This is a genomic window from Aestuariivirga litoralis, assembly GCF_015714715.1.
In the GTDB taxonomy this organism is placed as follows: domain Bacteria; phylum Pseudomonadota; class Alphaproteobacteria; order Rhizobiales; family Aestuariivirgaceae; genus Aestuariivirga; species Aestuariivirga litoralis_A.
In genome coordinates this window covers 2160909-2275200 of the sequence record NZ_WAHS01000001.1, presented here as the reverse complement: position 1 = coordinate 2275200, position 114292 = coordinate 2160909, and the positions used below count along the sequence as shown (strand labels likewise).

105 protein-coding genes and 3 tRNA genes (1 of these 108 running past the window's edge) are annotated in these 114292 nt (G+C 58.7%); 56 read left to right on the top strand and 52 right to left on the bottom strand.

Features of this window, described 5'->3' with window-relative positions; translation table 11 throughout:
- From rpoN to F8B91_RS11470, 9 genes are all read right to left on the bottom strand, one after another.
- Window positions 1-234: the start of an RNA polymerase factor sigma-54 gene (gene rpoN, locus F8B91_RS11510; protein ID WP_196503832.1), read on the bottom strand. Its footprint begins 1245 nt before the window's first position; the window shows 234 of its 1479 coding nt (coding positions 1-234); the start codon lies at window positions 232-234; its stop codon lies off the left edge, out of view.
- Window positions 235-424: 190 nt separating this feature from the next.
- The gene (lptB, locus tag F8B91_RS11505; RefSeq protein WP_432432037.1) at window positions 425-1237 is read right to left on the bottom strand and encodes an LPS export ABC transporter ATP-binding protein; all 813 of its coding nucleotides are present in this window, start codon (window positions 1235-1237) and stop codon (window positions 425-427) included.
- A 64-nt stretch (window positions 1238-1301) separates the two neighbouring features.
- On the bottom strand, window positions 1302-1781 hold the full coding sequence (locus F8B91_RS11500; protein ID WP_196503831.1) for an LptA/OstA family protein: 480 nt from the start codon (window positions 1779-1781) through the stop codon (window positions 1302-1304).
- 12 nt (window positions 1782-1793) lie between these two features.
- Window positions 1794-2429: an LPS export ABC transporter periplasmic protein LptC gene (gene lptC / locus F8B91_RS11495; RefSeq protein ID WP_196503830.1), complete on the bottom strand. Its 636-nt coding sequence runs from the start codon at window positions 2427-2429 to the stop codon at window positions 1794-1796.
- Entirely contained in the window at window positions 2410-3024 is a 615-nt protein-coding gene (locus F8B91_RS11490; protein ID WP_196503829.1) for a ribonuclease D, read from the bottom strand. The genes lptC and F8B91_RS11490 overlap by 20 nt, the downstream gene beginning before the upstream one ends.
- A 100-nt stretch (window positions 3025-3124) precedes the next feature.
- Complete coding sequence (locus tag F8B91_RS17070; protein WP_196503828.1) at window positions 3125-3817, bottom strand: methyltransferase domain-containing protein; 693 nt, start codon at window positions 3815-3817, stop codon at window positions 3125-3127.
- A 17-nt stretch (window positions 3818-3834) separates the two neighbouring features.
- The gene (locus F8B91_RS11480) at window positions 3835-5049 is read right to left on the bottom strand and encodes a glycosyltransferase family 2 protein (protein ID WP_246715034.1); all 1215 of its coding nucleotides are present in this window, start codon (window positions 5047-5049) and stop codon (window positions 3835-3837) included.
- A gap of 190 nt (window positions 5050-5239) precedes the next feature.
- A tRNA-Leu gene (locus F8B91_RS11475) sits at window positions 5240-5324 on the bottom strand.
- A gap of 134 nt (window positions 5325-5458) precedes the next feature.
- A complete protein-coding gene (locus F8B91_RS11470) occupies window positions 5459-5926 on the bottom strand; it encodes a hypothetical protein (RefSeq protein ID WP_196503827.1) in 468 nt (155 codons plus the stop codon).
- Between the two features lie 192 nt (window positions 5927-6118).
- Between F8B91_RS11470 and F8B91_RS11465 the strand changes: the two genes are divergently transcribed.
- Window positions 6119-7120: a complex I NDUFA9 subunit family protein gene (locus tag F8B91_RS11465; RefSeq protein WP_196503826.1), complete on the top strand. Its 1002-nt coding sequence runs from the start codon at window positions 6119-6121 to the stop codon at window positions 7118-7120.
- Here the strand turns inward: F8B91_RS11465 and F8B91_RS11460 are convergent, their stop codons facing one another.
- Window positions 7121-7945, bottom strand: coding sequence for an undecaprenyl-diphosphate phosphatase (locus F8B91_RS11460; RefSeq protein ID WP_196503825.1), 825 nt, complete (start codon window positions 7943-7945; stop codon window positions 7121-7123).
- 123 nt (window positions 7946-8068) lie between these two features.
- Here F8B91_RS11460 and F8B91_RS11455 point away from each other — a divergent pair, with 123 nt between their 5' ends.
- From F8B91_RS11455 to F8B91_RS11445, 3 genes are read left to right on the top strand one after another with little or no spacing between them, the layout of a single operon-like run.
- Window positions 8069-8740: a glutathione S-transferase family protein gene (locus tag F8B91_RS11455; RefSeq protein WP_196503824.1), complete on the top strand. Its 672-nt coding sequence runs from the start codon at window positions 8069-8071 to the stop codon at window positions 8738-8740.
- On the top strand, window positions 8721-9764 hold the full coding sequence (gene queG / locus F8B91_RS11450; RefSeq protein WP_196503823.1) for a tRNA epoxyqueuosine(34) reductase QueG: 1044 nt from the start codon (window positions 8721-8723) through the stop codon (window positions 9762-9764). Before F8B91_RS11455 ends, queG begins: the two co-directional genes overlap by 20 nt.
- Window positions 9761-10549 (top strand): SDR family oxidoreductase, encoded by a 789-nt coding sequence (locus F8B91_RS11445; RefSeq protein ID WP_196503822.1) that lies wholly within the window; start codon window positions 9761-9763, stop codon window positions 10547-10549. The genes queG and F8B91_RS11445 overlap by 4 nt, the downstream gene beginning before the upstream one ends.
- Here F8B91_RS11445 and F8B91_RS11440 read toward each other — a convergent pair.
- On the bottom strand, window positions 10543-11340 hold the full coding sequence (locus tag F8B91_RS11440) for an alpha/beta hydrolase (RefSeq protein ID WP_196503821.1): 798 nt from the start codon (window positions 11338-11340) through the stop codon (window positions 10543-10545). The genes F8B91_RS11445 and F8B91_RS11440 overlap by 7 nt on opposite strands.
- 252 nt (window positions 11341-11592) lie before the next feature.
- On the opposite strand from F8B91_RS11440, the gene infC reads away from it, so the two are divergent.
- The 3 genes from infC (at window position 11593) to F8B91_RS11425 (ending at window position 14760) form a co-directional block, all read left to right on the top strand.
- Window positions 11593-12123 carry a translation initiation factor IF-3 gene (gene infC, locus F8B91_RS11435; RefSeq protein WP_196503977.1) on the top strand — a complete coding sequence of 177 codons (531 nt, stop codon included), beginning with the start codon at window positions 11593-11595 and terminating at the stop codon, window positions 12121-12123.
- 144 nt (window positions 12124-12267) lie between these two features.
- Window positions 12268-14259, top strand: coding sequence for an SGNH/GDSL hydrolase family protein (locus F8B91_RS11430; RefSeq protein ID WP_196503820.1), 1992 nt, complete (start codon window positions 12268-12270; stop codon window positions 14257-14259).
- 126 nt (window positions 14260-14385) lie between these two features.
- A complete protein-coding gene (locus F8B91_RS11425) occupies window positions 14386-14760 on the top strand; it encodes a GIY-YIG nuclease family protein (protein WP_196503819.1) in 375 nt (124 codons plus the stop codon).
- Window positions 14761-14772: 12 nt separating this feature from the next.
- Here the strand turns inward: F8B91_RS11425 and F8B91_RS11420 are convergent, their stop codons facing one another.
- The gene (locus tag F8B91_RS11420; protein WP_196503818.1) at window positions 14773-16164 is read right to left on the bottom strand and encodes a PLP-dependent aminotransferase family protein; all 1392 of its coding nucleotides are present in this window, start codon (window positions 16162-16164) and stop codon (window positions 14773-14775) included.
- 131 nt (window positions 16165-16295) lie between these two features.
- On the opposite strand from F8B91_RS11420, the gene F8B91_RS11415 reads away from it, so the two are divergent.
- From F8B91_RS11415 to mbfA, 9 genes are all read left to right on the top strand, one after another.
- Window positions 16296-16613, top strand: coding sequence for a DUF1127 domain-containing protein (locus tag F8B91_RS11415; protein ID WP_196503817.1), 318 nt, complete (start codon window positions 16296-16298; stop codon window positions 16611-16613).
- A gap of 449 nt (window positions 16614-17062) precedes the next feature.
- Complete coding sequence (gene rpmI / locus F8B91_RS11410; RefSeq protein ID WP_196503816.1) at window positions 17063-17266, top strand: 50S ribosomal protein L35; 204 nt, start codon at window positions 17063-17065, stop codon at window positions 17264-17266.
- Window positions 17267-17279: 13 nt separating this feature from the next.
- Window positions 17280-17636, top strand: coding sequence for a 50S ribosomal protein L20 (gene rplT / locus F8B91_RS11405; RefSeq protein WP_196503815.1), 357 nt, complete (start codon window positions 17280-17282; stop codon window positions 17634-17636).
- A gap of 100 nt (window positions 17637-17736) precedes the next feature.
- Window positions 17737-18810 (top strand): phenylalanine--tRNA ligase subunit alpha, encoded by a 1074-nt coding sequence (gene pheS / locus F8B91_RS11400; protein ID WP_196503814.1) that lies wholly within the window; start codon window positions 17737-17739, stop codon window positions 18808-18810.
- Window positions 18807-21185, top strand: a complete 2379-nt coding sequence (gene pheT / locus F8B91_RS11395; RefSeq protein ID WP_196503813.1) for a phenylalanine--tRNA ligase subunit beta — start codon at window positions 18807-18809, stop codon at window positions 21183-21185. The genes pheS and pheT overlap by 4 nt, the downstream gene beginning before the upstream one ends.
- A 3-nt stretch (window positions 21186-21188) precedes the next feature.
- Window positions 21189-22793 carry a glucose-6-phosphate isomerase gene (pgi, locus tag F8B91_RS11390; protein WP_196503812.1) on the top strand — a complete coding sequence of 535 codons (1605 nt, stop codon included), beginning with the start codon at window positions 21189-21191 and terminating at the stop codon, window positions 22791-22793.
- A 3-nt stretch (window positions 22794-22796) separates the two neighbouring features.
- On the top strand, window positions 22797-23381 hold the full coding sequence (locus F8B91_RS11385; RefSeq protein WP_196503811.1) for a histidine phosphatase family protein: 585 nt from the start codon (window positions 22797-22799) through the stop codon (window positions 23379-23381).
- 47 nt (window positions 23382-23428) lie between these two features.
- Window positions 23429-25231, top strand: coding sequence for a translation elongation factor 4 (gene lepA, locus F8B91_RS11380; RefSeq protein WP_196503810.1), 1803 nt, complete (start codon window positions 23429-23431; stop codon window positions 25229-25231).
- Between the two features lie 187 nt (window positions 25232-25418).
- A complete protein-coding gene (mbfA, locus tag F8B91_RS11375) occupies window positions 25419-26375 on the top strand; it encodes an iron exporter MbfA (protein WP_196503809.1) in 957 nt (318 codons plus the stop codon).
- Here the strand turns inward: mbfA and F8B91_RS11370 are convergent.
- Both F8B91_RS11370 and F8B91_RS11365 read right to left on the bottom strand, forming a co-directional pair.
- The gene (locus F8B91_RS11370) at window positions 26372-29341 is read right to left on the bottom strand and encodes an NAD(P)-dependent oxidoreductase (RefSeq protein ID WP_196503808.1); all 2970 of its coding nucleotides are present in this window, start codon (window positions 29339-29341) and stop codon (window positions 26372-26374) included. The genes mbfA and F8B91_RS11370 overlap by 4 nt on opposite strands.
- 123 nt (window positions 29342-29464) lie before the next feature.
- Window positions 29465-30349 (bottom strand): DMT family transporter, encoded by an 885-nt coding sequence (locus tag F8B91_RS11365; RefSeq protein ID WP_196503807.1) that lies wholly within the window; start codon window positions 30347-30349, stop codon window positions 29465-29467.
- 94 nt (window positions 30350-30443) lie between these two features.
- On the opposite strand from F8B91_RS11365, the gene F8B91_RS11360 reads away from it, so the two are divergent.
- Window positions 30444-30515, top strand: a tRNA-Cys gene (locus tag F8B91_RS11360).
- Window positions 30516-30520: 5 nt separating this feature from the next.
- Here F8B91_RS11360 and F8B91_RS11355 read toward each other — a convergent pair.
- The gene (locus F8B91_RS11355; protein WP_196503806.1) at window positions 30521-30724 is read right to left on the bottom strand and encodes a hypothetical protein; all 204 of its coding nucleotides are present in this window, start codon (window positions 30722-30724) and stop codon (window positions 30521-30523) included.
- 109 nt (window positions 30725-30833) lie between these two features.
- Between F8B91_RS11355 and F8B91_RS11350 the strand changes: the two genes are divergently transcribed.
- The 8 genes from F8B91_RS11350 to ureG are packed head-to-tail and all read left to right on the top strand — an operon-like array spanning window position 30834 to window position 36419.
- Window positions 30834-31562 (top strand): Crp/Fnr family transcriptional regulator, encoded by a 729-nt coding sequence (locus F8B91_RS11350; protein WP_196503805.1) that lies wholly within the window; start codon window positions 30834-30836, stop codon window positions 31560-31562.
- 36 nt (window positions 31563-31598) lie between these two features.
- On the top strand, window positions 31599-32396 hold the full coding sequence (locus tag F8B91_RS11345) for an urease accessory protein UreD (RefSeq protein WP_196503804.1): 798 nt from the start codon (window positions 31599-31601) through the stop codon (window positions 32394-32396).
- 9 nt (window positions 32397-32405) lie between these two features.
- Entirely contained in the window at window positions 32406-32708 is a 303-nt protein-coding gene (locus tag F8B91_RS11340) for an urease subunit gamma (protein WP_196503803.1), read from the top strand.
- 7 nt (window positions 32709-32715) lie between these two features.
- Window positions 32716-33021, top strand: a complete 306-nt coding sequence (locus F8B91_RS11335; protein ID WP_196503802.1) for an urease subunit beta — start codon at window positions 32716-32718, stop codon at window positions 33019-33021.
- Window positions 33022-34725 (top strand): urease subunit alpha, encoded by a 1704-nt coding sequence (gene ureC, locus F8B91_RS11330; protein WP_196503801.1) that lies wholly within the window; start codon window positions 33022-33024, stop codon window positions 34723-34725.
- On the top strand, window positions 34725-35168 hold the full coding sequence (locus F8B91_RS11325; RefSeq protein ID WP_196503800.1) for an urease accessory protein UreE: 444 nt from the start codon (window positions 34725-34727) through the stop codon (window positions 35166-35168). Before ureC ends, F8B91_RS11325 begins: the two co-directional genes overlap by 1 nt.
- The gene (locus F8B91_RS11320; RefSeq protein WP_196503799.1) at window positions 35158-35802 is read left to right on the top strand and encodes an urease accessory protein UreF; all 645 of its coding nucleotides are present in this window, start codon (window positions 35158-35160) and stop codon (window positions 35800-35802) included. The genes F8B91_RS11325 and F8B91_RS11320 overlap by 11 nt, the downstream gene beginning before the upstream one ends.
- Window positions 35799-36419 carry an urease accessory protein UreG gene (ureG, locus tag F8B91_RS11315; RefSeq protein ID WP_196503798.1) on the top strand — a complete coding sequence of 207 codons (621 nt, stop codon included), beginning with the start codon at window positions 35799-35801 and terminating at the stop codon, window positions 36417-36419. The genes F8B91_RS11320 and ureG overlap by 4 nt, the downstream gene beginning before the upstream one ends.
- On the opposite strand, the gene F8B91_RS11310 is transcribed toward ureG, so the two are convergent.
- From F8B91_RS11310 to F8B91_RS11295, 4 genes are read right to left on the bottom strand one after another with little or no spacing between them, the layout of a single operon-like run.
- Window positions 36416-36733, bottom strand: a complete 318-nt coding sequence (locus F8B91_RS11310) for a MocE family 2Fe-2S type ferredoxin (protein WP_196503797.1) — start codon at window positions 36731-36733, stop codon at window positions 36416-36418. The two genes, ureG and F8B91_RS11310, sit on opposite strands and share 4 nt — an antisense overlap.
- Window positions 36730-37470, bottom strand: coding sequence for a creatininase family protein (locus tag F8B91_RS11305; protein ID WP_196503796.1), 741 nt, complete (start codon window positions 37468-37470; stop codon window positions 36730-36732). The genes F8B91_RS11310 and F8B91_RS11305 overlap by 4 nt, the downstream gene beginning before the upstream one ends.
- The gene (locus F8B91_RS11300) at window positions 37467-38441 is read right to left on the bottom strand and encodes an aldo/keto reductase (protein ID WP_196503795.1); all 975 of its coding nucleotides are present in this window, start codon (window positions 38439-38441) and stop codon (window positions 37467-37469) included. The genes F8B91_RS11305 and F8B91_RS11300 overlap by 4 nt, the downstream gene beginning before the upstream one ends.
- Window positions 38438-39463 carry a sterol desaturase family protein gene (locus tag F8B91_RS11295; protein WP_196503794.1) on the bottom strand — a complete coding sequence of 342 codons (1026 nt, stop codon included), beginning with the start codon at window positions 39461-39463 and terminating at the stop codon, window positions 38438-38440. The genes F8B91_RS11300 and F8B91_RS11295 overlap by 4 nt, the downstream gene beginning before the upstream one ends.
- A gap of 241 nt (window positions 39464-39704) precedes the next feature.
- On the opposite strand from F8B91_RS11295, the gene F8B91_RS11290 reads away from it, so the two are divergent.
- From F8B91_RS11290 to F8B91_RS11270, 5 genes are all read left to right on the top strand, one after another.
- On the top strand, window positions 39705-40517 hold the full coding sequence (locus F8B91_RS11290; RefSeq protein ID WP_196503793.1) for a DeoR/GlpR family DNA-binding transcription regulator: 813 nt from the start codon (window positions 39705-39707) through the stop codon (window positions 40515-40517).
- 41 nt (window positions 40518-40558) lie between these two features.
- Window positions 40559-41605 (top strand): rhamnose ABC transporter substrate-binding protein, encoded by a 1047-nt coding sequence (locus F8B91_RS11285; protein WP_196503792.1) that lies wholly within the window; start codon window positions 40559-40561, stop codon window positions 41603-41605.
- 82 nt (window positions 41606-41687) lie between these two features.
- Window positions 41688-43199, top strand: coding sequence for a sugar ABC transporter ATP-binding protein (locus F8B91_RS11280; protein ID WP_196503791.1), 1512 nt, complete (start codon window positions 41688-41690; stop codon window positions 43197-43199).
- Window positions 43196-44200 carry an ABC transporter permease gene (locus F8B91_RS11275; RefSeq protein ID WP_196503790.1) on the top strand — a complete coding sequence of 335 codons (1005 nt, stop codon included), beginning with the start codon at window positions 43196-43198 and terminating at the stop codon, window positions 44198-44200. The genes F8B91_RS11280 and F8B91_RS11275 overlap by 4 nt, the downstream gene beginning before the upstream one ends.
- A 1-nt stretch (window position 44201) precedes the next feature.
- A complete protein-coding gene (locus F8B91_RS11270) occupies window positions 44202-45209 on the top strand; it encodes an ABC transporter permease (protein ID WP_196503789.1) in 1008 nt (335 codons plus the stop codon).
- 43 nt (window positions 45210-45252) lie between these two features.
- On the opposite strand, the gene F8B91_RS11265 is transcribed toward F8B91_RS11270, so the two are convergent.
- Window positions 45253-45330 (bottom strand) — tRNA-Arg (locus tag F8B91_RS11265).
- An 82-nt stretch (window positions 45331-45412) separates the two neighbouring features.
- Here F8B91_RS11265 and polA point away from each other — a divergent pair.
- Window positions 45413-48361 carry a DNA polymerase I gene (polA, locus tag F8B91_RS11260; protein WP_246715028.1) on the top strand — a complete coding sequence of 983 codons (2949 nt, stop codon included), beginning with the start codon at window positions 45413-45415 and terminating at the stop codon, window positions 48359-48361.
- A 3-nt stretch (window positions 48362-48364) separates the two neighbouring features.
- Here polA and F8B91_RS11255 read toward each other — a convergent pair whose 3' ends face one another.
- Window positions 48365-49222 (bottom strand): EamA family transporter, encoded by an 858-nt coding sequence (locus tag F8B91_RS11255; protein WP_196503788.1) that lies wholly within the window; start codon window positions 49220-49222, stop codon window positions 48365-48367.
- A gap of 102 nt (window positions 49223-49324) precedes the next feature.
- Between F8B91_RS11255 and F8B91_RS11250 the strand changes: the two genes are divergently transcribed.
- The gene (locus F8B91_RS11250) at window positions 49325-50692 is read left to right on the top strand and encodes an L-serine ammonia-lyase (RefSeq protein WP_196503787.1); all 1368 of its coding nucleotides are present in this window, start codon (window positions 49325-49327) and stop codon (window positions 50690-50692) included.
- A 263-nt stretch (window positions 50693-50955) separates the two neighbouring features.
- On the top strand, window positions 50956-51204 hold the full coding sequence (locus tag F8B91_RS11245; protein WP_196503786.1) for a hypothetical protein: 249 nt from the start codon (window positions 50956-50958) through the stop codon (window positions 51202-51204).
- A gap of 39 nt (window positions 51205-51243) precedes the next feature.
- Here the strand turns inward: F8B91_RS11245 and hrpB are convergent, their stop codons facing one another.
- Window positions 51244-53685, bottom strand: a complete 2442-nt coding sequence (gene hrpB / locus F8B91_RS11240; RefSeq protein ID WP_196503785.1) for an ATP-dependent helicase HrpB — start codon at window positions 53683-53685, stop codon at window positions 51244-51246.
- A complete protein-coding gene (locus F8B91_RS11235; RefSeq protein ID WP_196503784.1) occupies window positions 53682-54605 on the bottom strand; it encodes a carbohydrate kinase family protein in 924 nt (307 codons plus the stop codon). The genes hrpB and F8B91_RS11235 overlap by 4 nt, the downstream gene beginning before the upstream one ends.
- A gap of 159 nt (window positions 54606-54764) precedes the next feature.
- On the opposite strand from F8B91_RS11235, the gene zwf reads away from it, so the two are divergent.
- The 4 genes from zwf to eda are packed head-to-tail and all read left to right on the top strand — an operon-like array spanning window position 54765 to window position 59409.
- On the top strand, window positions 54765-56246 hold the full coding sequence (zwf, locus tag F8B91_RS11230) for a glucose-6-phosphate dehydrogenase (RefSeq protein ID WP_196503783.1): 1482 nt from the start codon (window positions 54765-54767) through the stop codon (window positions 56244-56246).
- Entirely contained in the window at window positions 56243-56899 is a 657-nt protein-coding gene (locus tag F8B91_RS11225) for a 6-phosphogluconolactonase (protein ID WP_196503782.1), read from the top strand. The genes zwf and F8B91_RS11225 overlap by 4 nt, the downstream gene beginning before the upstream one ends.
- 37 nt (window positions 56900-56936) lie before the next feature.
- Window positions 56937-58760 carry a phosphogluconate dehydratase gene (gene edd, locus F8B91_RS11220; RefSeq protein ID WP_196503781.1) on the top strand — a complete coding sequence of 608 codons (1824 nt, stop codon included), beginning with the start codon at window positions 56937-56939 and terminating at the stop codon, window positions 58758-58760.
- A 1-nt stretch (window position 58761) separates the two neighbouring features.
- The gene (gene eda, locus F8B91_RS11215; RefSeq protein ID WP_196503780.1) at window positions 58762-59409 is read left to right on the top strand and encodes a bifunctional 4-hydroxy-2-oxoglutarate aldolase/2-dehydro-3-deoxy-phosphogluconate aldolase; all 648 of its coding nucleotides are present in this window, start codon (window positions 58762-58764) and stop codon (window positions 59407-59409) included.
- 8 nt (window positions 59410-59417) lie between these two features.
- Here the strand turns inward: eda and F8B91_RS11210 are convergent, their stop codons facing one another.
- Both F8B91_RS11210 and F8B91_RS11205 read right to left on the bottom strand, forming a co-directional pair.
- Window positions 59418-60149, bottom strand: a complete 732-nt coding sequence (locus tag F8B91_RS11210; RefSeq protein ID WP_196503779.1) for a DUF599 domain-containing protein — start codon at window positions 60147-60149, stop codon at window positions 59418-59420.
- Window positions 60146-61717, bottom strand: coding sequence for a peptide chain release factor 3 (locus F8B91_RS11205; protein ID WP_196503778.1), 1572 nt, complete (start codon window positions 61715-61717; stop codon window positions 60146-60148). The genes F8B91_RS11210 and F8B91_RS11205 overlap by 4 nt, the downstream gene beginning before the upstream one ends.
- A gap of 78 nt (window positions 61718-61795) precedes the next feature.
- Here F8B91_RS11205 and F8B91_RS11200 point away from each other — a divergent pair, with 78 nt between their 5' ends.
- Genes F8B91_RS11200 through F8B91_RS11190 form a run of 3 tightly spaced genes read left to right on the top strand, consistent with a single transcriptional unit; the run spans window position 61796 to window position 64223 of the window.
- Entirely contained in the window at window positions 61796-62740 is a 945-nt protein-coding gene (locus tag F8B91_RS11200) for a glucokinase (protein ID WP_196503777.1), read from the top strand.
- Entirely contained in the window at window positions 62737-63336 is a 600-nt protein-coding gene (gene pncA / locus F8B91_RS11195; protein WP_196503776.1) for a bifunctional nicotinamidase/pyrazinamidase, read from the top strand. Before F8B91_RS11200 ends, pncA begins: the two co-directional genes overlap by 4 nt.
- Window positions 63333-64223, top strand: coding sequence for an EamA family transporter (locus F8B91_RS11190; protein ID WP_196503775.1), 891 nt, complete (start codon window positions 63333-63335; stop codon window positions 64221-64223). Before pncA ends, F8B91_RS11190 begins: the two co-directional genes overlap by 4 nt.
- Here F8B91_RS11190 and F8B91_RS11185 read toward each other — a convergent pair.
- The 7 genes from F8B91_RS11185 to rpsT form a co-directional block, all read right to left on the bottom strand.
- Window positions 64220-65659, bottom strand: a complete 1440-nt coding sequence (locus tag F8B91_RS11185; protein ID WP_196503774.1) for an aldehyde dehydrogenase family protein — start codon at window positions 65657-65659, stop codon at window positions 64220-64222. The two genes, F8B91_RS11190 and F8B91_RS11185, sit on opposite strands and share 4 nt — an antisense overlap.
- A 41-nt stretch (window positions 65660-65700) precedes the next feature.
- Window positions 65701-66537 carry an EamA family transporter gene (locus tag F8B91_RS11180; RefSeq protein ID WP_196503773.1) on the bottom strand — a complete coding sequence of 279 codons (837 nt, stop codon included), beginning with the start codon at window positions 66535-66537 and terminating at the stop codon, window positions 65701-65703.
- 52 nt (window positions 66538-66589) lie between these two features.
- Window positions 66590-69025, bottom strand: a complete 2436-nt coding sequence (gyrB, locus tag F8B91_RS11175) for a DNA topoisomerase (ATP-hydrolyzing) subunit B (RefSeq protein WP_196503772.1) — start codon at window positions 69023-69025, stop codon at window positions 66590-66592.
- Window positions 69025-70161: a DNA replication/repair protein RecF gene (gene recF / locus F8B91_RS11170; protein WP_196503771.1), complete on the bottom strand. Its 1137-nt coding sequence runs from the start codon at window positions 70159-70161 to the stop codon at window positions 69025-69027. Before recF ends, gyrB begins: the two co-directional genes overlap by 1 nt.
- Complete coding sequence (gene dnaN, locus F8B91_RS11165; RefSeq protein ID WP_196503770.1) at window positions 70158-71270, bottom strand: DNA polymerase III subunit beta; 1113 nt, start codon at window positions 71268-71270, stop codon at window positions 70158-70160. Before dnaN ends, recF begins: the two co-directional genes overlap by 4 nt.
- A 56-nt stretch (window positions 71271-71326) precedes the next feature.
- On the bottom strand, window positions 71327-72781 hold the full coding sequence (gene dnaA / locus F8B91_RS11160; RefSeq protein ID WP_196503769.1) for a chromosomal replication initiator protein DnaA: 1455 nt from the start codon (window positions 72779-72781) through the stop codon (window positions 71327-71329).
- Between the two features lie 609 nt (window positions 72782-73390).
- Entirely contained in the window at window positions 73391-73657 is a 267-nt protein-coding gene (gene rpsT / locus F8B91_RS11155) for a 30S ribosomal protein S20 (RefSeq protein ID WP_196503768.1), read from the bottom strand.
- 167 nt (window positions 73658-73824) lie between these two features.
- On the opposite strand from rpsT, the gene F8B91_RS11150 reads away from it, so the two are divergent.
- The gene (locus tag F8B91_RS11150) at window positions 73825-74172 is read left to right on the top strand and encodes a phosphomannose isomerase type II C-terminal cupin domain (protein WP_196503767.1); all 348 of its coding nucleotides are present in this window, start codon (window positions 73825-73827) and stop codon (window positions 74170-74172) included.
- Window positions 74159-75055 (top strand): ROK family protein, encoded by an 897-nt coding sequence (locus tag F8B91_RS11145; RefSeq protein WP_196503766.1) that lies wholly within the window; start codon window positions 74159-74161, stop codon window positions 75053-75055. The genes F8B91_RS11150 and F8B91_RS11145 overlap by 14 nt, the downstream gene beginning before the upstream one ends.
- Window positions 75056-75072: 17 nt before the next feature.
- On the opposite strand, the gene F8B91_RS11140 is transcribed toward F8B91_RS11145, so the two are convergent.
- Together F8B91_RS11140 and F8B91_RS11135 are read right to left on the bottom strand one after the other, a co-directional pair.
- Window positions 75073-75579, bottom strand: coding sequence for a hypothetical protein (locus F8B91_RS11140; protein ID WP_196503765.1), 507 nt, complete (start codon window positions 75577-75579; stop codon window positions 75073-75075).
- Window positions 75580-75650: 71 nt separating this feature from the next.
- On the bottom strand, window positions 75651-76640 hold the full coding sequence (locus F8B91_RS11135; protein WP_196503764.1) for a Gfo/Idh/MocA family protein: 990 nt from the start codon (window positions 76638-76640) through the stop codon (window positions 75651-75653).
- A 162-nt stretch (window positions 76641-76802) separates the two neighbouring features.
- Here F8B91_RS11135 and choX point away from each other — a divergent pair, with 162 nt between their 5' ends.
- From choX to choV, 3 genes are all read left to right on the top strand, one after another.
- Window positions 76803-77750: a choline ABC transporter substrate-binding protein gene (choX, locus tag F8B91_RS11130; protein WP_196503763.1), complete on the top strand. Its 948-nt coding sequence runs from the start codon at window positions 76803-76805 to the stop codon at window positions 77748-77750.
- A gap of 90 nt (window positions 77751-77840) precedes the next feature.
- Window positions 77841-78698: a choline ABC transporter permease subunit gene (gene choW / locus F8B91_RS11125; protein WP_196503762.1), complete on the top strand. Its 858-nt coding sequence runs from the start codon at window positions 77841-77843 to the stop codon at window positions 78696-78698.
- On the top strand, window positions 78695-79885 hold the full coding sequence (choV, locus tag F8B91_RS11120) for a choline ABC transporter ATP-binding protein (RefSeq protein ID WP_196503761.1): 1191 nt from the start codon (window positions 78695-78697) through the stop codon (window positions 79883-79885). The genes choW and choV overlap by 4 nt, the downstream gene beginning before the upstream one ends.
- Window positions 79886-79926: 41 nt before the next feature.
- Here the strand turns inward: choV and F8B91_RS11115 are convergent, their stop codons facing one another.
- The 10 genes from F8B91_RS11115 to F8B91_RS11070 all read right to left on the bottom strand — a co-directional run bounded on the left by F8B91_RS11115 (window position 79927) and on the right by F8B91_RS11070 (window position 89190).
- On the bottom strand, window positions 79927-80301 hold the full coding sequence (locus tag F8B91_RS11115; RefSeq protein WP_432432036.1) for a hypothetical protein: 375 nt from the start codon (window positions 80299-80301) through the stop codon (window positions 79927-79929).
- Window positions 80302-80389: 88 nt separating this feature from the next.
- Entirely contained in the window at window positions 80390-80761 is a 372-nt protein-coding gene (locus tag F8B91_RS11110) for a hypothetical protein (protein ID WP_196503760.1), read from the bottom strand.
- Between the two features lie 70 nt (window positions 80762-80831).
- Window positions 80832-82001, bottom strand: a complete 1170-nt coding sequence (locus F8B91_RS11105) for a phosphopentomutase (protein WP_196503759.1) — start codon at window positions 81999-82001, stop codon at window positions 80832-80834.
- Complete coding sequence (deoA, locus tag F8B91_RS11100) at window positions 81998-83305, bottom strand: thymidine phosphorylase (RefSeq protein WP_196503758.1); 1308 nt, start codon at window positions 83303-83305, stop codon at window positions 81998-82000. The genes F8B91_RS11105 and deoA overlap by 4 nt, the downstream gene beginning before the upstream one ends.
- A complete protein-coding gene (locus F8B91_RS11095; protein ID WP_196503757.1) occupies window positions 83305-84090 on the bottom strand; it encodes a purine-nucleoside phosphorylase in 786 nt (261 codons plus the stop codon). The genes deoA and F8B91_RS11095 overlap by 1 nt, the downstream gene beginning before the upstream one ends.
- Window positions 84087-84482 carry a cytidine deaminase gene (gene cdd / locus F8B91_RS11090; RefSeq protein ID WP_196503756.1) on the bottom strand — a complete coding sequence of 132 codons (396 nt, stop codon included), beginning with the start codon at window positions 84480-84482 and terminating at the stop codon, window positions 84087-84089. Before cdd ends, F8B91_RS11095 begins: the two co-directional genes overlap by 4 nt.
- On the bottom strand, window positions 84479-85441 hold the full coding sequence (locus F8B91_RS11085) for an ABC transporter permease (RefSeq protein WP_196503755.1): 963 nt from the start codon (window positions 85439-85441) through the stop codon (window positions 84479-84481). The genes cdd and F8B91_RS11085 overlap by 4 nt, the downstream gene beginning before the upstream one ends.
- Complete coding sequence (locus F8B91_RS11080; RefSeq protein ID WP_196503754.1) at window positions 85442-86560, bottom strand: ABC transporter permease; 1119 nt, start codon at window positions 86558-86560, stop codon at window positions 85442-85444.
- Window positions 86557-88095 carry an ABC transporter ATP-binding protein gene (locus tag F8B91_RS11075; protein WP_196503753.1) on the bottom strand — a complete coding sequence of 513 codons (1539 nt, stop codon included), beginning with the start codon at window positions 88093-88095 and terminating at the stop codon, window positions 86557-86559. Before F8B91_RS11075 ends, F8B91_RS11080 begins: the two co-directional genes overlap by 4 nt.
- A gap of 99 nt (window positions 88096-88194) precedes the next feature.
- Complete coding sequence (locus tag F8B91_RS11070) at window positions 88195-89190, bottom strand: BMP family lipoprotein (RefSeq protein ID WP_196503752.1); 996 nt, start codon at window positions 89188-89190, stop codon at window positions 88195-88197.
- A gap of 144 nt (window positions 89191-89334) precedes the next feature.
- Here F8B91_RS11070 and F8B91_RS11065 point away from each other — a divergent pair, with 144 nt between their 5' ends.
- Complete coding sequence (locus F8B91_RS11065) at window positions 89335-89589, top strand: DUF1150 family protein (RefSeq protein WP_196503751.1); 255 nt, start codon at window positions 89335-89337, stop codon at window positions 89587-89589.
- Window positions 89590-89595: 6 nt separating this feature from the next.
- Here F8B91_RS11065 and F8B91_RS11060 read toward each other — a convergent pair whose 3' ends face one another.
- On the bottom strand, window positions 89596-90516 hold the full coding sequence (locus tag F8B91_RS11060) for a LysR family transcriptional regulator (RefSeq protein ID WP_196503750.1): 921 nt from the start codon (window positions 90514-90516) through the stop codon (window positions 89596-89598).
- A gap of 73 nt (window positions 90517-90589) precedes the next feature.
- Between F8B91_RS11060 and F8B91_RS11055 the strand changes: the two genes are divergently transcribed.
- Window positions 90590-91522 (top strand): NAD-dependent epimerase/dehydratase family protein, encoded by a 933-nt coding sequence (locus tag F8B91_RS11055; protein ID WP_196503749.1) that lies wholly within the window; start codon window positions 90590-90592, stop codon window positions 91520-91522.
- A 157-nt stretch (window positions 91523-91679) separates the two neighbouring features.
- Here the strand turns inward: F8B91_RS11055 and F8B91_RS11050 are convergent, their stop codons facing one another.
- Both F8B91_RS11050 and F8B91_RS11045 read right to left on the bottom strand, forming a co-directional pair.
- Window positions 91680-93302, bottom strand: coding sequence for a lysine--tRNA ligase (locus tag F8B91_RS11050; protein ID WP_196503748.1), 1623 nt, complete (start codon window positions 93300-93302; stop codon window positions 91680-91682).
- Between the two features lie 98 nt (window positions 93303-93400).
- Complete coding sequence (locus F8B91_RS11045) at window positions 93401-94249, bottom strand: dienelactone hydrolase family protein (protein ID WP_196503747.1); 849 nt, start codon at window positions 94247-94249, stop codon at window positions 93401-93403.
- Window positions 94250-94363: 114 nt separating this feature from the next.
- On the opposite strand from F8B91_RS11045, the gene F8B91_RS11040 reads away from it, so the two are divergent.
- Both F8B91_RS11040 and F8B91_RS11035 read left to right on the top strand, forming a co-directional pair.
- Window positions 94364-97180 (top strand): helicase C-terminal domain-containing protein, encoded by a 2817-nt coding sequence (locus tag F8B91_RS11040; RefSeq protein ID WP_196503746.1) that lies wholly within the window; start codon window positions 94364-94366, stop codon window positions 97178-97180.
- Between the two features lie 11 nt (window positions 97181-97191).
- Window positions 97192-97707, top strand: a complete 516-nt coding sequence (locus F8B91_RS11035; RefSeq protein WP_196503745.1) for an NADPH-dependent FMN reductase — start codon at window positions 97192-97194, stop codon at window positions 97705-97707.
- On the opposite strand, the gene F8B91_RS11030 is transcribed toward F8B91_RS11035, so the two are convergent.
- Window positions 97676-99046, bottom strand: coding sequence for an MATE family efflux transporter (locus F8B91_RS11030; protein ID WP_210324355.1), 1371 nt, complete (start codon window positions 99044-99046; stop codon window positions 97676-97678). The genes F8B91_RS11035 and F8B91_RS11030 overlap by 32 nt on opposite strands.
- Window positions 99047-99058: 12 nt before the next feature.
- On the opposite strand from F8B91_RS11030, the gene F8B91_RS11025 reads away from it, so the two are divergent.
- Together F8B91_RS11025 and pdeM are read left to right on the top strand one after the other, a co-directional pair.
- On the top strand, window positions 99059-101530 hold the full coding sequence (locus tag F8B91_RS11025; RefSeq protein WP_196503743.1) for a ligase-associated DNA damage response DEXH box helicase: 2472 nt from the start codon (window positions 99059-99061) through the stop codon (window positions 101528-101530).
- Window positions 101523-102206, top strand: coding sequence for a ligase-associated DNA damage response endonuclease PdeM (pdeM, locus tag F8B91_RS11020; RefSeq protein WP_196503742.1), 684 nt, complete (start codon window positions 101523-101525; stop codon window positions 102204-102206). The genes F8B91_RS11025 and pdeM overlap by 8 nt, the downstream gene beginning before the upstream one ends.
- 59 nt (window positions 102207-102265) lie before the next feature.
- Here pdeM and F8B91_RS11015 read toward each other — a convergent pair whose 3' ends face one another.
- Complete coding sequence (locus F8B91_RS11015; RefSeq protein WP_196503741.1) at window positions 102266-105484, bottom strand: peptidoglycan-binding protein; 3219 nt, start codon at window positions 105482-105484, stop codon at window positions 102266-102268.
- A 208-nt stretch (window positions 105485-105692) separates the two neighbouring features.
- Here F8B91_RS11015 and nudC point away from each other — a divergent pair, with 208 nt between their 5' ends.
- The 5 genes from nudC (at window position 105693) to F8B91_RS10990 (ending at window position 110915) form a co-directional block, all read left to right on the top strand.
- Window positions 105693-106475 carry an NAD(+) diphosphatase gene (gene nudC, locus F8B91_RS11010; RefSeq protein ID WP_196503740.1) on the top strand — a complete coding sequence of 261 codons (783 nt, stop codon included), beginning with the start codon at window positions 105693-105695 and terminating at the stop codon, window positions 106473-106475.
- A 92-nt stretch (window positions 106476-106567) separates the two neighbouring features.
- Entirely contained in the window at window positions 106568-108022 is a 1455-nt protein-coding gene (xylB, locus tag F8B91_RS11005) for a xylulokinase (protein ID WP_196503739.1), read from the top strand.
- Entirely contained in the window at window positions 108019-109326 is a 1308-nt protein-coding gene (xylA, locus tag F8B91_RS11000; RefSeq protein WP_196503738.1) for a xylose isomerase, read from the top strand. The genes xylB and xylA overlap by 4 nt, the downstream gene beginning before the upstream one ends.
- Window positions 109327-109356: 30 nt before the next feature.
- Window positions 109357-110418: a sugar phosphate isomerase/epimerase family protein gene (locus tag F8B91_RS10995; protein ID WP_196503737.1), complete on the top strand. Its 1062-nt coding sequence runs from the start codon at window positions 109357-109359 to the stop codon at window positions 110416-110418.
- 59 nt (window positions 110419-110477) lie between these two features.
- Window positions 110478-110915 (top strand): YccF domain-containing protein, encoded by a 438-nt coding sequence (locus tag F8B91_RS10990; protein WP_196503736.1) that lies wholly within the window; start codon window positions 110478-110480, stop codon window positions 110913-110915.
- A gap of 46 nt (window positions 110916-110961) precedes the next feature.
- Here the strand turns inward: F8B91_RS10990 and F8B91_RS10985 are convergent, their stop codons facing one another.
- From F8B91_RS10985 to F8B91_RS10975, 3 genes are all read right to left on the bottom strand, one after another.
- Window positions 110962-111897, bottom strand: coding sequence for an Hsp33 family molecular chaperone (locus F8B91_RS10985; RefSeq protein ID WP_348641779.1), 936 nt, complete (start codon window positions 111895-111897; stop codon window positions 110962-110964).
- 98 nt (window positions 111898-111995) lie between these two features.
- Window positions 111996-112922 (bottom strand): ornithine carbamoyltransferase, encoded by a 927-nt coding sequence (argF, locus tag F8B91_RS10980; protein ID WP_196503735.1) that lies wholly within the window; start codon window positions 112920-112922, stop codon window positions 111996-111998.
- Window positions 112923-112925: 3 nt separating this feature from the next.
- A complete protein-coding gene (locus tag F8B91_RS10975) occupies window positions 112926-114101 on the bottom strand; it encodes an aspartate aminotransferase family protein (protein ID WP_196503734.1) in 1176 nt (391 codons plus the stop codon).
- Window positions 114102-114292: the final 191 nt, after the last annotated feature.

Below are 114292 nucleotides of genomic sequence, written 5' to 3'. Positions count from 1 at the left end.
TGCATCTCCGGCGGAGAAGGGGGCATCCGGCACATCATCAGAAGCTTCGGGCTTGGCTGCAGTTTCTTGTGGCGCGTCAGGGCGCTCGAGAAGCGGGTTGCGCTCCAGCTCCTGGTCCACAAAGGCCTGGATTTCGACATTGCTCATCTGCAACAGCTTGATCGCCTGCTGCAGTTGCGGCGTCATCACCAGCGATTGCCCCTGTTTCAGGGCAAGTTTTTGCATTAAAGCCATGATGCAAGTTCTAGCCCAAAAGGACTGATGGGCGCATTAACACAGCGCCGCACCTGCAACCTTAGTGAAATAATGGTTTCATAGCGCATCGGGCGAGCAAGTTGCAGACTTGCGAGCGCAAAGATGCGTCTTCTTCAAATATGCATCGGGCGAGCAAGTTGCAGACTCGCGAGCGCAAAGATGCGCCTTCTTAAATGTGGAAATTTTCACCGAGGTAATAGCGCCGGACATCGGCATTGTTCACGATGTCCTGCGGCGTGCCCTCAGTTAGGATGTTGCCCTCATGGACGATGAGGCCACGATCGATAATTTCGAGGGTTTCACGGACGTTGTGATCCGTAATAAGCACCCCGAGTCCCCGAGCGGTAAGCTGTCGCACCAGCTTGCGAATATCACCGATCGCAATGGGATCAATCCCGGCGAAAGGTTCGTCGAGGAGGATGAACTCGGGATCTGCGGCAAGGGCTCTGGCGATTTCCACCCGCCGACGCTCTCCGCCAGAGAGCGCCACAGACGGCGAATGCCTGATATGGGCAATTGAGAACTCATCATACAACTCACGCAACTTACTGTCGCGCTTGGCTCTGTCGGGCTCATGGAGCTCTAGAACCGCACGCAAATTCTGTTCAACTGTCAGCCCGCGGAAAACACTGCTTTCCTGGGGCAGATAACCTATTCCCAGCCTGGCCCGCTGATACATGGGCAGATTGGTAATATCAGCACCATCCAGTGAAACCGTACCCGTGTCGGCGGCAATCAGCCCTGTGATCATATAGAACAGGGTGGTCTTGCCGGCACCGTTGGGTCCAAGCAGACCCACAGCCTCACCGCGCTGAACCGAGAGGGAAACCCCTCTCACAACGGGCCGCTGCTTATAGCTCTTTGCGAGCGACATGGCGGCCAGCCCGGTGGTCACCGGTTTTTGCACTGTCCTTCCGCCGGCACGCCCGCGGGGTGCCATGGGAGCTGGACGCAAAACCCGATCCTCCTTCAGCATGCCCATTAACGCCTCTTTTGATTAAAATTGCTTAAACCAGGACAAAGATTGAGAGCCAGATGGGTGCCGATCAGGGCAGGAAGCTGCCGCTCACCCGGCCGCCACTCATCTGCAGGCGGTTGGTCTTTGTATTAACCTGCAAACGCTGGCCCAGCACCGTCGAAGTGCCCTGAACCAGCTTCACATTGCCACCCACCACCATGGAATCATTCTGCACGTCGAACTTGGCCCATTCGCCGGTGATGACGGCGTTCTTGGTAACAACCGTCACATCACCTTTGGCATCGACGAAATCCGTCTGGTTTTTCATTGTGCCATCGGCCTGTTTCTGGTCGCTGGACGTCACCACCATCGAACTGGCTTTGATCGTATCGCTCGGGCGCTTGGCCACCACATTGCCGGTGAAGATCGTCTTGTGCTCGGCATCGATGATTTCCATCTGATCAGCCTCGACATCCACGCTGCTGGCCGCATGGGCGGGCAGCTTCATGCCTGCAAAGGATACAAATCCAGCAGCCACACCAATCAGGATCAACTTTCTCAATGCCATCACATCTTCTCCCTATTCTTCACTCGGTCCGGCATCAGCGAAATGCGCCTTCACATTTCCGGTAAGTTTGACCACCTGGCCGTCTTCCGAAGTTTCCATGCTATCGGCAAAAATCGTAGCACCGGCTGTCTGCACTTGCACGGGTTCTTTGGTGACGATGCGCTGCTTCTCAAGGTTGACTGCGGCAGATTTGAGATAGGCGACATAGCGCCCCGGTTCCTCAAAGCGCACGTCGCCCGCAACATGCAGATCCTTGGTTTTCAGTTCATAATCAGCTGTGTTGGAGGTCACTTGGACCTCCCCTCCCTCATGGCGCAGGAAGCTCCCCGTAACCGTTTTGAGATGCATCAGCGAATCCGATTTGGCGTCCTGAATGCCCTCCTGCGCCTTCACCGAGAAGGGCTTGGAATGCTGGTCGATGCCAGTGAAGGTGGAAAAACCACCCGAAATCACTGGCGCCTTCTCCACTTCCTGCACCGGGGCAGGCGGTGGGGTGGGGGCACGCATGAAAATGGCTTGGCCCACAAAGGCGCCAACCACCAAAACGCCCACCACGATTGAACCGCGCAACACCAGGCGAGAACGCGCAGCGCGGGCCCGTGCCTGTTCGGCCTTGGAGTGAAATGTGTCAGGCGTGGGCGAAGACATCTTCTTCCGCCCAGCCGGAGAGATCCAGCGCCGCCCGCGTGGGCAAGAATTCAAAACAGGATTTGGCGAGAGCGCTGCGCCCTTCGCGTTCCAGCATCTGGTCCAGCCGCGATTTCAGCTCATGCAGATAAATCACGTCCGTCGCCGCATACTTTTTCTGTTGCTCGGATAGCATATGCGCACCCCAGTCCGAAGACTGTTGCTGCTTGTCGAGCTCAATGCCCAGAAGCTCCTTTACCAGATCCTTCAGCCCATGCCGGTCAGTATAGGTACGCACCAGGCGCGAGGCGATCTTGGTGCAATAGATACTGCCGACATCAACGCCCAGATATTGCTTGAGCACCGCCACGTCGAAACGCGCATAATGAAAAATCTTGGTGACGCCAGGATCCACCAGCACTGCCTTCAGGCGCGGCGCGTCATAGGTGGTGCGGTCAACCTGCACCAGATGCGCACTGCCGTCGCCCACCGAAATCTGAACCAGGCAAAGCTTATCACGCGCCGGCTTCAGTCCGAGTGTTTCAGTATCAATGGCGATGGAGCTGCCGGGCGTGAAATCCGCAGGCAAATCTCCGCGGTGGAGTTTGATAAGCATGAGTTGAACGACCTCTTGCGCAAGCCATACTAAAGCAGCCCCAGATCAGCAAGGGCCGTGATCACAACCGCGCTAACAGCCCAGAATGACCAAACTGTGGCTAGCGGACCTTGCCTGCCAGCAAAAGATTGCTGGGCCAGCCCAAAAGTGAAACGCTGGAAAGCGTCACATTCAGCTGGCCTTCTATGCCGGCCAAAGTGGCGGCACGCCGCAGCTCTGCACCACCCATCAGATTCAGGTTTGATTCTTCAGCAAAAAATCCGCGCCCGGTTTTGCGCATGAGGTTTCGGAAGGCAGGTTTGGGCAACCAGTGGACAAAGGGAAGCACGGTATGGAATTCCACCGGAAACCATCGGTTGGGTGTGGTGATGAAGAATCCCCGTCGGCAGACTCGCGCACATTCCGCCATCATCCGCACCTGGTTTTCAAACGAGCCCACATGCTCCAGCACGGCGGAGGAATGAACCACGTCAAAACTCTGATCGGCAAAGGGCAGCCTGGTGGCATCCGCATGCTTGAACGTCATGCCGGGATAGAGCACGGTGAGAAAGCCCGCGTCATCCACGCCGCAAGCCGTGATGCGGTGCTTGTGCGGATACCATGCTTCCACATAATTGGAGGTGGCGTAGCTGCGATCGCTGGTAGCACCTACATCCAGCAGTGTCGCACTTTCATCAGGAAGGCCCATATCTGCCAAGAAGACGTCATACATGCGCCGCCGCTGATAGCTGGCCAGGCGCACTGGCAGGCTGCCTGCCTTGGCCACATTATACTGCGAGTTAACCTCAATCACTCTCGATCACTAGGTTCTTAGTCGGTGTCATCATGGGGAACCGCCGTCGCAGCTTGCTGGTGTGGCACTTGCAATATCCCGCTCAGGAAAGCGAGCGAAAACAGCTGTAGCCCGATCACGACCAGCGTGAGCCCCGCCATGACTGAACGCGGCGCAAAGGGATTGGTGAGTGCGCTGAAATCAACCCGGGCCCACAGCCACATGGCATAGGAGAAAACCCCAAGCCCGCAGAGAATGACCACCAGCGAAATCAGCGACAGCCGTTCGGTGGTCAAGATACGGTTCAGCCGGATCAGGTTACCGGTCACCGGCAGATAGCCTGCCTGCGTTGCAAATTGCCGCGCCACGGCTCCGGTCGCCAGGAATTGCACCCCAACCACGCAGAGAAAGCAGGCCACCATGAAACTGTTCAAATCCAGTGCAATCGAACCGATACGGACCTGCATGCCAAATAGCAATGCGGCGATCACAAAGCCCAGGCTCAACAGAGCAATTCCCGGAATCACATAGAGCCAGCGCGGGCTGTACATCAGCAGGAATTTCAAATGCCGCCAGCCGTCGCGCCAGGTGCGCAAATGTGGCGGGCGCGAGCGGCCATCTGGTGCTAGTGTGGTCGGCACTTCGGCAATGGTAAGACCGGCAAGTGCTACGCGCACCACCATTTCGCTGGCAAATTCCATGCCGGTGGATTGCAGCTTCAGTTCCAGCATCCGCGCCCGGTTCACCCCACGCAATCCACAATGAAAATCGCCGGCCTTGATGGAAAAGAAAAGCCGGCCGATGAAGCTCAACACCGGATTGCCGAGATAGCGGTGCAGGAAGGGCATCGCACCTGGCTTGATGCCGCCCTTGAAACGGTTGCCCAACACCAGGTCTGCCCCGGCGCGCAGGCTTTCAACGAAAGGTTCAAGCGCGCCGAAATCGTAGCTGTCGTCACTGTCGCCCATGATCACCCATCGGCCACGGGCTGCAGCAATGCCCTGACCCAGCGCAGCGCCGTAACCCTTGAGGGGCACATGCACCACACGTGCACCTAAGCGCAGAGCAATTTCGATTGAACCATCTGTGCTGCCATTATCAGCAATCACCACTTCACCGGACCATTTATTCTTGGCGAGTGAGGCCATCGCTTTTTCGATGCATATGCCAATAGTTTCGGCCTCGTTGAGGCAGGGCATCAGGATGGTGAGATCAAGCGGCTGAGAAGATGGTTTTGATGACGTAACGCTCAACTTCCAGGCTCCCCAACCGCAATGGCACCACCCTAAAGACAGGATTTCCTGGTGTCGAGTGTGATTGTCGCATCATCAGAAAGGCTTAGCTGAAGTGAGCAGCAGAATCCCCGGCACGGCCATTTCTGGTGAATGCGCTCTGACTGTCAAATCTGGAAAGAGGCAGAGACTTAAATCTCATGCGGCTGGATGGTGCCCTGAAGAGGACTCGAACCTCCACGATGTTACTCGCTAGTACCTGAAACTAGTGCGTCTACCAATTCCGCCATCAGGGCATCTCAGGATGGGGCGCTTTAAGCGGGCGTTGGGCTTGTTGTCAACCTCAGCGTTGCGAACGTGTGGCGCAGTTGCAAAAGGTGGAGGGCATGTCGCCCTCCACCCCGTATCGCCCTTGTCCCGGAACGTTTATTTAAGCTTTGCAGGCGGTGAGCTTGGACATCGCATCGCTTGCATGGCCTTGCGTGTCATACATCTTGGTTCCGACATCCATCATCATCTTGCCATCGGGCTTCTCGTTCGACACGGCGCATTTATGTGTCTTGGCATCCTGGCCAACATAAAAACCGGTAGCGGCAGCAGCAGTCGTGGTCGCAGCTGGCTTGGCAGGAACAGCTGCAGGCGCCTTGGCAGGTGCGGCCATGGCCGAGGCAGCGCAAACCTTGAGATTGGTCAAAGCCTGCTGAGCATTGGCTTGCGATGCATAGGTCTTGGTGCCAGCATCCATCATCATCTTGCCATCGGGCTTCTTGTCGGTGACGGAACAGGCATGCGTCTTGGCATCCTGCGCGACATAGAATGTGGCAGCCGTTGTGGCGGCAAAGGTTGGTGCAGCAAGCGCGCCGAGCACAATACCGGAAGCGATAAATGTTTTCATCATGATGTGTTCTCCTGTTGTAGCGATGGACCCTCCCATCCCTGAAGCAGGTGTTAATTGGAAACTGTGGCGCAGAGTGGGACTACAGAATTAAATTACGCTAATATTACCAAGTGTTTAGGAGGGTCGCGGCGAATGCGCCCGGGGCCGAGCTAGCAATTGCATTTTGGCCGCATCGCACTAAAATCACGTGACTTGTTTCATTTTGAGGGCCAGGCTTTGAACGCGCAGAATTCTGAAAAACTTGTCACCGTGATTGGCGGCTCTGGTTTCATCGGCCGCCATGTGGTGCGTGCTCTGGCGAAGAAGGGCTACCGCGTGCGGGTTGCCGTACGTCGGCCTGATCTGGCCTTTCATGTCGTGCCTTTCGGGGTGCCAGGGCAGGTGGTGCCAGTGCAGGTCAATGTGCGTTATCCCGCGTCCTTGGCTGCCGTTTGCGATGGCGCCCATGCGGTGATCAATCTGACTGGCATCCTGTCAAGCTCCGGTGCGCAGAGCTTTGAGGCCGTGCATGTCTTTGGCGCTGATGCGGTGGCCAAGGCCGCCCGCAATGCCAAGGCACCCATCATGATCCATTTGTCAGCGATTGGTGCTGATCTGGAAAGCAAGAGCGACTATGCCCGCTCCAAGGCTGAAGGCGAAGCCCGGGTGAAGGCAGCCTTCCCCAATGCATCGATAGTCCGGCCTTCTATCGTGTTCGGCCCGGAAGACCAGTTCTTCAACCGGTTTGCATTGATGGCGCGCTTTTCGCCAGCTCTGCCGATGATCGGCGGCGACACCAAATTCCAACCGGTCTTTGTAGGCGATGTGGCCGCAGCCGTGGCGGCTCTGGTTGATCACCCGAAATTCGAAGGCAAGATCTATGAGCTGGGCGGGCCGGAAGTGAAAAGCTTCAAGGCGCTGCTGAACTATGTGCTCAATGTGACGATGCGCAAGCGCCTGCTGCTGCCCATTCCGTTCCCGGTGGCCAGCCTGCTCGCCATTGTGACCGGGCTTTTGCCGAAATCCCCGCTGACCAGCGATCAGGTCGAACTGCTGAAACATGACAATGTGGTTTCTGCTGTAGCTGAGCAGGAAGGCCGCACCTTGAAGGCGCTGGGCGTTCAGGCCCGCAGCCTTGAATCGCTGGTGCCGTCCTATCTGTACCGCTTCCGCAAGGCGGGTCAGTTCACCGCGCCAAACGTTCAGCCGGAATAATCACTTCACGACGCCAAGCGGCATGCCTGAATAGATCAGGCCCAAAATCGCGCTGCCGAGGATCACCCGGTAGATCACGAAGGGCAGCAGGCTGCGGTTGCGGATATAATTCATCAGGAAGTGGATCGTGCCCAGACCGATGAAGAAGGTCAGCACGCCGCAGATGATTTGATCGAAACTGATGCTCTCACCCGCCTGCACCGCATCGCCCAGCACCTTGGCAGAAGCAGCCAGATTGGCCGGAATGGAAATCAGGAAGGAAAAACGCGCTGCATCCGAACGCATGAAACCGAGGAAGCGACCGCCCGTCATTGTGATGCCCGAGCGGCTGGTGCCGGGGTTCAGCGCCAGGCACTGGAACAGCCCGATGATCAGCGAATTCTTCCAGTTCAGATCGCGAATGGTGTTGCGCTGCTTGCCGTAGGAATCGGCCACATAGAGCAGCAGGCCGAACACAATCGAATTGATCGCCACAATCAGCGGGCTGCGCAGATGATCGACCAGCCCCAGCTTCTTGATCACCAGACCGAAAATGATGATCGGAATGGTGGCCACGATCACATTGGTGACCAGCCGCGCCGAATGGCTGCTGCGCCGTTTCACAATGTCTACGAGGCCCTGCAGCATCGAAACCACATCGCGCCAGAAATAGACGATGGTGGCCGTCACCGTGCCCAGATTGGTCACCATGTCAGTCACGAAGCCCTGGTCGGGCCAGCCGGTGAAGGCGGGCACCAGGATCAAATGTCCGGTGGAGGAAATGGGCAGATATTCTGTGATGCCTTGGATCAGTGCCAGAACGACAATTTGCAACAACGACATCATGGTGGGGCCTCAATTGGGGGGCAGGGCAAATCGCTTGCCGCGCCAGCCATGGGGCTTTATATCCGGCCCGATTTCGAAGCAATGGCGGCACATTGTTAAAATTATGGAAGATCAGTCTCGCCAATGTCCAAGCTCTATCAATTTACTCTTGATCCCTATTGCCGGCGCGTGCGCTTGGCGCTGGCTGAAAAAGGCCTGACGCCGCAGCTTGCCGATGAGCGCCCCTGGGCGCCAAGCCAGCAGCTGCTCGATCTCAATCCTTCAGGCCTGCTGCCGGTCTGGGCTGATGAAACCGGCCAGGCCATTTGTGGTATCGAAGCGGTTGGCGAATTCCTTGAAGAGCGCCATCCGGAAAAAAGCCTGTTGCCCGGCAATGCCTGGGCGCGTGCTGAAGCACGCCGCATCGTGGCCTGGTTCGACGTAAAGTTTTATACCGAAGTGACCGAGCCGCTGCTCACCGAAAAAGTGGTGAAGCGTTTCATGCCGGGCTCTGCTGCTCCAGACATGGCGCGCGTGCGCCTCGCGCTGCAGAATTTGAAACCGCATCTCGATTATCTTGCCTTGCTGGCGGAAGAACGGTCTTGGCTGGCGGGCGATGAGCTGTCGCTGGCCGATCTCGCCGCGGCCGCGCATCTTTCGGCCATTGATTATCTCGGTGACATCAACTGGCGCGAGAACCAGGTGGCGCGCAGCTGGTATGAGCGCATCAAATCCCGGCCCGCTTTCCGCGTGCTGCTTTCCGACACAGTCGCGGCCATGCCGCCGGCACCGCATTATGCCGAGCTTGATTTCTGATCTCGCCACCACACTGAGAGACAAAGCCAAAGCCGAAGGCTTTGACGGCATCGGCATCACATCTGCCAACCTTCCAGCCATCACCGGCGCCAATCTTCAGGCCTTTGTCAGCGAGGGCCGTCACGGCAGCATGGAATGGCTGGCCGAAACCGCACCGCGCCGCGCCTCACCCGATGCATTGTGGCCCGGCGCACGCAGCGCCATCGTGCTGGCGATGAATTACGGGCAGGGGCTTGATGCCTTCGCAAGGCTGGAGAAAAAATCCGAAGGTGTCATCTCCACCTATGCCCTGAACCGTGACTATCACGATGTGATCAAGGGCAAGCTCAAGCGCCTCGCCTCGTGGTTCGCGCTGGAGAGCAGGACTGATGTGAAAGTCTTCGTGGACACGGCGGCGCTGATGGAAAAGCCACTGGCGCAACTGTCCGGATTGGGCTGGCAGGGCAAACACACCAATCTGGTCTCGAAGGAACTGGGCTCATGGTTTTTCCTCGGCGTCATTCTCACTGAGGCGGAGCTGCCGCATGACTCATCTGAGCAGGACCACTGTGGGTCCTGCCGCGCCTGCCTCGATGTGTGTCCCACCCAAGCCTTCACCGCCACACGCCAGATCGATGCGCGCCGCTGCATTTCCTATCTCACCATCGAGCACAAGGGCGCCATCCCGGCGGAGTTCCGCAAGGCCATGGGCAACCGCATATATGGCTGCGATGATTGCCTGGCCATCTGCCCCTGGAACAAATTTGCGAAAGACGCACAGGAAATGAAATTCGCCGCGCGTGAAGACTTGATTGCCCCGCCGCTGGCAGATTTCCTGCTGCTCGATGACGGCGCATTCCGCAGAAAATTCTCCGGCTCTCCCGTCAAGCGCATTGGCCGCAACCGCTTCATCCGCAATTGCGTGATCGCAGCGGGCAACAGCGGCGATCAGAATCTGTTGCCGCAGATCACCCGCCTGAAAGAAGACGCAGATGAAGTGGTGCGCGAAGCCGCGAGCTGGGCGCTGCAGGAACTCAGTGCATGAAGCATCTTTTCTGTTTCGGCTATGGCTACACCGCGCAGGCTTTGACTGCGCGGCTTGATCGCAGCGAATGGAAAGTCAGCGGCACCAACCGCGCCAGTTTCGAAACGCTGCAACACCTGCCTGCCGATGTGACTCACGTTCTTTCTTCCGTGCCGCCCGGCCCGGATGGCGATCCCGTGGTCAACAAATTCGCCACTGACTTGGCGCGCGGTTTCACCTGGGTCGGCTATCTCTCCACCACTGGCGTCTATGGCGATCATGCCGGCGCTGAAGTTGATGAGAACACGCCCCTGCAGCCGGTATCAGATCGCGGCGCGCGCCGTGTGGCTGCGGAAAAGCAATGGGCGCATTTCAATACGCATATTTTCCGCCTGCCCGGCATCTATGGCCCCGGCCGCAGCCAGCTGGACGCTTTGCGCGAAGGCACCGCCAAACGCATCATCAAGCCCGGCCAATTGTTCAGCCGCATCCATGTCGATGACATTGCCGGCGTGCTGCACGCTTCGCTGAACACCCCAAACCCCAGCCGTGCCTATAATGTGGCCGATGACGAGCCCTGCCCGCCGCAAGACGTGGTCACCTATGCCGCCAAACTGCTGGGTGTTGCGCCGCCGCCGGAAATCGATTTCGAGCACGCCAACCTCTCACCGATGGCCCGCAGCTTCTACGGCGAGTCGAAACGCGTCTCGAATGCGCGGATGAAACAGGAGCTGGGTTACAAGCTAAAATATCCCAACTACCGCGACGGCCTGGAAGCGATCCTGAAATCGGAACGCGCTCAGTAATTCACCCCATCCGCTCGCTCGGCAAGACTCAGCGCGGCATCGCAGATCAGCTTGATCTGGTTCGGGCTCGACAATCGGTGATCCCCATTCTTCACCAGCGTGAGCGAAATATCCGGCCCCGTCAGCGCCTCAAAGGTCTTCACCGCATGATCCACCGGCACTTCCTCATCGCGCGTCCCTTGGATGATACGCACCGGAAAGGGCAGCTCCATCCCATCTTTCAGGATCAGGTGTCCCAGCCCATCGGTCAAAAGCCGGGCGGTGATCTCATAGGGTTCACCATAAGCAGAAGGCTCGAAATAGACCCCATTCTCGCGGATCTCGGCCCGCGCCGCTTCACTATACTTGTTCCACATCAGCTCCTGCGTCATGTCGGCGGCCGGTGCCAGCAGCACCAGCCCGGCGATGCGGCGGAAGGCTGTCTTGTCTTCCTGCGCCAGCCGGCGCGCCAGCAGCAGCGCCAGCCAGCCACCCATCGAGGAGCCCACCACCACCACTTTCGAGCGGGAATGGCTGATCATCATGTGGACCGACTGTTCCAGCCAGTCGCTGATTGTCTGTTCGCCGAAAATCCCGCCGGATTGGCCATGGCCAGAATAATCAAAGCGCAGGGTGCGCCGTCTTGTGGCCCGGGCCAGTTCAGCCAGCGCCTCGGCCTTCCTGCCCGTCATGTCGGATTTGAAGCCGCCCAGGAAAAAGAACCCGCAGCGCCCCACTTCGTCGGCCCCGCCATCTATCTGATAGGCCAGTTCGGCGCCACCCAACCGGCCGTCCATCTTCGCCTGTGCCATCAAGTCCCCTAACCCCATAATTCACGCGCGAATGCTTGACGAACAGGCCAATTTCGCGGTCTAACCCCACTCGTTCACTAAACATATCCGGCCCAAGTTGAAAGACGAAGGTGAAAGGTTTATGTGCGGGGAGCAACAGGGCCGCCGGTTTCGCATGTGAAGCCGAGCCCCATATCAGGAGAATGGACCTACTTGAGCTTACCGCCCAGACCAATGCCGCCAAAGCGGCCCGCACCCGTACGCCGCAACCCGATGGAAGCGCCGTCGAAAGAAGAAGCCCACAAGATCAATAATCGCATCGAATCGCGTGAAGTGCGCCTCATCGATGCTGAAGGCACCAATGTCGGCGTGGTTCAGACCAGGGCCGCCCTCATCATGGCCGAAGAAGCGGGTCTCGATCTGGTTGAAATTTCGCCCGACGCCAAGCCGCCGGTCGCCAAGATTCTCGATTACGGCAAGTTCAAGTTCCAGGAACAGAAACGCCTGGCCGAAGCGCGCAAGAAGCAGCGCGTCGTTGAAATCAAGGAAATCAAGCTCCGCCCCATGATCGACGATCATGATTATGAGGTGAAGATGAAGGCGGCCAAGCGCTTCTTCGAAGAGGGCGACAAGGTCAAGGTGACCCTGCGTTTCCGTGGCCGCGAAATGGACCACCAGGAACTGGGCCACCAGCTGCTCGCCAAGGTGAAGACCGATATGGTCGATATTGCCAAGGTGGAACTGGATGCGCGCTTCGAAGGCCGCCAGATCATCATGATCTTGGCCCCCAAGGCGACGAAGTAAAAACCTGCAATGCAGGAACAAATGAAGGGGCGGAACACCGCCCCTTTTTCTTTTTCACGTTCGCCACAGCGACGGGAATTTGGTTTTTAGTTTTCGTCAAACTGCCTTATTCACACCACGTCCCCATGCGAGGAGGCGCTGATCATGATCCCACGGCTTTTTCTCAGTTTTTTCCTGATCTTGTGCTGCATGCCGCAAGGCATCGCTGCCGAAGTGCTGGGCGCTGGCACAGTGCAGATCGTGTGGAAGGTTTCGAACCGCTTCCGCTTCTTCAAGGATGAAGCCGATTTCAAGAAGCAGGAACAGGCCTGGAGTGAATATGGTATGCATGTCGCCGCCAAGGATGGCTCGGTCGAAGATAATGACATGTTCTATTACAACAGCTCGGTCCTGGGCATTGAACACATGCTCAATGACCGGCGCATTCCCTTCACCAAGATCCTGCGCACCAAGTTTGACTGGCGCGGCTGGGCAGCCAAGACGGTGGATGACACGTGCTATGATCCGAAGTCACGCACCCATGCGGCCTGCGGCGGTGTCGATGCCTATATCAACCCAACGGGTCACGATATTGAGATTTCGCTGAAGTCGCTGACCAGTGGTCCAGCCCTGTTCAAGCAGTATACCTGCCATTGGCAGATCGGCGATGCGCCGGTGCAGGACGCCAATTGCGATGAAACCATTCGCACCTCCATTCCCTATCCCGACGGCGCCACAATCTCGGTCAATGTCGACAATGAGCGCCCGATCAGCATCGACGTGAAGGTGAAGGACCTCCTCGTAGTGGGCCTGGGCGACAGCTTTGCTTCCGGTGAAGGCAATCCCGATGTGCCGGTGCAGATGGATGAAACCCACCGCGTGCAGAACATGTATCCAGCAGTCGCCTCGCGCGACGTGACGGGCTCGGCGCGCTGGCTGGACCAGGCCTGCCATCGCTCACTCTATTCATACCAGCTGCGCGCTGCCTTGCAGATGGCACTGGAGAACCCGCATGGAGCTGTCACCTATCTGGGCTATGCCTGTTCAGGTGCCGCCATCGACAAGGGCATCATCGGGCCGCAGACTTATGTGGAATATCAAAGCGACGATTACCAGTCGCAAAGCCCGCAGGTGATGGCTCTGGCTGGCGGCAGGGGCGACACCCAGATGAACTGGTTCCTGCGCGAAGATTGCCGCGAGAAGCCGGTGCAGGAACAAGGCCTGTGGAAATGCCCCGGCGACAAGTTCAAGCGCAACGTCGATTTCGCCTTCGTATCAGTGGGCGGCAATGACATTGGCTTTGCCTCGCTGGTCAGCTGGGCCACCTTGCGCAAAGGGCCGGTCACCCGCTTGGCCAATTGGTTCGGCGTCACCACTTCACCGGATGAATTCGCCGCCAACATGCAAAATGTGTTGCCAGGGGCCTACCAGCGCCTGGCCCGCCAGCTGGAAAAGTCCATGCCGCTCAACCATGACGGCTTGCCCTATGACGCCTCGCGCGTGGTGCTGACCGCCTATCCCGATATTCTGGCCGATGAGAATGGGAACACTTGCAAGGGCGTCACCGATGGAAGCGTGCCGGAGGATGCCTTCGCCGCCAACCAGTCGATGGACCGTTTCGCCAATTGGCTGGTGGTGCGCCAGGACAAGATGGACGCCGCCCATGGCAAGCTGGAATCGCTTTATGAGCGCATGAAAACCACCGCCGATGCCAATGGCTGGACCTTTGCGGGCCGCGCTCATGCTGATGCACCCTTCAAGGGCCACGGCTTTTGCGCTCAGCGCCAGGACCGGTTGGATGATCCGGCTGAAGTGCTGATCATGCCGTGCTTCGGCAATGCACCGCGCCCCACGGCCACTTGCTTGCCCGGCATTCTGTCCAAGGCCACCGGATGGCGACCCTATGATCCGGCCACCCGAAACTATCCTTACGCCCTGCGCCAGCGCTGGGTGCGCACCATCAATGATGCCTATATGACGGTGAATCAGAAGGTCATCGACAAGAGCGGCTATATTGACGAGGTCTCTTCCGCTCGCAATTTCATCGAAACCACCGGCGGCATGCATCCCAACGCCGAAGGCCACGCTTCGTTGGCTGATGCCATGCTGATGGATTTACGGCCAGAGATTAAGAAGGCGTTTCAGGTCGATCAGTAGCGCTTCACGCCTGCCCATTTCCGTCACTTCCCCTACAATCGTCATCCCGGCGAAAGCCGGGATCAGCCACGGTTGAAAAGGCAGCCTCCTTGTTGCAGATTTCAACTCAGCTGGGAGGCGGCGCAGATGAAAGAAGAAAAGCAACCTGCCGTCTACATTCTCGCACACAAGCCGCGTGGTGTACTTTATGTCGGTGTGACCGGTGCGCTCTACAATCGCGTCGCTTCCCACAAGCAGGGGAAAATCCCAGGCTTCACCAAGAAATACAATGTGAAACTTCTCGTCTGGTACGAGCACCATCATACGATGGACAACGCGATCCGCCGCGAAAAGCAAATCAAGGAATGGAAGCGGGCCTGGAAGATCAAGCTGGTAGAGAAGCTCAATCCCGATTGGCGCGATCTGCACGAGTTCATCGATCCGATAGTCAGTTTAGTCGACGATGCGCTTGCGGCAGATCCCGGCTTTCGCCGGGATGACGACGGAGCGGAGTTAAATTAGCTGTATCTACTCTCACGCCACCGGCGTGAAATTGTCCTCGTCGCAGGCATCCATGATCGCTCGGATGGCTTCGAAGCTTGGGCCCGGACGCCACTGGCTTTGCGGGCTGCCGAAGCAGATGCGCACATGCTGCTCGGCATTCTGCCGATCAGCGAGGTCAAAGCACGAACCTGGGGTGATCTCGATCCGCCGTGCGCGCAAGGCCGCAGCAAATCGGTTGCCTGTCCACGGGGCCGGCAGTTTCAGCCAGGCGAAGGGCGAGCCCGGCTCGCAAGCCACCTTTTGATCCTTAAATACTTCTAGAAATACCGCACGCCGCCGAGAAAGCTCCAAACGAATGCGCGCCAGAATATCATCGGCCTTTCCCGATGCGATCCAGTAGCGCGCCATCTCGCCGGCTATGCCCACACTGCGCGGGCTCATCGAGCGAAGGTGATTACGCAGCAACCGGTCCTGACCTTGCGGTGTCACCACAAAGCCCATGCGCAGGCCGGGGGCCAGCGTCTTGGACAGGCCAGTAATATGCACCACGCGCTCCGGCGCCAGCGAATAGAATGTGGGTGGCTGCACCCGCTCATCCAGCAGGCGGAAAATATCATCCTCGATGATGGTCACATCATGTTTGCGGGCAATGGCGACAATCTCGTCGCGCCGCCTGCGGCTCATTGTATGCGTTGTAGGATTCTGGATCGAAGGCACCAGATAGAGAAAGCGCGACTGCTTCGAGGCCGCGGCCTTTTCGAATTCGTCAGGCCGCAATCCGTCAGCATCGCTGCCAATACAAAGAGGCTGCAGATGTGCCGACTTGAAGGTGGAGCCGAGCAGGGCATAATTCACCGTTTCTGCCATTACCCGCTCGCCGGGTTCGGTCAAAGCCTGCAGGGCCACCAGCAGGCCCAGCTGTGCGCCGGCGGTGATGTAAACATCCTTCTCCTGCACATCCATGCCGGATCGCTTCAACCATTGCACCGCCATCGCCCGGTGCTGCGCGAAACCTTCTGGCGGTGCATAATCCAGCAGCCCCAGCTTTTTCGGATCGCGCATGATGGTGGCCAGCGCCTGGTCGAATTCCTGCGGCGTGATCACCGGCGGCGGAATGGCATGGCTGAGATCAACGGTATCGCCCGGATCAGAAGGCAGGCCAGCCAGCGGTGGCACTTGCAGGCCGGAGCGGATGAATGAGCCCCGCCCCACTTCACCCGAGAGAAGACCACGAGTTTCGGCCTCGCGGTAAGCCCGCGTGACAGTGCCTAATGTCACCCCCAGCTTCCAAGCCAGGTCGCGCTGCGGCGGCAGACGCGAGCCGCGGGTGAGAATGCCGCATTCCACATCCTCCGCCAAGGCATCGGCAATCGCCAGATACAGCGGCTTTGAGCGATCGAGTGTCGGGATCCAAATGGTCATTGCTTTATCCGCCCCGCTTTATTGTCATGGTTACAATGTTTCGATTGTAGCTTTGAGCCTCACATTGTACCTTATCAATTACGAAATCAATGGTGATTTTGTAGGTACAATAGATACAATGAGGTTGTGTCATGCGCGATTATATTCATCAGGAAATCCAGAACCGGCAGGCTTTCGGCCGCTTCACCATCATGTTTCGTTTCTTGAGGAATTGGGCCGTACGCAAAGACCTCAAAACCCTGCTGCGCCTGAGCGACTATCAACTGCGCGACATTGGCCTCACCCGTTATGAACTGGGCCGGCTGATTGATCTGCCGTCAGGCTGTGATCTGGCCTGGGAGCTGGAGCGCACGGGGGCGAAGGAAGAAATCCGCCACCCCGCTGAAACGCCAAACCTGGAAATTCAGCTGAACTCACCCTTGGGTGTCGAAAGCTGCACCACCTGCTAAAACTAAAACACCGCGCCAGGTGACTTGGCGCGGTGCTTCGGGAGTGGCCTAAGGGATCTTTGAAATTATTCGCTTGAGGCTGTGCGGCAGCCGTTGTTGGTCAATTGTGCGGTTACTTGGATGACCACTTTCGGCATGATGACCACAAGCGCCACGCCCATGGCGGCGGAGATGATGCCATATTAAATGGCGGTGACGCTTTTATCGTTTAACAAGAATGACTTAAACATGGTTTCCTCCAAAATTGTTGCGGCTATGCTATCCGGGATAAATTAAAGTCAATCTACGGGCTTCGTTGGAATTGTCCGGGATCGTGCCGCCCTTGCAACGGCCCGGCTTTTCTGCTTAATCCGCCCAACTTCACCCAAGTTCCGTGGAGGTACCATCGCCTGGCCTGTGTAAGGGCATGCCAGGGCGGTGTTTTTCAATGCTCAAATAGGAAAAGCAAAATGCCCAAAATGAAGACCAAATCCGCTGCAAAGAAGCGGTTCAAGGTGACGGCCTCTGGCCGTGTCAAAGCGGGTGCCGCCGGCAAACGCCATGGCATGATCAAGCGCACCAAGAAGCAGATCCGCAACCAACGCGGCACAATGGTTCTGGCCCCGGGTGATGAACGCCTGGTCAAGATCCACATGCCCTATCTCGGCAAGTAAGGAGGGCTGAAACATGTCACGCGCAAAAGGCGGCGTCGTCGCCCGCCGTTCCCACAAGAAAACCATGAAGGCCGCGAAGGGCTATTTCAGCCGTCGCAAGAACATTTTCCGCGTTGCCGTTCAGGCCGTGGAAAAGGCCGGTCAATATGCATACCGTGATCGCCGCCGCAGGAAGCGCAATTTCCGCTCGCTGTGGATCCAGCGCATCAATGCTGCCACCCGCGAACTCGGCCTGACCTACGGCCGATTTATCTATGGCCTGGACAAGGCCGGGATTGTGGTTGACCGCAAGGTGCTTGCTGACCTCGCGATCACTGACAGCGCAGCGTTTGCTGCACTTGTTGCAAAGGCCAAGGCCGCTCAGGCCTAAGCTTTACACAGTCTAACCGTCTTTGACCGGGCTTTGTGGCGTAACCGCCTGAGGCCCGGTTTTATTTTGACCGCTCCGTCATTTTTTCAAAAGAGACTTCATGTCTGATCTGGCATCACTCGAATCCGAAATTCTCGCGCAGGTTTCTGCAGCAGCAGATGAACCCGCCATCGAAGCCGTACGGGTTTCAGCACTCGGCAAGAAAGGCGTGATCTCCGAGCGCATGGCAACGCTGGGCAAGATGGCCCCGGATGAGCGCAAGGCGGCAGGTGCTGCCCTCAATGTGCTCAAAGATAAAGTGAGCGAAGCCCTCAGTGCACGCAAAGCCGTGCTGGGCGAAGCTGCCCTCGAAGCGCGCCTCGCCACGGAAACGCTGGACATGACCTTGCCGGTGCGCCCGCAGATGCAGGGTACCATCCATCCTGTTTCCCAGGTGTGGGAAGAGGTGGTGCAGATTTTTGGTGATCTCGGTTTCAGCGTGGCCGAAGGCCCGCATATCGAAGACGACTTCCACAATTTTGACGCGCTCAATATGCCGCCCGATCACCCGGCGCGGCAAGAGCATGACACATTCTATTTCAACGAAAAGCCCGATGGCAGTCGCATGGTCCTGCGCACGCACACCTCACCTGTGCAAATCCGCACCATGCTCTCGCAGAAGCCGCCGATCCGCATCATCGCCCCCGGCCGCACCTTCCGTTCCGACAGCGACATGACGCACACGCCGATGTTCAACCAGGTCGAAGGCCTGGTGCTGGACGAGACCACGCATCTGGGAAACCTGAAATGGATCCTCGCCGAATTCTGTAAGGCCTTCTTCGAGGTGGATGAAGTGAAGATGCGTTTCCGTGCATCGCATTTTCCTTTCACCGAGCCGTCAATGGAGGTCGATATTCAATATGCCCGCGAAGGCGGCCAGCTGAAAATCGGCACCGGAGACAAGTGGCTGGAAATTCTGGGCTCAGGCATGGTGCATCCGAACGTGATCCGCGCCGGCGGCCTCGACCCCGACAAGGTGCAAGGCTTCGCCTTCGGCATGGGCCTCGATAGATTGGCCATGCTGAAATACGGCATCCCCGATCTGCGCGCCTTCTTCGAAAGCGACTTGCGCTGGCTGAGGCACTACGGCTTCCGCGCCTTGCAAGTTCCTACCCTCGCAGGAGGCCTGTCATGAAATTCACCCTCTCCTGGCTGAAGGAACATCTCGACACCAAGGCCTCCCTCGATGAAATCCTCGAGGGCCTGATCGGTGTTGGCCTCGAAGTCGAAGAAGTCCAAGACCAGAGCAAGGAACTGGCCGCCTTCAAGGTTGCCTATGTGCTCGAAGCCGAGAAGCATCCGAATGCCGACAAGCTGAAGCTCTGCAAGGTGGAAACCGACCAGGGCATCAAGCAGGTCGTCTGCGGCGCGCCCAATGCGCGCGCCGGCATGAAAGCGATCATTGCGCAGCCCGGCGTGGTCATTCCGGTGAATGGCACAGTCTTCGCACCCGCCACCATTCGTGGCGTGGAATCGCAGGCCATGATGTGTTCGGAACGCGAGCTGAAGCTCTCGGAAGAACATGACGGCATTATCGAAGTGCAGGGCGACTGGCCGGTGGGCACGCCTGCCGCCGTGGCCTTGGGCCTCGATGATCCGATGATTTACATCAAGGTCACCGCCAACCGGCCGGACGCTTTGGGTGTGCATGGATTGGCGCGCGATCTGGCCGCCAAGGGCCTCGGCACCTTGAAGCCCATCAAGGCCGATCCAGTGAAGGGCACGTTCAAGTCGCCCATCGGCGTGAAGCTCTCGAGTGAAGATGGCAACAGCTGCAAGCTGTTCGTTGGTCGCTATTTCAAGGGCGTGAAGAACGGCCCTTCGCCGAAATGGCTGCAGCAACGCCTCACCGCGATTGGCCTGCGCCCGATTTCTGTGCTGGTCGATATCACCAATTTCATGACCTTCGCCTATGGCCGCCCGCTGCATGTTTTCGACGCGGATAAAGTCACCGGCAATGTCGGCGCGCGCCTTGCGAAAGACGGCGAAACCATTCTGGCGCTTGATGGCAAGACCTACACGCTGAACAGCAGCATGACGGTGATCGCCGATGACGCCCATGCCGAAGGCATTGCCGGCATTATGGGTGGCGAAGCGTCGGGCTGCTCCGACACCACCAACAATGTGTTCCTCGAAGCCGCCTATTTCGATCCGCGCCTCACCGCTGCGGCGGGCCGCAAGCTCGGCATCCACTCGGATGCGCGCTATCGCTTCGAGCGCGGCGTTGATCCGGCGTTTACCCAAGTGGGTGCTGAAATCGCCACCCGCATGATCCTCGAACTCTGTGGCGGCAAAGCCTCCGAACTGGTGATCGCGGGCGCAGTGCCCGATACATCGCGCAGCTTCACCCTCCGCAAGTCGCGCGTGAAATCTCTCGGCGGTGTTGATATCGCCTGGGATGAACAGCTGCACATACTGCGCGATCTCGGCTTCACCACGTCGCAGGACGGCGTGGCCCAGGTGCCAAGCTGGCGCCCGGATGTGCATGGCGAGGCTGATCTGGTGGAAGAAGTCTGCCGCATCCATGGGCTGGACAATGTGCCGCCCGCCGCGATGAGCCGCCCGCATGACATTGCGCGGCCCATTCTCAACCCGCTGCAAAAGCGTATGCTGGCCTCGCGCCGCATGCTGGCCACCCGCGGCTTCAACGAATGCGCCACTTGGGCTTTTCTCACCGAAGCTCAGTCTGCGCTGTTCGGCGGCGGCAAGCCGGAATTGAAACTGGCCAACCCGATCTCGTCAGAACTGTCTGATATGCGCCCCTCGCTGCTGCCCAACCTCATTGCTGCCGCTGGCCGCAACGCCGCGCGCGGCTTTGGCGATGTGCAATTGGCTGAAGTCGGCCACGCCTATGCCGGCGACAAGATGGCTGATGAAACCTTGCGTGCCGGTGGCGTTCGCCGGGGTGATGCCATCTCGCGCAGCGTACAGGGCGGTGCCCGCGTCGTCGATGCCTTCGATGCCAAGGCCGATGCGCTGGCGGTGATCGAAGCTTGCGGCCTGGCCGCTTCCACCCTGCAGGTTGTGCAGGGCGCACCCGCCTGGTTCCATCCTGGTCGTTCAGGCACCATCCAGATGGGCCCGCAGAACAAGCTGGCTTATTTCGGTGAAATTCATCCCAAGGTCTTGCAGGCCATGGATGTGAAAGGCCCGCTGGTGGCCTTTGAAGTGATCCTCAACGCGCTTCCTGCCTCCAAGCAAAAGGGCGCCTCGCGCGCCGCTTTGAGCATATCTGACCTATTGCCCGTCAGCCGCGATTTCGCTTTCGTCGTAGAAGACAAGGTGCAGGCCGCCGAACTGATCAAGGCTGTCAAGGGCGTGGACAAGGTAATGATCACCGACGCTGCGGTGTTTGACGTGTACAAGCTCGAAGGCGGTAAAAAATCCCTCGCGGTCGAGGTCACCTTGCAGCCCAAGGAAAAAACTTTCACCGAGGAAGACATCGCCGCCATCTCTGCTAAGATCGTGGCCACAGCCCAGAAAGCGGTGGGCGCCACACTCAGGGGATAGGCCATGAACGCAGCAGCAACGGCAGTTCTCAAGAAACTGAAGGCCCATCACAAGGCGCAGAAGCTCGACATGCGCAAGGTGTTCGACAAGGATGCCAAGCGCTTCGAGACCTTTTCGGCCAAGGCCGATGACATGCTGCTCGATTACTCGAAATGCGGCGTCTCGGCCAAGACCATGCAATTGCTGTTCTCGCTGGCCAAGGCGGCCAAGGTGGAAGCGGCGCGCGATCACATGATGCGTGGCGATATCCTGAACACCACTGAGCACCGTGCCGTGCTGCACACAGCTTTGCGCCGCCCGAAATCCGAAATGGTTTTCGTCGATGGCCGCAACGTGGTGCACGATGTGCATGACGTGCTGGAAGCCATGGCCCGCTATGCCGAGGAAGTGCGAAAATCCAACATCACCGATGTGGTGAATATCGGCATCGGCGGCTCGGACCTTGGCCCCGCAATGGCAACCCTCGCGCTGGCGCCTTATCACGATGGCCCGCGCCTGCATTATGTGTCGAATGTCGACGGCGCGCATATCGCCGATACGCTGCGCGACCTGAAGGCTGAGAACACGCTGTTCATCATTGCATCCAAAACCTTCACCACCATCGAGACCATGACCAATGCCCGCACCGCGCGCGCCTGGCTGGTGGAAAAGCTGGGCGAGGCTGCGGTGGGCGATCATTTCTGCGCTGTCTCCACAGCGCTTGATAAAGTGAACGCTTTCGGCATTTCTGAAAAGCGCACCTTCGGTTTCTGGGATTGGGTCGGCGGGCGCTATTCCATCTGGTCAGCCATCGGCCTGCCGGTGATGATGGCCATTGGCCCGCGCAATTTCATGGATTTCCTGCGCGGCGGCCATGCGATGGATCTGCATTTCTCGACAGCACCCTCGCAACAGAACCTGCCGCTGCTCATGGGCCTGCTCGGCGTCTGGCACCGCAATGTGCAGAACCACACTTCACGCGCCATCATCCCTTACGATCAGCATTTGTCGCGCTTTGCCGCTTACTTGCAGCAGCTCGATATGGAATCAAACGGCAAGCGCGTGGGCAAGGATGGCAAGCCGCTGAAAACTTCGTCTGGCCCGGTCGTCTGGGGTGAGCCCGGCACCAATGGCCAGCATGCCTTCTTCCAGCTGCTGCATCAGGGCACCGATGTGATCCCGGTGGAATTCCTGATCGCCGCCGAGCCGCATGAAATTGGCATTCCCGTGCATCACACCCTGTTGGTCGCCAATGTGCTCGCACAAGGCCAGGCCCTGATGAAGGGTCGCACGTTGAAGGAAGCAGAAGCCCAACTCCTCGCCGCCGGCAAATCCAAAAAGGAAGCTGCAGCCCTCGCGCCACATCGAGTGTTCACCGGCAACCGCCCCACGCTCACGCTCGCTTACAAGAAGCTCGATCCCTTCACCTTGGGCCGCCTCATCGCGCTCTATGAACACCGCGTGTTTGTGGAGGGCATCATCTGGGGCATCAATTCCTTCGACCAATGGGGCGTGGAACTCGGCAAGGAACTGGCCACCGGCCTGCAGCCCGCCGTGGAAGGCAAAGACGTGCCGGGCCTCGATGGCTCCACCATCGGTCTGCTGAAACATTTGAAGAGCCTGCGCTAAGAAGTGCTCAACCTCTATCTGTTCCGCCACGGCCAGACCGAATGGTCGCTGTCCGGCAAGCATACCGGCCGCACGGATATACCGCTCACCGCGCAAGGCGAGGACGAAGCCCGGGCGTTGATTCCCTGGGTCAGCGGCATCAAATTTGATCACGTCTACGCCAGCCCACGCCAGCGCGCGCAGCACACCTGTGAACTGGTTGGCCTCAAACCCGAAATCGAGCCCGAATTAGCCGAATGGGACTATGGCGATTACGAGGGCAGGCTTTCCAAGGACATTCGCACCGAACGGTCCGGCTGGAATGTCTTCCGCGATGGCTGCCCTGGCGGCGAAACGCCGGAACAGGTCTCCGCCCGTGCCGACCGGCTGATCACAAAGCTCAGCCAGTTGGATGGCAATGTGGCACTGTTCAGCCACGGCCATTTCAGCCCCTCGCTCAGTGTGCGCTGGATCGGCTTGCCGATTACCGAAGGCCAGCACTTCAAGGCCGGTACGGCGTCGATGAGCATCCTGGGCTACGATTCGTCCCACCCAGAGACCCGCGTAATCTCGCTCTGGAACGCCACGCCGCGGGCTTTGGCCGGTTGAACACCGCGACTTGACCTCCGCCCCCCGCACTGCCAAACACCGCGCAAATGACCGACATTTCCCTGATCCGCAATTTCTCCATCATTGCCCATATCGACCATGGCAAATCCACGCTGGCCGACCGGCTGATCCAGCTGACGGGCGCCGTCTCCGACCGCGAGATGCAGGACCAGATCCTTGACTCGATGGATATCGAGCGTGAGCGCGGCATCACCATCAAGGCCAATACCGTGCGCCTCGACTACAAGGCGAAGGACGGCAACACCTATGTGTTGAACCTGATCGACACGCCCGGTCATGTGGACTTCGCCTACGAAGTCTCGCGATCATTGGCCGCTTGTGAGGGCGCATTGCTCGTCGTTGACGCAAGCCAGGGCGTGGAAGCGCAAACGCTGGCCAATGTCTATCAGGCCATCAACAACAATCTCGAAATCGTGCCGGTGCTGAACAAGGTGGATCTGCCCGCCGCCGAGCCTGAGCGCATCCGCCAGCAGATTGAAGACGTGATCGGCATCGACGCATCAGGCGCCATTCCCATTTCCGCCAAAACCGGCGTGGGCATACCCGATGTGCTCGAAGCTATCGTCACCAAATTGCCGGCCCCCAAAGGCGATCGTAACAAGCCGCTGAAGGCACTTCTGGTGGATTCCTGGTACGATCCCTATCTCGGCGTCGTCGTTCTCGCCCGCGTCATCGATGGCGAGCTGCGCAAGGGCATGAAGATCAAGATGATGGGCACTGGCGGCGGCTATGTGCTCGACCGCGTGGGCGTCTCGCGCCCGAAGAAAGAAATTGTCGAAGTCCTCGGCCCCGGCGAAATCGGTTTCATCACCGGCCAGATCAAGGAAGTGGCCGACACGCGCGTCGGCGACACGATCACTGAAGAACGCAATCCGACCGAAGAGGCATTGCCCGGCTTCCGCGAAGCGCAAAGCGTGGTCTTCGCCGGCTTCTTCCCCGTTGATGCGGCGGATTTCGAAGACCTGCGCGGTGCGATGGGCAAGCTGCGTTTGAACGATGCCAGCTTCTCCTATGAAATGGAAACCTCGGCCGCTTTGGGCTTCGGCTTCCGCTGCGGCTTCCTCGGATTGCTGCATCTCGAAATCATCCGCGAACGCATTGAACGCGAATTCAATGTTGAGATCATCACCACCGCACCGAGTGTGATCTACAAGCTCAACATGCGCGACAAGACGCAGATCATGATGCACAACCCGGCCGACATGCCGGATGTGACGCTGATTGAAAACATGGAAGAGCCGTGGATCGAAGCGCAGGTTCTGGTGCCCGATGAATATCTGGGCTCCGTGCTCAAGCTCTGCGAAGACCGCCGTGGCCGCCAGAAACAGCTCACATACGCGGGCAGCCGCGCCATGGTGATCTATGATCTGCCGCTCAACGAAGTGGTGTTCGATTTCTATGACCGGCTGAAGTCGGTTAGCTCCGGCTATGCGTCCTTCGATTACAAGATGATCGACTATCAGGAAGCCGATCTGGTGAAGCTCTCCATTCTGGTGAATGCCGAACCTGTCGATGCACTCTCGATGATCGTGCATCGCAGCCGCGCCGAACAGCGTGGCCGTGTCATGTGCGAAAAGCTGAAGGACCTGATCCCGCGCCAGATGTTCCAGATTCCGATCCAGGCGGCCATCGGTGGCAAGATCGTCTCGCGCGAAACCATCTCGGCGCTGCGCAAGGACGTGACCTCCAAGTGCTATGGCGGCGACATCAGCCGCAAGCGCAAACTTCTCGACAAGCAGAAGGAAGGCAAAAAGAAGATGCGGCAATTCGGCAAAGTCGAAATCCCGCAGGAAGCCTTTATTGCTGCGCTGAAGATGGACGAGAACTGACGTCCTCGCCCGCTTGCAGGAGAGGACAGGGGCCTATCTTCGCGAAGCGAAGATGGGAAAGGTGAGGGACCGTGCCATTCGCCTGTCCCTCATCCTTCCCATCGCTGACGCGATGGGCCCCTTCCTTCTCTCGCGCGCGGGAGAAAGAGGCTAGACCTTAGTTTAGAATTATTCTAAACAAACTCCCATGAAATCCTTCTCCGACCTCACCGAGCTTGAAATCCTGGCCCTTGCCATCTCCTCTGAAGAAGACGATGCGCGCGCCTACGCGATGTTCGGCAATGAATTGATGAAGACCTATCCCGCGTCAGCCAAGGTCTTCTTTGACATGTCGGCGGAAGAATTCGAGCACCGCGACAGGCTCACTGCCGCTTACCGCGCCAAGTTCGGCGATTTCATTCCGCTGATCCGGCGTGCGGATGTGCATGGCTTCGTGCGCCATAAGCCTGTTTATACAATCCTCAAATTCGGCATCGAGTCCATGCGCAAGCGCGCCGAAGTGGTCGAGGCCGAGAATTACCGCTTCTATATCCAGGCTGCACAGCGGGCCAGCGACCCCTCCATCAAGGCCTTGCTGGAAGACCTGGCCGCCGCCGAAAAGGGCCATGAGTCACTGGCCGACAAGCTCGGACTGACGCATCTCACTGCGGAGGCTAAGGAAGATGAAGGCGAAGCCGCCAAGCGACTGTTCCTGTTGCAGGTGGTGCAACCTGGTTTGATCGGACTGATGGATGGCTCGGTATCAACGCTCGCACCAATCTTTGCGGCGGCCTTTGCCACCGGCAACACTTGGCAGACATTCCTCGTCGGTGTCGCGGCTTCCGTGGGTGCTGGTATTTCCATGGGGCTTGCCGAAGGCTTGTCCGACGACGGCAAGCTCACAGGGCGCGGCCATCCATTGATCCGCGGCCTCGCCTCAGGCGTAATGACTGCGGTGGGTGGCTTAGGTCACACGCTGCCGTTTCTCATTCCCCAGTTCCATACGGCCTTTGTCTTTGCGGTGGTCGTCGTCCTCGTAGAGCTGGCCGCCATTTCCTGGGTACGCTACAAATATATGGACACGCCATTCCTGAAAGCCGCGCTGCAGATTGCAGTCGGCGGCTTCCTGGTCTTCCTCACCGGGATCCTGATCGGCGGCGCCTAGCCCTCGTACGGCCCCCAGAGGCCCAGCTTGCGCGTCAACGCCTGATAGCGGTTGATCGCGGCTGTTAGCTCGGCACCATGATTTTTGATCTGCTCTGCCGCACGCGCGGGGCTGCTGGAATCAAGTGCAGCCCATAGAGCTGCCATTGCTTCGGCCTCCTTGCGCAGGGCGCTCACCGTGCTCTTGTCGGCCACAACGCCCGACAACACCCCGCTCGTCACCTTACCCACACCCGCCACGGTTTGCGGGCCGGCGCTGTGATGGCCCTCCGGCAGGTCGCCCGTCACATTGGCCACCTTGCGGTATTGGATCACATCGAAAATCTGATCGACAGCCTGCTTGGCCCCGGCCACGCGCGAGCCGTGATCGGTATCGGCAGCGGCATGTGGCAAAAGCAACAGGCGCGGTCCATACTTTTCCGCCAGCGGCAGGAACGGTGCCAGCGGCCCGGTCAACTTGCCATCGGCAGATTTGAAAATATCAGCATCGATGGCAGCGGCGCGCACTTTGCCGGAGGCCATCGCAGCATCAAGCCCCGTAGCATCCACGCATTCGCCGCGGTCGTAATTCAGTACTACAGCACCATCATTGAGCTGCGAAAGAATGGCCCCATTGATAAGTCCTTCATTCTCGAAGCGGCCAGTATTGGCATTCTTCGGACCAAGGCCGGTATGAATGCTGATCACGTCAGCGCCACTTGCGGCATCTTCCACCGTGGGCGCATAGGTGAAGCCTTCCGACTCGATCCAGACTTTGTGCTTGGAGCGAGCATGGATTTTCACCTTCATGCCGAAAGCCAGCGCATGATGCGCCACTTCGCGGCCGATATTGCCATAGCCAATGACGGCCATCACCTTGCCTTCCAGTTTCTCGGTGGGGAAGTCGCGCAAATGCTTGCCAGTGTCGAACTCACCTTTCAGGCTCATCTCATGCAGCTTACCCATCGGCAAATCCGGCATGAAATGCAGCAGTGCTTTCATCGTCATCTGCGCGGTGGCGCGGCTGTTGAAGCTGGGCGTATTCATCAAGGCCGCTTCGCCACCCGTGCCATTGCCGCCGCCCCATGAGGCCGAGCCCATATTGCCGGTGCCCGCACCGATGCGCACGCCACCCAGCTTGAACACGCTGTCCTTGGGCAGGAAGGTGGCCGCGGCGATCACCGCGTCATACTGGCTCTTGGAAGTAAGCGGCAGGATTTCCGCTTCGGTCGAAAGATCGGGCAGATAGAAGAAATGAATGCCCGGCTTGAGCGCGCTGTGCGCTGCCTGATCACCCAAATGGAAAGTGCCGCCCTTGGATTCGACATGGGCCTTCACATCAGCCGGATCAGGCTTGCCCCGTTTGTCGAATTTCAGGCCAATCAGATCACAGATGAGAACCTTGTAGGCGCGCTTCGGATCATCCACGCGCACAGCTTCGGAACTAGCAGACGCAGAAGCCCCGAGATTGTGCCCGGCTTTCACCAGTTCCTCTTCCAGCACGGCGATCTTGGCGCGCAGATAGGCGTAGCGCACATTTTCCAGCAGAGCCGGCACTTCGCTCACATCGCGGATGCCGCCGATCCAGGCGCGGTAATCCCCCGGCGTGCCGGGGAAAGCATTGATGTAACGCGCCACGTCGAGGCCCTCTTCATGGCTGCCGTCCACATGGTTGATGCCATCAAAGGCCAGCAGCCCCTTGGATTTGGCGATGATCCGCGCATGTACCGCAGGATCGGTGATGTCCTTGTCCTTCACCTTCAGAAGGGTCACCGCAGCACCACGCCGCGTGGCATCAGTCACGCCAAGCTCCAGCACGTCGCTCTTGGCGATCCAGTCCTTGATCGCCTCACGATTGGCGATGGAGCGTTTGTTCAGATTGGCCACATCGCCAACGCGTTTTTCCATGCGCAGCAGGCCAAAGGTCGTCTCGGCAAAAGCCAAGATCGAATAGGTGTTGATCACGCCGCCGATCATCTTGTCGGCAGCAGGATCGTAGAACGGTCCAATGTCGACCGTACGCTTGCCGGACAGCGGCAGCTTCGCATCGACAGGTGCGGCCAGTTTCAGCTGGCGCGGAATGGCAAACCCGGGGCTCCGCTGGTTGGCTTCGATCAGTGCCAAAGCCTGCGGCGTAAAGCTGGTGACAAAGTAACCCGAAATACCGCCGATGGCTTTCTGGAACGGCATGAAGAAACAGCATTTGCGCATCACCTGCGCGACCAGATCAGCACCCCAGGGCATTGAGCCCAGCAGCGAAGTGGCATCCAACACAGCATGATTGTTGGCCGGATCAGCATCCAGCCATGCCAGCAGGTTTTTTATGTCCTGCTCATTATAGGTAGTGGCCCCAGTCGTCTCGTGGCCCACGCCGAAGAACAGCTTGATGCCCATTTTGGTCAGTTCATCCGCGCTGGGAATGCTGCCTTCAGCGCCGGTGAAATGCAGGCGGGCTTCATTGCCGCCCTTGCCATAGCGCATCATCTCAGTGACCTGTGCGCCCCAGCTTTGGCGGAAAAAACCGCCGGCCTTGCCGGCTTCAGATTCCGGCGCGGGCGTATCGACGAAAATCTGCTGCTTGTCGTTGCCAGCGGTAATCAGATGCAGCGCACACACCGTGAAGCCTGAATGGCCGCCACCCAAGCCAACCGCCATGCGGTTTTCCTTGGGGAAGCCGAAATAGCGGTGAATCTCGCGCATCATGTCGAGGATCACTTTGTCCGCCGGATAGCCGCGGTGCATCGAACGGCTCATTTCCGCTACGGTGAATGGCCCCAGGTCGCGGCCCTTGTCGTCCAGCTTGCGGTAATTCTGTTCCAGCCAATGTTCGAAATCATAGCGCTGCATCCGGCCCTCGGCTTCATCGCGCACTGCGTCAGTGATCGGGCCCACGCCGAAGAAATTATTGGCCGTGCGCTGCGGCGGCCCGCCTGCAGTAAGATCAAGGGCGGCTTGGCGCTGCTTGAGAAGTGTGGCCACGTCTGACATCTGAAAATCCCTCTGTGATGCTGCCATCACGCCGGAAATTCAGATTTGAAGTATGGCGCTGTCCGGCAAAGGGCACACCGATTCCGACCTTGGCCGAAATGACGAGCGCCGCTCAGGCCGGTTTCATTCCAGTGTGGAAGGCGGAAGCGGCTTTTTCTCCAGCGTCAGCAGGAACAGCCCGCTCACCACGATCACCGCCATGCCGGCCAGGCTGATCAGGTTGGGCACATCGCCGAATATCACCAGGCCGGAGATCACCGCAAAAACCATGAAGGCATAGTAGAACGGCGCTACGGCCTGGGCCGACGCGTTCCGATAAGCCAGCAAGGTGAAGTGATGGCCCAGCATCATGAACAGGCCGGAGCCCACCGCCAGAACGAAGTGCCGTGGCGAGGGCACCAGCCAATGCTCGAACAGCAGGCCGCAAATGGCCGAACCGGTCAGCACCATGATGATCAGCGCCGTGGTAGAAATCATCGCGGGCACGCTGGACGAAATCTGCCGTGCGGCGAGATCGCGGATCGCCGCAAAGGCGGCGGAGACGAACGCAATCATCACCACCGGCGAAACCGTGCCACGTCCTGGTTGGGCCACCAGAAGCGCACCCAGGAATCCGATCACAATGAGAGCAAGCCGCAACCAGGAGGTCTTTTCGCGGTAGATCACGATAAGGCCCAGGATCACCAGCAAGGGTGTCGTTTGGAAAATCGCTGTCACATCACCGATGGGCGCGTAAGCGAGTCCGATAATATAAGTGAGGATGGCGCCCGTCTCGAAAAGCCCGCGCATCACCAGCGGCTTCGAGATCATGCTGCTGCGGAAAGAAAGCTCGCCATTATATTTGAGCAGCATCAGCGCGAAGATCAGCCCGAAGCTGCCGCGCATCACCAGCGTCTGGTAGGGCGGCAGATCCTGCATCGTCAGCTTCATGAAGCTGTCATTGATCACGAAGGTTGCGCCGCTGATCAGCATATAGATGATGCCGCGCAGATTTGATTGTGCCGCCATGTTAAGGAATTGCTGACTCTGTTGCCGGGTTTAACCCCATGCAACGAATCTGTTAAGGCCGCAAGCAGCCAGCCGTGGTATATTTCCAGTCAGAGGCCCCGTGGCGGAAGTTACGCGGCGGGGTGCAAACTCGCATATCTTGGTTCGAGTCCAGGCGGGGCCTCCAATTCCCTAAACGTCCTTTTTGCCCGTGAGGTCGACGATCTCGCGCCGGTAAACGGCGTTCTGCTTGCGCAAAGCATATTCTTCCTGCCGCAGGCTTTCGGTATCGACGATTTCAAGCTTCCAGAGTGCCGCGACAAGCTCGGCGATGCGTGCCTCGTTTTTGGCGATCAGCTCCAACCGCAATTGGATGTCTTTGTTAGATTGCGTCATCCATTTCCCCCTCAAGCCGTCAATCTATTGAAAAACAGGGAATGGTATGTTCACTAGTGAACATAATCTGGCAGAATTTTTGTGCTAGGAGAGAGCCGGGGAAGAGGACATGAATATAGCAAGCCTGCGACCGGACAATGTGCTGCTGTCAGCACTGCGCGATGGCGATTTCAATTTGATCAAGCCGCATCTGTTGCGTGAAACGCGCGCTGATGGCGATGTGCTTTACCGCCCCGGCGATGATGTGACGCGGGTGCATTTTCCAGTGGGTGCCAGTCTGGTGTCCTATGCGGTCGCCAATATTGATGGCCATAACGTGCAGACTGTTTTGGTGGGGCGCGAAGGTGGCGTAGGCGGCATTGTCAGCGCCGGTGGCCTGCCCGCTTACTGTCTGATTGCAGTGAAATTCGGCGGCCCGTTCCTGAGTGTAGAAATGAACAGGGTGCAGGCCGCCAAGGATCAATCCCTGACCTTCCGCCGGATGTTCGAGCGTTATGCCGATTGCCTGATGGCACAAATGTTCCAGGCCAGCGCCTGCAACGCCATCCATAATATCGAGCAGCGCGCCGCCAAATGGATTTTGGATGAGACCAGCCGCACCGGCCAGATGGAAGTGCATCTCAGCCATGATGATTTGGCCTCCATGCTGGGCGTGGGCCGCAGCTACACCACCCGCGTGCTGCGCAAATTCGTCAGCGATGGCATTCTCAAAACAGCGCGCGGCTTTGTTACCGTGACCAACAAGGAGGCCCTGCAGCAGCGCTCCTGCAACTGCAATGAAAACGTTGTCAGCCATTTCTCACGCGTGCTGGGCGGCATTTATCCAGCCATCGAATAGCTTGCCGTGCTGTAGGCCCCGCGATAGCGTGCCCGTATGAAACCACTCGAAAGCCCGTCTGATACTTTCCACGCCCAGCGCAGCGTGGGCGAAGTGCGGCTGACTTTCGGCCCGCAAGGTGTCGTCCATTTTCGCGAAGCCGGTTCCACCAAACTGCGCCTGCCCAAGGGCGCGCAGCAAGCGATCCTGATCAACACCAGCGGCGGCCTTGCCGGTGGCGACAAGCAGCAGGTGGAAATTGACGTGGAAGAGGGTGCTAGCCTCGCACTCACCAGCCAGGCGGCAGAGCGCGTCTATCGCAGCCTCGGCCCCGCAGCGCAGGTCACCAACCGCCTGAAGGTCGCCGCAGGCGCCAGCCTCTCTTGGCTGCCGCAGGAAACCATCCTCTATGAAGGCTCGTCCCTCTCCAGGCGCATCAATGTCGAGCTGGAGGATGGGGCCAGTTTCATCGGCCTCGAAAGCATCATCTTCGGCCGCGCTGCCATGGGCGAAATTCTCAATGTATGCCACTTGCAGGACAGCTGGGATGTGAAGCGCGCCGGCAAACTAATGCACGCCGAACGCCTGAAGCTTGGTCCCCACCTCCCGCGCGGGGCCGCGTCCCTCGGCTCGGCACAGGCCATGGCAACCCTGATTTGCATCGCCCCCGATGTGGAACAGCGGGCCAAATCGCTGCACCCGCTGCTCGCTGAAAAAGATGGCTTTTCCTGCTGGAATGGCAAGGGAGTTGCTAGGCTGGTGGATGAAGATGGCTATTCATTGAAAAAGCGGCTGGCGCGGGCGGTTGCTGCTCTGTCGGGCGGCAAGCCAGTGCCACATATTTGGGCATTTTGAGGAACGGGGATGCAACTTACACCACGCGAAAAAGACAAGCTGCTGGTGGCCATGGCCGCCATCGTGGCGCGCAGCCGCAAAGAGCGTGGCGTGAAACTCAATCACCCGGAAGCGATCGCCCTCATCACAGAATTTGTGGTTGAAGGCGCACGTGACGGAAAATCGGTGGCCGACCTGATGGAAAAGGCCGCCTATGTGGTCAAGAAATCCGATTGCATGGATGGCATCGCCGAGATGATCCACGATGTGCAGGTCGAAGCCACTTTCCCGGACGGCACCAAGCTGGTCACCGTTCATCATCCGATCCGTTGAGGCCGAAATGATCCCAGGCGAAATCATCACCAAACCCGGCGACATTGAACTCAATGTGGGTGCCAAGACCGTGACCATCGAAGTTGCCAACACCGGCGACCGCCCAGTGCAAGTCGGCAGTCACTATCACTTTTATGAAACCAACGAAGGCCTGAGCTTCGACCGCGAAAAAGCCCGCGGCATGCGCCTCGACATCGCCGCCGGAACCGCCGTGCGTTTCGAGCCGGGCCAGAAGCGCGAAGTGATGCTTGTGCCACTGGGTGGCGCGCGCAAGGTTTATGGCTTCCAGCAGAAAATCATGGGGGCACTCTAAATGGCGCGCATTTCCCGTCAAACCTATGCGCAGATGTATGGCCCCACCGTGGGCGACAAGGTGCGTCTTGCTGATACCGATCTGATCATCGAAGTGGAAAAGGATTTCACTTTGCTGGGCGAGGAAGTGAAATTCGGTGGCGGCAAAGTCATCCGTGACGGCATGGGGCAAAGCCAGGCCACACGTGCTGAAGGTGCGATGGACACTGTCATCACCAACGCGCTGATCCTCGATCACACCGGCATATACAAGGCCGATATCGGCCTGAAGGATGGCCGCATCGCCGCCATCGGCAAGGCCGGCAACCCCGACACGCAGAACGCCGTGACCATCATCATCGGCCCCTCCACCGAGATCATCGCCGGTGAAGGCAAGATCATAACGGCGGGCGGCATCGACAGCCATATCCATTTCATCGCGCCCCAACAATTGGAAGAGGCGCTCTATTCCGGCGTCACCACCATGCTGGGCGGCGGCACGGGTCCTGCGCATGGCACACTGGCCACCACCTGTACCGGCGCTTGGCATGCCCAGCGCATGATCGAATCCTTCGATGCCTTCCCAATGAATCTGGGCATCATGGGCAAGGGCAATGCGTCTCTGCCAGCGCCACTGGAAGAAATGATTCTGGCTGGCGCGTGCGGCCTCAAACTGCATGAAGACTGGGGCACCACGCCCGCCGCCATCGATAATTGCCTCGCCGTGGCAGACGCGCATGACGTGCAAGTGGCCATCCATACAGATACTTTGAACGAGTCCGGCTTCGTTGAAGCCTCGGTCGCCGCCTTCAAAGGCCGCACCATCCACACCTTCCACACCGAAGGCGCAGGCGGCGGCCACGCGCCGGACATCATCAAAGTGGCGTCACTTCCGAACGTGCTGCCGTCTTCCACAAATCCGACGCGCCCCTACACGATCAACACTGTGGCCGAGCATTTGGACATGCTGATGGTCTGCCACCATCTCAGCCCGCGCATCGCAGAAGATATTGCGTTTGCCGAAAGCCGTATTCGTAAAGAAACGATTGCCGCCGAAGACATCCTGCATGACATGGGCGTCTTCTCGATGTTCTCGTCCGACAGCCAGGCCATGGGCCGCGTGGGCGAAGTGATCATGCGCTGCTGGCAAACGGCGCATAAAATGCGCCAGCAGCGTGGCGCACTGGCCGAAGATAAAGGCAACGACAATTTCCGCGCCCGCCGCTACATCGCGAAATACACGATTAATCCGGCGGTGGCGCATGGCCTCGGCCACGAAGTGGGCTCCATCGCGGTTGGCAAGCGCGCTGATCTTGTTGTGTGGAACCCGGCCTTTTTCGGCGTGAAACCGGAAATGGTTCTGCTCGGCGGCTCCATTGCAGCGGCACCTATGGGCGACCCCAATGCTTCGATTCCCACACCGCAGCCGGTGCACTATCGCCCGATGTTTGCCAGCTTCGGCAAGCTGCGTACATCATCGTCCATCGTCTTTGTATCGCAAGCTGCACTGGCCGATGGGTTGCAACAGAAACTCGGCACCGAAAAGAGAATGGTAGCAGTGAAAAATACCCGCGGCGGCATCACCAAGAAAGACATGGTGCTGAACAACGCCACACCAAAAATCGAAGTCGATCCCGAAACCTATGAAGTGCGCGCCGATGGTGAGCTGTTGACCTGTGAACCGGCCACATCTCTTCCCATGGCACAGAGATATTTCCTGTTCTGATGACGACGCTGCGTACCACGCGCTTTGCTCGCGCCAATTTTGTGCTGGAAAAGCCTTTCACCAGCATCAATCTGGAAGCGCAGGAGCGCCATCTGCGCCGTAAGCTTTTGGTGCTGGAAGACGGCACCGAGCTGCTGGTCGATTTTGAGAAGACGGCCAAGCTGGAAGATGGCGATTGCTTCGTTCTCGATGATGGTCGTCTCGTGCAGATTGCTGCGCAGGAAGAAGACCTGCTGGAGGTGCGCGGTGCCAACCAAACGCATCTGGCCAAGCTGGCCTGGCATATTGGCAACAGGCATCTCGAAGCGCAGATTGAACGGCATAGGATCTTGATCCGCCTTGATCATGTGATCGCCAAAATGCTGGAAGGCCAGGGCGCAATGGTGAAGCCAGTGCGCGAGAAATTCTCACCCGAAAATGGCGCCTATGCCCATGCCCACTGAAACATCCCAGCTTCTGTTGCTGCTGAACTGGATGTCGCCAACATTTCCCATCGGCGCTTTCGCCTACAGCCACGGCATGGAACAGGCCATCGCCGATGAACGTTTGAAGACGGCCGAAGATGTGAATTCGTGGCTCAGTGATCTGATCACGCAAGGGTCTGGCTGGAATGATGCCGTGCTGTTCGCGCGCTGCTGGCAGGATGATGTTGCCGAGCTCAATGAACTCGCCTTGGCACTTTCAAGCTCCGCCGAGCGCTACAATGAATCCACCCATCTGGGCCGCAACTTCGGCATCGCTGCGGATGTGTGGCTGAACACCGGCAAGCCCGAAGGTGAAATGGCCTATAGCGTGGCCGCCGGCCGTGCCTGCGCAAAAGCTGGCATTGATCAAACGCAAGCTCTGATCGCGTTCCTGCAAGGATTCTGCGCTGCGCAAGTCTCCGTCGCCGTGCGCCTCATCCCGTTGGGCCAGACGCGCGGACTTGAAGTGCTGCGTGATCTTGCCCCGCTCATTGCTGAAACCGCTACGCGCGCGCAAAGTGCCGCACTGGATGACATTGGCGGCGCTTGCATCGGTGCTGATATCGCCGCCATGAAACACGAGACACTCGAACCAAGGATTTTCCGCACATGAAACACGGTCCCCTGCGCATCGGCATCGGCGGCCCGGTCGGTTCCGGCAAGACCACGCTGACGGAAAAACTTTGCAAGGCGATGCGTAGCCGGTATTCCGTCGCCGCCATCACCAATGACATTTACACCAAGGAAGATGCGCTGATCCTGAACCGGTTGCAGGCGCTACCGGAGAACCGCATCATGGGCGTGGAAACCGGCGGCTGCCCACACACGGCCATCCGCGAAGATGCGTCGATCAATTTGGCCGCCATTGATGAAATGGTGAAGCGCATTCCCGATCTCGACATCATTTTCATCGAATCGGGCGGCGATAATCTCTCTGCCACTTTCTCACCGGAGCTGGCCGACATTACGCTCTATGTGATCTCGGTCTGCCAAGGCGAGAAAATCCCGCGCAAGGGTGGGCCTGCTATCACGCGCTCTGATCTGCTGATCATCAACAAGGCCGATCTGGCGCCGCATGTCATGGCTGATCTGGACGTGATGGACCGCGATGCCAAGGCACAGCGCGGCCACCGTCCGTTTGTGTTCACTGATCTGCTGCGCCTCAAGGGCGTGGATGATATCGTGGCCTTCATCGAACGCCAGGGCGGCTTGAAGGCCGAAGCCGCTTAAGCCACGCTGATAAAGACTTTGCCGCTCTCAACCTTGACCGGATAGGTTTTGAGATTGATGCAGACCGGCGCGCCCTTGGCCGCACCCGTCGTATAATCGAACACACCATTATGCTTGGGGCATTCGATCTGATGGTCCATCACCAAGCCATCAGCCAGATGAATTTTCTCGTGCGTGCACAGCCCGTCGGTGGCGAAATACTTGTCTTCAGGCGAGCGGTAGATCGCATAGGTCTTGCCGGCGTGATCAAAGCGGATCACGTCTTCCAGCGGGATCGCCTCGGCGGCGCATGCTTCAATCCAGTTGGTGCTCATGTGTTTTGGTCTTTCGTGGGAATATGTTTTCGCACTTGGCTTACCAGCCAGGCCACGCTCGCATCAAGCAGCGGTTTGGCTTGCGCGGGGTTGAACTTGCGCGGGTCTGGCCCGAAAATGCCGTAGAGCGGATGCGCTGTGTCGTGACGTTGCGTGCCGAAGGGATTCTCATCCACAGGCAATGGTGTGTCCGCCAGGTTTTCCAGATGCACCAGTTCCGGATGCATCGCCACCAGCAATGTCGTCTCAAACAGTGCAGCATGATCGGGCCCGATGGCCAGCCCTTCGATGCGGTTCACCGCCGTAGCGAAAACTTTCAGCGCGCCGTCCTTGCTGTTCCAGCGACTGGCAACGCGGTCGATCATGTCCAGCTGCGTGTCGGCAAAGTGGCCCGAGAACAACACGGCCAGCTTGAAGCCAAATGTTTCCATCCGCTGCAGCGTGAAGTGCAACTGGCTTTCGATTTCATCTGGATTGTCTTTGATAATGGTCCAAGGATAAGCGCCATGCCCGCCACCTGTGCCGTAGTAATGCGGCGGAAAGGCTATGCCACCATCCACCATCGCAGCACGCAGGCACAGGCCGTGCGAGGTGAGCGAATCCAACCCCACCGGCAAATGCTCGCCATGCCATTCATAAGTGCCCAGCGGAATATAAGCCACCGGGCGTGAAGCAACCCGTTCGCGCAATTGCCACGGCAGCAGATATTCAAATTGCACATCGGCGTAATTTGTCACTGATAGTAGTTCCTGATCCAGCTGTGGCCTGCGAGCGCCGCCTTCAAAGACTCCGGAAATACATCGCCATCGCTATAGACGATATTCATATCAACCTCCGCGCGGTTCTTCATGCCCGGTATTAGTGTTGAAAGCTGCGGCGCACTTAACACATAGCGCATCGCGGCTTCGGCCAGCGTGTCGTAGTGGGGTTTGCACAAAGCCTTCAATGCCTCGACCCGTTTCAAGGTTTTAGCAAAGCGTTCACCGCGGAACATCTGATGCGGCTGCGAGCCGGGCTCAAAGCCCGCATAAGAATCCCTCGTCCAGTGCCCGACAAGCGAACCGGAATCCAGCGGCACGCGCGCGATGAAAGCAGTGCCAGTTTTCTCACCGGCGGGAAACAGGCGTTGTGCTGGGCGCTGCTCGAACATGTTGAAGACAACCTGCACGGAATCGATCAGCCCGAAGCGCGCTGCATCAATCCCCTCATCCGGGCGGAAGTCGCGTAGCGAGATGCCAATATGATCAATCTTGCCCTCGCGGCGCAGTGCCGAGAGCGTTTCCAGCCAATCGAGATTCAAAACCGCATCGGGCGTAAAGCTGTGGAGCTGAAAAAGATCAATGCGCTCCACGCCCAGCCGTTTCAGCGACTTCTCCACATTGTCGCGTATATACCAGACCGGAAAGCGCCCGCGCATCTGTGGCGCATCATCATCCGGATTCGGCCATTGGATAGGACGCACTTTTGTAGCGACGTAAATCTTGTCACCGCGCCACGCTTTCAGCGCGCGGCCAACAACCTCTTCGCTATGGCCATTGCCGTAAAGCTCTGCCGTATCGACAAAGTTGATGCCTTTCCCAAACGCATAATGCAGTGTGTCGATCGAGGCGTCATCATCCACCTTGCCCCAGTCGCCGCCGATCTGCCAGGCACCGAAACCGATTTCGCTGATCTTCCATCCGGTGCGCCCGAAGGTGCGATATTTCACGGCTGGTTGCCCTCGGCGGCGGCCTTCTGCGCGGCGCGAGACAGGAAGCGCTCGTCCATGCGTTCTTTCGAAGCCTTGGTGCCGTCGTGGAAAGTGCCGAACCACTTATCCATCGGGAACACTCCGTCAGCGCCGTAATTGCACTCGAAGTATTTGTGATGGAGATAGTGGAAGAAATCGCCGGTCTTCACGCCCACGCCGTCGACAATCACCACGCGCTCAAAACCTGAATGGCTCTGTGCCGGCGTAATGCCGGCATGCTGCAAGTGGAAGATCGCATGGATCGGATGCGACGGAATGATCCAGTGGACGATCACGCCTGAGAAATACAGTAGGTGCTCGACCGGATGCATGGCCAGCCCGGAGAACGGCCCCACATTCACATTGTTGTGGTGCAAGTAATGTACCCAGCGATAGAGCGGTCCCCAATGGCTGATGCGGTGGATCGTATAGAAATGCAGGTCGCGGATCAGCGGCACCAGGCACATCAGCACGCAGAAATAAATCGGATGTTCAGTGAAGGACACGAACGGAATGAGATGATTGGCGTAGAGCCACATCGTCAGCACTTCATAAGCCGTCCAGATCGGAATGGCGCTGCAGATGGTCCAGAACAGATTGTCGAACAACTGGTTGCGGAACAGGAAGATCGGATTATCGCGCGACAGCCACTTTGAAGTGTGCTTCCAGTCAGTGCCTTGTGACTGCTTCACATAAAGCCACAGATGCCAGGCCCCTACGACAACCAAAGTCAGAATGAGATTGCGGATGAAAATATAAGCGATCCAGCCGAACTGGAATGTCACCATGCTTTCCAGCGCCGGAGTGAAATAAGCCCACGTGATGATCGGCACCGCCATATAGATCACGTTAAACGGCAGGAAAAAGCCGGGATAGCCAAACACCCATTTCAGGATGGCAAGCGGCCTGAAGGGTCCATCAAAAATCGGCGCATACCCGATCACTTCGGGTGGCGTCCAATCTCCGCGCTTGTCACGCTTGCCGTCGAACTTGGTCTGCATAGGTGATCCTCCGGGTTTGCAAAATACGCAGCAAATCCGATCAGGTTCAATTGTAAACCGTCATTTCGCAGCGCAAAAAGAGCGTTTGCGATGCGACATGATCATATGCTTGATCGATTTCGATCTAACTCGATCAAATTCTGTATTTTTGAAACTTGTTTTGCAGCGCAATGACGATTTGCGATGCAATATGAGCGAAAGTGCATTGACTCATCATCTGAAATAACAGTTTATCCCGCCCATGCATGAACGGGAAAGATGGCAATTGATCTTGGCGCAAGTCCGCCAGCGCGGCGTGATCCGCGTGCGTGATCTGGTCAATGCCACTGGCGCTTCCTCTGCCACCATCCGCCGCGATCTCACCAAGCTGATGGAGATGGGCCAGATCAACCGCATTCATGGCGGCATTGAAATGCGCGAAATGCCGGAGCAGCCGCATCTCGCTACGCGCGCTTTCGGCGTGAGCCAGGGTTTGAACGTGGCAAAGAAGCGCGCTGTGGCCGCGGCTGCCGCCCAACTTTGCAATGATGGCGAGTCCATCATCCTGAATGCCGGTTCCACCATGTGGTACATGGCGGAATTCCTGCGCCAGAAGCAGCTGCAGATCCTCACCAATTCATTTCCCATCGCTCAGGAGCTGATTGCCACCAGCAACAATCGGATCATCTTGGCCGGCGGCGAAGTGTACCGCGAGCAGGGCATTATCCTTTCGCCCTTCGACGAAGATGCCATCCAGCAATTCACCGCATCCAAGATGTTCATGAGCTGCTCGTCGATCACCAGCATGGGCGTGATTGAAGGTGATCCTCTGGTCACCCGGTCGGAAACCAAATTGCTGTCGCGCGCCGACAAGCTGATCGTGGTTGCGGACTCTTCGAAATTTGAGCCGCGCGGCAGCATGGTGGTCTGCAAATTCTCGCGCGTTCACACGCTGATCACCGATGAAGGCGCACCCGCAGAGCTTCTGAAGCATATTCGTGACCAAGGTGTCGAAGTGATTATCGCTCAAGAGGATATGAATTCTACAGCGACAAAAAAATTCTCCGTCGCTTGAGCGGCGGAGAGGACGACAACAGCAAAACAGGAGGAAACCAAATGCTGAATGTGAAGACTATCGTTAAGGCCGGCGTCGTTGCCGCTCTCGCTTCGGCCATGATGGCCGGCGTGGCCTATGCCGACGCCATGATGGCCAAGCCGGGTGCCGCCATCAACACGGTGTTCCTGCCCAAATTCTCGGGCAACATTGTGTTCGATCAAGCCCATCAGGGCGCTGAAGAAGCCGCCAAGGAACTGGGTAACACCGGCAAGCTGACCTATGAAGCACCGCCTCCGACTGACTCCGTGGCTGGCCAGATCGAAATGATCACCAACGCCACCACGCAGAAGCAGGCTGTGATCATGCTGTCGAACAACGCTGGTGATCAGGTTGCTCCGGCTGCAGAAGCAGCCCAGAAGGCTGGCACCAAGGTTGTCACCTGGGACTCGCCCATTCCTTCGGGCAAGGGTGAATCGGTATTCGTCGCTCAGGTGGACTTCGGTTCCATCGGCGTCGTGATGGCCGATATGGCCCTCGACACGATGGGCGGCAGCGGTGAATTTGCCGTTCTCTCGGCCACCCCGGACGCAGCAAACCAGAACGCCTGGATTGCCGCCATGAAGGAAACCCTGAAGGGCGACAAGTACAAGGGCATCAAGCTGGTTGACGTTGTGTATGGCGATGACCAGTCGGAAAAGTCCTACAATGCCGCTCTGGCTCTCGTTGACAAGCACAAGGACCTGAAGCTCATCATGTCGCCGACCACGGTTGGCATCGTGGCTGCAGCCAAGGCGATGACCGACGAAAAGCTCTGCGACAAGACCAAGGTGTCGGGCCTCGGCCTGCCGTCTGACATGGTGACCTACACCAAGGCAGGCTGCGCTCCGGAATTCGCTCTGTGGTCCTTCGTCGACCTCGGCTACCTGACCTATCAGACGGCCTATGCTCTGGCCACCGGCGCCATCAAGGGTGACGTGGGCGAAGAGTTCAAGGCTGGCCGCATGGGCACCTTCAAGATCGAGGAAGATCCAGGCCGCAAGGGTGCCAAGCGCATCCTCATGGGACCGTTCACCGTCTATAACAAAGACAACGTGGACAAGCCCTGATCCTCAACTGACAGTTTGGCCGTCATCCCTCGCGGGTGACGGCCTCTTTTTGCAGATTGCCGCGGATTTCCCAGAGTTTCCCATGACCACTCCTCTGTTTGAGCTGAGCCACATTTCCAAGTCCTTTGGAATGACGGCAGCACTGTCTGACGTCTCGCTGGAAATTTTCCCAGGCGAAGTGCACGCCATTGTCGGCGAAAATGGTGCTGGTAAATCAACGCTCATCAAGATCATGACCGGCGTGTACCAGCCGGATTCAGGCGAGCTTTTCGCGGAAGGAAAGCCTGTTACGCTCAACACCACCAAGGACGCGCAGTCTGTTGGTGTGGCTGCCATTTTCCAGGAACCCATGGTGTTCCCCGATCTCGACGTGGCGGAAAACATCTTCATCAGCCACAGCGCCCTGTCGCCTGTGATGAACTGGAGCAAGCTATATTCTGAAGCCGAAGAAATCATCAAGCGCCTGGGCGTTTCGCTGGAAGTGAAACGTGCGGCCTCCGGCCTCACGCTCGCCGAGCAGCAGACCGTAGAGATTGCCCGCGCGCTCTCACTCAATGTCAAAGTCCTGATCATGGACGAGCCCACAGCCTCGCTGTCTGCCCATGAAGTGGACCGCCTGCACGCCATTGCCAAGGCGTTGAAAGAACGCGGCGTGGCCGTGATCTATATCAGCCACCGCCTTGAGGAAATTTTCGTCGTCGCTGACCGCGTTACGGTGATGCGCGACGGCAAGCGCATTTCCACCAAGCCTGTCGCTGAAGTCACCCAAGCCGGAATGGTGCGTGACATGGTGGGCCGCGCGGTAGACGATTTCGCCGTGAAGAAGGCCGCCAATAAAGTGGGCGAGAAAATCCTCTCGGTGAAGGGTCTTGGTCGCGACGGCGTGTTCCGCGACATTTCCTTTGACCTGCACAAGGGCGAAGTCCTGTGCTTTGCCGGTTTGATCGGTTCGCGTCGCACTGACATTGGCCTCGCGATCTTCGGCGTTGAACCGGCGCATCGTGGCACCATCGAAATAGATGGCAAGGTGGTGAATATCAAAACACCGCAAGACAGCATGGATCAGGGCATCGCCTATGTGTCGGAAGACCGGCGCAAACTGGGCCTTGCCATGCTGATGCCGATTTTCATCAACGCGTCGTTGGCTTCGCTGGGCAAATTCACACGCCGGCTCGGCTTTATCGACCGCAAATCTGAATTCGTCATGGCGGAAAGCTACAGAAAGCAGCTCTCCATCCGTTCACCAAATGTGATCATCGAAGTGGGCAAGCTCTCTGGCGGAAACCAACAGAAAGTCATGCTGGCCAAATGGCTGGAGACCAAACCGCGCATCCTGATTTTTGACGAACCCACCCGCGGCATCGATGTGGGCGCCAAGACGGAAGTGCATAACATCATCCGCGAACTGGCATCGCAGGGCGTGGCCATCATCGTGATCTCATCCGATTTGCCCGAGGTCCTGACACTGGCAGACCGGGTTGTGGTGATGCGTGAAGGCCTGCAGAAGTCAATCTTCGATATCGCCGATGCAAATCCTGAAAAAATCATGGCCATTGCCACGGCCAAGCATGAAAAGGCGGCTTTGGCATCATGATGTCTCTTCTTCAAAAAGTGCATCCGCAGAATTTGCGCCTGATCGCGCTGGCCATTGTGCTGGTCCTGCTGATTTTGTTCTTCGCGACTCAGATCGATAACTACCTGAGCCCGCGCATGCTGAACCGCATCGCGACCAGTGCGGCCTTGTTCCTGCCCGTCGCCATCGGACAGGCGCTGGTGGTGATCACGCGTAACGTGGATCTTTCGGTCGGCTCTCTGGTGGGATTCCTCGCCTTCTTCATGGGTGACATGCTGGGCCATTATGATCTGGGCCCGGTTCTCACTATCGTGGCCTTCCTGGTCCTCGGCGGTTGCTTTGGCGCGATCAATGGAACGCTGGTGTCTTACGGCCGCGTACCTTCGATCATCGTCACACTGGGCACGCTGGCGATCTTCCGCGCCTTGCTGATTGAATACTCAGACTCACGCACTATCACCACCGACAGCATGCCCAAATGGGTCGCTGATTTTCCTCAGCTGAGCCTTTTCACTGTTGGCAGCTTCGATCTGCGCATGACGGTTGCATTGGCCTTGGCGGCAGCACTTGTTTTTGGCATCGCGCTTTCCCGTTTGCGTTCAGCGCGCAAACTCTATGCTGTGGGTTCCAATCCCGATGCGGCGATCATGTCCGGCATTGACAGCAAGCGGGTGGTGTTCTGGGCCTTTGTGCTCTCCGGTGCCATGGCGGGCCTGGGCGGTTTCATGTTCCTGGTGCGCTTCGGCAATATCACCGTGGGCGCAGGGCTTGGTTTTGAGTTCAAATCAGTCAGTGAAATCGTGGTCGGTGGTGTGAACATTTTCGGCGGCTCGGGCTCGATGCTGGGCGTGGTGCTCGGCACCGTACTGGTTGATACGCTGGAAAACAGCCTGCTGCGCTGGCAGGTGATCAGCGAGTTCTGGCGCGACGCGCTGCTCGGCATGCTGATCATCCTTGCGGTGGCGGCAGATACGTTCATGACGCGGTCGTTCACCCGGCTGCGCGCCAAGAAGGATGTTTGAGATGAAGGGCTTCTTCAAAACCTGGGAAGGCTTGCTGCTCGTCATCCTGATCGCGACGATGGCCGCCAATGCGCTGATCGTTCCTGAATTCCTTACCGTGCAGAACCAGATCAACCTGTTCACGCTGTCGATCGAGAAAGCAATTGTTGCCCTGATCATGACTTACGTGATCATCAGCGCCGAGATTGATCTTTCCGTGGCTTCGGTGATGGGGCTTGCGGCTTGCGTCTTCGGCAGTCTGATTTCAGGTGGCTGGAATCCGGTCATGGCGATTGCCATCTGTCTCGCGGTGGGTGCCGCCGCTGGCGCCTTCAATGCGTTCTGGATCACCTATGTCGGCATTCCTTCGCTGGTTGCAACGCTTGCCATGCTGATCGGCTTCCGCGGCTTTGCCCGCGTGCTGCTGGAAGATCGCGGCATCAATGGCTTTCCAGATTGGTTCAACGGCCTGGCGCGTGATCCTTTGGTGGGCCCACTGCCATTCTCAATCGTGCTGTTCATCGTGCTGTTGGTCATCCTTGGCTATGTGCTGCACTTCACCTCTTTTGGCCGCAAGGTTTTCGTCATCGGCAACAATGCCGAAATGGCGCGTTATTCCGGCGTGCGCACCGCGCGGGTGAAGACCGCAATTTACGTCATGTCTGGTGTCATTGCCGCAGCGGCGGGCTTGCTCTATGCCGCACGCCTTTCTTCAGTACGCGGCGATGCCGCCTATGGCTTCGAACTCGACATCATCACCATGGTACTTCTCGGTGGCGTCAGCATTTTTGGCGGCAGGGGCTCCATGCTGGGCGTCGTGCTTTCTATCCTGATTGTGCTCAACCTGCGCAACGGCATGTCGCTGATGAATATTGACGGGCACCGCCAAACGGCAGTCATCGGCGTATTGCTCATATGCTCTGTCCTGGTGCCGAACCTGATGGAACATGTGCGGGTCTTCTTTAGCCGTCCCACTCAGGCACCTGCCAAGGCGGCAGGATCAGGCGCGGCGCCCACCCGGGTCGAGTAAGTTCCGAGCCCGATGCGATGGAATTTTTCATTCGCAAATGATATGGCGCACCCGAAGGGATTCGAACCCCTGACCTCTGCCTTCGGAGGGCAGCGCTCTGATCCAGCTGAGCTACGGGTGCTTCGCGTCTGGCTATAGCGGAAGCTGTCAGCATGCGCAAACCGGTAACTGGCGAAATGCCGCCCGGAATGCCATAAAGGGGCATGTCTGAAAACCTGCATGCTCCCTCCAGTCTGAAGTCCGGCGACCATCTCTACCTGATCGACGGATCGGGCTATATTTTCCGCGCCTATTTCCAGTCCACCAACCAGGATCCGAAATACAACAAGCGCTCCGATGGCCTGCCGGTGGGCGCAGTGCGGCTTTACTGCAACATGGTTTGGAGCCTGCTCAAGATCAAGACCGGCCCGAAGCCTACGCATCTTGCCGTCATCTTCGATGCTTCAGCCAAGTCCTTCCGCAATGACTTTTACCCCGAATACAAGGCACATCGGCCAGACCCGCCGGCGGAGATGCGCCCGCAATTCGGCCTGATCCGCCATGCTACGCGCGCCTTCAACTTGCCGTCCATCGAGATGGACGGCTATGAGGCCGACGATCTGATCGCCACTTACGCCAAGCAGGCGGCGGCAGCCGGCGCCACGGTGCGCATCATTTCTTCCGACAAGGATTTGATGCAGCTCATCGGGCCTGGAATCGAGCTTTACGACCCCGGCAAGGACAAGGTGATCGGCGAAGCCGAAGTGCTGGAGAAATTCGGCGTGACGCCAGACAAGGTGATCGACGTGCAGTCGCTCGCTGGCGACAGCGTGGATAATGTGCCTGGTGTTCCCGGCATTGGCCTCAAGACCGGAGCTGAACTCATCAACACCTATGGCAACCTGGAGACGCTGCTGGAGAAGGCGCCGGAGATCAAGCAGAACAAGCGCCGCGAGAACCTGATCAATTTTGCTGAACAGGCGCGCATCTCGAAGCGTTTGGTCACGCTCGATCAGAACGTACCAATCACGGCACCGGTGGAGTCTTTCGCCGTTGAACAGCCGCGCGCGTCCGAACTTGTCGGTTTTCTGAAGGCGATGGAGATCACCACCCTCACCAAGACCATTGCAACGGCACTTGAGGCAGACATGTCTGCCATCGAACCCGTCACCGTGCCGTTCGAATTCTGGCCGCCGGAAGGTGGCGTGATTGAGGTTACAGAACAACCCAAATCCCTGATGCTGGATATGTTCAGTGCCGCGCGCGATGTGCATACCTCTGCGGGCCAGGAAGACATCGCCGCCAATTTACGTGCCATTCCGGTTAATCATGCGGGCTACGAGACGGTGACCACGATTGAGGCCTTGGACAAGTGGATCGCTGCGGCTTTCAACCAGCCCTATGTCTGCATTGATACCGAAACCGATTCACTGGATGCCATGCAGGCCAATATCGTGGGCGTTTCGCTGAGCGTTGTGCCCGGCAAGGCTTGCTACATTCCGCTGGGCCATCGCACCGGTGGCGGCGATCTTTTCACTGGTGATGCACTGCTGCCCGGCCAAATCAAGCGCGAGGAGGCCTTCGCCAGGTTAAAGCCGCTGTTCGAAGCGCCGCATATTCTGAAAATCGGCCAGAACCTGAAATACGATATGCTGGCCCTGAAGCAGCTGGGCATCAGCGTGGCGCCCATCGATGACACGATGCTCCTGTCTTACGTCACCGAATCCGGCGATGTGGGCCACGGCATGGATGAGCTTTCCGAGCGCCATCTGGGCCACAAGCCCATCGCCTTCAAGGAAGTGGCGGGCAGCGGCAAATCCGCCGTGAGTTTCGATCGTGTGCCGATTGACCGCGCCACCGCTTACGCCGCCGAAGATGCCGACATTACCTTGCGCCTGTGGCTGCTGTTCAAGCACAAGCTGCTGATGATGAAAAAGGTCAGCGTGTATGAAACGCTGGAACGGCCTCTGGTGCCGGTGCTTCTTGAAATGGAAAATGCCGGCATCAGTGTGGACCGCGCCGTGCTGGCGAAACTCTCTGGTGAATTTGCCGGCAAGCAGCAGGTGATGGAAGAAGAAATCCATAAACTCGCAGGCCACCCTTTCAATATTGGCTCTCCCAAACAGCTTGGCGACATTCTGTTCGGCGAGATGGGCCTGCCCGGCGGTAAAAAGACGGCGACGGGGGCTTGGAGCACCGATGCGTCCACGCTGGATGATCTTGCCAATGAAGGCGTGGAAATGGCACGGAAGATTCTCGAATGGCGGCAGGTGGCCAAGCTGCGCTCCACCTATACCGAAGCGCTGCCGGAATATATCAATCCGAAAACCCTGCGCGTGCATACGTCCTACGCCATGGCCTCGACGTCGACGGGCCGCTTGTCATCGACTGATCCCAACCTGCAGAACATTCCGGTGCGCACGGAAGATGGCCGCCGCATCCGTACGGCCTTTGTGGCGACTGAAGGCCACAAGCTGATCAGCGCCGACTATTCGCAGATCGAACTCCGCGTGCTGGCTCATATCGCTGACATTCCACAACTGAAGAAGGCCTTCGAAGATGGCCTCGACATTCACGCGATGACGGCGAGTGAAATGTTCAACGTGCCGATTGAGGGCATGGAATCATCCGTGCGCCGCCGTGCCAAGGCGATCAATTTTGGGATTATCTATGGCATCTCGGCCTTCGGCCTGTCGAACCAGCTGTCGATCAGCCGTGAGGAAGCGGGCGAATATATCCGCACTTACTTCAAGCGTTTTCCCGGCATCCGCGATTACATGGATGCGACCAAGGCGGCAGCGCGCGCCAATGGCTATGTCGAAACCATCTTTGGCCGCCGCATGCATTTCCCGCGCATCCACTCGCCGAACCCGTCGGAGAAAGCTTTCCTTGAACGCGCTTCGATCAATGCGCCCATCCAGGGTTCAGCGGCTGACATCATTCGCCGTGCCATGGTGCGGATGATCCCGGCGCTGAGCGAGGCGGGTCTCAAGGCCCGCATGCTTCTTCAAGTACATGACGAATTGATCTTCGAAGCGCCGGATGCGGAAGCAAGTGCCACTTGCGCATTGGTGCAGAAGGTGATGGTCGGCGCACCCGAGCCTGCGGTGAAGCTCACCGTCCCGCTACAGGTTGATGCCCGTGCTGCAAATAATTGGGACGAGGCACACTAAAGCCTATTCGAACTGTACACCTAGAGCGGCAACACCAGCGATAGTGAGCGCAATGCCGGCCCATTGGCCGAGGGATACTTTTTCCTTGAGCCAGATCATCCCCAGCAGCGCTGCAATGGCGCCGTAGGCGGCAATGCCCATGGCGCCGAATTCCTTGTAGGGCAACGTGCCCATGGCGTTGACGCCGGTGAGGGCCGCAACGTCGAGGCCACCCAAGATCACACAGGCCAGAGCGATTTTCCATGTCATCTTGATGGTTGATGCTGGCTCGCGCAACGCAAAGCTGCCGAGGATTAACATCGCCGGCACGCGCAGCAGGCCGGCGGTGGTGGCGTCGCCAAAGGTGAGCGCCAGTTTCTGCCCCAGCACAATGGCAATCGCAAAACAGATATCAGAGAGCACGATCCAGAAGGCCAGTTCCCAGACATGGCCTTTGATCACGGTGTGAATGCCGCTGCCATCGTGGCTGTAGCGCGCCACAACGGCAGACCCGATCAGGATGGTGGCCATGCCGAAATATTGCAGCAGGCTGGGCGACAGGCCGAAGAACATGCCCCAGATCACCACCAGAGCAGGATAGCCCGAAGAAAACGGCCCGACGACTGACAGTGGCGCCATCGCAAACGATTTGAATAGGCCGGCAATCGCAAGGCCATAAACCACGCCCAATACCGCGACCAAAAGCCAGTCATGCATGGTGCCATTGCGCACGGCCAGAACCAAAGGCAACAGAATTATGAAGCCGCCCAACTCGGTGCGCAGCCCCAGGCGGAACCCGCCCATGCGCGGCGCCAGGAAGCGCACCGCAAGATCATGCACGCCCCAGCACAGGGCAGCGAAAAGTCCGAGTAACAAAGCCATGCCTGGCTGTTTAGCAGGCGCAAAGGCGAAAGGTGACGGATTCAGCTCTCCACCGGGCCGGAAACGACAAGTCCAGCGCTTTGTGCTATCTATGCTTGGGCGATGTTCCTTTCCGTCTTCGAAATCTTCAAAATCGGCATTGGCCCGTCCTCGTCCCACACGATGGGGCCGATGGTGGCGGCGCGCCGCTTCGTGCAGGGCTTGAGCGCTGATGAACAGGCCCATGCCACAAGGTTGACCACTACGCTCTATGGTTCGTTGGCTTTCACCGGCAAGGGCCACAGCTCCGACAAGGCGGTGGTGCTGGGTCTCGCTGGCCAGACACCGGATACTTTGAATCCGGATGATGTGGAAAAGATCATCGCCGGTGCGACCAGCATCAATCTGGGCACGCGCAGCATTCCCTTTGATGCGGCCAAGGACGTGATCTTCGATTTCGGCCCGGCGCTGAAAGCCCATGCCAATGGCATGATCATGCGGCTGTGGGATGGGCAGGGCGAGATCGTTACGCAGGAAACTTATTTCTCCATCGGCGGCGGCTTTGTGCAAACCGAGAAGGAACGCCTTGAATCGCTGAAGGACAAGCCCGCCACCATGGCCGTGCGCTACCCCTTCGCCAATGCGGCTGCGATGCTTGAAATGGGCGAGGCTTCCGGTCTTTCGATTGCCGCGATGAAGCGGGTGAATGAAACCACCAACGGCAGTGATGCCGCACTGGATGCCACGCTCGACAAGGTGTGGGGTGTGATGCAGGCCTGCATCAATCGTGGCCTCAAGCTGCAGGGGCAATTGCCCGGCGGCTTGAAAGTGAAACGCCGCGCGGCGGATGTGTTTGAAAAACTGAAAGCCGAGCAGGGCTCTAACGCCGTGCAGCCGCATCAGGTGATGGATTATCTTTCGGTCTACGCCATGGCGGTGAATGAGGAGAATGCTGCCGGCGGCAAGATCGTCACCGCCCCCACCAATGGTGCGGCCGGCGTGGTGCCTGCGGTGATCCGCTATTATCTCGATCATTGCGCCGGTGCCGACAGGCAAGGCATCCACACATTCCTGCTCACCGCGGCAGCGATTGGCGGTATCATCAAGCACAATGCTTCGATCTCCGGTGCCGAAGTCGGCTGCCAGGGCGAAGTAGGTTCGGCATCGGCCATGGCAGCGGCGGGACTCTGTGCGGCACTCGGCGGCACCAATGCGCAGATCGAAAACGCGGCTGAGATTGCACTGGAACATCATCTCGGCATGACCTGCGATCCGGTCGGCGGCCTGGTGCAAGTGCCCTGCATCGAGCGCAACGCCTTCGGCGCTGTGAAGGCGGTGGCTGCGGCCTCGTTGGCTTTGCGTGGCGATGGCACGCATATCGTGCCGCTGGACAGCTGTGTGGAAACCATGCGCCAGACCGGCGTGGACATGAGCGACCGCTACAAGGAAACCTCGCAAGGCGGCCTTGCCGTCAATGTGGTGGAATGCTGAGCGAAGACACGGCTCCACCCTTCTTCGCCGCGTGATGAGCGCGGAAGTGGAAGACAAAGGCCAAAGCCCGGCATGATGCGCCGCAATCCATCCCTCCTTTCAGGTTACGGTGCGGACAGGCCTGTAATCCGATAGGAATAAATATCGATCAGTATTTTGTCATTCGGCACGGGGAACTTAACAGCGCCGCGATTGTTGAGGTGCAGGCAAACTAATCGCCGCAATGATCCGCGGTCCCGCGGGTCACCATCCTGGAGGATAATATGAATAAGTTTTTGATCGCCGCAGTCACTGCGGGCGTGCTGGGCCTTGGCCTTGTTTCAACGCAGGCCAGTGCCGCCCAACTCAATGTCGGTGTGGGCAATAACGGCGTGCATGTTGGTGTTGGCACCAATGGCAACCGCATGAACAACAACAACCGCATGTATCGCAATCGCATGCATATGGACCATTGCCGCATGGTGAAGGTGTGGAAGCATCATCACCGCGTGTGGGTCAAGAAGTGCTGGTAAGCATGTTCTGAAAAGAGGCGGGATTTTCCCGCCTCTTTTTTATCTCAGCCTGCGCGGCGCAACTGCTTGTGCCGTGAGTGGATCTTCAGGCCAGAAATGCTTCGGGTATCGCCCGCGCAAATCCTTCCTCACATCGGCATAGGCATTGACCCAGAAGGTCTCCAACGATTGCGTGACAGCGACGGGACGCCCGGCGGGTGAGAGCAATTCGATTTTCAATTTTGCGCGCCCATCGGCAATTTGTGGCGCTGATTGCATGCCGAACATTTCCTGCAGACGCACGCGCAGTGTGGGATCACCTTCAACCGTATAATCAATCTGGTAATGCCCGCCGCCTGGCACTTCCATGCGCGTGGGGGCGAGCTTCTCGACGCGCAACAGTAATTCATGCGGCACCATGCTGCGCAGGATTGCCAGCATGTCCAGCCGCTCCAGATGGCTTTTGCGGCTCATGCCGCTGAGATAGGGCAGCAACCATTCTTCGAGACTGGCTTTCAAAGCCTCATCCGAAAAATCCGGAAAGCCCGCTTCCGGCATCATCCGTTTCAAAAAATTGATCCGTGCACGGAACATCTGCGCCGCATCGCTCCACGGCAAAGCATTGGGGCCCATCTGGGCAATGCCTTGCAGCATGGCACTCGCGATCTGTTCTGGCGGCACGTCACTGATCGGCTTTTCCTGCAGCACGAGCGCGCCCAGCTTCTTCACTTGCGCGGCGGAAACGGCATTGGCTTTCGTATCCCAGAACACATTGGCCTTGGTCTCGATCAGATCGCCGAAATGTTTCTCGATCTCGGCCTCGCTAATCTCGCAGGCCATTTGCACGCGCGCATCTGCGCCGCCGCCATCCAGCAGCGCAATGGCGATGAAATCCTTCTTGGCCAGCGCATCATGATCGGCCACTTGCGCGCCCGCACCTGATGCCATGCGGAAACGTCCATGTCCGCCACGGCGCTGGGCGATGCGGTCAGGATAGGCCAATGCCAGCAGCACGCCTGCTCCCACATCAGCTTTGTCATCATTCAACGAGGCCAGCGACATGATCTGCTTCATGCTCTGGCGCATCCGATCGCGCGCGGGCCCGCGCACGAACAGCAGCCGTTGCTCGGCATCCAGCGGCGCATCACGCGGCAGTCCATCGCGTTCGGACAGCAGCGCTGCCATTTCCGCAGCCTTGGCGCCTGCGCCCAGCTTTTTCCCGGCGATCACCATATGGCTAAGGCGTGGATGCAGCGGCAGGCGCGCCATGTCCTTGCCATGCGCAGTGATGCGGTTGTCGTGATCCAGCGCCGCCAGTTCACGCAACAATTCTTGTGCCTGTGCAAAGGCACCGGCAGGCGGCAGCTCGATCCAGGGCAGACCATCACGTGCGGAGACGCCCCAGGCGGCGAGTTCGAGCACCAGCCCGGAGAGGTCGGCAATGCGGATTTCCGGATCGTCGTGCTCCTTCAGCGCGCGCATTTCTTCTTCCGGCCACAGCCGGTAACAGATGCCGGGGCCAAGGCGGCCGGCGCGGCCCTTGCGCTGTTCGGCGGAGGCCTGGCTGACGCGAATGGTTTCCAGCCCGGTCATGCCCGATGCAGGATCAAAACGTGGTGAGCGTTTCAGGCCCGTATCGACCACGGCTTCGATGCCATCAATGGTGAGTGAGGTTTCAGCAATGGTAGTGGCGAGCACGATCTTGCGCGTGCCGGAGGGCGAGGGTTTGATCGCGGCATCCTGATCGGCGAGCGGCATGGCGCCATAGAGTGGACGGATGTGGGTGTTGGGCAGCACAGCCTTTTCCAACTCAGTGGCCACGCGGCGGATTTCACCTTCGCCGGGCAGGAACAGTAGGATCGAACCCTTCGCATCGCGCGCGGCGCGCAAAGTGGCTTTTGTCGCGTCAGCCACAATCGTCTGCCGCGTGGCCTTGTCGAGATAGCGTGTCTCCACCGGGAACATCCGGCCCTTAGCATTGATCTCTGGCGCATCACCGAGCTGAACCCGCAAGGTTTCAACATCGAGCGTGGCCGACATGACGAGGATTTTCAGATCAGGCCGCAGGCTGCGCTGCACATCAAGGCAGAGCGCCAGCGCCAGATCACCATCCAGGCTGCGCTCATGGAATTCATCGAAAATCACCAGTGCCGTATTTGACAGTTCCGCATCGGCCTGCAGGCGCCGCGTGAGCAGGCCTTCGGTGACCACTTCGATTTGCGTGGCCTTGGAGACTTTGCGCTCCATGCGCACGGAATAGCCCACGCGCCCGCCAACTTCCTCGCCCAATGTTTGAGCCATCCGCGTGGCGGCAGCGCGCGCGGCGAGACGGCGTGGCTCCAGCATCACGATCCTGCGGCCCTGCACCCATGGCTCATCCATCAGTGCCAATGGCACCCGCGTGGTCTTGCCCGCGCCGGGTTCAGCGACCAGAATGGCTGAAGGCCGCGAGTTCAGCGCGGCCTTCAAATCCGGGATGATGTCATCAACCGGAAAGTTCATTGCATCTCATGCGCCCAAGGCGGGTCAGCGCCGGGGCGGGAAACGGTGACAGCAGCGGCGCGCATGGCGTAGTTAGCGGCTGTCTTAAGCTGTTCTTCGCTGATCTCGGCGATGGCCTTCTTGGCAAACAAGCCTTGCGTGTTCAGCGCATGCAACAGGCCGGCATTGAATGTATCACCCGCACCCACGGTATCAGCCACTTTCACAGCAGGAGCGGCGGCATCAAAGCTAAAGCGCGTGGTGAACAGATGGCAGCCTGCTCCACCGCGGGTAATGGCGACGATCTTGGCGCCCTTCTTCAGGAAGCTCTTTGCCGCCTTGGTGAGATCGCTGGAGCCGGTCACCCATTTGACGTCGTCATCAGAGATTTTGAGAATGTCGGAGATTGCGATCATCCGGCTCAGGCGCGCCAGAAACTTCTTGCGGTCCTTGATATGCGGTGGGCGCACATTGGGATCCATCGCGATCACGTGGTTCTTCGCGGCCTTTTTCGCGAAGGCCTCGTATGTAGAGCCAGCAGGTTCTGACGCCATGTGAATGCCACCTACCATCAGTGCCTTGATGGTGGAGGCGAGCTTCGGCATGTCTTTCTTTTCGATCCAGCGCCCGGCGGAGGCATCATCGATGAAGAAGTAGTGGGCGTTGCCTTCGGCATTCACTTTCACGATGGCCAAGGTTGTATGCCGGTCCTTGATGCGCAGGAATTTTTCGCTCACATGCGCGGCACGCAGTTGGGCGCGCAGGGATTCCCCGAATACGTCCTTGCTCATGCCGCCGAACAGGCCCACTTGCTCGCCCAGCCGACCCAAGGCGATCGCGGTGTTATAGATGCCGCCGCCATTATAGGCGCGGAAGACATTGCCGCCTTCTTCATCACGCTGCACCAAATCGACCAGCGCCTCGCCGCAACACAGAATCATGATATTCTCCCCCCAGCCAAACGCATGAGGCACCTGCAATAAATCGCCTCACGTGATTTATTGCAACGGTCATAATACCGGTGTATTCGTCCGACAATTGAATTTTGATGAGCGTACCTCTTTTTTCCAAAAGAGCCCCTCTTTTTCACGGAGCGCAATGTGATTGCCCGCATAATTCCCGTCGATGCTTTTGATCTGGTTGTCTTTGGCGCCACTGGCGACCTGTCGCAGAGAAAGCTGATCCCGGCTCTGTTCCACCGTGACGAGCAGGGCCAGCTGCCGGCGGATTCGCGCATCATCGGCACCTCGCGCCGCGAGATGAGCGACGATGCCTTCCGCACCTTTGCCTTGGCCGCGCTGGAAAAATTCGTCGAGAAGGAATTGCGCACCCCGGAAAACGTGAAGCGCTTTCTCGACCGGCTCTCTTATGTTGCCGCCGAAGGCACCAAGGATGAGGGCTGGCTGAAACTCGAAAAGACGCTGGCCGGCCATGAAGAGCGCGTGCGCGTGTTCTATCTCGCTGTGGGGCCTGATCTGTTCGGCCCGATTTGCGAACGCCTGGGCCAGCACAAGCTTGTCACGGCGCAATCGCGCGTGGTGGTGGAAAAGCCGCTGGGCAAGAATGGTGCAGGTGCGGAAGCGTTGAACGACGCCATTGGCGCGGTGTTCCCGGAACCGTCGATCTATCGTATCGATCACTACCTCGGCAAAGAAACCGTGCAGAACCTGATGGCGCTGCGTTTTGCCAATGCGCTGTTCGAGCCCTTGTGGAACAACAGCCACATCGACCATGTGCAGATCACCGTGGCCGAAACGCTGGGCGTGGAAGGCCGCGCCGGATACTACGATACATCAGGTGCGCTGCGCGACATGGTGCAGAACCATATCCTGCAATTGCTCTGCCTCGTGGCGATGGAGCCGCCTTCTTCAATGGAGGCAGATCCGGTACGCGATGAAAAACTGAAAGTGCTGAAATCGCTGAAGCCGCTTACCCAAGCCACGTTGGAAACCCATGTGGTGCGTGGCCAATACCGCGCCGGCACCAATGGGCACAGCAGTCAGCAAAGCTATCTTGATGAACTCGGCAACCCGGATTCAAAAACCGAAACCTTTGTGGCGGTGAAGGCCGAGATCAGCAACTGGCGCTGGGCCAATGTGCCCTTCTATCTGCGCACCGGCAAACGCCTCGCGCAACGCGTCTCTGAAATCACCGTGGAATTCAAGCCGGTGCCGCATGATATTTTTTCGCGCACGGCAGGGCCGATGCAGCCCAACCGCCTCGTCATTCGCCTGCAGCCCGATGAGGGTGTGAAGCTCTGGCTCTCGGTCAAGGAGCCGGGCCCGGGTGGCCTGCGTCTGAAGCATGTGCCGCTGGACATGAATTTCGCCGAAGCCTTCACTTCGCGCCAGCCGGAAGCCTATGAGCGCCTGCTGATGGATGTGGTACGCGGCAACCAGACGCTGTTCATGCGCCGCGACGAAGTGGCGGCCGCATGGAAATTCATCGATCCCATCCTGGATTCCTGGAAGGAATCGACTGACTTGCCCAAGCCCTATCAATCCGGCAGCTGGGGCCCCACGCCTGCTATCTCGCTCATCGAGCGCGACGGCCGCACCTGGTATGAGGCGCCCGGCGCATGACGCTCACGCGCCATGATTTTGATAATCCGGCAAAGCTGGCTTCTGCCCTGGCCACCGATGTGGGGCAGCATCTTCAAGACGCCAACGTGAAAACCGGCCGCGCCGTGCTGGCCGTTTCCGGCGGCACCACACCGAAGCAATTTTTCGACACGCTGTCGCGGGATGCGGCAGTGGATTGGTCCAAGGTTATTGTCACGCTGGTGGATGAGCGGCAGGTGGATGAAACCTCCGACCGTTCCAATGCGCGGCTGGTCAAGGCTTCGCTGATGCAGAATGTCGCCGCAGCGGCCACTTTCGTCCCTCTGTATCAGAACCCTGATGCCGCCAGCATCCCTGCATTTGATGTGGTGATCCTGGGCATGGGCAATGATGGCCACACGGCTTCGTTCTTCCCCGGTGGTGACACGCTGGATCTGGCTTTGTCTGTATCGGCACCCGATCTGGTGGAGATTTCAGCGCCAGGCTCCGGGGAGCCGCGCATCACATTCTCGCTGCCGCGTTTGCTGGCCGCGAAATTTCTCAAGCTTCACGTTCAGGGGGCAGACAAACAGGCCACACTGGAAAAGGCATTGGGCGCTGGTGATGTGAAAGACATGCCCATCCGCGCCGTGCTGCGCTCCAGCCATCCGATTGAAATTTATTGGTGCCCTTAATTGAGGTGCGCTCCGCATCCTCACCCAGGTGAATAAAATGTCAGTACACAGATCAATTGCCAATGTGACCGAAGCGATCGTTAATCGCAGCGAGAAATCGCGCAACCGCTATCTCGACAAGATTGCCCGCGCCCATGACAACAAACCGAAGCGCAAGGCACTGGGTTGCGCCAATCTCGCGCACGGCTTTGCCGCCTGCGGCATGCATGACAAGGAAGAACTGCGCAACGGCACCGGGCCCAATCTGGCGATCATCACCAGCTTCAATGACATGCTCTCCGCTCACCAGCCTTTCGAGCGCTACCCTGATCTGATCCGCCAGGCGGCGCGTGATGTGGGCGGCACGGCACAAGTGGCGGGTGGCGTTCCCGCCATGTGCGACGGCGTGACCCAGGGCGAGACGGGGATGGAGCTTTCGCTGTTCTCGCGTGACGTTATCGCCATGGCCACTGCCGTGGGCCTGTCGCACCAGATGTTCGATGCCGCTGTTTATCTGGGTGTCTGCGACAAGATCGTGCCGGGGCTGATCATCGGTGCGCTGAGCTTCGGCCATCTGCCATCCGTCTTCGTGCCCGCCGGCCCGATGACGTCAGGCTTGCCTAATGACGAGAAGGGCAAAGTGCGCCAGCTCTATGCGCAGGGCAAAGTCTCGCGCGCCGAATTGCTGGAAGCCGAAGCCCAATCCTATCACGGCCCCGGCACATGTACATTCTATGGCACCGCCAATTCCAACCAGATGCTGATGGAGATCATGGGCCTGCATTTGCCGGGCACCACTTTCGTCAATCCCGGCTCTGATCTTCGCGACGAAATCACCAAGGCGTCCGCCAAGCAGGCGCTGTCGATTTCATCGCTGGGCAACCGCTACACGCCCATCGGGAAAATCTATGACGAAAAGGCCGTGGTAAACGGCGTGGTCGGCCTTTTGGCCACTGGCGGCTCCACCAATCACACCATGCATCTGATCGCCATGGCCGCCGCCGCCGGCATCCATCTCACCTGGGATGACATTGCCGATCTTTCAGCCGCCGTGCCGCTGCTGACGCGCATCTATCCCAATGGCAAGGCCGATGTGAACCATTTCAACGCGGCGGGCGGCATGGGCTTCCTGATCCGCGAACTTTTGGAATCAGGCTATTTGCATGAAGATGTAACAACCATCATGGGCACCGGCCTCTCTGGCTATCTGCAGGAGCCTGGCTTGAGTGCTGATGGCGCGTTAACTTGGCGCGAATCTTCGAAAGTGTCGAGCGATACATCCGTGTTGCGCGGCGTGTCGGAAGCCTTCCAGGAAACCGGCGGCCTTAATGTGCTGGATGGCACTTTGGGCCGGGCGGTCATCAAATCCTCCGCCATCCCGGCGGACCGCCATGTGATCGAAGCCCCGGCGCGGATTTTCCATGCGCAGGAAGATCTGGTCGAAGCTTTCAAAAAGGGTGAGCTGCACAAGGACGTGATTTGCGTGGTGCGCTTCCAGGGCCCCAAGGCCAATGGCATGCCGGAACTGCACCGGATGACGCCGCCGCTGGCCGTGCTGCAGGATCTGGGCTTCAAAGTGGCGCTGATCACCGACGGCCGCATGTCCGGCGCATCGGGCAAGGTACCCGCCGCCATTCATGTGACGCCCGAAGCCGCCGATGGCGGCCCCATTGCCCGGCTGCAGGACGGCGACATTATCAGGCTTGATTGTGACAAGGGAACCTTGAAGGTTCTGGTTGATCACCGTGAATTCCTGAACCGGCCCTTGGCCGAGCAGGATTTGAGCGGCAACGAAGACGGTACGGGGCGCGAGCTCTTCGCGTCCTTCCGGAAACTGGTAGGGACTGCTGATACTGGCGCAACCATTTTTGGAGTGAGTTGAGATGAGTAAGAATCCGCAAAAAGGCCTGGAAGCCGCGCTTCTAAAAGCGCCCATCGTTCCCGTCATGGTGATTGACGACGTGAAACAGGCCGTGCCTTTGGCCCGCGCGCTGGTGAAAGGTGGCCTGCCGGTTCTGGAAATTACCTTGCGCACCGCCGCCGCACTGGATTGCATCAAGGCCATCGTGGCTGAAGTGGAAGGCGCCATTGTCGGCTCGGGCACTGTGCTGGATGCCAAGCAGTTGAAAGCATCGGAAAAGGCCGGTTGCGTCTTTGCAGTTTCGCCGGGGTGCACATCGAAATTGCTGAAGGCGGCGAAGGATCAGAAAATTTCGCTTCTGCCCGGAGCGGCTTCTGCCTCCGAAGCGATGGTGCTGCTGGAGCATGGTTATACGCTGCAGAAATTCTTCCCCGCGGAAGCCTCTGGCGGCGCGCCCTATCTGGCCAGCCTTGCGTCTCCGCTGCCACAAATCCGCTTCTGCCCCACAGGCAGCATCACGCCGGCACTGGCACCAGGCTATCTGAAACTCTCCAATGTGATCACCATCGGCGGCTCCTGGATGGCACCCAAGGCGCTGGTCAATGAAGGCAAGTGGGACGAGATCGAAAAGCTGGCCCGCGAGGCAGCGGCGTTGCGCGTGTCGAAGTAATTGGACGCTTAGCCCCGCTGGTCTTCCCTGAGCGCGCGTACATAACGGTCCACCGCTTTCGCCTCAATCGAAAGCCCCTGCCTGTAATAAAGAACCAGGCTCAGAGCCACCGTAGCTACAATTGATGCGATGGGACCGAGAAACAGGAACAATCCAGCCACCGCAAAATAATAACCGCGGATGCCATTGTTCATGCTTTTGACTGCTTGGGTGAGCACCGTGGCCGTTTGCGCCACCATCACTTCTGCACCGCGCGTGTTGGCTGGCGCTTCATCGAGCGCACCGATCATCGCCAACACATAAGCCATCTTGCGCAGGCCGTAGGTGAATTCAAAAAAGCAGATCGCCATGATAAGCGTTAGCGCGCCGAAATTGACTGAAAAAAGCCCGAGACTGATCGGCGGGAAAAACGCCATCTGCGTCAGCGAAGCATGCACATGGTTGATGGAAGCCAGCGTGCCCACAAAGCCCGCCAGCACCAGCAACGTGGCCGAGCCGAAATAGCTCATGGCGCTGGAAATCTGCCCCAGCATAATCCCGTCAAACACCCGGTTCTGCCGGTTGGAGCGGATCATCTCCAGCATCCATTTCAGCCGCACCACATGCAGCTGGTCATTCAATGTGCCCTTGCCCAGAAGATCGAGAATGGGCCCATAAAGCCACCAGGCCGCAAACAGCAGCACCGGTGCCAGCAGATGCAGTACATTGAAGTCCCAGGGCAGCTCAGTGGTAAAGTTCATGCGTGAACTTCCTTGATGGTCTGGGCGGCGATGCCCGGTGCACGTTCAAGAGCATAGTTCAGATTGAAGGCCGATGAGGCCATGAAGACAGGTGCGCCGTCAAGATCATGCGCGATGGAAGATTTGTTGCTGTCTACAAAACCATCCAGCGTTTTATCATCAGTGCCGGAAATCCAGCGCAGGATTTCAAAGCGGGTGGTTTCAAACGAAGCCGGCACGCCATATTCATGTTCCAGCCGGTCGGCCAGAACATCCAGCTGAAGCGCACCCACCACGCCCACAATGGCGCCGGAGCCATCCACGGGCGTGAACAGCTGAACGACACCTTCTTCCGCCAGTTCTTCAAGAGCGGATTTCAATTTCTTCGCCTTCATCGGGTCACCCAGCTTCACGCGCCGCAGGATTTCCGGCGCAAAGCTCGGCACGCCGGTGAACACCAAATCTTCGCCTTCGGTCAGCGTATCGCCGATGCGCAGCACGCCGTGGTTGGGAATGCCCACCACGTCACCCGCAAAAGCTTCCTCCGCCAGTGATCTGTCCTGCGCGAAGAAGAATTGCGGCGCGTTCAGCGCGATCTGCTTTTCGGTGCGCACGATCTTCACTTTCATGCCGCGTGTAAGCTTGCCGGAACACACGCGCATGAAGGCAATACGGTCGCGGTGGTTCGGGTCCATATTGGCCTGGATCTTGAACACCACGCCCGACAGTTTGGGCTCCACCGGCTTCACCATGCGGCTGCGGGCCTTCTGGTCGCGTGGCGGCGGCGCATAGGCGATCAGCGCATCGAGCAGATCACGCACGCCGAAATTTTTCAGCGCTGAGCCGAAGAACACCGGCGAAAGATGGCCTTCGAGGAAGGCCTGGTTGTCGAAAGCGTGTCCCGCCATCGCTTGCAATTCCAGCTCTTCGCGGAAATGCGAAGCGCCATTGGGCAGCAACTCGTCGATCAGCTTGTCGTCCGGACCGGACACAGGTTGTCCGGCCGGGTCCTGGTCGATGCGGCGGATGCGCTTGTGGGTGAAATCATAGGTGCCGGCAAAGGTTTTGCCCACGCCGATGGGCCAGACCATCGGAACGACAGTGAGCGCCAGGCCCTTTTCGATCTCATCCAGCAAAGCCAACGGCTCCTGCGCCTCTCGGTCAAACTTGTTGATGAAGGTGACAATGGGAATGTCGCGCAGGCGGCAGATTTCAAACAGCTTGCGCGTGCGGTCTTCAATGCCCTTGGCGGCGTCGATCACCATGACGGCGGCATCGACGGCGGTGAGCGTGCGGTAAGTATCTTCCGAGAAGTCTTCATGGCCCGGCGTGTCGAGCAGGTTGAAGACGACGTTGTTGTATTCAAACGTCATCACCGAAGTGACCACCGAAATGCCGCGTGCGCGTTCAATCGCCATCCAGTCGGAGCGCGTGCGCCGCCGGTCACCCTTGGCGCGCACTTGTCCGGCCAGCTGGATCGCACCGCCGAACAGCAGCAGCTTTTCGGTCAGTGTGGTTTTGCCGGCGTCAGGATGTGAAATGATAGCAAATGTGCGCCGCCGTTTCACTTCGGTTGGAATGTCAGTCATGGTGCGGGGCTTAGCGAAAGGCCCCCAAATGGTAAAGTGCCGGTTGCTCCCTGCCTAATCCTATGGCAAATCCGGCCCATGACGAATGTGGCACTCGTAGGTGATATTGGAGGCACGAATTCCCGCTTTGGCGTGCTGGAGTTGGGCTCCATGGACGTGCGCGATGTCGAGGTCCTGAAAAACGACAATTTCGAAGGTCTGGAAGCTGCGATTTCGGCTTATGTGACCAAGCATGGCATCACTGAACTGGCGGCGGCTGCCGTGGATGTGGCGGCCCCTGTGGACCGCGAACACATCACCCTGACCAATCGCGCCTGGACTTTCTCCGCAGAATCGCTGCGCAAGGCGGCTCATGCGCGGCGCTTCCGCTTGCTCAATGATTATGAAGCCCTTGCGTGGAGCTTGCCGCATCTCGCCGCTGCCGATCTCGTCCAGCTGGGCGGTGAGGCCCATAGCGAGCCGTTGATGAAAGTGGTTCTGGGGCCGGGCACGGGCCTTGGCATGGCGGGTCTAGCCCCACTGCCGGGCGGTGGCTGGATGCCGGTTCCAGGCGAAATGGGCCATGTGACGCTGCCGATTGTGACAGCGGAAGAGCTTGCTTTGAAAGACAAGATCATGGGCAAGGATCAGTTTTCCGAAGTGGAAGACGTGCTGACCGGCCCTGGCCTGTTTGCGCTATATACAGCGATCGCTGGCACGCCCAAACTTCACACGCCGGAAGCGGTGATGAAGGCAGGTCTTGCCAGAACTGATTCGGCGGCAGTGAAAACGCTTGACCACTTTATGACTTTTCTCACCCGTCTGGCAGGTGATGCAGCTATGGCATTGCAGGCCCGAGGTGGTGTATATTTGGCAGGTGGCATCGCTCCATCACTGGCTGATCAATTGAAGGCGCCGAAATACCGGGCCGTATTTGAACAAAAGGGCCGGCTCTCGGAAGTGATGAGGCACATCCCACTTTATGTTATCACCGATCCATTCCCAGCCTTTAAGGGCTGCGCTGCTGCTTTGAATGCCAAATGAAAAAAAGTCTTTTACTTATAGTCGACGTCCAGAATGATTTTTGCCCCGGTGGTAATCTCGCAGTGAAGGGCGGAAATGAAATCGTTCCGCTGGTCAATAAAATGGCCAAGAATCACGAACATGTCGTGCTGACCCAGGATTGGCATCCTGCCGATCACTCGTCCTTTGCCTCGCAGCATCCGGGCCATGCGGTCTATTCGCAGATTGAAATGTCCTATGGCCCGCAAACCCTGTGGCCTGACCATTGCATCGTCGGCACCCGTGGTGCGGAGTTCCACAAGGATCTTGATGCGCCGCATGCCGAGATGATCATCCGCAAGGGCTTCCGCAAGGCGATCGATTCCTATTCCGCCATGTACGAAAATGACCACAAGACGCCGACCGGCCTTGAAGGCTATCTGCGCGCGCGCGAATTGACCAAGATCACCATCGTGGGCCTGGCCTTTGATTATTGCGTGCGCTATTCGGCTGAAGATGCGCAAGCCCGCGGCTTTGAAGTCGAAGTCATCGAGGCAGCCACCCGCGCCATCGATCTGAACGGCACCGCCATCGAAACCAAGAGAAGCTTTGCAGAACGTGGCATCAAGCTGACGTGAACCCGACCAGCAAAGGCATTTTGCTGTTCACGTCCAGTTTCCTGCTCGGCACCATGGTTGATGTGCCAGCCAAGCTTTTGCAATTTCACGGCGCGTCAATTTCCACCACCGTGTTCATTCGCTACATCATTGCACTCATGTTGCTGACGGCGTTGTTTGTCTCGCGGCGCGAATGGCCGGCACGCAACAATATCAGGCTCAACCTGTTTCGTGGCCTGTTGCTTACGGCGTCTACGTTTTTAAATTTCTACGCCGTGTCGAAGCTTCCATTGGCGCTGACGGTCAGCATAAATTTTGCATCACCTTTGATTTCCTGCGCGTTGGCACCCCTCATCCTGGGCGAACATGTGGGGCCACGTCGCTGGGCCGCTGTCTGTGTGGGCTTTATCGGCATGCTGATCGTGATCCGCCCCGGTGCCGATAGCTTCCATCCCGCCATGCTGGCCTCCTTGTGTAATGCCCTGGTGGGTGCTTTCTATCAAATCTACACCCGCAAGGCCGGGGCCAGCACCCAGCCTGAGACCGGCCTGCTGTGGGTCTTTGGCGTGGGTTCGGTTCTGGCCGGCATTGCCGTGTTGGGAGAGGGCTTCACGCCACCAAGCCCGAACTGGCTGTGGCTGGTGGCGCTGCTGATGGGCGTGGCGGGCCTTGCCACTCACATGGTGATGACGCGAGGCCTCGCACTTGCCCCGGCCTCCTTGCTCGCACCCTTTGCCTATACGCAGCTGATCTGGATGGTGGTCTCTGGCGTCGTGCTGTTCGGCGATTGGCCGGACAAGATTTCACTTCTGGGTGCTGCGATCATCATCGCCAGCGGCATATATGTCTGGCATCGCGAACGGGTGACGGGGAGCGAAGCCGCATCCGTCACCCTTGCGTCCGATTAGCCTGCGTTGACGTAAGCCGTCTTCACAGTCGTGTAGAACTCCACCGCATAGCGGCCTTGTTCGCGCGCTCCGATGCTGGAGCCTTTGCGGCCGCCGAACGGTACGTGGTAGTCCACGCCTGCTGTGGGCGCGTTGACCATCACCATGCCGGCTTGCGCCTTGCGCTGGAAATCCTTCGCCGTTTTCAGCGAGCCGGTATAGATGCCGGATGACAGGCCGAACTCGGTGTCATTGGCGACGGAAAGCGCTTCATCATAGCTATCCACCTTGATGACGGAAGCAACAGGGCCGAATACTTCTTCGCGGTTGATGCGCATATTGTTGGTGGTCCTGGTGAACAGAGCAGGCGACAAATAGAAGCCCTTGGTCTCGCGGTTGAGGCGTTCACCACCCCAGGCGAGTTCAGCGCCTTCTTCGCGCGCGATGCGGATGTAATCTTCATCCTGCTTCATTTGGGTTTCATCGACCACCGGGCCGATCTGCGAGCCTTCCTTCAATGCGTGATCCACCTTCAGCGCCTTGATGGCAGCCACGGTCTTTTCCACGAAGGCATCATGAATCTTGGCATGAACGATCAGGCGTGAAGACGCCGTGCAGCGCTGGCCCTGCTGGAAGAAGGCACCATCGACGGCACCGGCCACGGCGGCATCGAGATTGGCATCATCCAGAACGATCAGCGGATTCTTGCCGCCCATTTCCAGCTGGAACTTGCCGCCGCGTGCGGAAACGGCTGCGGCTACTTTCGCACCCGTCTGCACCGAGCCCGTGAACGACAGCGCATTCACATCGCGGCTATCCAGCAGCGTCTGGCCGACGACCGAGCCGCGGCCCATCACCAGGTTGAACACGCCAGCCGGAATGCCAGAACGCGAAATGATCTCAGCCAGCGCCCAGGCGGTGCCAGGCACCAGATCCGCCGGCTTGAACACCACGGCATTGCCGAAAGCCAGAGCGGGTGCAATCTTCCAGGCCGGAATGGCGGCAGGGAAATTCCACGGTGTGATGAGACCGACCACACCCATCGGTTCACGCGTGATGGTCACATCCATGCCCGGGCGCAACGAGTTGAGATAGGTGCCTTCCACGCGCAAGGCTTCCTGCGCGAAGAATTTGAAAATTTGCCCGGCACGCGTCACTTCGCCAATGCCATTCGGCAGCGTCTTGCCTTCCTCGCGCGACAGCAGCGTGCCGATCTCCTGCTTGCGGGCCAGGATTTCCGTGCCGATCATATCCAGCGCATCAGCGCGGGCTTGCGGCGTGGCCAGGCCCCAGGCGGGGGCGGCGGCCTTGGCAGCGGCGATGGCTTCCTGCGTCTGGTCCTTCGAGGCTTGGGTATAGTCGCCCACCACGTCGGAAATGTCCGACGGATTGATGTTCTGCGTCACGCCTGAGCCATCGACCCATTTGCCTGAGATGAAATTCTGTTTAGCGGCCATTTGGCTCTCCCTCAATTTGTATTACAAATAGCAGATTGCATTCAGCCGTGCAAAGCCACTGCCCCGGCCACCACGCAGAACACGCCGGCAACCCGCCGCCAGCTCATCGGCTCTTTCAGCAGCCGCGCCGAAAAGGCCAGCGCAAAGAGAATGCTGGTTTCGCGCAACGCCGCCACGGCGGCAATCGGTGCAGAAGCCATGGCCCAGATCACGATCCAATAGGCCAGGCCCGACATGATGCCGCCAAACAGCCCGGCTTTCCATTTGGGCAGCACGGCAGCGATAATATCCATGCCGCCATAGAAGTAACCGGCAACCAACATGAACGCGCCGTCGAGTACAAACAGCAGGCCGGTATAGCCCGATGCATCGCCCGCCACGCGCCCGCCCAATCCATCCACCACCGTATAGCAGCCGATAAACAGCGAGGTGATGAGCGCATAGATGAAGGTGGCGCGGTGTGCCTTGAACACATCAGCCGACAAGGCGATGAGCCAGATACCGATGATCAAAGTGATGATGCCGGCCTTGGCAATCGATGAAATCACATCCTGCGCAAAAATCTGCGTGCCGATCAGCGTGAGCAATGGTGCCGTGCCGCGCGCCACTGGATAGACCAGGCCGAGATCACCATGCTTGTACGAGCGCGCGAGGAACACGTTGTAGCCGGTGTGCAGCAGTCCGGAGGCAATGACGTAAGGCCAGGCGGCGGCCAGTGGAAACGGGAAGACCATCAGCATCCCCAGCCCCATTACGCCCATCAGCACCTGCAGCAGATACATGGCGTGGAAGCGGTCAGCGGAGATTTTGACGACGACGTTCCAGGATGCGTGCAGGAAGGCCGCGACAAGAACGAGCGCGAAGATGAAGGGAGACATTTAGTGCCTCACCCTTCCCTTTAAAATCCGAAAGGTGAGGGAAAAAGCTTCCTCACACATCCAGATTGGCAACATTCAGTGCATTGTTGACGATGAAATCACGGCGCGGCTCGACAATGTCGCCCATCAGCTTGGTGAACAGATCATCAGCCTGGTCCATCTCCGCCACCCTCACGCGAAGGAGCGAGCGGGCATTGGGATCAAGCGTGGTTTCCCACAGCTGCTGCGGGTTCATCTCACCGAGGCCTTTATAGCGCTGCAGCGAAATGCCCTTGCGGCCTGAAGCGAACACGGCTTCCAGCAGCGACAGAGGCCCGTGAATGACGGTCTCACTGTCCTTGCGCTTCAGCTTCGAGGAGCGAGTGTAAACCTCCTGCAGATGCGCCGTCTTGCGGTCCAGTCGCAAAGCCTCCTGCGAGGAAATCAGATTGCCGTCGATATGCCAGCTTTCTTTGACACCACGCAGCGTGCGTTCAAACAGCAGGCCTCCATCGGAAGCGGTGAGGCCTTCCCAGCCACGATCGGTTTCATCAGCAATGGCATTCAGTCTTTTCGCAATATAGGCGGCAGCTTCCGCCGCGCGTTCGGTGGTGGAAATCACATCGGGATTGAGCGCACCTGCAATCGCCGCCTGTTCGATGATGGCGATCGGATAGCGCGAATGCAGCCCTTCGATCATCGAGCGGATCGCAACCGCTTCGTCCACGATGGCGCGCAGATCCGGCCCGGCGCGTTCGCCATCGGTCATCGCGAGCGTCACGCCTTCAAGACCAATATCAAGCAGGTTCGATTCCAGCGCGGCATTGTCCTTCAGATATTGCTCCGAATGGCCGCGCTTGATTTTGTACAGTGGCGGCTGCGCGATGAACAAATTTCCGCGTTCCACAATCTCACGCATCTGCCGATAGAAGAACGTCAGCAACAGTGTGCGGATATGCGCACCGTCCACGTCGGCGTCGGTCATGATGATGATCTTGTGGTAGCGCAGCTTGTCGGCGTTGAATTCCTCGCGGCCGATACCAGTGCCAAGTGCTGTGATCAGCGTGCCGATTTCAGCCGAGCCCAGCATCTTGTCGAAGCGCGCACGCTCCACATTCAAAATCTTGCCGCGCAAAGGCAGCACGGCCTGGTTCTCGCGGTTGCGCGCCTGCTTGGCGCTGCCACCAGCGGAGTCACCTTCCACGATAAAGAGTTCGCACAAAGCCGGGTCACGTTCCTGGCAGTCGGCCAGCTTGCCGGGCAGCGATGAAATATCAAGCGCACCCTTGCGCCGTGTCAGCTCACGCGCCTTGCGCGCCGCTTCCCGCGCAGCAGCGGCTTCTGCCACCTTGCCGACAATGGCCTTGGCTTCGGAAGGATGCTCCTCAAACCAGGTGCCCAGCTGTTCGTTCACCAGGCCTTCAACGACCGGTCGCACTTCCGAAGACACCAGCTTGTCTTTTGTCTGCGACGAGAATTTCGGGTCCGGCACTTTCACCGACAGCACGCAGGTGAGGCCCTCGCGTGCGTCATCGCCGGTGATCGCTACCTTTTCTTTTTTCGCAATGCCGCTTTCGGCAGCATAGGTGTTGATGATGCGCGTCAAGCCGCCACGGAAGCCGGCCAAATGCGTGCCGCCATCGCGCTGCGGAATGTTGTTGGTGAAACTGAACACGCTCTCATGATAGCTGTCGTTCCACCACAGCGCGCATTCGATGCTGATCCCGTCTTTTTCGCCGGTGATATAGATCGGCTCCTTGATCAGGCCCTGCTTGGTGCGGTCGAGATAGCGCACGAAAGCGGGAATGCCGCCATCGTAATAAAGCTCCAGCACATGCGGTTCCACGCCGCGCTTGTCGGTCAGCGTGATGCGCACGCCGGAATTGAGGAAGGCCAGCTCGCGCAGGCGGTGCTCCAGCGTGGCGAAATCAAATTCGGTCTTGGTGAAGGTCTCCGATGAGGGCAGGAATGTCACTTCCGTGCCCTGTTTACCTTCCGATGGGCCTGTCACCACCAGTGGCGCATCGGGCACGCCATGGGTGAAGGAAATGAAATGGCTCTTGCCATCGCGGTGAATGGTAAGCTTCAGCGCAACCGAAAGCGCGTTGACGACGGAGACGCCCACGCCATGCAGGCCGCCGGAGACCTTGTAGGAATTCTGGTCGAACTTGCCGCCAGCATGCAGCTCCGTCATCACGATTTCAGCCGCCGAACGCTTCGGCACCTGATCGTCATCTTGCTTGATGCCGGTGGGGATGCCGCGGCCATTGTCGAACACCGTGCAGGAGCCATCGGCATTCAGCGTCACATTCACCACCGTGGCATGGCCCGCCAAGGCTTCGTCGATGCCGTTATCCACGACTTCATAGACCATGTGGTGCAGGCCCGAGCCGTCATCGGTGTCGCCGATATACATGCCGGGGCGTTTGCGCACGGCATCGAGGCCCTTCAGGATCCGGATCGAATCTTCACCATAGGCTTGCGGCGCGTTGACAATTTCGTCTGACATCAGTTGATCTTTACTTTTCCGTCTATCACCACGAAGCGGCAGGCATGATCGCCGGCCGATTCAAACAATTCCACATCCGTGCCCGTCATCCAGGCTTGTGCGCCTAAATCAGTCAGCGCCGCAAAAAGCCCGCGCCGCCGCTCGCCATCAAGATGGGCCGCCACTTCATCCAGAAGCAGCAGGGGCGATGCCCCCAGAACCTCTTTCGCCGCCCGCGCCTGGGCCAAAACCAGGCCTATCAAGAGCGCCTTCTGCTCCCCCGTGGAGCACAATTCGGCAGGGGTGGATTTGGGCCCATGCATCACCGAAAAATCGGTTCTGTGCGGGCCTTTCAGCGTCCTTTGCTGGGCGCGGTCTGCACCCCTCGAATCGAGGAGAATTGTAGCGTATTCCTCCTCCGCTTGCACGGCTGGTTTTGTCGCCACCAGCTCTTCAATTTCGCCCGAAAGCTGCAACACACCCCAGGGAAATGGCCCCTGGGCCACGCCTGCTGCGAAGTGCCTGGCGAGCAGGGCAGCTGCCTCGTTGCGCGAGGCGGCAATGGCCACGGCCTGTTCTGCCATCTGGGTTTCCAGAGTGGATAGCCAGGCCTTGTCGGCCCGGTGGTCCTGCAGCAGCGCATTGCGCTCGCGCATCAGCTTTTCGAAGGCTGAGACATGCCCCGCATGGGCGGTGTTGAAGGTGGCCACCATCCGGTCAAAGAAGCGCCGGCGCTCGGAGCCCGGCCCCATGAACAACCGGTCAAGGGCAGGGGTCAGCCAGAGCATCTTGAGATAATCACCCAAGGCGCCGGAGGATTTCTCCAGATGGCCATTGATGGACACTTTGCGGGCCAGGCCCTCGCCCTGCTGGGGCTCATAGCCTGTCCCTAATGTGGCCTCTCCGCTGGTGGTTTCAACCTCTGCCGCGACAGCCCAGCCGCCTGCACCTTGCAGGCGCGCCAGCAGGTTGAAATTCTGTGCCCGCAAGCCCCGTCCCGGCACCAACAGCGACACGGCTTCTAGAATGTTGGTCTTGCCAGCCCCATTGGGCCCATAGAGGCAGATCAAAGGCTGCGGCGGCTCCATGCGCAGCGAAGCATGGTTGCGAAAATCCGTCAGCGTCAGGCGGGTGATGAAGGTGCGGGAGCTCGTCACACCCGCATCGGCATCAGCACATAAAGCGACTTTGCGTCCTTCGGGTCGCGGATCACGGTGGGCGAGCCTGCGTCGTTGAATTCGAAACGCAGGGTTTCAGCCTTCACCTGTGCGGCCACGTCGAGGAGGTAGCGCGAGTTGAAGCCAATCTCCATCGGGTCACGCTCGTAACTCACCACGATCTCTTCTTCGGCCGAACCTGAATCCGGATTGTTGACGACGAGTCCCAGTTTGCCAGCTGCCAAGCTGAGCTTTACAGCGCGGCTCTTTTCGAAGGAAATCGTCGAGACGCGGTCCACCGCTTCGGCGAATTGGCGCGTGTCGGCTTCAAGGATCTTGTCGTTGTTGCGCGGGATGACGCGTTCGTAATCAGGAAAGGTTCCGTCGATCAGCTTCGAGGTCAGCACCAGCTTGCCGAATGAAAAGCGGATCTTGGCGGAGGAAATGCCGATTTCCACTTCGCCGTCTTCGCCTTCCAGCAGTTTCACCAGTTCCAGCACTGTCTTGCGCGGCACGATGATGCCGGGCATGCCCGATGCGCCGGAGGGCAAATCCATCTGGCTTTGCGCCAAGCGGTGTCCATCGGTGGCCACGGCGCGCAGCACCTTGTCGGCGGCGACTTCGTGGAAATAGATGCCGTTCAGATAATAGCGTGTCTCTTCGGTGGAGATGGCAAAGCGCGTGCGCTCAATCAGGAAACGCAGATCACTGGCGCCCAACGCGAATGTGTTACCGAATTCACCGCTCGACAGATCAGGGAAATCCTCCGGTGGCAGCGACTGCAGCGCGAAGCGCGAGCGGCCAGAGATCACCGAGATGCGGCCCTTGTCGCCGGTTTGATTAAGCTCGAGCTGCGCCCCATCAGGCAGCTTGCGCACGATGTCATAGAGCATATGGGCGGGCACGGTGGCTGCACCCTGCTGGGCTACGTCAGCAGCCACAGACTCGACAATCGCGATGTCCAGATCGGTGGCCATCAGTTTTACTTCCGAGCCCTTGGCCTCAACCATGACGTTGGACAGGATCGGAATGGTGTTCCGCCGTTCGACCACGCTTTGCACATGGTTCAGTGCCTTCAGGAAGGCGGATTTTTCAAGTGTGACGCGCATGTAAATTTAATCCCTCGGGAAAGGGACATTGGCGGGAATGCCCGCCAATTTCAAGCTTACTGTTGCTCTACGAGACGAATTAGAAGCGCCAATTCGCGTGCCAGTTTCTCATCATTCTTCATCTGCTCGTCGATCTTGCGAACCGCATGTAGCACAGTGGAATGATCGCGCCCGCCAAAGCGGCGGCCGATCTCCGGCAGCGAGCGCGCCGTGAGCTTTTTGGCCAGATACATGCCGATCTGGCGCGGCATCACCACTTCGCGGGCGCGTCTGGCCGACAGGAGGTCATTGCGGCCTACATTGAAGTGGCGCGAAACCACCTTGAGAATGTCTTCGATCTTCACCCGGCCGGTTTCGGTGGCCCCTGCCGCATCGCGCAGCACCATCGAGGCGAGATCAAGGGTGACGGGCGCCTTGTTAAATTGCTGATAGGCGACGAGCTTGTTCAGCGCCCCTTCCAGTTCGCGGCCACCGCCGGTGATACGCTCGGCCACGAGGTCCAGAATGTCCGGCGACACGGTAGCTGACGGATCGTTCTTCAGCATGATCATGTAGCGCAGCTCCACAATGTGGCGCCGCTGCTTCAGATCTGGCGTTTCGATATCAACAACCAGACCGCCCTGCAAGCGCGAACGCATGCGCTGGTCAATCGTGTCCAGCTGGGTGGGTGGCACGTCGGCGGCAATCACCACCTGGCGCTTCGAATCCACCAGCGAATTGAAGGCGTGGCAGAATTCCTGCTGCATGGCCTTGCCCTGCAGGAACTGGAAATCGTCGATCAGCAGCACGTCCACATTCTGGAACTGGTCCTTGAAAGCCAGCGTGTCGCGGCTGCGGATGGCGTGGATGAAGCCATACATGAAGCGCTCTGCCGTCAGCATCAGCACTTTGCGGGCCGGCTGGTGGGCGCGGATCTTCTGCGCCAGCGCATTGAGCAAATGGGTCTTGCCCAGGCCAGCTGCCGAATGAATATAAAGCGGGTTGAAGCTCAAGGTCTGCCCCGAGGCCGCCTGTGCCACGCGCATCACCGCCGCATGGGCGAGAAGATTGGATTGGCCGACCACATAATTATCAAATGTCTGGCTCTCGTCAGCCGTTTCGCGGTCGGCATTCAGCAAGGCTTGGATATGAGCGGCGGTTGCCGTGCTGCGCTCAGGCGCTGCAATGCGGGCCTGATCAGCCGGTGCTGCGGCGCGCATCTGTTCGCCCTGCTGGCGCACCCGCACCAGAATGGCTTGCAGGGTTTTGAATTCAGTCTCGGCGACTTTACGCAATTTGGTGGCGTAATGGTTCTCGATCCAGCTTTTCAGGAATCGTGTTGGCACTGATACCGTCAGATTGCCGCGCACGAAGTCCTCGGCTTCCATGCGGGCAAACCAGCTGTTGAACAAATCATCACCCAATTCACCCTTGAGACGCGCCGCTACGCGCCCCCAACCCTCTTTCAGGGTCTCCTTGGTGTTCGCCCCAGAGTTTGAAACGTCTTGTGTAACTGCCGCCGCCTGCTTCATTTTGCCCTTAGTCCATAACCCGCCGCCCGCCGGGTAAAACCCAGCGCCGTACTTCGCCATCTTGTAAAAAAGAAAAACTGTTGCCCTACAAACTTACGGCAGGTCTGCCCTGACCCGCCCCTGAATATGCCGCCTTATTCAAATCCTCGTCTTATCGGTCACGCTTGATGCATGATCGTTGCCTTGGAGAGGCATGCCCAAACCCTCTCTTCAAAAAAACGCTAGTCAACAGGCCAAGCCTGCCGCAACAGGATTCAGTGATCTTCCGTACACGGAACATCAGCCAGTTTTGCACAGGCCGCAGCATGAACATGCAACCCTCGCGCTAAAGTGCTGAACACGAAACGTTTTATTGCAACCAGATGAAATTGGCACCGTGGCAATCCTGCAACGGGGTAGGGTTAATGCCAGCCCAAATCGTTAAGGCTTTATTAACGCCGAGTCGGGCAACTATTCCCACTGGGATTATGTTGTTGTTTTTAAAAGGAGATCGCGGATACGAAAGGTCCGTCCTCGGACAAAAAACAGGGCTGCAGAAGCAATTCTGCAGCCCTGGGTTCGATTAGACGTGAAAAGTTCAGGCAAAACCGCGTCAGGCGGCCTGTCTGATTAACCCTTCATGGCACGCACGCGGTGCGTGAGGCGCGAGACTTTGCGCGAAGCGGCGTTCTTGTGCATCACGCCCTTGTTGGCGCCGCGCATCACTTCGGTGGTGGCTGCCTTGAGGAGCACTTCTGCATCCGACTTCTTGCCACCGGTGATGGCTTCTTCAACCTTGCGCACCGAAGTGCGGACCTTGCCGATGCGGTTCTTGTTGATAACGGCTTTGCGGACGGCGGAGCGGGCTGCCTTTTTGGCGGAGGACGTATTGGCCATGTGTATTCCTGGTGAAACCTTTGAAAAGCTGTGTTTAGTCTGAAATCTCGGCCGGGTCGGTTCCGAAAACGTGAAACCCTTCACAGCGCTTGAATGGCGGGCTTATAGTGACGCAAATTCACGCCGTCAACCGCCGATTCCGGCTCTCTTACAGGATCAAAACTTGAATGTCTCTCTATAGTGAAAACCGCCCCTGGGGCTCCTTTTATGTGATCGAGGAACAGCCCGGCTTCAAAGTGAAGCGCATCGTGGTCAAGGAAGGCGGCCGGCTTTCCCTGCAAAGCCACAAGCACCGCTGGGAGCACTGGACGGTGGTCGAAGGCACGGCAACCATTACGGTGGATGACAAGGTGGTGGCGATGAGCCGGGGCGGTTCGGTGGATATCCCGCTCCATGCCAAGCACCGGCTGGAAAACCTGCACAAGGGTGAAGTGACCATCATTGAAGTGCAGTTCGGCGACTATCTCGGCGAAGACGATATCGTACGCTATGACGATGCCTATGCCCGGACCTGATCTGCAAAGGCGGATCGGCATCGATATCGGTGGCACCAAGATCGATGCCATCGTTTTTGATAGTAAAGACCAGATCATCTTCGAAAAGCGCGCTGACACGCCCCGGACCTATGAGGCCATGGTCAATGCCGTGGCAGCGCTCGTGCGGGATGCCGGTGAAGGCTCAGTGGGCATCGGCGCACCTGGATCCGCCCATCCCGGCACCGGTATCTGGCGCAATGCCAATTTCACCCCCGCGAATGGCAAGCCGATGCAGCGCGATCTCGAAGCTGTCATTGGCCGCGTTATCAGGATCGAGAATGACGCCAATTGTTTTGCATTGTCCGAGGCCAGGGATGGCGCGGGCGCGGGTTTCAAGACAGTGGCCTTCTATACGCTGGGCACCGGCTTAGGGGGCGGTTTGGTGGTCAATGGTGAAATCATCCGCGGCGCCAATGCCGAGGCCGCTGAATTCGGTCATACCGGCCTGCCGTGGATGGATGAAGCAGACTGGCCACCGGTGCCGTGCTTTTGCGGCAAGGCAGGTTGTGCGGAAATGTATGTCTCGGGCACCGGCTTGATCAAGGATTACAAGCGCGTGGTGGGGCAGGAGCTTTCCGGCCCGGAGATCATCGCCAAGGCCCGCGCCGGCGAGCCACCGGCGGTTGCGGCCCTCAAGCGCCTGCAAATCCGCTTTGCCCGCATCTGTGCCAATTTGCTTAATATGGTCGATCCGGATGTTTTCGTCATGGGTGGCGGCATGAGCAGCCTGCCAGAACTGGTCGAAGAACTTCCGCCGCTGATTGCGCGCTATACGTTCTCGGGCGAGGGCCAGGCCAAGGTCGTCCGCGCTCAACACGGCGGCAATAGCGGCGTACGCGGTGCGGCGCGGCTGTGGGGCTAGAGGATTAGAGCGCGCCCTTACGGGTGCATCCACTTGTCCCAGTCTTCGGTGCCGTAGATCCGTTCCAGCAAATCCTCGGCGGCCAGATAGTCCATATTGTTCTGCTCGGCATCAATGGCGCCGGATGCCAGTGCGCGGGCCTTGCTGCTTTTGATGGGAGGGGCCTCTTCCAGCAGAATTGCAGTGCGGCCCAATTCGCTTGGCCCATCGAAGACCGCCGCAGTGACCTGCAGGCCAACCTTGCCGTAATCCGGTTTCTTCTTCTTGGATGTGCTGACAACGCCGCGGAAATAAACCTTGTTGGCGACCAGTTTTACGATCACAGGCTTGCCGATATGTGGCACGCGTTCGGCGAGCCGTGCCGTCTGGTCGCGCAGATTGTGCAGGTGATAGCCGCTGCCCTGCGGCGCCTGGCCGACCACCTCGACCTGGGCCACGTAGAAATGGTTGTTGCCGCTGATCAGGCGATCATGTTCGCCGCTGATCAGTGCGTAAGCCAGATCCACCATGTGCCAAATCTTCATCTACCGCTCCATCTGCGGAATAAACCCGATAAATCTGGGTTATGCCGCCTGGTGCTGGTGCGGGGCTGGCTTTAGACCTTCTCCCACTTCCGGGTCTTCTCGGACTTGAAGAAGGCGTCGATGATTTTCATGTTCTTGATGGCATCATCCACACCCCAAGCCGGCTTTTTCTTGGCACGGATGGCGCGGCCGAAGGCTTCCGCCTGCAGCATGTATTGGTCGGATACGGGATAAGAGTGCCAGGTGCCCTCATTCATTTCCATGCCCTGCACGAAAACCCGGTTCGGCTTATCCGGCGGGGCGTTGAAGGGGATTTCCACTTCAATGCGGCCCTTGGTGCCCAGAATGTTCACCCGCTGATAAGGCGCGGCCTGGGTTGAAATGGTGAAGCTCAAATGCCGGCCCTTGCCGAAATCAGCCAGGCCGCCCATCAACCGGTCGGTCTTGAATTTGGGGTCGCGCTCGATCGTGCCGGTCACCCGCACTGGCTCGCCATCAAAAATGAAGCGCGACACAGTGATCGGATAGCAGCCGATATCGAGCAGGCCACCACCGCCGATGCCCGCCATGTTGCGCACATTCTTGGGGTCGGCATTGAAATAGGAGAACAGCACCTGGATGGCCCGCACGCTGCCGATTTCTCCGGCATCAACGCGCTTTTTGACATCGATCCATTGCAGGGCATGGCGCACCATGAAAGCCTCGGCGATCATCACCTTCTTGGGCGCCTTTTTCAGCTTCTTGGCCTCCTTCGCGGTGATGGCGATGGGCTTTTCGCACAGAACGTGCTTGCCATATTTTGCAGCCAGCAAGGTCAGCGGCACATGCAAATGGTTGGGCAACGGGTTGTAAACCGCTTCAATCTCCGGGTCGGCCAGCATTTCCTCATAGGAGCCGTAAGCCTTGGCAATGCCCAGTTCGGCCGCTGCGGCCTGCGCCGTTTTCAGCTTGCGTGAGGCGATGGCAACGATCTCGATGTCCTTGCTTTTCAGCATGCCGGGAAGCACCTTCTTCATGCCGATATCTGCGGTTGAAATCACGCCCCACTTCACTGCACTCATCTTGCTGTCCTCGCCTTTGCTTTTCGCGCCGCACCCTAACCGAAAGCGTGTCGCAAACCAACGGGTGAACGGCGATTTTTCACTTAGATTTGTTATTCCCCACCTTGACGGCTTTCGCGGCGAGGCGTCTTATCCCTTATCTGTCATCAGGGAGAGTAAGACATGAAAACCACCATCACGAAAATGATCGGCGCTCTGGCTGTCGCCACGAGCCTCTTTGGCCTCAGCGCCACGGCGCAGGCCGGGGATGCTGACTCGTGCAAGGCCGTGCGCTTTGCCGATGTGGGCTGGACCGACATTCAGGTGATCACCGGCATTGCCGCCAACGTGTTTGATGCCTTGGGCTATCAGTCCGAAGTGAAGACGCTTTCTGTGCCGGTCACTTATGCATCGCTCAAGAACAAGGACATTGACGTGTTCCTGGGCAACTGGATGCCGTCCATGACCTCGGACGTGAAGCCCTATTTCGACGACAAGTCGGTAGAGCAGCTGCAGCCGCCAAATCTTGAAGGCGCAGGCTACGGCATCGTGGTGCCGCAATATGTGGCCGATGCCGGCGTGAAGTCGGTGGCCGATCTGAATGCCAACAAGGACAAGTTCGGCGGCAAGTTCTTCGGCATCGAATCCGGCAATGACGGCAACCGCATCATCCAGACCATGATTGGCGATGCCAAGAACAACCTCGCAGGCTGGGAGCTCGTCGAAAGCTCGGAAGCCGGCATGTTGACCGAGGCTGAAAAGGCCATGAAGGACAACAAGTGGATCGTGTTCCTCGGCTGGACGCCGCATCCGGTCATGGGCGAAATGAAGATCGCCTATCTGGATGGCGTGGTGGATTACGGCTTCGGCCCCGCCAAGGTCTATACCAATGTGCGCGCCAATTACCTGACCGAATGTGCCAATGCCGGCAAGCTGGTGTCCAACCTGCGCTTCAACCTGAAAATGGAAGGCGACATGATGGCCCCGGTGCTGAAAGACGGCAAAGACCCGAAGGTGGTTGCCGCTGAATGGATCAAGGCCAACCCGGACTCGATCAATGCCTGGATCGACGGCGTGACGGCGTTTGACGGCAGCGATGCCAAGGCCGCTGTGGCCAAGCTGCTGAAGTAAGCAACTCGCAGAGACTAAAATGCAGGGCGCGAAACGTACGCGCCCTGCATTAAATTCATAAAGCCATCTCAGGGGACAGAGGGACGGGGCATGTGGGATCCAATTTCAACTTTCATTGCATCATGGAAAATTCCCGTGGGGCAATGGGGCAAGATGGTCATCGAATTTATCACGACCTACTTTGACTGGCTGTTCACCGGCCTGAAAGTTTCGTTGAACTGGCTGGTCGAGGGCACCACCTGGACCTTGCTGCAATGCCCTCCCGTTCTGCTTGCCATCGCACTTGCTGCTGGCGCCTATCTCCTGCAGCGCCGCAAATGGCTGACGCTGGCGGTTCTTTTGGGCCTGCTGTTCATCATCAACCAGGGCCTGTGGAAAGAAACCGTGCAGACCTTGGTGTTGGTGCTTTATGCCGCCGCCTTGTCGATGGCGCTCGGCGTGCCGCTCGGCATCTGGGCCGCCCACAAGCCGCGAGTCTGGCAGACCATGCAGCCGATCATGGACCTGATGCAGACGATGCCGACCTTCGTTTATCTCATTCCGATCCTGATCCTGTTCGGCCTAGGCGCTGCTCCGGCCCTTATCGTCACCATCATCTTCGCCATGCCCGCCCCAGTACGCATGACCTATCTTGGCCTGACATCGGTTCCCAAATCCATTCTGGAGGCTGGCGAAAGCTTCGGCGCCACCAAGCGGCAATTGCTATGGAAGGTGGAACTGCCCGCGGCACTGCCCACCATCATGGCGGGCCTGACCCAGTGCATCATGCTTTCGTTGTCGATGGTCGTCATCGCAACGCTCATCGGTGCGCCCTCGCTCGGCAATCCGGTGAACCGTGCTTTGAATAACCGCAACATTCCGCTTGGCATCGAGGCTGGCTTGGCCATCGTCGCCCTCGCTATTATCCTTGACCGTGTCCTGGCCGTTCGCGTGGGAGCCAAGAAATGAGCACGGCTGTTATCTTCAAGAATGTCGATATTCTGTTCGGCCGCAATGTGCCGCAGGCCCAAACCATGCTCGACGCCGGTTCCACCCGCGCGGAAATCCTTGAAAAGACTGGCACTGTGCTGGGTTGTGCCGGCGCCTCGCTGGAAGTGAAGGAAGGCGAGATCAGCGTGCTGATGGGCCTTTCAGGCTCTGGCAAATCCACCCTGTTGCGCGGCGTCAATGGCCTCAACAAAGTCACGCGCGGTGCCATTGAAGTGTTCGACGGCAACAAGATGGTGGACGTGGTCACTTGCGATGAGCCCACGTTGCGCCGCATCCGCCAGAAGAACGTGGCCATGGTGTTCCAGCAATTCGGCCTTCTGCCCTGGCGCACCGTGCATGAGAATGTGGGCTTCGGTCTTGAACTTGCCGGCATGCCGGAGGCTGAACGCAGATCCAAGGTGGACCGGCAATTGAAGCTGGTGGGTCTTGACCAATGGTCGGGCAAATACGTCCATGAATTGTCCGGCGGCATGCAACAGCGTGTGGGCCTGGCGCGGGCGTTTGCCACTGAGGCGCCGATCCTGCTGATGGACGAGCCGTTCTCGGCGCTTGATCCGCTGATCCGCACCAAGCTGCAGGATGAATTGCTGCAGCTGCAGAAAACCCTGAAGAAGACGATCATCTTCGTCAGCCACGATCTCGAGGAAGCCCTCAAGATCGGCAACACTATTACGATCATGGAAGGCGGGCGCATCGTGCAGTCTGGCCGGCCTGAAGATATCGTGCTGCGCCCGGCCAATGCCTATGTGAGTGACTTCATCGCCAATGTGAATCCACTCTCGGTGCTGACGGCGTGGAACGTGATGCGCGCCACCCATGAGTTGGAAACCGAGAAGAGTGGCTGGATGTGGCTCGACCGCCGCAAGACCACCCGCTTCAAGCTCGACAAGGATAACAAGGTCACTGTCGTCGAACGGGATGGTGAACTGGCGGAATGGGTGCCTTGCACCGAAGCCGAGAAAGTCTTCTCTGCCAAGTCCAAACCGGTCTTCTGGGCCACACCGGGCACGAGCCTTAAAACCGTAATGCTAGCCATGCATATGTCAGAGACAGCCCCAGTGGCGCTGTTCAACGACGACAGCACCTTCGCGGGTGCCATCGGCGTAAGGGACGTTCTGCGCGCAGTATTGAAGCGGGAAAGCTGAACATCACCCTTCTCCCAGAGGGAGAAGGGTGAATACGAAACTCAGTTCGCCGGTGTCAGCACTTCGGTGCCGGAGCCATTCTTGCCCGATAGCGTCCAGATGCCGTCCATCGAGCGGTCATCATTCATCTTGTAGATGATGAGGCCGACCGAACCATCCTTCATCACGTAAGCAGCGGAGAAGGCATTGTCATTGCGCATGCATATGCCGGTGGAATTCGCATCCGCACCCGTATGCCATTCGATGTTGCAGGTGGTGCCGGAGGTGATGGTGATTTCGGCATCGCCCGAATATTTCGAACCGTCGAAATTGGTGCCTTCAACCTTGTATTTGCCACCGACATCGCCATCGGCGGCCAAAGCGAAAGACGGCGCGGCGATCAGCACAGCGGCTGCCAGAACGGACTTCAAAATCATGATGGAACCCTCATCGTTTCACGCCCCCGCGTGAAATGAATAGGAGCCATCGCTGCCTGATGGCAAGTTGAAAAGCGGAAAGTCCGAGCTATTTCACCGGGGTGAGCACTTCCGTGCCCATGCCGTCTCGACCGGCAACGGTCCACACACCAGCCAAGGTGCCATTATCCGCGATGCGGTAAATGACGAGGCCCGAGGTGCCGTCATTCATTTGATATGTGGCGCTGAAGGCATTCTCGACGCGCATGCAAATGCCCGTAGCGGATGTGCGGCCAGTGACCCAGGCGATCTTGCAGCTAGTCTTGGAAACTTCGGTGATCAGCACTTCGCCGCGATAGACCGATCCATCAAAATTGGTGCCAAAGGTTTTATAGCGCCCGCTCAAATCGCCCACCTGAGCAAAATCAGCGGGGGCTGGATTGGCAAGTGCGGCAGCAAGCAGCACAGTGTTCAGGAACATGGTGCGTCCTCATCAACTCACGCCCCCGGATCACAATCAGCCTGCGCCGCATGGCGGAATGATGGCGGCGTTAGAACGCCGTGCCGGAAGACAGCGGCCCCACGCCCAAAACCTGCGCGATGCTCTGCCCAATATCGGCAAACGTATTGCGCAGCCCGATGGAGCCCGGCTGCTGCTTCGGATTGAACCACAGAACCGGCACGCGCTCGCGCGTGTGGTCAGTACCCTTGAAGCTGGGGTCATTGCCGTGATCGGCGGTGATGAACAGATGGTCGTCAGGGCCGACAAGTTTCAGCGCGCCAGCCAGCCAGGCGTCGAAACTTTCAAGCAATTTGGCATAGCCCGGCACATCGCGGCGATGGCCAAAGTCAGTGTCGAAGTTGACGAAATTCACCATCAGGAACCCGCCATCCGCCAGCTTCGGCATTTCGGCCATCGTGGTGGACGTAAGCGCTTCCATGCCGGACACCTTGATCTCACGGCCCGTGCCGGAATGGGCATAGATATCGCCAATCTTGCCAATGGTGCACACATCACGGCCTGCCGTTGAAAGCACATTAAGCAATGTGGGCTGCGGCGGCAGCACCGAATAATCCTTGCGGTGGCCGGTGCGCTCGAAGGTCTTTGCTGTTTCGCCCAGGAATGGCCGCGCGATGACGCGGCCGATATTGAGTGCATAGGAAAGTTCGCGCGCGATGGCGCAGACATCATAAAGCCGCTGCAGGCCGAAATGGGCTTCGTGTGCAGCGATCTGGATCACGCTGTCGGCGCTCGTATAGACAATGGGCTTTCCGGTGCGCAGATGTTCCTCGCCGAAATCTTCGATCACCTGCGTGCCCGAAGCATGGCCAAGGCACAGCAGTCCCGGCAGCTTCGCCTGAGCGATGAGCGCATCCATGAAATCTTGCGGAAAGGCGGGAATGGTGGTGGGGAAATAACCCCAATCCTTCGCCAACGGCACGCCGGCAATTTCCCAATGCCCGGTGATCGTATCCTTGCCTTTGGACACTTCGGTAGCTGCACCATGGCGCGCGATGATTTTCGCATTCGGAAAAACGTTCGTGCCACCCGTTGTTTCAGCCGCAGCACCCAGGCCGAGGGAAGCCAGCGTGGGAATGCTTGGGCGGGCCTGCGCATAGACATGCCCGAATGTGTCGGATCCTTCGTCACCGAAAGCCTTGGCATCCGGCGCATGGCCGACGCCGAAACCATCCATGATGAACAGAAACGCGCGGCTCACGGCGCAATGCGTTCCAGAATGGGGGAGTAATCCGTAGGCGTATCGCCGATCACATAAGCCGCCTTCACGATGGCGGCGGCCTTTTCGTAATCCGCCTCATCCTTGGCGTGAATCATGGCGAGCGGCGTGTTGCCATCCACCGCGAAACCTTTGCCGAGCAGATGATCGAGGCCCACGGCGTGATCGATCACATCGTCGGCGCGGCGGCGCCCACCACCGAGTTCGATTACGGCAAGGCCAAGCTCGCGCGTGGCGATGCTGGTCACCGCGCCGTTGTCATCGGCGAATACCGGCTTCACGAAAGCGGCGGCGCGCACATGTTGCTCCGGCGCATCCATGAAACCCGTGGGCCCACCAAGTGCGGCCACCATCTCACCAAAGATTTCCGCCGCTTCGCCCGAAGCCAGTGCTTCCTCCAGACTCTTGCGCGCTTCGTCTTCGGATGTGGCAAGTCCGGTGCTTTGCAAAATTTCCATGCCGAGGCGCACCGTCACTTCGTGCACACGCGAATCCGTCAGTTCATTCTTCAGGAAGCGCACGGCGTGTAGCACTTCCAGCGCATTGCCCGCCACCTTGGCCAGCGGCTCATCCATGTCGGTGATCAAGGCGGTGGTTTTCAGTCCCGCACCATTGGCCACGGAAACCAGTGATTTTGCCAGTGCCTGCGCATCCTCGCGCTTGGCCATGAAGGCGCCGGAGCCGCATTTCACATCCATCACCAGATGCTGCAACCCGGCAGCCAGTTTCTTCGACAGGATCGACGCGGTAATCAGCGGCACGCTTTCCACCGTGGCCGTCACATCGCGGATGCCGTAAAGCCGCTTGTCGGCGGGGGCCAGATCAGATGTCTGCCCGATAATGGCGCAGCCTACTTCGCGCGTGACCCAGGAGAACAAAGCATTGTCGGGCGTGGTGTTGTAGCCGGTGATCGAATCAAGCTTGTCCAGCGTGCCACCCGTATGGCCCAGTCCGCGTCCCGAAATCATCGGCACATAGCAACCGCACGCCGACAGCATCGGCGCAAGCATCAGCGAGATATTGTCTCCGATGCCACCGGAGGAATGCTTGTCCACCACCGGCCCCGGCAAATCCCATTGCAGCACTGTGCCGCTGTCGCGCATCGCCAGCGTGAGGCCCACCGCTTCATCGGCACTCATGCCCTTGAAGAACACCGCCATTGCAAAAGCCGCAACCTGGCCTTCAGTGACAGCCCCGCTGGTCAGGCCTTCTATGAATTCCTTCACCTGGGCTGAAGAAAGCGCGCGGCCATCGCGCTTGGCGCGGATGACTTCCTGCGGCAGCATTATTCCAGATCCTTGAAGAAGCGTGTGAGCAGCTTTTGCATATGGCCGGCGGCCTTCATGCCTTCGCGCTTGGTTTCTTCGTGACTGGGCGATGCGCCCTTGATGCCTGCAGCCAGATTGGTGATCGTCGAAATCGCAGCGACCTTCAGGCCGAGGCGGCGCGCGATGATGGTTTCGGGTGCTGTCGACATGCCAACCGCCGTGCCGCCGATGATCTGGAACATGCGGATTTCCGCCGGCGTTTCAAACGAAGGCCCGGAATACCAGCAATAGACACCTTGCTTGATCGCGATCTTTTCCTTCTTTGCCGCAGCGAGGAAGGCTTTGCGCAGAGCGGGGTCATAAGCATTGGTCATCGGCACGAAATTCTCATCGCCATTCTGGCCGATCAAAGGATTCATGCCGGAATAATTGATGTGGTCGGTAATCAGCATCAGCGAGCCGGGCTTCATCGAAGTTTTCAGCGAGCCTGCGGCATTGGTGAGGATCAGCGTCTCAATGCCGGCATCCTTCAGCTGTTCCAACGCCGGGCGCATCACGGCAGCATTGCCACCTTCATAAGCATGCGATCGCCCGGCCAGCACGGCGACGCCCTTGCCGCCGATCTTGCCCAGCACCACCTTGCCAGCATGGCCGGAAATCTTCGGCACCGGAAAGCCAGAAAGATCAGTGTACGGAATATCCGTCGCGTCCTGCACCGCATCCACCACCGACCCCAAGGCCGAGCCGAGGATGATGGCAACCTTGGGCCGATGCGAACCAAGTTTGGATTTCAGATCGCTCATGCCAGATTCTCCGGGCCGAAGCTCGAAGGCAGCAACTCGCCCAATGTGAAAGTGCGGATCAGTTTGCCTTCTTCCGTGCAGCAATGAATCTTGACGTCATCGCTCGCAAATTCGCGGATCTTCTGGCGGCAGCCGCCGCACGGCGTGCACAGCGCATCGCCATTGCCCATCACTGCGACCTCAGTGATCTTGGTGCCACCGGCCATGATCAGGTGGCCGATCGTTGTGCATTCCGCGCACCAGCCTTGAGGATAGGCGGCGTTCTCGATATTGGCGCCCGCATGCACGCGGCCTTTTTCATCGCGCATCGCGGCGCCGACATAGAATTTCGAATAGGGCACATGCGCGAATGCGCGGGCGGCCTTTGCGGCGTCGATCAGGTCTTGCATCATCTGTCCTTTGTATAAGGAATCCCGGAAGCCTTGGGTGGCGTGGACTTGCCGATGAAGCCCGCCAGCAGTACAATCGTCATCACATAGGGCAGCGAGTTGAAGACCTGCACCGGAATATCAATGCCGAAGAAATGCGCGCCCTGCATGAAATTGGCGATGGCCTGCAGGAAGCCGAACAGCAGGCAGGCAAACAGAGCCGGCCAGGCGCGCCAATTGGCGAAGATCAACGCGGTGAGGGCGAGATAGCCACGCCCGCCTGTCATGTCGCGCACGAAACTGGTTTGCAAAGCTGTCGAAAGATAGACGCCGGCAACGCCGCACAGCACGCCGGCAATGACCACCGCTTCATAACGCAAACGCGCCACGGAGATACCTGCCGTATCGACGGCTTGCGGATTTTCACCTACCGCGCGCAGGCGCAAGCCAAAGCGGGTGCGGGCCAAGACCCAGGCGGAGAGTGGCACCACCGCGAGTGCCACATAAGTGAGGATCGTATGATCGAGCAGGATGCGCGCATAACGGCCAATACCGTCCATCGCAAACAGCGCATCTCGCCCCGGAAAATCGATCGGCGAAAAGCGCGCAGCGCCTTCCAGCTGCGGCGTGCGCCCGCCCTGTTTGAACCAGCTGTGCCCAATCACCACTGCAAGGCCCGCAGCGATGAAATTGATGCCGAGGCCGGAGATCACCTGATTGCCGCGCTGGTTGATCGAGGCATAGCCATGCACGAGAGCGAAGAAGACTGAAATGCCAACGCCCGCCAGCAAACCAATCCAGGCCGAGCCGCTGAAGGCTGCAACCGATGCCGAAAGAAACGCCGCCGCCAGCATCTTGCCTTCAAGGCCAATATCCACGATACCGGCACGTTCGCTCCACAGGCCTGCCATGCAAGCGAGGATCAGCGGCACTGACATGCGGATGGTGGAAGAGAGAATTTCAGGCGCGAGGGAGAAATCCATTTAGTCCTCCATCTTCGCGAAGATTGCACTGAGATAGGGCCGGAACGTCTGCTCCAACGCACCCATGAACAGAATGACCAGGCCCTGGATCACCACCACCATGTCTCGCGAGATCGTAGGGATGGCGAAAGAGAGTTCAGTGCCGCCCTGATAAAGCAGGCCGAACAAAAGCGCGGCCAGCACGATGCCCACAGGATGTGAGCGGCCCATCAGCGCCACGCCGATTCCGACAAAGCCTGCGCCTTGCACATATTCCAGCACCAGCCGGTGCTGTGTGCCGAGGATTTCATGGAAGGCCATGAGGCCCGCGAGCCCGCCGGAAATCGCCATGGTGATCATGATGATCTTGGCCGGCTTGATGCCCGCATAGAGCGAAGCTTCCATATTGGCCCCCACCGCGCGGATTTCATAACCCAGCCGCGTGCGCCACAGCAGATACCAAATGGCCCAAGCCGAAAACAGCGCGAGGAACAGCACAGGCCCCAGCGGTGTTGCCGGAATTTTCACCCCGATCAGGCGGGCCATTTCGCGGAAGTTCATGATGTAAGCATCATCGATGCCGCGGCTTTCCACCGCCATCTTGCCGACGGGGCGGAACACCATGTTGATCATGTAAACCATCAGGCTGGAGGTGATGTAATTCAGCATGATGGTGGTGATCACAATATGGCTGCCGCGCTTGGCCTGCAGATAGCCCGGGAACCAGCCCCAGAATCCACCGACCAGGAAGCTACAAACGAGGCAGATGAGCAGCGTGATGGGCGTGGAAACCGTGCCCGGAAGTACCGAAGCCAGCGCGCCGCCGATCACCAGTCCGGGCGTGGCTGCACCAAGGCCCGCCACATAGGCCTGGCCTTCACCGCCGATATTGAACAGCCCGGCATGAAAGGCAATCGCTACGCACAATCCCGTGAAGATGAAATTGGTGGCGTAGTAGAACATATAGGACCAGCCCTTGAGCGAGCCTAAGGCGCCGTCGAGCATGATCACCAAAGCGCGGAACGGGTTCTCCCCAATCACCACCACGACGAGTCCAGCGACGATGAAGGCAATCGTGAGGTTCAGCAGCGGGATGAGGCCGATATCAACCCAGGTCGGAAGTTCACCGCGCGCGCTCATGCCGCCTCCTGGCTGACGCCAGCCATGAGAAGCCCGCATTCGCGCTCATCCACATCAGGTCCGCGCTCGCCCATGATGCGGCCGGCGAACATCACCAGAATGCGGTCCGACAGCGAGCGGATTTCGTCCAGCTCCACCGAGACAAGCAGGATCGCCTTGCCCTGGTCGCGCAATTGGATCAGGCGGCGGTGAATGAATTCAATGGCGCCGATATCCACACCGCGCGTGGGCTGGCCCACGATCAGCAGATCAGGGTTGGAACCGATCTCGCGGGCCAGAATGATTTTCTGCTGGTTGCCGCCAGAGAATTTCGCACTCTTCAGCATCGGATCAGCGGGGCGCACATCGAACTCTTCCATCTGCTTGCGCGTCTGGTTGATCACAGTCTGATGGTCGAGGCGGAACCCCTTTCCCAAAGCCGGATTGTGCTGCCAACCGAGAATGGCGCTCTCTGCCGCACTGAAAGACGTGATCAGTCCGCGGTGGTGCCGGTCTTCCGGCACATGCGCCATGCCACGGTCCCGCAGGATGCGCGGGTCGTTGAGCGCCGTAATGTCTTCGCCTTCAAAAATGATCTGGCCGGTTGTGGCCTTGGCGATGCCGGTGATCACATCCAGCAATTCCGATTGGCCATTGCCCGACACGCCGGCAATGCCCACAATCTCACCCTTGCGCACGGTGAGCGACACATTGTCCACGCGCGCCACATTCTTCTTGTCGCGCCAGGTCACGTTCTTGCATTCCAGCACCACTTCGCCGGGGGTGGATGGCGTTTTCTCGACGCGCAGCAAAACGCTGCGGCCCACCATCGCTTCCGCCAGCTCGCCGACATTGGTGTTCTTGGTTTCAAAATCGGCCACCACCTCACCGCGCCGCATCACCGACACATGATCGGTGATCGCCATGATCTCGCGCAGCTTGTGGGTGATGAAGATCACGGTTTTGCCCTGGTCGCGCAGCTGGCCCAGGATGCGAAACAGATGATCAGCTTCATCCGGTGTCAGCACACCGGTGGGTTCGTCGAGGATCAGAACATTGGCGCCCTTGTACAACGCCTTGAGGATTTCCACCCGCTGCTGCAGGCCCACTGGAAGCTCGCCGACAATCGCATCGGGATCGACATCCATTTCATATTCTTCAGCGAGGTGCTTGAGATCAGTGCGGGCCTTGGCCAGTGCCGGGCCGATCAGGCGGCCGCCTTCGGCACCAAGGATTACATTTTCCAGAACAGTGAATGTATCGACCAGCATGAAATGCTGATGCACCATGCCAATGCCATGGGCGATGGCGCTGGTGGAATTCTTGATCTTGACGGGCTCGCCGCGCACTTTGATTTCGCCCTTGTCGGCTTGGTAGAAACCGAACAGGATCGACATCAGGGTGGATTTGCCCGCGCCATTTTCACCGATAATGCCGTGGATCGAGCCTTGCGCGATCGACAGCGAAACATCCTTGTTGGCATGCACCGCGCCAAAGCGCTTGTCGATGCCGATCAGTTCAATCGCAGGTAAGGTGCCTTCGATGGCGGATGTCATGAATAGTCCTCAGCCCCCAGCTTGAGAGGATAATAAAACGCCTCACTCAGGTGCCGCGTCAAGCGGCATCGCAGAGCGAGGCGTTTTTCGTCTCAGTGCTTATTCAACCGGGCACTTGTTGTCGGCGGTGAAGTCATGAACTTCGGTCTTGCCGGCAATGATGTCGGCCTTGGCGGCTTCCACCTTGGCCTTCATGGCGTCGGTCACCAGCGGCTTGTTGTTGTCGTCCATGGCATAGTCCACGCCGCCCTCTTTGAGGCCAAGCGCCTGGATGCCTGGCTTGAAGCCGGCATTGCCTTCTTTCATGATGTTATAGACGGCAACGTCGACATGCTTGACCATCGAGGTCAAGACCTTGCCGGGATGCAGATAGTTCTGGTTGGCGTCCACGCCGATGGAGAGCGCACCACCGTCAGCCGCAGCCTGCAGCACGCCGATGCCGGTGGCACCTGCCGCAGCAAACACCACGTCAGCACCCTTGGCCATCTGGCCCTTGGTGATTTCGCCACCCTTCACCGGGTCGTTCCAGGCCGCACCGGTATCACCGGTCATGTTCTGGAATACGGTTGCGTCCTTCTTGTCAGCCTTCACGCCTTGGGCATAGCCGCAGCCGAACTTGCTGATCAGCGGAATGTCCATGCCGCCGACGAAACCGACCTTGCCGGTCTTTGAGGCTTCAGCAGCCAGAACGCCGACGAGGTAGGAACCTTCATGTTCCTTGAATACGATCGATTCCACATTCGGCAGATCAACAACCATGTCGATGATCGCGAACTTCAGGTCCGGATATTCCTTGGCCACTTTGGTCAACGCTTCGGCCTGGGCAAAGCCAGCGGCGATGATCGGCGAATTGCCCTTTTCGGCAAAATTGCGGATCGCCTGTTCGCGCTGGGCTTCATTGGCGATTTCGAATTCGCCATAAGCCGTGCCGGTTTCGGTCTTGAACTTTTCTGCGCCGTTGAACATCGATTCATTGAACGACTTGTCGAACTTGCCGCCGATGTCGAAAACGATGGCCGGGCCAGCATCCGCCGCGAAGGCCGCCGAGGCCAGAACGGTGGAAAGTGCTGCCGCTGAAAGCAATGATTTGATCATATTGAGGTTCTCCCTGAAAATTTGACCGGCTGATCAAGCCTTGCATCAATGAACGACAAATCGGGGTCATATGCAAGCGGGTTGGAGGAGGGTTGCAAAACCCCCACCCCTTGAACTTTTGCCCGACTTCCCCATTTGATATTCATGGAAAACAAATCTCACACGACAGTCAGCCCCGAACAGCTTCAGGCCATTGGCGCAGGCCTCATGGCCTATGTGAAACCGATGGATGCCGAGGACGCTTCGCGCCTCCTGGGACAGACCATCAAGATCGCGCCCGGCGAGCAGCTTTTCGGCCTTTTCAACGCCAATGGCGCGCCGATTTCGATCTCGCAATCGATTGAGGATGCCGTGGGCAGCGCGCTCGAGCACGAGCTCATGCCCTCAATAGTGAACTAAGGCGCATCAGCTGGGATAGACTTTGCGGGCCACCTCTTGCATGGCCGCAACCATCCACACCAAAAACCGGTCGTCCTTCCGCAATTGCGGATAGACGACCGTTTGTTTGAGTTCGATATCTGTCAACGGCGGCTCCATCACAACCAGATCCAGTGAAGCCGCAAATTTCTCCGCAAAGGCCCGTGAAATCGTGGTCACCAGATCCGTCTGGCTGACAGTGGCAAGCGCCGCCATGAAATGCGGCGTCATCAATTTCATCTCGCGTTTTAAGCCTGCCGCCGCCAGCTGACGGTCAATCTCCGAAACCCCGTCACCAAAAATCCGCACCCCCACATGACCCAGCTTGGCAAACTGCTTCAGTGTGCAGCGTGATCCGGCAGCGGGATTCCCGCGCCGCATGACGAGCGCGAGCCGGTCTTGCCCCATGGGCTGGCTGGCCAGGCCGCGCGGCAGCGGGGTATTGGCCAAAGCAAAAGCAAAATCGAGGGAACCGTCATTCATCCGCTGGAACAAGCCGGGCGAATAGGGTTCCACCGACAGCTCGATCCCCGGCGCTTCCGCGCTCATTTTCTTGACCAAAGGCGGGAAGAACTGGATCGTATGCGTATCCGCCCCCACAAACCGCACCAGCCGCTTTTCCTGCAACGGATCAAAGGCCGAAAAATCGAACAACCCCGACACACGCTGCAAAGCCTGATGCAATTCCGGCTGCAGCAGGGAAGCCTTAGGGGTAAGCGCATATTGCCGCCCGACCCGCACCAGCAAGGGATCATCCAGCACATCGCGCAGGCGCGCCAGCGTGCGGCTCATCGCCGGCTGGCTGAGGCCGGTGGCGCTGGCTGCTTCGCTGACATTGCGCAGCCTCAGCAGCGCTTCCAGCGGCGGCAGCAGGTTCAGGTCAATCCCGTTCAAATTCACTTGGCGCATAGTTCGGATAATATCTATGCATTTGAGGTATGGTCAAGATGGGTCCATGTTTATCTCATCAAAGGAGAACGACATGGAAAAGAACATTCTGATTGTGGGCTACGGCCCGGTAGGCGCTGAAACTGCTGAACAGCTGAAGGCCAGGGATTACAAGGTCACCGTCGCCCAGCGCCGCAGCCCCAAGGATCTGTCCGATGGCCTGGCCTTCACGCCCTGCGATGTGCTGGACCGCGCCTCGGTGATGAGCGCCTTCAAGGGCAAGGATCAGGTCGTGATCTCGATCGGCTTTGCCTATGACGGCAAAGTGTGGATGAAATCCTGGCCGCTGGCGATGGGCAACATTCTGGCCGCCGCCGAAGCCACCGGTGCCCGCGTGGTGTTCATCGACAATCTTTACATGTATGGCCCGCAGGATAAGCCACTGACCGAAGACATGCCGCTGACCAGCTTTGGCGCCAAGCCTTCCACCCGTTCGGTGATCACCCGCATGTGGCAGGATGCTGCAGATGCTGGTGCGGTGAAATTCGCCGCCTTGCGCGCCCCGGATTTCTACGGCCCCGGCGTGTCGCTCTCGCATTTCAGCAATGATGTGTTCAACGCCATTGGCGATGGCAAACCCGCGCAACTGGTGATGAAGCCTGACCTGCCGCATGCTTTTGCCTATGTGCCGGACATTGCGCGCGCTGCCGTCACTTTGCTGGAAGCGCCGGATGCAGATTTCGGGCAGGCCTGGCATGTGCCCTGCGCCCCGGTCAAAACCCCGCGCCAGATGCTGGGCATCGCGGCGCAGGCACTGGGCACCAAGCTGCGCATCCAGGCGCTGCCGCTGGCCTTGATCCCGGTCATTGGTGTCTTCGTGCCCATGCTGCGCGCCATCACCGAAATGCGCTTCCTGTTCGATCGGCCTTATGAAGTGAATGCCGACAAATTCGCCAAGCGCTTCTGGGGCAATGCCACGCCGTTCGAAGTAGGCATTCCCAAGACAGCGCTGGCGGCGCGAAAATAATCGCCCTTCTCCCGTGCGAATGCATGGGAGAAGGTGCCCGACGGGCGGATGAGGGCCTGGTGGCCGACAGTGAGATTTTTACAGCGGGGAGCTGGTAGCAACCAGCCCCTCACCCGCCTGTCGGCACCCTCTCCCATCTGCGACGGGAGAGGGGCGATTACTTTGTAAGCTTACCCGCGAGGGCATCCTGGATCAACTTCACCGTATTGCCCACACCATAAAGCGCCGCGAAAGAACCGAAGCGCGGCCCTTTTTCTTCGCCCAGCAACACCTGATACAGCATGTTGAACCAGGTGAGCGCCACGCCGGCAGAGCCGTCCTTTTGCGTGGTGAGGTAAGGCTCACGGCGGCCTACGTCATAGACCTTCTGCTGAATGTCTTCTGCGCTTGAACCTTCCGGCAAGGATGCGACGGCAGCGGCCAGATCCTTCAGCGCGGTGGCTTCATCAGCGGTCGCAGCACGGTACTGCTTCGCCGGCTTCACGAAATCCTGATAGTAACGGATCGCGTAGCCCACCAGTGAATCCAGGCGCTTGTGCGTCGCAGGATCAAGCTCCGGCTTGTAGCGCTTGATGAAAGCCCACATCACGGCCTTGTCTTCCGTATTGGCCACAGTGGCCAAATTCAGCAGCAGCGTGAACGACAGGCCAGCTCCTTCCGGCTTCGGCGGATTGCCGCCATGGATGTGCCAGACCGGGTTCATCAACTGGTCGGCAATCTTGCCTTCCTGCTTCTGATAGGCGTTCAGGAACGCCTCATACTCATCCACCGCGCGCGGGATCACGTCAAAGAACAACCGCTTCGCCTCGCGTGGCTTCTGATACATGTAAAGCGCCAGCGAATCCGGATCAGCATAGGTCAGCCATTCGTCGATCGTCAGGCCGTTACCCTTCGACTTGGAAATCTTCTGGCCCTTTTCGTCGAGGAACAGCTCATAGACATAATGCTCAGGTGCCGGCACGCCGAGGATTTCGCAGATCGCATCATAGACCGGTGCATTGGTCTGATGGTCCTTGCCAAACATTTCGAAATCCACATGCAAAGCCGCCCAGCGCATGCCGAAATCCGGCTTCCATTGCAGCTTCACCTTGCCGCCGCGCACATCCAGCGTGCAATCGCTGCCATCTTCATCCGTGAAGGTCACAGTGCCGGCCTTCGGGTCCACACTCTTCATCGGCACGTAAAGCACACGGCCACTGATCGGTGAGATCGGCAGCACCGGCGAATATGTGGCCTGGCGCTCTTCACCCAAGGTTGGCAGCATCACGCCCATGATCGCGTCATACTTTTCCAGCACATGGATCAGCATGTCATCGAAGCGGCCGGACTTGTAATATTCACTCGCCGAAGCGAACTCATAGTCAAACCCGAACGTATCCAGAAAGCGCCGCAGCATCGCATTGTTGTGATGGCCGAAGCTTTCATAATCGCCGCCGAACGGATTGGGCACGCGGGTCAGCGGCTTGTGCAGATGCGGCTCAAGGAATGACTTGTCAGGCACATTGTCGGGGATCTTGCGCATCCCGTCCATGTCGTCAGAGAAGCACAGCAGGCGCGTGGGCAGGTCGCTCATCATCGAGAACGCCTTGCGCACCATGGTGGTGCGCGCCACTTCGCCGAATGTGCCGATATGCGGCAGGCCCGAAGGGCCATAGCCGGTTTCGAACAGCACCTGTTTCTGGCCCGACTTCTCCACGCGCTTTAAAATCTTGCGCGCTTCCTCAAAAGGCCAGGCCTTGGAGGCGAGCGCAGCTTCGCGGAGAGCAGGAGAGACGGGCATTTCGGTTCCTTTAAAACAGACGCGCCTCTTTAGAGACGCGTGTGCTTCAGGTCAACTTTACCGCCTGTCCACAATCCCCCTCTTGGGGGAAGGGTGAGTTACGCCAAATACTTCTTGAACCACCCGATCGTCCTACCCCACGCAAGGTCCGCCGCTTCCTTGTTATACCTGGCCGGGTTGGTGTCATTGTTGAATGCGTGGTTGGCGCCCTCATAAACGTACAGCTCATACGTCTTCCCGCCCGCCTTCAGCGCAGCTTCGAAATCCTTGATCCCAGCATTCACCCGCTCATCGAGTCCACCATTCTGCAACAGCAACGGCGCTTTGATCTTGGGCACATCGGCAGCGGGCACCTGCATGCCGTAGTACGCAACGCCAGCATTGAGATCAGGGTCTGCCACCGCCAGCGCATTCACCGCACCGCCACCCCAGCAGAAGCCAACAGCCCCCACCTTGCCATTCGATGCTTCATGTTCAGAAAGCGCAAGCCGCACATCCATCGACATGGCCAGAACATCTTCCGGCTTCAGCGTGCCGATCATCTCGCGCGCCTTGTCCTCATTCTGCGGCGTGCGGCCGATCAGAGAAAGATAATCCGTGCCGAACACCACAAAGCCTTCCAGCGCCACGCGCCGCACAATGTCCTGGATATGCGGGTTGAGGCCACGGTTTTCGTGGATCACCATCACCGCACCTAACTTGCCCTTGGCATCTTTCGGCATGGCGAGAAGGCCATAAATGTCGGGGAGAATCTGCACTTCTTTTGTGACCAGCCTGGGATCATCCGCCGCCACTGTGTCGGCATGGGCGTAATTGTTTTCCAGCTGGGCGAGGATCGGCGTGACCGCAGCAGCACCCGCCAGCGCCTTCAGCCGGTCGAGGAAGTCGCGCCGGTTCATCCCGCCATGCGTGTAAGTGTCGAACAGGTTGATATATTTCTGGTCCATCGCCGTCTCCCTATGTGCCCTCACGATCCCCATCAATTCAGGCAAAGCCGTGACGGTTCCGGATTTCGCGATGTAATACTTTCGTTTTCGATATGTTCTGGCTAGAACGACGCGGTGACTCTGCTTCCCGCTCTCGCCTTCGATCTTCCCGCACCTGCCGTGGCAACACCGGCAGGCGCTGTGGTGGGCGGCGAAACGCTGGCGGCACCTTCCGCCCTCGCGCGGCTTTCGGCAGCGCCCTATCTGATCTGCCATGCCGGGTTTCTGATAGAGCGCCTGGCTCAGCAGGCCGCAGCTCCGCGTTCACATTTGCGTGCCGCGCGTGAGCAGAAGCATTTCGATGTGGCCGAGCTTTTCGCCTTTGTCTGCCCCGCGCGCATGGCCACGCCCACGCCTGCAGGCTTCGCTCGTTCGCTCGGTGTGGATGCGGGCGCCACCGACAGTGAAACCCTTCTCGCAGTGGCGGAGGATTTGCTGCTGCGTCTATCCAGCAAAACCTATCCCTTCCTGCGCGAAGCGGCAGAGAACGCGCATTTCCTCGCCCGCGCTAATTGGCCTTGGGCGAAGTCCGTGCTGCAGGCCATTTTGAAGGCCGATGCAAAACTCGAAGTCGCCAATTTCGCGCCGGGCCTCAATGTCTGGGACCGGATCGAAGAATGGGAAGATGATGGCACCCGCGCTGAAGGCACGCAGATGCCGGTCAGCCAAGATGAAGCCAGGATTTTTCTCACCCGCATTCTGGGGCGCGGAGCTGAAGCGCGCACCAGCCAGCAGGATTATGCGGCCAGCGCCACCCACGCTTTCGAGCCGCGCCAGCGCCGCGAGATCAACAACATTCTCCTTGCGGAAGCGGGAACGGGTCTGGGCAAGACGCTGGGCTATCTCTCGCCGTCTTACCTCTGGGCTCGTAAGAACAATGCGCCGGTGTGGATTTCCACCTACACCCGCAATCTGCAGCGCCAGCTCGATCAGGAAACCGCGCGCCTGGTGCCGGACCCGCAAGAGCGCCGCGAGCAAATCGTGATCCGCAAGGGCCGCGAGAATTATGCCTGCCTCTTGAACATGCAGGAAGTGTTTGGCCGCCTCACCGCCACCAACGCGCGCTCCGCCTTGATGGCCGCCTTGATGGCGCGCTGGGCGCGGTTCAGCCGCGATGGCGATATTGTCGGCGGGGATTTCCCGAACTGGCTGATGCCGCTGTTCTCCGATACCGGCACGGATGGCGAAACACGCAATGTCACGCCGTCGGCACTGGGCCTCACCGACCGGCGCGGCGAATGCATCTATGCCGCCTGTCCGCATTTCAAACGCTGCTTCATCGAAAAATCTGTGCGCGCGGGGCGCAAGGCCGATGTGGTGATCGCCAACCACGCGCTGGTGTTGCACCAAGCCGCCATCGACCACGCCATCGGTGTTGCCAAGACCGAGGAAGAAAACGCTGCTCCCGGTGGCCTGCGCCGCATCGTGTTCGACGAAGGCCATCATCTGTTCGACGCAGCCGACAGCGCGTTCTCCGGCCACCTCACCGGCCTCGAAGCCGCCGAGCTGCGCCGCTGGCTACGTGGCCCGGAGGCCGAGCGCCGCCGCGGGCGCGGCCTCTCCGAGCGCATCGGTGATCTGCTGGCCGACCAGGAACAGGCCGAAAAACTTTTGAAACAGGTGTTGCGCGCGGCAGCCGCCTTGCCCGGCCCCGGCTGGACACGGCGCATCCAGTCCGGCCATGCAGAAGGTGCGGCAGAAACCTTTCTCACATTGCTGCGCCAGCAGGTTCTGGCCCGTTCAGAAGCCGCCGCCACCAATTCGCTGGAAACCGATTGCCTGCCGCTGGTTGATGGCATGAATATCGCGATTGAAGATCTGGTCGAGCAGATGAGCGGTCTGCAAAGGCCGATGACCGGGCTGGCCAATCTGCTGCTCAAGAAGCTCGATGATGAAGCCGCCGAATTGCAAACGCCGGAGCGTGGCCGCATCGAAGCCATCGCGCGCGGCCTGAAGCGCCGTGGTGAATTGATGGTCGGTGGCTGGGTCTCGATGCTGAAGCAATTGCAGGGCGAGGCCAACGCGCTCTTCGTGAACTGGTTCGCTGTGGAGCAGGCGCATGGCCGCGAACATGATGTGGGTTTTCACTCGCACTGGATTGATCCTTCCGTGCCGCTGGCCAATGCCGTGCTGCGCCAGGCCGATGGCATCATCGTCACCTCCGCCACACTCAAAGATCGCCCGCCCGATGTGCCCGATGACTGGAGCAATGCCGAAGCCCGCACCGGCGTGATCCATCTGCCTTACCCGGTGAAGCGCGTGAGTTTTGAATCGCCCTTCGATTATGTCAAGCGCGCGCGGGTGATCGTGGTCACCGATGTGAACCGCGAGGACATGGACCAGATTGCGGCGGCTTATCGAGAACTGTTCATCGCCTCCGGCGGTGGCGCGCTCGGCCTGTTCACGGCGATTGCGCGTCTGCGCGCCGTGCATAAACGCCTCGCCCCCGGCCTCGCCAAAAGGGGCCTGCCGCTTTATGCACAACACATCGACCCGATGGATACCGGCACGTTGGTCGATATGTTCCGCGCCGAACGTGATGCGTGTTTGCTGGGCACCGATGCCGTGCGTGACGGTGTTGACGTGCCGGGCGATTCACTGCGCCTGATTGTGTTGGACCGTGTGCCTTGGGGCACGCCCACCATTCTGGAGCGCGCCCGCGCCGAAGCCTTCGGCGGCAATGCCTATAAGGACATGGTGGTGCGTCTGCGCCTGAGGCAAGCCTTCGGCCGCCTGATCCGCCAACAGGATGATCGCGGCGTGTTCGTCATCCTCGATCCGCGCTTGGCCACAAGATTCACCACCGCCTTCCCACCCGGCATCAAGCTGGACCGCTTGGGCCTGGTCGATGCGATTGATGAAGTGCGCCGCTTCCAGGTGCAGCCCAATTGAAAATTCTAGCGATGAGCGGCAGCCTGCGCACAGGCTCGACCAATACCGCCTTGCTGGAAGCTGCGCGCCTACTGGCCCCGTCCGGTGTGAGCATCACGCTATGGAACGGCCAAGGCGCGCTGCCGCAGTTCAATCCCGATCTGGAAAGCGCTGTTCCCACCGTCGTGCAAGAGTTCCGCGATCTCGTGGGCACAGCCGATGGCCTGCTCATTGCGTGCCCGGAATATGCGCGTGGCCTTCCGGGCGCGTTCAAGAACGCGCTCGACTGGCTGGTCGGTGGCGAGACTTTCGTACGCAAGCCCTTCGTGCAATGGAATGCCTCGCCCCGCGCGTCTGAAGCGCAGAAATCGCTGCGGCTGGTGCTGGAAACCATGTCCGGCATTCACATCGATGAAGCCGCGCTGGCGCTGCCGCTGATCAAGCAGGAGGTGACGGCAGAGAGCATCGCCGCACATCCTGAATGGGCGCCTCAGATCCGCGATGCCCTTGCGGCTTTCATCGCGCGTCTGCAAACACCCGCGCCTTGATCGCCGGCAACCGCCACGCGAACAGCACGCTGCGGGCGAGGAAGAACAGGCACAACCCCATCCACAGCCCGTGGTTCTGATACGCCTTTTCCAACAACACCGAGGCCGGCAGATAGATCGCCAGCGCCAGCACCATCATGTTGCGCATGTCGCGCGTGGCTAGTGCTCCCGTGAATATCCCATCAAACAGAAAGCACGCCGCGCCCAGAACCGGCGTGGCCACCACCCAGGGCAAATAGAGCCGCGCCGTGGCCCGGACCTCTTCATTCACGCTCATCAGATCAATGAAGAACGGCCCGGCTATGAGCGTGATCAGCGAGGCCAGCAGGCCAAAACCCATCGCCCACAGCGTGCCGAGCGAAATCGCTTTTGAGTATCGCACCTTGTCCTGCGCGCCGATCGCCTGGCCGACAAGCGCTTCGGCCGCATAGGCAAAGCCATCAATCAGATACGCCGACACTTCAAAGAAATTCAGCAGCACCGCATTGGCCGCAATGATGATGTTGCCACTGCGTGCACCATGCGCGGTGAACCAGGCAAAAGCGAACAGCAAACACAGCGTGCGCACCATGATATCGGCATTGGCCACCAGTAACGGCTTCAACGTGGCCAGATCAAAGAGCCCGCGCCACGCGATGCCATGCTCCAAAGCCTTGAGGCGGCGGCTGGCCATGTAAATGCCGAAACCCAGCCCCGCATATTCCGCCACGAGGGCCGCAGCACCCACGCCGGAAATGCCCAGGTGAAAATGCAGCACCAGCACCACGCTCAGCACCATGTTGGTGATATTGAGTAAAGCCTGCACGACGAATGCCGAAAGGCTGCGGCCTTGCCCCACGAACCAGCCGAGAATGGCAAAATTCGCCAGCGCAGCCGGTGATGAGAAAATGCGCCAGCTGAAATATTCCGTGGCCGCCGAGCGTACTTCGGGCGAACCGCCCATCAGGCTGATGGCTGTGGGCCCGATCACCGGTGCCAGCGCCAACAACACCAGCCCGATGAAGACGCCCAGCAGCAAGCTACGCCCGATCACCTGTGCCACCGCTTCCGGCTTGCCCGCCCCTAGCGCCTGCGCTGAAAGCCCGCTGGTCGAGAGGCGCAGGAAGCCAAAACCCCAGAACAGGAACGAGAAAATCAGCCCGCCCACCGCCACGCCGCCGATCAGCGAGGCCTCCGGCAGCTGCCCGACCACGCTCGTATTGACCACGCCGATCAGCGGCTCCGTCACATTAGACAGCATGATGGGCACGGCGATGGTCAGGATTGTCCGGTGCGTGATGGCTGTGGTGGGCGCTAAACTCATGCGACACGAGTTGCGGAACTTCTCCGTTTTCGTCAAGTTCCAGTCCTGATGATTTCTCTGCCGCAAAATTTCAGTGACTGGTTCGAAGGCAAAGGCTGGGAGCCGCGCGCCCACCAGCTGGAAATGATGCAGCTGGGCCTTGCGGGCAAAAGCGCTTTGTTGATTTCCCCCACCGGCGGCGGCAAGACGCTGGCGGGCTTTCTGGCCTCGCTGGTGGAACTGGCCGAACCACATGAGACGCAAGGCATCCACACGCTCTATGTCTCACCGCTGAAGGCGCTGGCGGTGGATATCGCCCGCAACCTCGAAGCGCCGGTTTCTGAAATGGGCCTGCCCATCACGATTGAAACCCGCACCGGTGATACGTCGCACGCCAAGCGCCAGCGCCAGCGCCAGAAACCGCCGGACATTCTGATCACCACGCCGGAACAAGTCACGCTGATGATCGCCGATCCAACAGCCGCACATCTGCTGCGGCATCTGAAATGCGTGATCCTCGACGAGCTTCATTCCATCGTCGCGCAAAAGCGTGGCGTGCTGTTGTCACTCGCTCTGTCGCGCCTGCGCGCCCATGCGCCAGAAGCACGCATCATGGGGCTTTCCGCTACCGTCGCTGATCCTGATGCCTTGCGTGCCTGGCTGGTGCCCACCGGTTCTGAAATCGCCCCGCTGGTGCTGGGACGACCGGGTGCTCCGCCGCGCATCCGCATTCTGGAATCGGTGGAGGATGTGCCTTGGGCCGGTCACTCCTCCGTCTATGCCATTCCGGAAATCTATGAAGACATCAAGCGCGCCAACATGACGCTGCTGTTCGTCAACACGCGTTCGCAGGCGGAATTGCTGTTCCAGGAATTGTGGAACGTGAACGAAGACACGCTGCCCATCGCACTTCACCACGGCTCGCTCGACGTGGCGCAGCGGCGCAAGGTGGAGGCGGCGATGGCGGCGGGCAAGTTGAAAGCCGTGGTCGCCACCTCTACGCTGGATCTGGGCATTGACTGGGGTGATGTCGATCTGGTGGTGCAAGTGGGCGCACCCAAAGGCTCCAGCCGCCTCTTGCAGCGCATCGGCCGCGCCAATCACCGGCTGGATGAATCAAGCCAGGCGCTGCTGGTGCCGTCCAATCGCTTCGAGGTTCTCGAATGTGTGGCGGCGCGCGGTGCCGCCACAGAAGGCGCGCAGGATTCAGAATATCCGATGACCAAGAAGCTCGACGTGCTGGCCCAGCATGTCATCGCTTGCGCCTGTTCTGGGCCATTTTTTCCGGATGACCTTTTTGCCGAAGTGAAATCCGCCTTCACCTATCGCAACCTGAAGCGCGAGCGTTTCGATCAGGTTCTGGATTACGTCGCCACCGGCGGTTACGCGCTGAAATCCTATGAGCGCTATGCGAAACTGAAGGTCGATGCGCAGGGCCGCTACAGCATTGCCCATCCGCAATTGGTGCTGCGCTACAAAATGAATATGGGCACCATCGTCGGCAGCGAGATGATGAAGATCAGACTGGCTTCCATCCGAAGGTTGGCCGGCAAGCGCATCATGACCGGCGGTCGCGTGCTGGGCGAGGTCGAAGAATATTTCCTCAGCCAGCTGGCGGTGGGCGACACATTTGCTTTCGCCGGAGAAATCCTCCGCTTCGAAGGCATGGATGAATTCGGCGGGCTCACCACGCGTTCACAAAGCAAAGATGTAAAAGTGCCGTCTTACAATGGCGGCAAGTTCCCGCTCTCGACTTACCTCGCCGATAGAGTGCGCAACATCCTGGCTGATAAATCGCAATGGCAATTCCTGCCGCCGCAAATCCGCGACTGGCTCAGCTTGCAAAGCTGGGCCTCCACCACACCCAATGCCAATCAGATGCTGGTCGAAACCTTTCCGCGCCACGACAAGCATTACATGGTCTGCTATCCGTTTGAGGGCCGCCTCGCGCAGCAAACATTGGGGATGCTGCTCACCCGCCGCCTCGAACGCTGGGGCGCAAGGCCGCTGGGCTTCATCGCGTCGGAATATGCTCTGGTGATCTGGATGGTGAGTGATCTCTCCTTGATGATCCAAACTGGCCGCATCTCGCTCGCCAAGCTGTTCGATGAAGACATGCTGGGGGATGATCTTGAAGCCTGGCTGGCGGAGAGCAATATGATGCGTTCCGCCTTCCGCAATTGCGCCATCATTTCCGGGCTGGTGGAGCGCAATTCACCCGGCAAGGAAAAGACGGCAAGGCAAGTGACGGTCAACACCAATCTCATTTTCGATGCGCTGCGCTCGCACCAGCCCGATCATATCCTGCTGCGCGCGGCCTGGGATGATGCCGCTGATGGCCTGATCAATCTGCAGCGCCTGGGCGCCATGCTGAAGCGCATCCGCGGGCAGATCCTGTACAAGGTGCTGGACCGCGTATCGCCTCTGTCTGTGCCCATCCTGCTCGACATCAGCCGCGAATCGATTCAAGGGGAGGGCGATGATGCCCTTCTCGCCGAAGCCGAGAGAGAGCTGGAACAGGAAGCCAGCCGCCTTGCCTAAAGCCCACACGATTGCGCTGGGCGGACTGTCCCTCATGCCTGATTTGTCCGGCGTGCTGCATGTGCCTGAGCTTGAAACGCTGATCATTTCTGATTTGCATCTGGAACAGGGCACTTCATTGGCGCGGCGCGGCATCCGCGTGCCACCCTTTGATACGGCGATGACACTGACGCTGCTGGAAGGCGTGGTGAAGCGCTTCAAGCCGCAGCGCCTGGTGTTCCTCGGCGACAGTTTCCACGATGGCGATGGCGAGAACCGTCTGGAAGATGAATTGCTCGTCCGGCTTTCAACGCTCACCGGCGCGCATGACACATTCTGGATTTGCGGCAACCACGATCCTCTGCCGCCGCAGAAACTGCCGGGCCATGCGGCGGATCACATCATTCTTGGGCCGTTGATGTTGCGTCACGAGCCAGGACGGCTGGGCGACGGCGAACTGGAAATCTGTGGCCACCTCCATCCCGGCTGTGGTGTCTCGCATCGGGGCCGCAGGGTCTACGGCAAATGCTTCATCGCCGATGGCCGCCGCCTGATCATGCCTGCCTTCGGGGCCTATACCGGCGCACTGCCGGTGCATTCCAAGCCCTATGCCGGCCTGTTCAACCACGATGAAACCAGCGTGTGGATGCTGGGCCGCGAGCAGATCTACAAATTCCCGTTCAGCCGGACGGGATAGTTCAAACGCAAACCCCCGCTTTCGCGGGGGTTGGGAAGGTTTGAAGAAAGTGGGAAGTCTTATCCCACCCGGTCCTGCATCGCAGAAAGCAGATCCGGCGTTACCTTGCCAGTCGCCTTCATGCCTTCACGGATCTGGAACAGCTTGATCGCGTTCGATGTCTTGGCATCGAGCGCACCGTCCAGCGTGCCGACCCGATAGCCCAACTGATCCAGCAATTTCTTGGCCGCATCATTCGGGTTATCATTCATGCTCTGCTTGTTGGCAGAGGCTTTGGCGGGGGCAGGGTTCCATTGCGCGTCATTGACGGCCACAACGTTGGCGGCATCCGGCGCCTTGGTGGGAACCCAGGTGGTGAAGCGCTGCTTCACTGCGTCAACGATTGTCGGTGACATGCTCTTGGATAGAACTTTCACGCGCGCCTTTGCATCCACGTCGTCTTGCGAAGCGGCGGCCATGTACCAGAACAAGGCTTCATTCACGTCCTGCTTGGTGCCCAGGCCGCGCTCCATCAGAACGGCAAGATTGAACTCGCTGTCCTTCAGGCCGTGTGCAGCAGCGAGCGAGAACCACTTGAACGCCTTGTTATAATCAGGCCCTCCAGCATCGGTGCCGGCGGCCAGAACCGCAGCATTATGCATGGCTTTCACATTGCCCATCGTGCCGGCTTTTTCATACCAGGCCAAGGCGGTGGAGAGATTCTTGTCAACGCCGGTGCCGCGTTCATAAAGCGTGGCGAGGCGGTATTGCGCAGGCGCCAGGCCCGCAGTTGCAGCCTTGCCATACCAATAGGCAGCCTTGTTGTAATCCTGCCCGGTGGTGTCACCATTGAGATAATGCGTGGCCACAATGAATTGTGCGGTGTTGTCGCCAGCGGTGGCGGCTTCGCGCAGTTTCTGTGGGCCGACGGCTGCATCGAGCGCTGCCGTGGCGGTAGCATTGATGTCCACGCCCTTTTTGGTGGCTGGCGAGATGGCGCCGGTGGTGATCGGGTCGATCTGCAGCATCTGGTCGCTGGCATCGCTCTGCTGGCCCTGCACCATGGGTGCAGGTTCAGGCAGCGGCGGTACGCCCTGGTCGGGTGCGGCAAGGCTGGGCACCTGGCCTGAAGGGGCCGGGATCTGCGAAGTTTGGCCAGCCTGGCTGTCCACCATCGGGGCTTCGTTGGAAACCGGCGGCGTGGCCTGCTGTTCGATGGCCACCGGCTTGGCATTCTGCTGCGTATGCACGCGGCTCAGCATGTTGGTGGTGGCAAAGGTGGCAACGGCGAGAAGCAGCAGGCCCAACACCACGAGGCGGCGCTTGCCGCCTTCATTGCTGTTGGCGGCTTTCAGCGCACCTGCCTTGCCCGCAGGCTTGGCGGATTTGGCTTTGTCACCGCCACCCATGAAGGGCAGGGTAAAGCCCTTGCTGGTCTTCGCTGCAGTCTTGTTGCCCCTGCCCGGAACGATGCTTGAAAGCTGAGAAGGCTGGGCATTGTTGGCCTGATGGAGACGGCGTGCCGCGGCAATCAGATCGCTGATCCCGCCAGCCGGTGAGCTGGTAGCGGCAGCTTCCGTTTCGAAAGGATTGCTGGCTTCGCCTTCGGTTTTCGCCGGCTTTTCAAGCTCCAGCTTCACCTCTGGTTCTTCATCCGCAAACGGATTGCGGCCCAGCTTTTCTTCCGGGCGCTCAAACGGGTTGTCCAATGCGGCAGCGGCCTGCGGAGCCACAGCTGCGCCTACGCGCTGGCCGATGGCGGCAGTTTCAAGTTCCGCCAGCTTGGAGACGATCTGCTCCAGCGTTTCATGCACGGCTTCCAGGGTTTCCTGGTTGCGGGTGTCGGCATTTTCGGCGGCTTCGCGCACGGCCTTCAAGCCGTTCTCAAGCGCCACGATTTCCGGCGAACCAGAAACGGACGCTGGCGGCAGATCAATGCCTTCAGCGTTAGCAGCATAGGCAGCCTGCGGAGCCTTGCGGCTTTCCTCAAACGCTTCGTAGAGCTGCGCAATGGCGCGCTCGATCGTGTCGAGATGCGTCAGCTGCTGCTCAGTGCGCGCCAGGCGTTCGTCCATCTCGCGCAGCTTCGGATTATCGCCGGCGGGCGCATGGCCCTGTGACAGGCGCTGATCCAACTCGGCAAAGCGGCGCTCGACTTCAGATGCCATGCTGCCGCCCAGGCCTTGCTGTTCGGCGCGTTCAAGTTTCTGGGCAATCTCAATAATGCGGCGGTCAAGTTCAGCCAGCGGCTTTGAATCGCCACCTGCCGTCACCCGGCTGGTGAGTTGTTCAACGGCCACCTTGAGCGCGCTGACATCGCGGTCCGTTGCGGCATTCTTGGCAGCATCGTCAATGCGCGAATTCAACTTGTCGATCTCGCCACGGAAGCGCTGCAACTCGGCAGGGCCCACATGATTGGCGAGAATGCTTTGTTTGGCTTCATTGAGCAGGCCAATCAGGCGGCCTTCAATGGCGCGCAATTCACTTTGGGCGGTCTGCACGGCTTGCGTCTGGGCGCGGCTGGCCAATTGCTCGGAAGATTCACGCACCGTGTCGATGCGGTTGGCCAATTGTTCAATTTCGCCGCGGAGCTGGTCACCCGGATTTTGCACCGGTTGGTCCAGCTTGCGGGCCAATTCCGTCAGGCGGGTTTCAAGCTGGCTGAAGGCCGGAGCCTGGCGCAGCATCTGGTCGCTGCCTGTGCCGCTAAGGCGCGAGGACATCTGGTCCTGCAGCGTCTTCATGTTTTCGCGGATGCGCTTGTCGGACACATCGAGATGCTCGATGATGTTGCGCACAGCCTTTTCCAATGCCTGGTAAGACGGCGTTTCTTCAAACTTCGGAACCGGCGGCGGCTGGTGGCGCGTCACCTGCTTGCTGATATTGGCCAGGCGCTCATTGACGGCGCTGAAGGCTTCCACTGTCTGGCGCTCGTGCGAATCCACGCGGCTCAGGATCTTGGCGAAGTTGACCTGACTGTCCACTTGCGCGTTGGCGTTATACGCACCTGCAGTTTCTACAAAAGGCAAACGCGAGAGTTTCTCGGCAATGTCTTCCAGCTTGCTGGCGGCGCGTTCAATCGGATGCGGCGGCTGTGCGCCATCAAAGCGCTTGCTTCCGGTCATGGTGCGGCCACGCGGTGTTTCTTCAGGCGTATCGTCATAGGATTCAGCTTGCTCATTGATCGCAGAATTCAGCCATTCGCCCAGAGTCATGCCAGAACGGCGCGCAGCCGACTTCGCTGCTTCCCTGAGCCCAGGTTCAACACCCTTGATGCTCCACGGAACTCCTGGCTTCATGTTTTGTAACTCCAGCAAACGAATGAAGTGCCAACAGGGCACACCACTTCACTGATGCTAAAAGTTAACTTTTTAGGTAAATATCGCGTTAAGAAGGGGCCTCAATTTGAATGATTCTTTTCAGAACCGGCCCGCGATGCAGAACAATTTAGCCTTTGTTAATTCCCCGCTGAACAGAAACGCCAATTATCGCACTGACGAAGCCTGGTTGTTAACGAAGCTTAACGCGCCCGCCGCCAAATTCCTGCAGATCCATGGTGACGGCGTGCTGATGAACGGTGAGTCTCTGGTGGTGGCGCGGCCTGAACCAGCGGCTGATTATGTCTATCTTGGCGATGATGAAAAGCATGCGCCCTGGTTTGCCTATTCAAGGCCAAGCAATGAACCGCTGACGGCGTTGCGCCCCCTGATGTTGAGCAACATGCTGTCGCGCGAAGAACTCTCCATTGTCGCGCAGGCGCGCAGTCTGGTGCATTGGCATGAGCGTCATGGCTTCTGTGCCAATTGCGGGCACGCCACGCAAATGTCTGATGCCGGCTATCGCCGCCATTGCCCATCCTGCAAGACCGATCATTTTCCGCGCACTGATCCCGTGGTCATCATGGCGGTGCGCCATGGCGACAACATTCTCTTGGGCCGCCAGAAGGCCTGGGCACCGGGCATGTATTCTTGCGTGGCGGGCTTCATGGAGCCGGGCGAAACATTGGAACAAGCTGTGGCGCGTGAAGTATTCGAGGAAACCGGCGTGGTGGTGGGCAAGGTCACTTATGTGGCCAGCCAGCCCTGGCCTTTCCCATCCAGCCTGATGATCGGCTGCATCGCAGAGACCGATCAGGCCGAAATCATTGTCGATGAAAAAGAACTTGAAAATGCCCGCTGGTTCAGCCGCGCGGAAGTGGGCCTGATGCTCGAGCAGAAGCATCCGGAAAAGCTCACCGCGTCGATGCCGCACGCCATCGCGCATCACGTGATGTCTATTGCGCTGCAATAATTATTTTAGCCTAAAAAATAAATATGGACGCCTCGCGAGCTCAAGCCTAGTCTGCCGCAAAACTAATATAATAGATGCAGGCGAGGGCTCCCATGTTTCTGGGATTGGATTTTGGCACGTCTTCGGTGAAAGGCGTGATCATCGATGACAAGCAAAAGCTGATTGCCACGGCTTCATCGCCCCTGAAAGTTTCGCGCCCGCATCCCGGTTGGTCCGAGCAAAATCCCGAAGATTGGTGGAAGGCAGCAAATGCTGTCGTGAAAGCGCTGCGCAAGCAGAAGCCCAAGGCCATCGCCGCCGTCAAAGGCATCGGCATGTCCGGCCAGCAGCACGGTGCCACTTTGCTTGATAAAAACGGTAAGGTGTTGCGCCCTTGCATCCTGTGGAATGACGCGCGCAGCTTTGCCGAATGTGAAGACATTCTGCGCGATTGCCCGGAAGCGCCTGCGATCACCGGCAATGTGCCGCTGGCCGGTTTCACCGCGCCCAAACTGGTCTGGGTGCGCAAACACGAACGCAAGATTTTCGACCAGGTAGCGAAAGTGCTGCTGCCCAAGGATTATATCCGCTTCCGCATGACCGGCACTTACGGTTCCGACATGAGCGACAGTGCGGGCAGCTACTGGCTCGATGTGGCCAAGCGCGACTGGTCGGAGACTGTGCTCAAGGCAACCCATATGCGCCGCGACCAGATGCCTGAACTGTTCGAAGGCACAGATGCCACCGGCCGGATCAGCGACAAGCTGGCCAAGGACTGGGGCATGCCGCTAAAGCCCGTCGTGGCAGGCGGTGGTGGCGACAATGCATCAGCCGCTGTCGGCATCGGTGCGGTGCATGATGGCGATGCCATTCTTTCGCTCGGCACATCCGGGGTGCTGTTCGTCGCCAACAAAAATTTCAGCCCCAACACCGAACGCCGCGTGCATGCCTTCTGCCATGCCGTGCCCGGCCAGTGGCATCAGATGGGCGTGATCCTTTCCGCCACCGACTCGATTGAATGGCTGGCGCGTTTGCTGAAAACACCCGCACCGAAACTCACGGCGGCCTTGGGCAAAAAGCTCGATGGCCCGTCATCGGTTCTGCTGCTTCCCTATTTCTCCGGCGAGCGCACCCCGGTGGGCGACAGCCAGATCCGTGGTGCCATGCTCGGCCTCAGCCATGAAAGCACCGCCAGCGAATTGACCCATGCGGTACTGGACGGCGTGGCCTTCGCCTTCCGTGATTGCCTCGAAGCTTTGCGCCAGGCTGGCACCGATGTGAAACGCGTCACCGCTGTGGGCGGCGGCACCCATTCGGAAATCTGGCTGAAGATTATCGCCACTGTACTGGGTATTCCGATTGACCTGCCAGCGGCGGGCGATGTGGGCGGCGCTTTCGGTGGCGCACGCATGGGCATGATGGCCGCCACCGGTGCGTCTTACGAAAAAGTTTGCACCAAGCCCAAAATCGCCAAGACCATCCTGCCGGAAAAGCAGGCCAAGGCGGCCTATGACGCCGCCTACCAGCGCTACACAAAGATTTATCCCAACATCAAGGACATCAGATGAATTTCTATTTGCATAAAGACGCCGTAAAATATGAAGGCCCGAACAGCCAGAATGCGCTGGCCTTCAAATGGTACAATCCATCGCAGCAAGTGATGGGCAAATCCATGCGCGATCATCTGCGCTTTGCGGTTTGCTATTGGCACACTTTGTGCTGGCCGGGTGGTGATCCCTTCGGCGGCGAGACCTTCAACCGCGAATGGCATCACATGGCCGACCCGATGAAGGCCGCCGAAGTGAAGGCCGAACTGATGTTCGAGACACTGCGTCTGCTCGACATCGACTATTTCACTTTCCACGATCTCGACATTGCACCTGAAGGTAAGAATCTGCAGGAGTTCAATGCGAACGTTTCGGCGATCGCCAAGATCCTCGAAAAGCAGATGGCCAAGCACAACAAGAAACTGTTGTGGGGTACCGCCAACATGTTCTCCAACCGCCGCTTCATGGCAGGTGCCGCCACCAATCCCGATCCGGATGTATTCGCCTATTGCGCCGCGCAAGTGAAACACGCGCTCGACGTGACGCATGGCCTGGGCGGTGAAAACTATGTGATGTGGGGCGGCCGTGAAGGCTATGAGACCCTGATCAACACCCGCATTGGGCATGAGCTGCATCAGGCCGGGCGCTTCCTCTCGCTCGTTGTCGATTACAAGCACAAGATCGGCTTCAAGGGCCCGATCCTGATCGAGCCGAAGCCGAAGGAACCTTCGACCCATCAGTATGATTACGACGTGGCGTCGATCTGGGGCATGCTCAAGTCTTACGGCCTGGAAAAGGACGTGAAGATGAACATCGAGCAGAACCACGCCATTCTGGCCGGCCATACATTCGAGCATGAAATTGCGCTGGCATCTTCGCTGGGCATTTTCGGTTCGCTCGATCTCAATCGTGGTGGCTATCAAGTGGGTTGGGACACTGACCAGTTCGCCATGAATGTGCCAGAACTCACATTGATGATGCTGGAAGTGATCCGCGCTGGCGGCTTCACCACCGGCGGCATGAATTTCGACGCCAAGATCCGCCGCCAGTCGATTGACCCGGATGATCTGCTGCATGCACATGTGGCCTCGATGGACGCCTGCGCACGCGGGCTCCTGAACGCCGCGAAGATCATCGCCGATGGCAAGCTCGATGCCGAAATCGCCAAGCGTTATTCCGGCTGGGACAAGCCGGAAAACAAGGCCATGCTCGACAAGGGCGCCAGCCTCGATGCGATTGCCGCGCGCGTGCACAAGGACAAGATCGAACCGCAACCCAGATCGGCCCGCCAGGAATATCTGGAAGGCCTGCTGAACAACGTCTGATCAAGAACAAAAGAACAGGGAGGAACCATCATGCCGTCAACTATCAAGGGCCCCGCCATTTTCCTCGCGCAATTCGCGGGCGATGCTGCGCCGTTCAACTCGTTTGACTCGATTTGCAAATGGGCCGCAGGCCTTGGTTACAAGGGCGTGCAGATCCCCACCTGGGATGGCCGCATGATCGACCTGAAAAAGGCGGCAGAGTCGAAGACCTATTGCGATGAAGTGAAGGGCATTGCCGCCAAGCATGGCTTGACCATCACCGAACTCTCCACCCATCTGCAAGGCCATCTTGTTGTCGCCAACCCCGCCTTCAACGATGTGCTCGATGCCTTCGCCCCGAAGGAAATCCACGGCAATCCGAAAGGCCGCGCCGAATGGGCCAAGCAGCAGGTGAAATGGGGTGCCGCTGCGTCGAAGAATATGGGCCTCACCAGCCACGTTACTTTCTCCGGCTCGCTCGTCTGGCCCTATCTCTATTCCTGGCCACCGCGCCCGCCGGGCCTGATTGACGAAGGCTTTGCTGAACTCGGCAAGGTCTGGACGCCGCTGCTCAACGCCTTTGATGAGGCGGGTGTGGATGTGGGCTTCGAGTTGCATCCCGGCGAAGACCTGATGGATGGCGCCAGCTTTGAAATGTTCCTGGAAAAAGTGAACAACCACAAACGCGCCCAGATCAATTATGATCCGTCGCACTTCGTGCTGCAGCAGCTCGATTATCTGCAATTCATCGACATCTATCACGAGCGCATCTGCGCCTTCCATGTGAAGGATGCTGAGTTCAATCCGACCGGCAAGCAGGGCGTCTATTCCGGTTTCCAGGGCTGGGTGAACCGCGCGGGCCGCTTCCGCTCGCTGGGCGATGGCCAGGTGGATTTCGGCGCCATCTTCTCCAAGCTCTCGCAATATGGCTATGACAGCTGGGCCGTTCTCGAATGGGAATGCTGCCTGAAGTCATCCGATCAGGGCGCTGCCGAAGGTGCTCCTTTCATCGCCAGCCACATCATCGAGACAACAGGCAAGGCCTTCGATGACTTCGCCGCGGGTGATGACAAGGCCAGCAAGGCGCTGGTCAAAAAGATGCTGGGCCTCTGAGGTCTTGAAATCGACAAGCTGCCCTCCCATCTCTCTGCGCTGATGGGAGGGACCTTTCTATGATCTTCATTCTCAATCTTCTGTGGTTTGTGCTCGGTGGCTGGCTTGCCGGGCTGCTATGGATTCTCGCGGGCTGCATCATGGCGCTCACCATTGTGGGCATTCCGTGGGCGCGCTCGTGCTTCATGATCGCGCGCTATTCGTTCTGGCCCTACGGCTATGACATTGTCAGCCGCGACAAGTACTATGGCCGCGAAGATATCGGCACCGGCACGCTCGGCACCATCGGCAATGTGATCTGGTTTGTGCTGGCCGGCTGGTGGCTTGCCTTGAGCCACATCTCGCTGGCCATCGGCTTGGCCTGCTCGATCATCGGCATCCCCTTCGCCTGGGCTCATGTGAAGCTGGCCATCGCCTCGCTCTTCCCGGTGGGCAAGACAGTCGTGCCGATTGAGGATGTGCAGCTTTTGCCCGGCACGCATGTCGCGGCAAAGTAAATCGTCCCGCAACTAACAAAACCCCCGCGAAAGCGGGGGTTTTTCTTTAGGCAAAATCCGAAGGCTGGAAATTGTAGGCGGTGGAGCAGAACTCGCACACCACCTCGATAGTTCCATCCTTCACCATGTCGGCCCGTTCTTCCGGCGTGAAGTTCTTGAGCATGCCTTCAACCGCTTCATGCGAGCAGGTGCAGTGCCGCGCAATCGCAATGGCCGGATAAACCGTCACGCCATCTTCGTGATAAAGCCGGTACAGCAGTTCTTCCGACGTCAGGCTGGGATCAAGCAATTCATGATCCTCAACCGTGTCAAGCAGCAGCCGCGCCTTCACCCAATTGTCGTCCTCCTGCACCTCCGGCACCGCACCTTCCGGTGCATCACCCGACTGTTCAGGGATCGGCGATGAGCCGCCTTCGCTCGGCAGATGCTGCACCATGATGGCACCCGCGCGCCAATGCACACCCTTCTCGCCCTTGGTCATCAGCGGGCCCGCCGCCACCTTGAGGCGCGTGGGGATCTGCTCGGACTGCAGGAAGTAGGTATGCGCCGCATCGGCCAGCGTGGCATCGCCCAGTGGCACGATGCCCTGATAGCGCTCCATGTCTTGGCCTTGGTCAACGGTCATCGCCAGATAGCCGTCACCCAGAAGTTCCTTCTCGGAAGGCTTGGCCAGTTCGGCAAGCTTGCTCTTGTCATACTTGGCCATGCCGCGCACCTGGCCGGGGGCGAGATAATCCGCCACCACCATTGAAACCGGCCCGCCGGTTTTGGTCTGCACGATGAACTTGCCGTTGAATTTCATGGTCGTGCCCAGCATGGCGGTCAACGCCACGCTCTCGGCAACCAGACTCGAAACTGGCTCGGGGTAATCGTGCTTTGAAAGAATATCATCCACCACCGCACCCAGCCGCACCAGACGGCCACGCACGCCCAAGGGCTTGATGGCAAAGGGGATCACATGATCGACGATTGTGTTTTCCACGATCTAAAACTCCATCGGCGGGACAAAGGCCCGCCGATCAAATGTTACAAATTGTTCTGCACATAGATAGGGCGTTTCAGCGCCCGATCAAGCCAGCATCACTTGGCGAAGCAGCTCAGCAGGATGGCCTTCTGCGCATGCACGCGGTTTTCGGCTTCGTCGAACACCACCGAGGCCGGGCCGTCGAACACGGCATCCGTCACTTCCTCATTCCGGTGCGCAGGCAGGCAATGCATGAACAGCGCGTCCTTGGCGGCGTGCTTCATCAAGGCTTCATTCACCTGATAAGGGCGCAGCAGCTGGTTGCGGCGGGCTTTTTCCTCGTCGGCGTCATGCATGGAAAGCCAGCAATCGGTGATTACGTTGTCAGCACCCTTCACCGCCTCCTGGGCCGAATGGGTGACTTCGATGTCTGCCTGCTTCTGCTTTGCCCAATTCAGGAACTCTGGATTGGGCATGAGCTCTTTCGGCGAGGCGATGCGCAAAGCCCCGCCCAGAATGCCCACCGCTTCAATCCATGAGGCGCAGACATTGTTGCCATCGCCCACCCAGGCGCTGCGGGTTTTTTCGATACTGCCCTTGCGCTCTTCCAGCGTCAGCACATCCGCCATCACCTGGCAGGGATGGGTGGCATTGGTGAGCCCATTGACCACCGGAATGGTCGCCGCATCGGCAAATTCCAGCAGCGTGTGATGCGCCTTGGCGCGGATCATCACGGCATCGACATAGCGCGACACAACGCGTGCCGTATCGGCAATCGTCTCGCCGCGGCCCAGCTGCATCTCAGCGCCTGATACAGTGAACACTTCACCGCCCAGTTGCCTGATGCCCATCTCGAATGAGAAGCGCGTGCGCGTTGAGGGGCGTTCAAAAATCAGCGCGATGGCTTTGCCCTTGAGCGGCTTATCGGCATCCGGCTCGCCCTTGAACAATTTGGCGCGCGCCTTCTTGCGGCTATTGGCTTCGGTGAGAATGGACCGGAGCTGTGGTTTGGAAAAATCCTTCAGATCGAGGAAATGCGACATCACTTACTTCTTTTCAAAATGGGCGCAGGCTTTTTCAAGCTTGGCCACCGCCTCGGCCACATCCGCATCATTCACGATGAGCGGGGGCAGAAGGCGCACAACATTATCGCCGGCACCGATGGTCAGCAGTTTTTGATCGAGGGCCGCCTTGATGAATTCGGTATTGGGCACCTTGGTCTTGATGCCCATCATCAAGCCGCTGCCTCGGATCTCGGCGATCACATCAGGATGCGTATCCTTCAAGCGCTCAAGGCTCTGCTTCAGTTTCAGCGCCTGCTTCTGCACATTGGCAAGGAAACCAACTTCGAGAACCACATCCAGCACGGCATTGCCCACGGCAGTGGCCAGCGGGTTGCCGCCAAAGGTCGAACCATGGGTGCCTGCCACCATGCCGGCGGCCGCAGCTTCCGTGGCAAGGCAAGCGCCCAGCGGAAAACCGCCGCCAATGCCCTTGGCAATCGCCATGATATCCGGCGTCACGCCAGCCCATTCATGCGCGAACAGTTTTCCGGTGCGGCCCGTGCCGGTCTGGATTTCATCGAACACCAGCAGCATGCCATGCTCGTCGCACAGCTTGCGCAAATAACGCAGCTCTTCAGGCGCAATAACGCTGATACCGCCTTCGCCCTGAATGGGCTCAATCATGATCGCCGCAGTTTGAGGCCCGATCAAGGCTTCCAGCGCCTTGTGGTCGCCCACCTTCACCTGGTCGAAGCCTGGTGCCTTGGGGCCGAAGCCTTCAAGATATTTTTCCTGCCCACCCGCAGCAAGCGTTGCGGTGGTGCGGCCGTGGAATGCGCCTTCAAAGGTGATGATATGGAAGCGCTCAGGCTGGCCCTTCGCGGCGTGATATTTGCGCGCCATCTTGATGGCGAGTTCATTGGCCTCTGCGCCTGAATTGCAGAAGAACACAGTATCCGCAAAGCTGTTGTCGATCAGCCGCCGCGCCAGCTTTTCCTGCCCGGGCATCTGATAAAGATTGGATGTGTGCCATATCTTGCCCGCTTGCTCAGTGAGTGCAGCCACCAGATGCGGATGCGCATGGCCGCAGGAATTCACCGCAACGCCAGCGCCGAAATCCAGATATTCCGTGCCATCGTCCGTGTAGGCGCGCGCACCCGAACCGCGCACCAAGGCAATGGGGGCACGATTATATGTGGGCAGCACCGGACTGATCATGGCAGAGCTCCAAAAAGAAAAACGCCGATCAAGCGATCAGCGCAGTTAAAACAGGTGTTTAGTCAATGGGGGAGGCAGGGTCAATGCCACCTTATGAACAGGTGAGTCAATTTGGCGCATGGAGCCCCGAGTCAATCGGCGCTTAAGATTCTGTTAACTATATAGGCCGGGCACAAAGCTGGGGAAAACGG

What these genes read in the sequence shown, in the direction of transcription:
- F8B91_RS11430 (WP_196503820.1), top strand. Translation starts at nt 12,268, where the DNA reads ATGATCCCACGGCTTTTTCTCAGTTTTTTCCTGATCTTGTGCTGCATG.
- F8B91_RS11050 (WP_196503748.1), bottom strand. Translation starts at nt 93,302, where the DNA reads ATGCCCGTCTCTCCTGCTCTCCGCGAAGCTGCGCTCGCCTCCAAGGCC.
- cdd (WP_196503756.1), bottom strand. Translation starts at nt 84,482, where the DNA reads ATGATGCAAGACCTGATCGACGCCGCAAAGGCCGCCCGCGCATTCGCG.
- F8B91_RS11245 (WP_196503786.1), top strand. Translation starts at nt 50,956, where the DNA reads ATGAATAAGTTTTTGATCGCCGCAGTCACTGCGGGCGTGCTGGGCCTT.
- F8B91_RS11115 (WP_432432036.1), bottom strand. Translation starts at nt 80,301, where the DNA reads ATGATTTTGAAGTCCGTTCTGGCAGCCGCTGTGCTGATCGCCGCGCCG.
- F8B91_RS11085 (WP_196503755.1), bottom strand. Translation starts at nt 85,441, where the DNA reads ATGGATTTCTCCCTCGCGCCTGAAATTCTCTCTTCCACCATCCGCATG.
- F8B91_RS11250 (WP_196503787.1), top strand. Translation starts at nt 49,325, where the DNA reads ATGTTCCTTTCCGTCTTCGAAATCTTCAAAATCGGCATTGGCCCGTCC.
- F8B91_RS11415 (WP_196503817.1), top strand. Translation starts at nt 16,296, where the DNA reads ATGCGCGATTATATTCATCAGGAAATCCAGAACCGGCAGGCTTTCGGC.
- lptB (WP_432432037.1), bottom strand. Translation starts at nt 1,237, where the DNA reads ATGGGCATGCTGAAGGAGGATCGGGTTTTGCGTCCAGCTCCCATGGCA.
- F8B91_RS11075 (WP_196503753.1), bottom strand. Translation starts at nt 88,095, where the DNA reads ATGACATCCGCCATCGAAGGCACCTTACCTGCGATTGAACTGATCGGC.
- F8B91_RS11200 (WP_196503777.1), top strand. Translation starts at nt 61,796, where the DNA reads ATGACGAATGTGGCACTCGTAGGTGATATTGGAGGCACGAATTCCCGC.
- F8B91_RS11080 (WP_196503754.1), bottom strand. Translation starts at nt 86,560, where the DNA reads ATGAGCGCGCGCGGTGAACTTCCGACCTGGGTTGATATCGGCCTCATC.
- pheT (WP_196503813.1), top strand. Translation starts at nt 18,807, where the DNA reads ATGAAATTCACCCTCTCCTGGCTGAAGGAACATCTCGACACCAAGGCC.
- F8B91_RS11035 (WP_196503745.1), top strand. Translation starts at nt 97,192, where the DNA reads ATGAGCGGCAGCCTGCGCACAGGCTCGACCAATACCGCCTTGCTGGAA.
- choW (WP_196503762.1), top strand. Translation starts at nt 77,841, where the DNA reads ATGTGGGATCCAATTTCAACTTTCATTGCATCATGGAAAATTCCCGTG.
- rpmI (WP_196503816.1), top strand. Translation starts at nt 17,063, where the DNA reads ATGCCCAAAATGAAGACCAAATCCGCTGCAAAGAAGCGGTTCAAGGTG.
- F8B91_RS11065 (WP_196503751.1), top strand. Translation starts at nt 89,335, where the DNA reads ATGGAAAACAAATCTCACACGACAGTCAGCCCCGAACAGCTTCAGGCC.
- F8B91_RS11235 (WP_196503784.1), bottom strand. Translation starts at nt 54,605, where the DNA reads ATGATTCTGTGTTGCGGCGAGGCGCTGGTCGATTTGGTGCAGCGTGAT.
- infC (WP_196503977.1), top strand. Translation starts at nt 11,593, where the DNA reads ATGGAAGCGCCGTCGAAAGAAGAAGCCCACAAGATCAATAATCGCATC.
- F8B91_RS11205 (WP_196503778.1), bottom strand. Translation starts at nt 61,717, where the DNA reads ATGACTGACATTCCAACCGAAGTGAAACGGCGGCGCACATTTGCTATC.
- xylB (WP_196503739.1), top strand. Translation starts at nt 106,568, where the DNA reads ATGTTTCTGGGATTGGATTTTGGCACGTCTTCGGTGAAAGGCGTGATC.
- ureG (WP_196503798.1), top strand. Translation starts at nt 35,799, where the DNA reads ATGAAACACGGTCCCCTGCGCATCGGCATCGGCGGCCCGGTCGGTTCC.
- F8B91_RS11420 (WP_196503818.1), bottom strand. Translation starts at nt 16,164, where the DNA reads ATGACCATTTGGATCCCGACACTCGATCGCTCAAAGCCGCTGTATCTG.
- F8B91_RS11455 (WP_196503824.1), top strand. Translation starts at nt 8,069, where the DNA reads ATGTCCAAGCTCTATCAATTTACTCTTGATCCCTATTGCCGGCGCGTG.
- choX (WP_196503763.1), top strand. Translation starts at nt 76,803, where the DNA reads ATGAAAACCACCATCACGAAAATGATCGGCGCTCTGGCTGTCGCCACG.
- F8B91_RS11270 (WP_196503789.1), top strand. Translation starts at nt 44,202, where the DNA reads ATGAAGGGCTTCTTCAAAACCTGGGAAGGCTTGCTGCTCGTCATCCTG.
- F8B91_RS11185 (WP_196503774.1), bottom strand. Translation starts at nt 65,659, where the DNA reads ATGGCCGCTAAACAGAATTTCATCTCAGGCAAATGGGTCGATGGCTCA.
- F8B91_RS11135 (WP_196503764.1), bottom strand. Translation starts at nt 76,640, where the DNA reads ATGAGTGCAGTGAAGTGGGGCGTGATTTCAACCGCAGATATCGGCATG.
- F8B91_RS11490 (WP_196503829.1), bottom strand. Translation starts at nt 3,024, where the DNA reads ATGCTTATCAAACTCCACCGCGGAGATTTGCCTGCGGATTTCACGCCC.
- F8B91_RS11350 (WP_196503805.1), top strand. Translation starts at nt 30,834, where the DNA reads ATGAATATAGCAAGCCTGCGACCGGACAATGTGCTGCTGTCAGCACTG.
- F8B91_RS11440 (WP_196503821.1), bottom strand. Translation starts at nt 11,340, where the DNA reads ATGGCACAGGCGAAGATGGACGGCCGGTTGGGTGGCGCCGAACTGGCC.
- F8B91_RS11340 (WP_196503803.1), top strand. Translation starts at nt 32,406, where the DNA reads ATGCAACTTACACCACGCGAAAAAGACAAGCTGCTGGTGGCCATGGCC.
- F8B91_RS11320 (WP_196503799.1), top strand. Translation starts at nt 35,158, where the DNA reads ATGCCCACTGAAACATCCCAGCTTCTGTTGCTGCTGAACTGGATGTCG.
- deoA (WP_196503758.1), bottom strand. Translation starts at nt 83,305, where the DNA reads ATGCTGCCGCAGGAAGTCATCCGCGCCAAGCGCGATGGCCGCGCGCTT.
- rplT (WP_196503815.1), top strand. Translation starts at nt 17,280, where the DNA reads ATGTCACGCGCAAAAGGCGGCGTCGTCGCCCGCCGTTCCCACAAGAAA.
- pheS (WP_196503814.1), top strand. Translation starts at nt 17,737, where the DNA reads ATGTCTGATCTGGCATCACTCGAATCCGAAATTCTCGCGCAGGTTTCT.
- rpsT (WP_196503768.1), bottom strand. Translation starts at nt 73,657, where the DNA reads ATGGCCAATACGTCCTCCGCCAAAAAGGCAGCCCGCTCCGCCGTCCGC.
- F8B91_RS11345 (WP_196503804.1), top strand. Translation starts at nt 31,599, where the DNA reads ATGAAACCACTCGAAAGCCCGTCTGATACTTTCCACGCCCAGCGCAGC.
- F8B91_RS11150 (WP_196503767.1), top strand. Translation starts at nt 73,825, where the DNA reads ATGTCTCTCTATAGTGAAAACCGCCCCTGGGGCTCCTTTTATGTGATC.
- choV (WP_196503761.1), top strand. Translation starts at nt 78,695, where the DNA reads ATGAGCACGGCTGTTATCTTCAAGAATGTCGATATTCTGTTCGGCCGC.
- mbfA (WP_196503809.1), top strand. Translation starts at nt 25,419, where the DNA reads ATGAAATCCTTCTCCGACCTCACCGAGCTTGAAATCCTGGCCCTTGCC.
- F8B91_RS11370 (WP_196503808.1), bottom strand. Translation starts at nt 29,341, where the DNA reads ATGTCAGACGTGGCCACACTTCTCAAGCAGCGCCAAGCCGCCCTTGAT.
- F8B91_RS11180 (WP_196503773.1), bottom strand. Translation starts at nt 66,537, where the DNA reads ATGTCTCCCTTCATCTTCGCGCTCGTTCTTGTCGCGGCCTTCCTGCAC.
- F8B91_RS11445 (WP_196503822.1), top strand. Translation starts at nt 9,761, where the DNA reads ATGAAGCATCTTTTCTGTTTCGGCTATGGCTACACCGCGCAGGCTTTG.
- gyrB (WP_196503772.1), bottom strand. Translation starts at nt 69,025, where the DNA reads ATGTCAGACGAAATTGTCAACGCGCCGCAAGCCTATGGTGAAGATTCG.
- F8B91_RS11055 (WP_196503749.1), top strand. Translation starts at nt 90,590, where the DNA reads ATGGAAAAGAACATTCTGATTGTGGGCTACGGCCCGGTAGGCGCTGAA.
- F8B91_RS11280 (WP_196503791.1), top strand. Translation starts at nt 41,688, where the DNA reads ATGACCACTCCTCTGTTTGAGCTGAGCCACATTTCCAAGTCCTTTGGA.
- F8B91_RS10990 (WP_196503736.1), top strand. Translation starts at nt 110,478, where the DNA reads ATGATCTTCATTCTCAATCTTCTGTGGTTTGTGCTCGGTGGCTGGCTT.
- F8B91_RS11325 (WP_196503800.1), top strand. Translation starts at nt 34,725, where the DNA reads ATGACGACGCTGCGTACCACGCGCTTTGCTCGCGCCAATTTTGTGCTG.
- pgi (WP_196503812.1), top strand. Translation starts at nt 21,189, where the DNA reads ATGAACGCAGCAGCAACGGCAGTTCTCAAGAAACTGAAGGCCCATCAC.
- polA (WP_246715028.1), top strand. Translation starts at nt 45,413, where the DNA reads ATGTCTGAAAACCTGCATGCTCCCTCCAGTCTGAAGTCCGGCGACCAT.
- xylA (WP_196503738.1), top strand. Translation starts at nt 108,019, where the DNA reads ATGAATTTCTATTTGCATAAAGACGCCGTAAAATATGAAGGCCCGAAC.
- F8B91_RS11290 (WP_196503793.1), top strand. Translation starts at nt 39,705, where the DNA reads ATGCATGAACGGGAAAGATGGCAATTGATCTTGGCGCAAGTCCGCCAG.
- lepA (WP_196503810.1), top strand. Translation starts at nt 23,429, where the DNA reads ATGACCGACATTTCCCTGATCCGCAATTTCTCCATCATTGCCCATATC.
- eda (WP_196503780.1), top strand. Translation starts at nt 58,762, where the DNA reads ATGAGTAAGAATCCGCAAAAAGGCCTGGAAGCCGCGCTTCTAAAAGCG.
- F8B91_RS11095 (WP_196503757.1), bottom strand. Translation starts at nt 84,090, where the DNA reads ATGAGCGATCTGAAATCCAAACTTGGTTCGCATCGGCCCAAGGTTGCC.
- F8B91_RS11255 (WP_196503788.1), bottom strand. Translation starts at nt 49,222, where the DNA reads ATGGCTTTGTTACTCGGACTTTTCGCTGCCCTGTGCTGGGGCGTGCAT.
- F8B91_RS11500 (WP_196503831.1), bottom strand. Translation starts at nt 1,781, where the DNA reads ATGGCATTGAGAAAGTTGATCCTGATTGGTGTGGCTGCTGGATTTGTA.
- F8B91_RS11310 (WP_196503797.1), bottom strand. Translation starts at nt 36,733, where the DNA reads ATGAGCACCAACTGGATTGAAGCATGCGCCGCCGAGGCGATCCCGCTG.
- F8B91_RS11470 (WP_196503827.1), bottom strand. Translation starts at nt 5,926, where the DNA reads ATGATGAAAACATTTATCGCTTCCGGTATTGTGCTCGGCGCGCTTGCT.
- F8B91_RS11110 (WP_196503760.1), bottom strand. Translation starts at nt 80,761, where the DNA reads ATGTTCCTGAACACTGTGCTGCTTGCTGCCGCACTTGCCAATCCAGCC.
- F8B91_RS11145 (WP_196503766.1), top strand. Translation starts at nt 74,159, where the DNA reads ATGCCCGGACCTGATCTGCAAAGGCGGATCGGCATCGATATCGGTGGC.
- F8B91_RS11355 (WP_196503806.1), bottom strand. Translation starts at nt 30,724, where the DNA reads ATGACGCAATCTAACAAAGACATCCAATTGCGGTTGGAGCTGATCGCC.
- F8B91_RS10975 (WP_196503734.1), bottom strand. Translation starts at nt 114,101, where the DNA reads ATGATCAGTCCGGTGCTGCCCACATATAATCGTGCCCCCATTGCCTTG.
- pncA (WP_196503776.1), top strand. Translation starts at nt 62,737, where the DNA reads ATGAAAAAAAGTCTTTTACTTATAGTCGACGTCCAGAATGATTTTTGC.
- F8B91_RS11460 (WP_196503825.1), bottom strand. Translation starts at nt 7,945, where the DNA reads ATGATGTCGTTGTTGCAAATTGTCGTTCTGGCACTGATCCAAGGCATC.
- F8B91_RS11025 (WP_196503743.1), top strand. Translation starts at nt 99,059, where the DNA reads ATGATTTCTCTGCCGCAAAATTTCAGTGACTGGTTCGAAGGCAAAGGC.
- F8B91_RS11275 (WP_196503790.1), top strand. Translation starts at nt 43,196, where the DNA reads ATGATGTCTCTTCTTCAAAAAGTGCATCCGCAGAATTTGCGCCTGATC.
- F8B91_RS11140 (WP_196503765.1), bottom strand. Translation starts at nt 75,579, where the DNA reads ATGAAGATTTGGCACATGGTGGATCTGGCTTACGCACTGATCAGCGGC.
- F8B91_RS11285 (WP_196503792.1), top strand. Translation starts at nt 40,559, where the DNA reads ATGCTGAATGTGAAGACTATCGTTAAGGCCGGCGTCGTTGCCGCTCTC.
- hrpB (WP_196503785.1), bottom strand. Translation starts at nt 53,685, where the DNA reads ATGAACTTTCCGGTTGATGACATCATCCCGGATTTGAAGGCCGCGCTG.
- argF (WP_196503735.1), bottom strand. Translation starts at nt 112,922, where the DNA reads ATGTCGCATTTCCTCGATCTGAAGGATTTTTCCAAACCACAGCTCCGG.
- F8B91_RS10995 (WP_196503737.1), top strand. Translation starts at nt 109,357, where the DNA reads ATGCCGTCAACTATCAAGGGCCCCGCCATTTTCCTCGCGCAATTCGCG.
- F8B91_RS11060 (WP_196503750.1), bottom strand. Translation starts at nt 90,516, where the DNA reads ATGCGCCAAGTGAATTTGAACGGGATTGACCTGAACCTGCTGCCGCCG.
- F8B91_RS11295 (WP_196503794.1), bottom strand. Translation starts at nt 39,463, where the DNA reads ATGCAGACCAAGTTCGACGGCAAGCGTGACAAGCGCGGAGATTGGACG.
- edd (WP_196503781.1), top strand. Translation starts at nt 56,937, where the DNA reads ATGTCAGTACACAGATCAATTGCCAATGTGACCGAAGCGATCGTTAAT.
- lptC (WP_196503830.1), bottom strand. Translation starts at nt 2,429, where the DNA reads ATGTCTTCGCCCACGCCTGACACATTTCACTCCAAGGCCGAACAGGCA.
- ureC (WP_196503801.1), top strand. Translation starts at nt 33,022, where the DNA reads ATGGCGCGCATTTCCCGTCAAACCTATGCGCAGATGTATGGCCCCACC.
- dnaA (WP_196503769.1), bottom strand. Translation starts at nt 72,781, where the DNA reads ATGAAGCAGGCGGCGGCAGTTACACAAGACGTTTCAAACTCTGGGGCG.
- F8B91_RS11425 (WP_196503819.1), top strand. Translation starts at nt 14,386, where the DNA reads ATGAAAGAAGAAAAGCAACCTGCCGTCTACATTCTCGCACACAAGCCG.
- F8B91_RS11045 (WP_196503747.1), bottom strand. Translation starts at nt 94,249, where the DNA reads ATGGACCAGAAATATATCAACCTGTTCGACACTTACACGCATGGCGGG.
- F8B91_RS11225 (WP_196503782.1), top strand. Translation starts at nt 56,243, where the DNA reads ATGACGCTCACGCGCCATGATTTTGATAATCCGGCAAAGCTGGCTTCT.
- F8B91_RS11070 (WP_196503752.1), bottom strand. Translation starts at nt 89,190, where the DNA reads ATGATCAAATCATTGCTTTCAGCGGCAGCACTTTCCACCGTTCTGGCC.
- F8B91_RS11015 (WP_196503741.1), bottom strand. Translation starts at nt 105,484, where the DNA reads ATGAAGCCAGGAGTTCCGTGGAGCATCAAGGGTGTTGAACCTGGGCTC.
- dnaN (WP_196503770.1), bottom strand. Translation starts at nt 71,270, where the DNA reads ATGCGCGTCACACTTGAAAAATCCGCCTTCCTGAAGGCACTGAACCAT.
- F8B91_RS11335 (WP_196503802.1), top strand. Translation starts at nt 32,716, where the DNA reads ATGATCCCAGGCGAAATCATCACCAAACCCGGCGACATTGAACTCAAT.
- F8B91_RS11210 (WP_196503779.1), bottom strand. Translation starts at nt 60,149, where the DNA reads ATGAACTTTACCACTGAGCTGCCCTGGGACTTCAATGTACTGCATCTG.
- F8B91_RS11365 (WP_196503807.1), bottom strand. Translation starts at nt 30,349, where the DNA reads ATGGCGGCACAATCAAATCTGCGCGGCATCATCTATATGCTGATCAGC.
- queG (WP_196503823.1), top strand. Translation starts at nt 8,721, where the DNA reads ATGCCGAGCTTGATTTCTGATCTCGCCACCACACTGAGAGACAAAGCC.